The organism is Neoakkermansia glycaniphila, assembly GCF_001683795.1.
Taxonomy (GTDB): domain Bacteria; phylum Verrucomicrobiota; class Verrucomicrobiia; order Verrucomicrobiales; family Akkermansiaceae; genus Akkermansia; species Akkermansia glycaniphila.
On the sequence record NZ_LIGX01000032.1, the window covers coordinates 1 to 115,343 of the forward strand.

The 115,343-nt window shown below is 58.2% G+C and carries 94 protein-coding genes, 1 tRNA gene and 1 rRNA gene (1 of these 96 running past the window's edge); 39 read left to right on the forward strand and 57 right to left on the reverse strand.

Annotation, left to right across the window (positions count from 1 at the left end):
• Positions 1-143: 143 nt before the first annotated feature.
• Positions 144-259, forward strand: a 5S ribosomal RNA gene (gene rrf / locus AC781_RS08800).
• A gap of 247 nt (positions 260-506) precedes the next feature.
• The gene (locus tag AC781_RS08805; protein WP_067776745.1) at positions 507-1,547 is read left to right on the forward strand and encodes a hypothetical protein; all 1,041 of its coding nucleotides are present in this window, start codon (positions 507-509) and stop codon (positions 1,545-1,547) included.
• Positions 1,548-1,612: 65 nt separating this feature from the next.
• Here AC781_RS08805 and AC781_RS08810 read toward each other — a convergent pair whose 3' ends face one another.
• The 4 genes from AC781_RS08810 to pyrC all read right to left on the reverse strand — a co-directional run bounded on the left by AC781_RS08810 (position 1,613) and on the right by pyrC (position 5,716).
• A complete protein-coding gene (locus AC781_RS08810) occupies positions 1,613-2,686 on the reverse strand; it encodes a M42 family metallopeptidase (protein WP_067776749.1) in 1,074 nt (357 codons plus the stop codon).
• 21 nt (positions 2,687-2,707) lie between these two features.
• Positions 2,708-3,961: a phosphoribosylamine--glycine ligase gene (gene purD / locus AC781_RS08815; protein ID WP_067776752.1), complete on the reverse strand. Its 1,254-nt coding sequence runs from the start codon at positions 3,959-3,961 to the stop codon at positions 2,708-2,710.
• A 309-nt stretch (positions 3,962-4,270) separates the two neighbouring features.
• Positions 4,271-4,585: a ferritin family protein gene (locus tag AC781_RS08820; RefSeq protein WP_067776755.1), complete on the reverse strand. Its 315-nt coding sequence runs from the start codon at positions 4,583-4,585 to the stop codon at positions 4,271-4,273.
• 123 nt (positions 4,586-4,708) lie between these two features.
• Positions 4,709-5,716: a dihydroorotase gene (pyrC, locus tag AC781_RS08825; RefSeq protein WP_067776759.1), complete on the reverse strand. Its 1,008-nt coding sequence runs from the start codon at positions 5,714-5,716 to the stop codon at positions 4,709-4,711.
• 148 nt (positions 5,717-5,864) lie between these two features.
• Between pyrC and AC781_RS08830 the strand changes: the two genes are divergently transcribed.
• The 4 genes from AC781_RS08830 to AC781_RS08845 all read left to right on the forward strand — a co-directional run bounded on the left by AC781_RS08830 (position 5,865) and on the right by AC781_RS08845 (position 10,468).
• Complete coding sequence (locus AC781_RS08830; protein ID WP_067776762.1) at positions 5,865-7,580, forward strand: cation:proton antiporter; 1,716 nt, start codon at positions 5,865-5,867, stop codon at positions 7,578-7,580.
• A 4-nt stretch (positions 7,581-7,584) separates the two neighbouring features.
• Positions 7,585-8,709, forward strand: a complete 1,125-nt coding sequence (locus AC781_RS08835; protein WP_067776765.1) for a cytochrome c biogenesis ResB family protein — start codon at positions 7,585-7,587, stop codon at positions 8,707-8,709.
• Positions 8,706-9,479 (forward strand): cytochrome c biogenesis protein, encoded by a 774-nt coding sequence (locus AC781_RS08840; RefSeq protein ID WP_067776768.1) that lies wholly within the window; start codon positions 8,706-8,708, stop codon positions 9,477-9,479. The genes AC781_RS08835 and AC781_RS08840 overlap by 4 nt, the downstream gene beginning before the upstream one ends.
• Positions 9,480-9,616: 137 nt before the next feature.
• Positions 9,617-10,468, forward strand: a complete 852-nt coding sequence (locus AC781_RS08845) for a hypothetical protein (RefSeq protein ID WP_067776771.1) — start codon at positions 9,617-9,619, stop codon at positions 10,466-10,468.
• Between the two features lie 32 nt (positions 10,469-10,500).
• On the opposite strand, the gene AC781_RS08850 is transcribed toward AC781_RS08845, so the two are convergent.
• Both AC781_RS08850 and AC781_RS08855 read right to left on the reverse strand, forming a co-directional pair.
• Positions 10,501-11,538 carry an acyltransferase family protein gene (locus tag AC781_RS08850; protein ID WP_067776774.1) on the reverse strand — a complete coding sequence of 346 codons (1,038 nt, stop codon included), beginning with the start codon at positions 11,536-11,538 and terminating at the stop codon, positions 10,501-10,503.
• Between the two features lie 90 nt (positions 11,539-11,628).
• On the reverse strand, positions 11,629-12,759 hold the full coding sequence (locus AC781_RS08855; RefSeq protein ID WP_067776776.1) for a M42 family metallopeptidase: 1,131 nt from the start codon (positions 12,757-12,759) through the stop codon (positions 11,629-11,631).
• Positions 12,760-12,863: 104 nt separating this feature from the next.
• On the opposite strand from AC781_RS08855, the gene AC781_RS08860 reads away from it, so the two are divergent.
• Entirely contained in the window at positions 12,864-14,048 is a 1,185-nt protein-coding gene (locus AC781_RS08860; protein WP_067777135.1) for a class I SAM-dependent rRNA methyltransferase, read from the forward strand.
• A 489-nt stretch (positions 14,049-14,537) separates the two neighbouring features.
• Here AC781_RS08860 and AC781_RS08865 read toward each other — a convergent pair whose 3' ends face one another.
• On the reverse strand, positions 14,538-15,362 hold the full coding sequence (locus AC781_RS08865; RefSeq protein ID WP_141675849.1) for a hypothetical protein: 825 nt from the start codon (positions 15,360-15,362) through the stop codon (positions 14,538-14,540).
• A gap of 103 nt (positions 15,363-15,465) precedes the next feature.
• Here AC781_RS08865 and AC781_RS08870 point away from each other — a divergent pair, with 103 nt between their 5' ends.
• Positions 15,466-16,257, forward strand: coding sequence for a thiazole synthase (locus tag AC781_RS08870; protein WP_067777138.1), 792 nt, complete (start codon positions 15,466-15,468; stop codon positions 16,255-16,257).
• 85 nt (positions 16,258-16,342) lie between these two features.
• Here the strand turns inward: AC781_RS08870 and AC781_RS08875 are convergent, their stop codons facing one another.
• Both AC781_RS08875 and AC781_RS08880 read right to left on the reverse strand, forming a co-directional pair.
• The gene (locus AC781_RS08875; RefSeq protein WP_067776783.1) at positions 16,343-20,272 is read right to left on the reverse strand and encodes a glycoside hydrolase family 2 TIM barrel-domain containing protein; all 3,930 of its coding nucleotides are present in this window, start codon (positions 20,270-20,272) and stop codon (positions 16,343-16,345) included.
• 149 nt (positions 20,273-20,421) lie between these two features.
• The gene (locus AC781_RS08880; RefSeq protein WP_067776786.1) at positions 20,422-20,721 is read right to left on the reverse strand and encodes an HU family DNA-binding protein; all 300 of its coding nucleotides are present in this window, start codon (positions 20,719-20,721) and stop codon (positions 20,422-20,424) included.
• Positions 20,722-20,908: 187 nt separating this feature from the next.
• On the opposite strand from AC781_RS08880, the gene rnhC reads away from it, so the two are divergent.
• A complete protein-coding gene (gene rnhC / locus AC781_RS08885; RefSeq protein ID WP_067776789.1) occupies positions 20,909-21,838 on the forward strand; it encodes a ribonuclease HIII in 930 nt (309 codons plus the stop codon).
• Between the two features lie 208 nt (positions 21,839-22,046).
• Here rnhC and AC781_RS08890 read toward each other — a convergent pair whose 3' ends face one another.
• The 5 genes from AC781_RS08890 to AC781_RS08910 form a co-directional block, all read right to left on the reverse strand.
• Positions 22,047-23,126, reverse strand: a complete 1,080-nt coding sequence (locus AC781_RS08890; protein ID WP_067776792.1) for a 6-phosphofructokinase — start codon at positions 23,124-23,126, stop codon at positions 22,047-22,049.
• Positions 23,127-23,133: 7 nt separating this feature from the next.
• On the reverse strand, positions 23,134-24,213 hold the full coding sequence (locus tag AC781_RS08895) for a D-alanyl-D-alanine carboxypeptidase family protein (RefSeq protein ID WP_067776795.1): 1,080 nt from the start codon (positions 24,211-24,213) through the stop codon (positions 23,134-23,136).
• Positions 24,214-24,352: 139 nt separating this feature from the next.
• Complete coding sequence (locus AC781_RS08900) at positions 24,353-25,522, reverse strand: AGE family epimerase/isomerase (protein ID WP_067776798.1); 1,170 nt, start codon at positions 25,520-25,522, stop codon at positions 24,353-24,355.
• A gap of 60 nt (positions 25,523-25,582) precedes the next feature.
• Positions 25,583-26,506 carry a dihydrodipicolinate synthase family protein gene (locus AC781_RS08905; protein ID WP_067776801.1) on the reverse strand — a complete coding sequence of 308 codons (924 nt, stop codon included), beginning with the start codon at positions 26,504-26,506 and terminating at the stop codon, positions 25,583-25,585.
• A gap of 179 nt (positions 26,507-26,685) precedes the next feature.
• Entirely contained in the window at positions 26,686-27,198 is a 513-nt protein-coding gene (locus AC781_RS08910) for a single-stranded DNA-binding protein (protein WP_067776805.1), read from the reverse strand.
• 247 nt (positions 27,199-27,445) lie between these two features.
• Between AC781_RS08910 and AC781_RS08915 the strand changes: the two genes are divergently transcribed.
• From AC781_RS08915 to AC781_RS08940, 6 genes are all read left to right on the forward strand, one after another.
• Entirely contained in the window at positions 27,446-28,741 is a 1,296-nt protein-coding gene (locus AC781_RS08915; RefSeq protein WP_141675850.1) for a hypothetical protein, read from the forward strand.
• Positions 28,742-28,788: 47 nt separating this feature from the next.
• Positions 28,789-29,406, forward strand: coding sequence for a MotA/TolQ/ExbB proton channel family protein (locus AC781_RS08920; RefSeq protein ID WP_067776811.1), 618 nt, complete (start codon positions 28,789-28,791; stop codon positions 29,404-29,406).
• A gap of 16 nt (positions 29,407-29,422) precedes the next feature.
• A complete protein-coding gene (locus tag AC781_RS08925; RefSeq protein ID WP_067776814.1) occupies positions 29,423-29,857 on the forward strand; it encodes an ExbD/TolR family protein in 435 nt (144 codons plus the stop codon).
• A gap of 24 nt (positions 29,858-29,881) precedes the next feature.
• Complete coding sequence (def, locus tag AC781_RS08930; protein ID WP_067776817.1) at positions 29,882-30,433, forward strand: peptide deformylase; 552 nt, start codon at positions 29,882-29,884, stop codon at positions 30,431-30,433.
• Between the two features lie 11 nt (positions 30,434-30,444).
• Positions 30,445-31,146 (forward strand): serine/threonine-protein kinase, encoded by a 702-nt coding sequence (locus AC781_RS08935; protein ID WP_067776820.1) that lies wholly within the window; start codon positions 30,445-30,447, stop codon positions 31,144-31,146.
• A gap of 120 nt (positions 31,147-31,266) precedes the next feature.
• Positions 31,267-32,841 carry a glycine--tRNA ligase gene (locus tag AC781_RS08940; protein WP_067776824.1) on the forward strand — a complete coding sequence of 525 codons (1,575 nt, stop codon included), beginning with the start codon at positions 31,267-31,269 and terminating at the stop codon, positions 32,839-32,841.
• Between the two features lie 26 nt (positions 32,842-32,867).
• Here AC781_RS08940 and AC781_RS08945 read toward each other — a convergent pair whose 3' ends face one another.
• Positions 32,868-35,063: a Sip1-related alpha-galactosidase gene (locus tag AC781_RS08945; RefSeq protein ID WP_071133272.1), complete on the reverse strand. Its 2,196-nt coding sequence runs from the start codon at positions 35,061-35,063 to the stop codon at positions 32,868-32,870.
• 136 nt (positions 35,064-35,199) lie between these two features.
• On the opposite strand from AC781_RS08945, the gene AC781_RS13755 reads away from it, so the two are divergent.
• Entirely contained in the window at positions 35,200-35,775 is a 576-nt protein-coding gene (locus AC781_RS13755; protein WP_071133271.1) for a hypothetical protein, read from the forward strand.
• A gap of 3 nt (positions 35,776-35,778) precedes the next feature.
• Here AC781_RS13755 and AC781_RS08960 read toward each other — a convergent pair whose 3' ends face one another.
• Positions 35,779-36,483, reverse strand: coding sequence for a 7-carboxy-7-deazaguanine synthase QueE (locus AC781_RS08960; protein WP_067776836.1), 705 nt, complete (start codon positions 36,481-36,483; stop codon positions 35,779-35,781).
• A gap of 23 nt (positions 36,484-36,506) precedes the next feature.
• Between AC781_RS08960 and AC781_RS08965 the strand changes: the two genes are divergently transcribed.
• From AC781_RS08965 to AC781_RS08985, 5 genes are all read left to right on the forward strand, one after another.
• Positions 36,507-37,058: a cob(I)yrinic acid a,c-diamide adenosyltransferase gene (locus tag AC781_RS08965; RefSeq protein WP_067776839.1), complete on the forward strand. Its 552-nt coding sequence runs from the start codon at positions 36,507-36,509 to the stop codon at positions 37,056-37,058.
• A gap of 87 nt (positions 37,059-37,145) precedes the next feature.
• A complete protein-coding gene (gene leuS, locus AC781_RS08970) occupies positions 37,146-39,728 on the forward strand; it encodes a leucine--tRNA ligase (RefSeq protein WP_067777141.1) in 2,583 nt (860 codons plus the stop codon).
• A gap of 15 nt (positions 39,729-39,743) precedes the next feature.
• Entirely contained in the window at positions 39,744-40,400 is a 657-nt protein-coding gene (gene rpe, locus AC781_RS08975) for a ribulose-phosphate 3-epimerase (RefSeq protein ID WP_067776842.1), read from the forward strand.
• The gene (locus AC781_RS08980) at positions 40,393-41,223 is read left to right on the forward strand and encodes a VC0807 family protein (protein WP_141675851.1); all 831 of its coding nucleotides are present in this window, start codon (positions 40,393-40,395) and stop codon (positions 41,221-41,223) included. The genes rpe and AC781_RS08980 overlap by 8 nt, the downstream gene beginning before the upstream one ends.
• A gap of 48 nt (positions 41,224-41,271) precedes the next feature.
• The gene (locus AC781_RS08985) at positions 41,272-41,739 is read left to right on the forward strand and encodes a hypothetical protein (RefSeq protein ID WP_067776848.1); all 468 of its coding nucleotides are present in this window, start codon (positions 41,272-41,274) and stop codon (positions 41,737-41,739) included.
• A 122-nt stretch (positions 41,740-41,861) separates the two neighbouring features.
• On the opposite strand, the gene AC781_RS08990 is transcribed toward AC781_RS08985, so the two are convergent.
• The 8 genes from AC781_RS08990 to ychF form a co-directional block, all read right to left on the reverse strand.
• On the reverse strand, positions 41,862-42,677 hold the full coding sequence (locus AC781_RS08990; RefSeq protein ID WP_067776852.1) for a LamG domain-containing protein: 816 nt from the start codon (positions 42,675-42,677) through the stop codon (positions 41,862-41,864).
• Between the two features lie 430 nt (positions 42,678-43,107).
• Complete coding sequence (locus tag AC781_RS08995) at positions 43,108-43,524, reverse strand: SufE family protein (protein WP_067776855.1); 417 nt, start codon at positions 43,522-43,524, stop codon at positions 43,108-43,110.
• A 9-nt stretch (positions 43,525-43,533) separates the two neighbouring features.
• The gene (gene argF, locus AC781_RS09000) at positions 43,534-44,445 is read right to left on the reverse strand and encodes an ornithine carbamoyltransferase (protein WP_083076884.1); all 912 of its coding nucleotides are present in this window, start codon (positions 44,443-44,445) and stop codon (positions 43,534-43,536) included.
• 78 nt (positions 44,446-44,523) lie between these two features.
• A complete protein-coding gene (locus AC781_RS09005; RefSeq protein WP_067776857.1) occupies positions 44,524-45,573 on the reverse strand; it encodes a hypothetical protein in 1,050 nt (349 codons plus the stop codon).
• 4 nt (positions 45,574-45,577) lie between these two features.
• On the reverse strand, positions 45,578-46,984 hold the full coding sequence (locus AC781_RS09010) for an MBOAT family O-acyltransferase (RefSeq protein ID WP_067776860.1): 1,407 nt from the start codon (positions 46,982-46,984) through the stop codon (positions 45,578-45,580).
• 141 nt (positions 46,985-47,125) lie between these two features.
• Positions 47,126-49,228 carry a ComEC/Rec2 family competence protein gene (locus tag AC781_RS09015; RefSeq protein WP_067776862.1) on the reverse strand — a complete coding sequence of 701 codons (2,103 nt, stop codon included), beginning with the start codon at positions 49,226-49,228 and terminating at the stop codon, positions 47,126-47,128.
• A complete protein-coding gene (locus AC781_RS09020; protein ID WP_067776864.1) occupies positions 49,225-49,935 on the reverse strand; it encodes an alpha/beta fold hydrolase in 711 nt (236 codons plus the stop codon). The genes AC781_RS09015 and AC781_RS09020 overlap by 4 nt, the downstream gene beginning before the upstream one ends.
• Before the next feature lie 8 nt (positions 49,936-49,943).
• Positions 49,944-51,065 carry a redox-regulated ATPase YchF gene (gene ychF / locus AC781_RS09025; protein WP_067776868.1) on the reverse strand — a complete coding sequence of 374 codons (1,122 nt, stop codon included), beginning with the start codon at positions 51,063-51,065 and terminating at the stop codon, positions 49,944-49,946.
• A 166-nt stretch (positions 51,066-51,231) separates the two neighbouring features.
• On the opposite strand from ychF, the gene AC781_RS09030 reads away from it, so the two are divergent.
• Positions 51,232-51,801, forward strand: a complete 570-nt coding sequence (locus tag AC781_RS09030; protein ID WP_067776872.1) for an elongation factor P — start codon at positions 51,232-51,234, stop codon at positions 51,799-51,801.
• 91 nt (positions 51,802-51,892) lie between these two features.
• On the opposite strand, the gene AC781_RS09035 is transcribed toward AC781_RS09030, so the two are convergent.
• Complete coding sequence (locus AC781_RS09035) at positions 51,893-52,198, reverse strand: hypothetical protein (RefSeq protein ID WP_141675852.1); 306 nt, start codon at positions 52,196-52,198, stop codon at positions 51,893-51,895.
• Between the two features lie 159 nt (positions 52,199-52,357).
• On the opposite strand from AC781_RS09035, the gene AC781_RS09040 reads away from it, so the two are divergent.
• Complete coding sequence (locus AC781_RS09040) at positions 52,358-53,014, forward strand: hypothetical protein (RefSeq protein ID WP_067776877.1); 657 nt, start codon at positions 52,358-52,360, stop codon at positions 53,012-53,014.
• A gap of 78 nt (positions 53,015-53,092) precedes the next feature.
• On the opposite strand, the gene AC781_RS09045 is transcribed toward AC781_RS09040, so the two are convergent.
• From AC781_RS09045 to pyrH, 3 genes are read right to left on the reverse strand one after another with little or no spacing between them, the layout of a single operon-like run.
• Entirely contained in the window at positions 53,093-53,413 is a 321-nt protein-coding gene (locus AC781_RS09045) for a bactofilin family protein (RefSeq protein WP_067776880.1), read from the reverse strand.
• Between the two features lie 23 nt (positions 53,414-53,436).
• Positions 53,437-54,003 (reverse strand): ribosome recycling factor, encoded by a 567-nt coding sequence (gene frr, locus AC781_RS09050; RefSeq protein ID WP_067776884.1) that lies wholly within the window; start codon positions 54,001-54,003, stop codon positions 53,437-53,439.
• 20 nt (positions 54,004-54,023) lie between these two features.
• Positions 54,024-54,761: a UMP kinase gene (gene pyrH / locus AC781_RS09055; RefSeq protein WP_067776888.1), complete on the reverse strand. Its 738-nt coding sequence runs from the start codon at positions 54,759-54,761 to the stop codon at positions 54,024-54,026.
• Positions 54,762-54,906: 145 nt separating this feature from the next.
• Here pyrH and AC781_RS09060 point away from each other — a divergent pair, with 145 nt between their 5' ends.
• Positions 54,907-56,181 (forward strand): ankyrin repeat domain-containing protein, encoded by a 1,275-nt coding sequence (locus AC781_RS09060; RefSeq protein WP_067776891.1) that lies wholly within the window; start codon positions 54,907-54,909, stop codon positions 56,179-56,181.
• Between the two features lie 10 nt (positions 56,182-56,191).
• Here AC781_RS09060 and AC781_RS09065 read toward each other — a convergent pair whose 3' ends face one another.
• Positions 56,192-57,025, reverse strand: a complete 834-nt coding sequence (locus AC781_RS09065; protein WP_067776894.1) for a mechanosensitive ion channel family protein — start codon at positions 57,023-57,025, stop codon at positions 56,192-56,194.
• Positions 57,026-57,262: 237 nt separating this feature from the next.
• Here AC781_RS09065 and AC781_RS09070 point away from each other — a divergent pair, with 237 nt between their 5' ends.
• Together AC781_RS09070 and AC781_RS09075 are read left to right on the forward strand one after the other, a co-directional pair.
• Positions 57,263-58,282, forward strand: coding sequence for a hypothetical protein (locus AC781_RS09070; protein WP_067776897.1), 1,020 nt, complete (start codon positions 57,263-57,265; stop codon positions 58,280-58,282).
• Between the two features lie 46 nt (positions 58,283-58,328).
• Positions 58,329-62,336: a hypothetical protein gene (locus AC781_RS09075; RefSeq protein WP_141675853.1), complete on the forward strand. Its 4,008-nt coding sequence runs from the start codon at positions 58,329-58,331 to the stop codon at positions 62,334-62,336.
• 166 nt (positions 62,337-62,502) lie between these two features.
• Here the strand turns inward: AC781_RS09075 and AC781_RS09080 are convergent, their stop codons facing one another.
• From AC781_RS09080 to AC781_RS09150, 15 genes are all read right to left on the reverse strand, one after another.
• Entirely contained in the window at positions 62,503-63,258 is a 756-nt protein-coding gene (locus AC781_RS09080) for a PEP-CTERM sorting domain-containing protein (RefSeq protein ID WP_067776902.1), read from the reverse strand.
• 309 nt (positions 63,259-63,567) lie between these two features.
• Complete coding sequence (locus tag AC781_RS09085) at positions 63,568-64,449, reverse strand: glycoside hydrolase family 16 protein (RefSeq protein ID WP_067776905.1); 882 nt, start codon at positions 64,447-64,449, stop codon at positions 63,568-63,570.
• Positions 64,450-64,681: 232 nt separating this feature from the next.
• Positions 64,682-66,337 carry a chaperonin GroEL gene (gene groL, locus AC781_RS09090; protein ID WP_067776908.1) on the reverse strand — a complete coding sequence of 552 codons (1,656 nt, stop codon included), beginning with the start codon at positions 66,335-66,337 and terminating at the stop codon, positions 64,682-64,684.
• Positions 66,338-66,426: 89 nt separating this feature from the next.
• Complete coding sequence (gene groES / locus AC781_RS09095; protein WP_067776911.1) at positions 66,427-66,711, reverse strand: co-chaperone GroES; 285 nt, start codon at positions 66,709-66,711, stop codon at positions 66,427-66,429.
• A gap of 71 nt (positions 66,712-66,782) precedes the next feature.
• A complete protein-coding gene (gene dnaK, locus AC781_RS09100) occupies positions 66,783-68,687 on the reverse strand; it encodes a molecular chaperone DnaK (RefSeq protein WP_067776914.1) in 1,905 nt (634 codons plus the stop codon).
• A 268-nt stretch (positions 68,688-68,955) separates the two neighbouring features.
• A complete protein-coding gene (locus AC781_RS09105) occupies positions 68,956-69,405 on the reverse strand; it encodes a hypothetical protein (RefSeq protein ID WP_067776916.1) in 450 nt (149 codons plus the stop codon).
• A 123-nt stretch (positions 69,406-69,528) separates the two neighbouring features.
• Positions 69,529-75,648: an alpha-2-macroglobulin family protein gene (locus AC781_RS09110; protein ID WP_067776919.1), complete on the reverse strand. Its 6,120-nt coding sequence runs from the start codon at positions 75,646-75,648 to the stop codon at positions 69,529-69,531.
• Between the two features lie 75 nt (positions 75,649-75,723).
• Complete coding sequence (gene cimA / locus AC781_RS09115; protein ID WP_067776922.1) at positions 75,724-77,334, reverse strand: citramalate synthase; 1,611 nt, start codon at positions 77,332-77,334, stop codon at positions 75,724-75,726.
• Between the two features lie 88 nt (positions 77,335-77,422).
• Complete coding sequence (locus tag AC781_RS09120; RefSeq protein WP_067776926.1) at positions 77,423-78,319, reverse strand: hypothetical protein; 897 nt, start codon at positions 78,317-78,319, stop codon at positions 77,423-77,425.
• Positions 78,320-78,334: 15 nt separating this feature from the next.
• Positions 78,335-79,225 (reverse strand): hypothetical protein, encoded by an 891-nt coding sequence (locus AC781_RS09125; protein ID WP_067776929.1) that lies wholly within the window; start codon positions 79,223-79,225, stop codon positions 78,335-78,337.
• A 21-nt stretch (positions 79,226-79,246) separates the two neighbouring features.
• Complete coding sequence (locus AC781_RS09130) at positions 79,247-80,614, reverse strand: hypothetical protein (protein WP_067776932.1); 1,368 nt, start codon at positions 80,612-80,614, stop codon at positions 79,247-79,249.
• 228 nt (positions 80,615-80,842) lie between these two features.
• A complete protein-coding gene (locus tag AC781_RS09135; protein WP_067776935.1) occupies positions 80,843-81,973 on the reverse strand; it encodes a diflavin oxidoreductase in 1,131 nt (376 codons plus the stop codon).
• Between the two features lie 50 nt (positions 81,974-82,023).
• Positions 82,024-83,037: a beta-ketoacyl-ACP synthase III gene (locus tag AC781_RS09140; RefSeq protein WP_067776938.1), complete on the reverse strand. Its 1,014-nt coding sequence runs from the start codon at positions 83,035-83,037 to the stop codon at positions 82,024-82,026.
• Between the two features lie 278 nt (positions 83,038-83,315).
• On the reverse strand, positions 83,316-86,087 hold the full coding sequence (locus AC781_RS09145) for a hypothetical protein (protein ID WP_067776940.1): 2,772 nt from the start codon (positions 86,085-86,087) through the stop codon (positions 83,316-83,318).
• A gap of 78 nt (positions 86,088-86,165) precedes the next feature.
• Positions 86,166-87,548 (reverse strand): NADase-type glycan-binding domain-containing protein, encoded by a 1,383-nt coding sequence (locus tag AC781_RS09150; protein ID WP_067776944.1) that lies wholly within the window; start codon positions 87,546-87,548, stop codon positions 86,166-86,168.
• Positions 87,549-87,660: 112 nt separating this feature from the next.
• On the opposite strand from AC781_RS09150, the gene AC781_RS09155 reads away from it, so the two are divergent.
• The 3 genes from AC781_RS09155 to AC781_RS09165 all read left to right on the forward strand — a co-directional run bounded on the left by AC781_RS09155 (position 87,661) and on the right by AC781_RS09165 (position 93,007).
• A complete protein-coding gene (locus AC781_RS09155; RefSeq protein WP_083076886.1) occupies positions 87,661-89,031 on the forward strand; it encodes an MBL fold metallo-hydrolase in 1,371 nt (456 codons plus the stop codon).
• A gap of 65 nt (positions 89,032-89,096) precedes the next feature.
• Entirely contained in the window at positions 89,097-90,623 is a 1,527-nt protein-coding gene (locus AC781_RS09160) for a hypothetical protein (protein WP_067776947.1), read from the forward strand.
• 158 nt (positions 90,624-90,781) lie between these two features.
• Complete coding sequence (locus AC781_RS09165; protein WP_067776950.1) at positions 90,782-93,007, forward strand: inorganic phosphate transporter; 2,226 nt, start codon at positions 90,782-90,784, stop codon at positions 93,005-93,007.
• A gap of 85 nt (positions 93,008-93,092) precedes the next feature.
• Here the strand turns inward: AC781_RS09165 and AC781_RS09170 are convergent, their stop codons facing one another.
• Complete coding sequence (locus tag AC781_RS09170; protein WP_067776953.1) at positions 93,093-93,971, reverse strand: tetratricopeptide repeat protein; 879 nt, start codon at positions 93,969-93,971, stop codon at positions 93,093-93,095.
• 109 nt (positions 93,972-94,080) lie between these two features.
• Between AC781_RS09170 and AC781_RS09175 the strand changes: the two genes are divergently transcribed.
• Positions 94,081-94,512 carry a PEGA domain-containing protein gene (locus AC781_RS09175; RefSeq protein ID WP_067776957.1) on the forward strand — a complete coding sequence of 144 codons (432 nt, stop codon included), beginning with the start codon at positions 94,081-94,083 and terminating at the stop codon, positions 94,510-94,512.
• Between the two features lie 83 nt (positions 94,513-94,595).
• On the opposite strand, the gene infA is transcribed toward AC781_RS09175, so the two are convergent.
• On the reverse strand, positions 94,596-94,796 hold the full coding sequence (infA, locus tag AC781_RS09180) for a translation initiation factor IF-1 (protein WP_067777151.1): 201 nt from the start codon (positions 94,794-94,796) through the stop codon (positions 94,596-94,598).
• Between the two features lie 540 nt (positions 94,797-95,336).
• Here infA and rplM point away from each other — a divergent pair.
• The gene (rplM, locus tag AC781_RS09185; protein WP_067776962.1) at positions 95,337-95,768 is read left to right on the forward strand and encodes a 50S ribosomal protein L13; all 432 of its coding nucleotides are present in this window, start codon (positions 95,337-95,339) and stop codon (positions 95,766-95,768) included.
• A gap of 13 nt (positions 95,769-95,781) precedes the next feature.
• Entirely contained in the window at positions 95,782-96,189 is a 408-nt protein-coding gene (gene rpsI, locus AC781_RS09190) for a 30S ribosomal protein S9 (RefSeq protein ID WP_067776965.1), read from the forward strand.
• A gap of 158 nt (positions 96,190-96,347) precedes the next feature.
• Here rpsI and AC781_RS09195 read toward each other — a convergent pair whose 3' ends face one another.
• Entirely contained in the window at positions 96,348-96,830 is a 483-nt protein-coding gene (locus AC781_RS09195) for a GNAT family N-acetyltransferase (RefSeq protein WP_067776968.1), read from the reverse strand.
• Positions 96,831-96,982: 152 nt separating this feature from the next.
• Positions 96,983-97,915 carry a ribose-phosphate diphosphokinase gene (locus AC781_RS09200; protein ID WP_067776971.1) on the reverse strand — a complete coding sequence of 311 codons (933 nt, stop codon included), beginning with the start codon at positions 97,913-97,915 and terminating at the stop codon, positions 96,983-96,985.
• Between the two features lie 137 nt (positions 97,916-98,052).
• On the opposite strand from AC781_RS09200, the gene AC781_RS09205 reads away from it, so the two are divergent.
• The 4 genes from AC781_RS09205 to AC781_RS09220 all read left to right on the forward strand — a co-directional run bounded on the left by AC781_RS09205 (position 98,053) and on the right by AC781_RS09220 (position 100,285).
• Positions 98,053-98,985, forward strand: a complete 933-nt coding sequence (locus AC781_RS09205) for an exosortase/archaeosortase family protein (protein ID WP_172801762.1) — start codon at positions 98,053-98,055, stop codon at positions 98,983-98,985.
• Positions 98,978-99,685: an exosortase-associated EpsI family protein gene (locus AC781_RS09210; protein WP_067776978.1), complete on the forward strand. Its 708-nt coding sequence runs from the start codon at positions 98,978-98,980 to the stop codon at positions 99,683-99,685. Before AC781_RS09205 ends, AC781_RS09210 begins: the two co-directional genes overlap by 8 nt.
• A gap of 63 nt (positions 99,686-99,748) precedes the next feature.
• Complete coding sequence (locus tag AC781_RS09215) at positions 99,749-100,027, forward strand: KH domain-containing protein (protein WP_067776981.1); 279 nt, start codon at positions 99,749-99,751, stop codon at positions 100,025-100,027.
• A 182-nt stretch (positions 100,028-100,209) separates the two neighbouring features.
• Positions 100,210-100,285: transfer RNA gene (locus AC781_RS09220), tRNA-Ala, on the forward strand.
• Positions 100,286-100,545: 260 nt separating this feature from the next.
• Here AC781_RS09220 and AC781_RS09225 read toward each other — a convergent pair.
• Both AC781_RS09225 and AC781_RS09230 read right to left on the reverse strand, forming a co-directional pair.
• Positions 100,546-103,653 (reverse strand): efflux RND transporter permease subunit, encoded by a 3,108-nt coding sequence (locus tag AC781_RS09225; RefSeq protein ID WP_067776984.1) that lies wholly within the window; start codon positions 103,651-103,653, stop codon positions 100,546-100,548.
• 23 nt (positions 103,654-103,676) lie between these two features.
• Positions 103,677-104,837 carry an efflux RND transporter periplasmic adaptor subunit gene (locus AC781_RS09230; RefSeq protein ID WP_067776986.1) on the reverse strand — a complete coding sequence of 387 codons (1,161 nt, stop codon included), beginning with the start codon at positions 104,835-104,837 and terminating at the stop codon, positions 103,677-103,679.
• Between the two features lie 137 nt (positions 104,838-104,974).
• Between AC781_RS09230 and AC781_RS09235 the strand changes: the two genes are divergently transcribed.
• Positions 104,975-105,607 (forward strand): TetR family transcriptional regulator, encoded by a 633-nt coding sequence (locus AC781_RS09235; RefSeq protein ID WP_067776989.1) that lies wholly within the window; start codon positions 104,975-104,977, stop codon positions 105,605-105,607.
• Positions 105,608-105,625: 18 nt separating this feature from the next.
• Here the strand turns inward: AC781_RS09235 and AC781_RS09240 are convergent, their stop codons facing one another.
• From AC781_RS09240 to AC781_RS09250, 3 genes are read right to left on the reverse strand one after another with little or no spacing between them, the layout of a single operon-like run.
• On the reverse strand, positions 105,626-106,552 hold the full coding sequence (locus tag AC781_RS09240; protein ID WP_067776993.1) for a beta-propeller domain-containing protein: 927 nt from the start codon (positions 106,550-106,552) through the stop codon (positions 105,626-105,628).
• Positions 106,553-106,560: 8 nt separating this feature from the next.
• Positions 106,561-106,959, reverse strand: coding sequence for a DUF488 domain-containing protein (locus tag AC781_RS09245; RefSeq protein ID WP_067776996.1), 399 nt, complete (start codon positions 106,957-106,959; stop codon positions 106,561-106,563).
• A complete protein-coding gene (locus tag AC781_RS09250) occupies positions 106,956-108,104 on the reverse strand; it encodes a sialidase family protein (RefSeq protein ID WP_172801761.1) in 1,149 nt (382 codons plus the stop codon). Before AC781_RS09250 ends, AC781_RS09245 begins: the two co-directional genes overlap by 4 nt.
• Positions 108,105-108,225: 121 nt before the next feature.
• Here AC781_RS09250 and AC781_RS09255 point away from each other — a divergent pair, with 121 nt between their 5' ends.
• Both AC781_RS09255 and cls read left to right on the forward strand, forming a co-directional pair.
• The gene (locus AC781_RS09255; RefSeq protein ID WP_067777154.1) at positions 108,226-108,558 is read left to right on the forward strand and encodes a cupin domain-containing protein; all 333 of its coding nucleotides are present in this window, start codon (positions 108,226-108,228) and stop codon (positions 108,556-108,558) included.
• Positions 108,559-108,727: 169 nt separating this feature from the next.
• The gene (gene cls, locus AC781_RS09260) at positions 108,728-110,125 is read left to right on the forward strand and encodes a cardiolipin synthase (RefSeq protein WP_172801760.1); all 1,398 of its coding nucleotides are present in this window, start codon (positions 108,728-108,730) and stop codon (positions 110,123-110,125) included.
• 246 nt (positions 110,126-110,371) lie between these two features.
• Here cls and AC781_RS09265 read toward each other — a convergent pair whose 3' ends face one another.
• The 4 genes in view from AC781_RS09265 to nuoK are tightly spaced (at most 30 nt apart) and all read right to left on the reverse strand, a layout consistent with a single transcriptional unit that may run on beyond the window.
• The gene (locus AC781_RS09265; protein WP_067777002.1) at positions 110,372-111,820 is read right to left on the reverse strand and encodes an NADH-quinone oxidoreductase subunit N; all 1,449 of its coding nucleotides are present in this window, start codon (positions 111,818-111,820) and stop codon (positions 110,372-110,374) included.
• A 30-nt stretch (positions 111,821-111,850) separates the two neighbouring features.
• Entirely contained in the window at positions 111,851-113,305 is a 1,455-nt protein-coding gene (locus AC781_RS09270) for a complex I subunit 4 family protein (protein ID WP_067777005.1), read from the reverse strand.
• Positions 113,306-113,326: 21 nt separating this feature from the next.
• Positions 113,327-115,168, reverse strand: coding sequence for an NADH-quinone oxidoreductase subunit L (gene nuoL, locus AC781_RS09275; protein WP_067777008.1), 1,842 nt, complete (start codon positions 115,166-115,168; stop codon positions 113,327-113,329).
• Positions 115,169-115,183: 15 nt separating this feature from the next.
• Positions 115,184-115,343, reverse strand: partial view of an NADH-quinone oxidoreductase subunit NuoK gene (gene nuoK, locus AC781_RS09280; protein WP_067777011.1) — the 3' portion only. 152 nt of this gene lie beyond the right edge of the window; only the last 160 of its 312 coding nucleotides appear in the window; its start codon lies off the right edge, out of view — the gene reads right to left on this strand; it ends in the stop codon at positions 115,184-115,186.

The following is a 115,343-nucleotide window of genomic DNA, read 5'->3' on the forward strand; positions in this document are numbered from 1 at the left end:
GTCAAAGAAAGTAACGCCAAGTTCAATATTAAACACTACATGCCACACGGATGTCAGCCTCCTCATACGAGCCTGAAGACAACAACATAACATCCCCGCACATACCAATGACTCCCGGATAGGCAGCCCTCAACAAGCTGAAACCCGGTGGTCACAGCGCAGTGGTCCCACCCGGTCCCGTTCCGAACCCGGAAGTGAAACGCTGCCGCGCCGATGGTAGTCGGACGACAGGTCCCGCGAGAGTAGGTCGCCGCCGGGATGTTATATGAAGCCCCGCTTGCTTAATTGCATGCGGGGCTTCTTCGTTTGTACGATGCGTGAGTTTTGACGCCTTTACCATGACTACGTCATGCTGCCAGGGGGCGTGGAATGGTGAACGCAACAAGCGTCAGGTTGAATGAGACTGGTTGCTGAAATGAGGCCGAGAAGCCCTGGCGTGCCTCCCAGTGAGATCCTGCGCTCTTTTTTCTTGTATCGGAAACTTGTGATCTGTTATTGTCACTCGCGTGAACAATCAGGACTCTCTCTCTTCCCGAAAACTCTCTCTCTTCGCCCTTTCCAAAGACGATTCCTTGACCATTAAAGGTATCGCTATTCTTTTGATGGTTGCTCTGCATTTCCTGTTCCCGGATTCATTTGTGTGTGCGGCTTGTATTGCGTTGTTCGCTTTTGTTTCGGGATATGGGCTTTCGACGAAGCTGGAGCGTGACGAAGGTTCTGTGTGGAAGGCTGCATGGCATAGTTGTTCTCATTTTTATTGGATTTATCTTTTCTGTTTTGTTCTGGCAACTGCCGTTTTTTTCATGTTTCCTACTCCTTGGGTGCCTTTGGATCGGAGTATGTGGGTGTATGCCGGGGCCGTGACTATGGTGCAGCCGATGTATATTGATTGGTGGTATGCGACTGTTTTTTTGTGTATGACGATGGGGCTTTATCCGCTGTTTCTTTATGTGCGGCGAAGGTTCCCTTCCATGGATGTCAGTGTAGCTCTGCTGATGTGCGGTTTGTTTCTGGTGGCTTGCGGTTCTCATTATGTGGCGTTTTTCGTTTTTTCCCGTTTTTTTCCTTCCTGTTTGGGTTTGATGTATTCAAACGGAGAGTATCACCTTGTGTCCAATGTTCTGACGTATAGCGGTGTTTTCTGTTTGGGTGCGTGTTATCAGCGTTTTTGTTCTACTGTTTCCAAGAGCAGGGCTTGGTGGACGGCTTTGGTTTGTGTTTGTCTCCTATTGATCGGTTATGTGATTTTTTCTTCCTTTCGGGAACGTTTTGCCATTTTGCCGTTGCTGATCGGTTCCGTTTATCTTTTCCGGTATCTGATATTTGTTCGGGTGCCTTTGATGGTGTTGGGGCGTTATTCCGTGTGGATGTGGTTGAATCACCGTTTTCTTTTCGGTTATTGGTTTGCTCCGTTTTTTCATGGGCTGCCGCCGTGGCTGGGATATGCCTTGCTGGTCGTGTGTTCGCTTTTGTTGGCCGCGTTGATGGATGTTTTGTTCAAGTCCTGTTGCAGGGGGGTGACGCGGTTGCGTTCGTTCGCTGGATGAGGTCTATAAAAAAAGGAAAGAGGGGTTGGCCCTCTTTCCTTTTTGTTGGTTGTGGAGTGTGAGTTTTACAGGCTGTGGCCGAAGTCGTCGTCTTTTTTGAGTGTTTTGATGAAGGCGACGATGAGGTCGATGGTGGTGTCGACGTCGTCCAGGTCGGCGGTTTCGACGGGGGAGTGCATGTAGCGCAGCGGCATGGAGATGTTGGCGCAGGGTACGCCGTTGTGGGAGCGGAAGATGGAGTCCGCATTGGTGCCCGTGGTGCGACCGCTGGTTTCGTGCTGGAGGGGGATGTTGTCTTTGTGGGCGGCAAGTTCGATGCGCGCGTTGATCTTCGGGTGGCAAGCCGGGCCGTGACAGAGGCATGCGCCTTTGCCGAGTTTGACGTCGCCGTAGCGGCCTTTGTCGAGGCCGGGGGAGTCGGTGGCGTGGGTGACATCGAGGCAGATGGCGGCATCCGGGTTGATGCGGTGGGTGAGCATTTGTGCGCCGATGCAGCCGACTTCTTCTTGGACGGTGTTGCCGAAGACGATGTTCCACGCGGGTTTGATTTTGTCTTCCTTGAGTTTGCGAGCTACTTCGGTGAGGATGAAGCCGCAGAGGCGGTCGTCAAGGGCGCGGCAGACGAGGCGTTTGCCGTTCATGAGCATGGGGCCGTCGCAGTAGACGCCGACATGGCCGATGCGGAGACCGAGTTCTTCGACTTCTTCACGGGTGCTGGCTCCGAGGTCGACGTAGAGTTCCCAGAGTTTGGGGTTTTTGCCGTCGTCGTCGCGGATGTGGATGGCGGTGTTGCCGGTGACGCCGATGACTTCGCCTTCGGCTCCCATGAAGCGGATGCGGCGGCCGCGCGCGATGGCGACGTCGCTGCCGCCGAGGCGTTCGACGCGGAGGTAGCCGTCATCGGTGATGTAGCGGATGCTGAAGCCGATTTCATCGGCATGGGCGTCGAGGAGGAGGGTTTTGACGTCTTTGCCTTTGGCTTTGAGTGTGGCCCAAGTGTTGCCGTAGGCGTCGCACTTGACGGCGTCGGTGAGGTCTTTCATTTGGGCGGCCCAAAGACGCTGGGCGTCCATTTCATGCCCGGTAGGGCTGGGCGTTTCGAGGATTTCCGTGAGGAAGTCGAGTGAGTCGTCGTTCATGTTCGTTTTGCGGTTGATGGTTTATTCGAAGCAGCGGTAGGCGATGTCGGTGCGGCGCTGGGCTCCGTCGAAGGTGATTTTGGATGTTTCCGTGTGAGCGCGTTTGCGAGCTTCGTCGAGGGTGGCTCCCTGGGCGACGATGGCGAGGACGCGGCCGCCATTGGTGAGGTAGTTACCATCTGCATCAAGTTTGGTGCCGCAGTGGTAGATGCGCGCTTCGGTGACGTCGGAGAGGCCAGAGATGAGGTCTCCGGAGTGGGAGGTGGCGGGGTAGCCTTTGGAGGCGAGGATGCAGCAGACGCTCCAACCTTCGTCGAAGCTGATGAGTTCGGGTTTGAATTCGCCTTTGGCTCCGGCGAGGCAGAAGGAGGCAAGGTCGCCGCGGAGGAGGGGCATGACGGCTTCGCATTCGGGGTCGCCGAAGCGGCAGTTGTATTCGATGATTTTCGGACCGTCCTGTGTGAGCATGAGCCCGAAGTAGAGGAAGCCGCGGTAGGGGAGGCCGTCTTTGCGGAGTCCGGCGACGGTGGGGGCGACGATGGTGCGTTCGATGGTTTCGAGCAGGGCAGGGTCGGCGAGCTGGCGGGAGGCTACGGCTCCCATGCCGCCGGTGTTCGGGCCGATGTCTCCGTCTCCCAGCCGTTTGTAGTCGCGGGCAGGGCAGAGGATCATGTAGCGGTCGTCGACGATGGCTCCGAAGATGGAGATTTCGGGACCGACGAGGCATTCTTCGATGAGGAGGCGGCCGGGGCCGAAGCGTTTGTCGATGAAGATTTCTTTGAGGAATTCATCGGCAGATGTTTCATCCGGGCAGACGGCGACGCCTTTGCCGGCAGCAAGTCCGTCGAATTTGAGGACGGTGGGGTAGGTGCCGCCGATTTTGGCTTTGGCTTCATCATAATCGGAGGCGATTTGTGCTTTGGCCGTGGGGATGCCGTGGCGGATGAGGAATTCTTTGGAGAATTCTTTGCTGGCTTCGAGTTGTGCACTTTCTTTGACGGGGCCCCAGCAGGGGATACCCGCTTCAGAGCAGAGGTTGGCGAGGCCTTCGCCCGTGACGAGGTAGCTTTCTTCTCCTGCTACGCAGAGGTCGATGCTGTTGCCTTTCATCCAGGAGATGAGACTTTCGAGGTCATGGGCATCGATGGGCTGGGCTATCCGGAGGATGGCATCGCTGCCGGGGAATGAGTAGATTTCGGGTTTGCAGGGGCTGTTCGCCAACGTTTCCACGAGCGCGTGTTCGCGCCCACCTTTTCCTATGACAGCGATTTTCATGCGGCTTGAGTATGCTTTATTTTTGCGTTCAATGCAAGTACGGATGCGCGAGGGTTTTGTTGTGCCGTGATTTTGCGGCTGGGCGCGTGGCGGGTTTGATGGTTCCGGTGTGGTGGGTAGGTTGCGTGGTTTTGTGTTTTGCTGGAGAAAGCGTCGATTTTCCGGGCTTTGTTTGGGGCTGGCGGCCCTTGTTGTTGTTTTCAGCGGCTGCGATGGCGTGCTATTGATGTCTACATACGTGAAACGACCGGAACGGGCAGCGGTTCCGGTCGTTTCGTGAGGGCAGGAGGTGGGAGGGTGTGTCGGTTGTCAGGCTGTGGGATCGTTGAGTTTTTTGATTTTCTCTTCTGTTTCGCCGCGTCCTTCCGTGTAGTATGATTCGTCTCCGGGCGCGAGGACTTGAAGCAGGCGGGCAAATTCGCCGGCATGTTCTTTTTCTTCGTTGGAGATTTCAATCAAGACCTGTTTGGCAAGTTCGTGGTCGATTGAGTCTGCCAGTTGTTCATAGAGCTGGATGGCTTCATATTCTGCCGCGATCATGAATCGGATGGCGCGGACGAGTTCTTCGTGGGTCAATTTGCGGTCGGCTTTCATCCCGCTGAAAGCATTGGAGAATTCAGGCATAACTTTGTTTCTGGTTTCAACGTGCCTTCATGGCGACGTTTCAGAGGGTGAGACGCCGGAGAAGGGTGTTTTCGTTGAATGTAAAAATAACAGTTATGCGAGAGCCGTTTCACGGGGGCCGGATCAGGCGACACTCCAGCCGATGGTGTGTCCTGCGTCCATCGGGACGATTTCCTGTCCATATCCGCGGTAGGCTGCGGGAATGGTCATGGGGGTGTCTACGAGCGTGACGGTTTTGTCGGGCGGTGTGAGGGCGTAGATGCGGCGTGCATTGCCGGAGACGAATGCCTGCAGGTTGTCGAGCGATTGATGGGTCGCGAATGTTTCGGCCAGTTTTGCGAGGGCAAAGGGGGCAGTGAAGACGCCTGCCGCACAGCCGCAGCATTCTTTTTTATGGATGGGGTGCGGGGCGGAGTCGCTGCCGAACATGAGTTTGGGATGGCCGGAGAGTGCTGCTTGCAGGAGTGCATCGCGGTCGGCGGGGCGTTTGGCGATTGGTTTGCAGAAGAGGTGGGGTTTGAGCATGCCGCCTGCGAGGTCGTCCAAGGTGATGAGGAGGTGCTGGAGGGTGACGGTGGCATGAAGGTTTTCATGGGCGTCGAGCAGTTCCAGTGCAGCCGCGGTGGTGATGTGTTCCATGCTGATTTTCAGCTTGGGGAAGCGGGTGGCGAGGTTTCGGTAGACGGGCAGGAAGTCCTGTTCACGGTCCATGACGAAGCCGTGGCTTTCACCATGGATGAGGAGGGGGATGCCCATTTCTTCCATGAGGTGGAGGGTGGTGCCGGTTTCTCCGAGGTTTTTGACGCCGCCTTCGCTGTTGGTGGTGGCTCCGGCCGGGTAGAGTTTGAGGCCGAAGAAGAGAGGGTTGGCGAGCGCCGTTTCGAGTTCCTGCCGGGTCTGGTTTTTGAAGAAGAGGGTCATGTAGGGCCGGAAGTCGCATCCGTCTGCGGCTTGGAGGATGCGTTCGGCATAGTCCCGCATGGCGGCGGAATCGGTGACGGGCGGGACGAGGTTGGGCATGATGACGGCTCCGGCGAAGGTGCGGGCCGAGCAGGGGGTGACGAGGCGAGCCATTTCTCCATCACGGAGGTGGAGGTGCATGTCGAGCGGTGTGTCGAGGGTGATCTGCATGCCGGGAGTGTACCGGATGCCGGAGAGGCTGGCAAGCGGTATTTGCTGTGCGTGTGGCGGTGCTGTCGGTTGCCGTTTGGGTTTTTACGTCAGTTTTTTGAATGGTTCTTGACGTGGAGGGGATGTTTTTTCATAATCTTCCGTTCACATGGGACATGATTTTCCACTTATTTATGCTCTCGTCGGTGGGTTGTCCGTTGCGTTGCTGCTGGGGTACCTGGCCCAGAAGCTGCATTGTTCTCCGCTGGTGGGCTATTTGGTGGCGGGTATGATTGTGGGGCCGTATTCTCCGGGGATTGAGATCGATAAGGGGATGGTGGATCAGGTGGCCGAGATCGGGGTGATTTTGCTGATGTTCGGCGTGGGGTTGCATTTCCATTTGAAGGATTTGATTGCGGTGCAGCGTGTGGCGCTGCCGGGGGCGATGGTGCAGATTGCCGTGGCGACGGTGCTGGGTGCGGTGGTTTCCCACGCGTTCGGCTGGGGATGGGAGGCAGGCGTGCTGTATGGGATGGCGATTTCCGTGGCGAGTACGGTGGTGCTGACGCGGGTGCTGGCGGATTACCGGGATTTGCATACGCCGAGCGGGCATGTGGCATTGGGCTGGCTGGTGGTGGAGGATTTGTTTACGATTTTGCTGCTGGTGCTGCTTCCGGTGATGTTGGGGCCGTCCCAGTCCGGCGGAGGGGTAGGCGAGATTTTTGTCGCTTTGGGGTGGACGCTGGTGAAGCTGGGCCTGCTGGTGGTGTTTACGCTGGTGGTGGGCAAGAGGTTGATTCCGCTGTTTTTGAAGTGGGTGGCACGGACAGGTACCAGGGATTTGTTTACGCTGTCGGTGCTGGTGCTGGCTTTGGGTATTGCGGTGTGTTCCGCCGAGTTTTTCGGTGCGTCGATGGTGTTGGGGGCTTTCCTGAGCGGTATGGTTGTAGGGCAGTCGCATTTCAGTGCGCGTGCGGCGGCGGAGGCTTTGCCGATGCGCGATGCGTTCGCGGTGCTGTTTTTCTTGTCCGTGGGGATGTTGTTCGATCCGGTGGCTTTGCTGGAGAGCTGGCCGCTGGCATTGGCGACTCTGGGGATCGTGATGCTGGGCAAGCCGCTGGCGGCATTTGTCGTGGTGCGGTTGCTGGGGAAGCCGATGCGTTTGGCGTTGTCCGTTTCGGTGGCGTTGGCGCAGATCGGGGAGTTTTCGTTTATTTTGGGTGCGATGGGTGTGCATTACAAGGTGCTGCCGAGTGTGGCGGGTAATGCATTGATCGCTGCCGCTGTGGTGTCGATTGCGTTGAATTCTTTGTTGTATCGATGTATTCCGGGGATGCTGCGTTTGCTGGAGCGTTGCGGGATAGGTCGGTCGAAGATTGCGACGGAGGATAGGCATGAGCTGGTGGAGGAGGATAAGCAGCGCGTGATCGTTATCGGATATGGGCCTTCCGGCCGTATTATGTGCCGGATTCTGGTGGAGAATAATATCGATGTGGCGATTATCGAGATGAATATCGATACGGTGCTGCATTTGCGTTCGCAGGGTATCAAGGCCGTGTATGGCGATGCTCGGCAGCGCGATGTGCTGACGGCGGCCGGGGTGCTTCATGCATCCGGCCTGATCGTTTCTTCGGCGGGTGCTGCAGCCCATGAGGTGATGGAGGCGGCTCGCGCGCTGAATCCGGAGATTGCCGTGGTGATTCATACGACGTTTATGCGTGAGGCTCATAGTCTGCGCAAGGGGAGCGAGGCGGTGGTGTTTGCCGGAGAGTGCGAGGTGGCGATGTCGATGGCGGAGCATTTGCTGCGCCAGTTCGGTGCGACGGATGAACATATCGAGAAGGAGCGCCGGAGGATTCATGATGAGCTGAGGCAGGCAGGATGATTTTATGATGATGCAAGAGAATAAATCGAGTTTATATGCCATGATGAAGGTGGCGGTGATGGTGCTGGCTGCGGTGCTGCTGCTTCTGGTGACCGGGGCTTCTCCGGTTAACGGGGTGCCGCAGGTGTATCGCAGCGGTGTGATGCTGGTGCTGGGCGGAGTGGTAGGGGTGTTGTGCCTGTATGCGGCTTTCCGGCTTTCCGGCCGGGGGTGGTGGCGATTGCCTTCGGTTGTGCTGCTGCTGTTCGTCTGTTGTGGCGGCGCGGCAGGGGTATGGGCGGGCTGCGACGGATTGGCCGGGCTGCCGTTCGATTCTTTCTGGTCGTGGGTGACGGCGCTCTGGTTTGCCGTGTTCGTGTTGGTGGCGGCTACTTGCGGCGGAGTGGCGGTGTTTGTGCTGTCGCGCATGATGAGCCGGAAGCTTTGCCTCGCCGTAGCGCATTTGGCGCTTGTGGCGATGGGTGTGGGAGCTTATGTGGATTATTTCAATGAGGTGAAGGCTTTGCTCTATTTGCCGGTCGGGCAGTATGTGATGAAGACGGGTGAAACGCCGCGTGTGATGACAACAAACAAGGTTCTCAATGACGAGGGGAAGGAGTTTGCCCTGGGGTTTCATTTGGGTGTGAGCGATTTCGAGGAGAAATATTACGATCCTGTCGACTATTCTTTGTACCGGGTAGGCGAGAAGGGGAACAGTTTGCTGCAGAAGAAGAAGGTGGAGGATGGTATGGTGCGTTTTGACGGTTTGAAGGCCATTCCTGTGTCGGACTTCATTCAGCTGGGTAATATGCCCCAATCGGTTTATGTTGTCGATCACGAGAGGGTCGCAGTGCAGGAGCAATCCCCGGTCAAGATGTTTACGGCGATGTGCGTGGTGCAAGATGGCAAGGAGAGGAAGGAGTTTACGATGAAGGTGAATGAGCCGCTGGGGTATGGGGATTGGATATTTTATTTGCTGAATCGGCGTGATGAGAAGGGTATTCTTTGTGTGCAGTTTCTGGCACGCCGTTCCTATGGCGATGTGTGGATGATGTATGGCATCGGCGGGTTGCTCGTTTCTTTGACGATGTGGTGCTGGTGGCCAAAGAGGAAGAAGTCCCAATCCGAACAGACGGAGGTAGCGGTATGAATGAGACGAACTGGATTCATGTGATGGTGTGCGCCATTCTGGCGTTGAATTTCGTGGCGATGCTGCTGGCGTGCAAGAGGCGGCAAACTTGGGCGTTCCGCTTTTTCGTGATGGGCTGGCTGGTGTCTGCCGTGCTGCTGGCGTATAACTGGGAGTTGGCGCAAGCTCCGCCATTCGGCAATATGCACCATGTGATGTGTATTGTGCCGCTGGTGCTGGGGCCGGCGTATCTCTATTCATGGAAGGTGCAGAAGCATGCGTGGCTGCTTGGGTATTTTGCCGGGGCTGCTGTTCTATTCATGGTCGGCGCGTTGTGTATGCCCGTGCTGGATTCGTGGCGGCAGATGCCTGCTTTGCAGTCGCCGTGGTTTGTGCCGCATGTGGCGGCTTATCTGCTGTCCTACGGGCTGATGACGGTGGCGACGGTGCTGGTGGCTGTGTCGTGCTGGAGGCGATGGGAGTCGGATAAGTTTATGGATGCCGCGCATGATACGGTGCTGCTCGGTTTCCCGCTGATGAGTTTCGGCTTGTGGTCGGGCGCGGTATGGGCCGATGCCGCATGGGGCGGTTATTGGGCATGGGATATCAAGGAGGTATGGTCTCTGGTGACATGGGGGCTGTATCTGGTGTATTTCCATATTCCCCGCAAGCCGGAGAGGCTGCGTTCACGTCGCGTGGTGCTGTTTCTGGCTTTTGCCGCCTTGCTGGTGACTTTCCTCGTGGTGAATCTGCTGCCGAAGATTACGTCGATGCACAGTTACGCGCAGTGAGTGTGTAGAGATGCTTCGCCACGGTTGCCGGTATGACGAGTGGCGTTTGTTCGGCTTTTTTCGTCATGCCGTGTTTTTCCGAAGAATGTACGATTTTATTCTTGGTGGTGGTGTGAGTGGATGTATAGTGATGTTCCATGAAGACACAATGGACAACTACCCTGGGTGTGATGTTGCTGATCGGGAATGTGCAGGGGCAGGAACTGCCCCGTGAGGATGATGCTGCCAGGGCCTGGCATTTGGCGACGATGCCTTTGCCCGTCGGGAAGACCGTGCCTGCCGAAAGCAAGTATGAGTCATATCGTCAGGAGATTCTTGCAGGAAAGCAGAAGATGCTCGATGTGTTGAAGGGGATTGCGGATTCAGCAACGGCTTCTGCGGCGATACCGAAGCTTGAAGCTATTTGTGAGGGGACGGAGGCGAGCTGGCAGGAGCATATCGGCGATATGCTTGTTTCCTGCAAAGACGAAGCCCGTGTGGAAAAACGGTACGAAGTTCAGAGCAGGGTGATTGATACGGCCTTGCATTTTGAAATTTCCCGGTTGAGGGTGCTGGGGCTTTTGTCGGATGATGTCAAGGCCGCCATTGAAGCTTTCGGGTCCTTGTGTGTGTTTCCGGAGGTGGTGTATGCCACGGATCCGGTGATGGCGCACGAGCAGGAGGAAGTGTATCGCCGATATTTTTATGAGCTGATGGCTATTCTGGAGGAGATGACTGTGGCTCTGGCTTCCGTGAAGGATACGGCTTCTGCTGATGCCGTGGCAGTCCGCATGACGGTATTGAGGGAGAGGCAGAAGAAGGCGGAAGAGTATTTGAGCGGGAGGAAGGTTTCCGATATTGCCAGAGACCGGGTGCGTATGCCGGATGAGTACCTTTTCTCAAGGATGCAGAACGTGTGGGGAGACGAGCTGAAGCGCATTGGGCAAAATGACCATTTCGGTTCTTCCGAATTGGAAGAGGCGTTGGATGGGATCAGCCTTTCGTATTGATGTGTGTGATGAACCTGTGTGCGAATCACAGATTATCCTTGATGTTGAGTCGCGCGGAACGGCTTTGTCCGTGCTCCAAGGCAAAGAATACTCATGGGTAGGGGAAAGAGTTTTTGGAAAAGGAGGTACAGGTAATACAGGATGAAGAAGGAGATGAGAGCAGCCGCGGCGTTCAATTCGACAGGATGCCCGGCGATGGCTCGCAAGGCAGCTTTGAGGACGCGGTAGAGCGGAATATGGGCTCCGTAAATCCACATGAGAGCCGGCCCCATATGAGCAAGGTACGATGTTATTTTTCCACCGAGCGGGAAAAGGAATAGGGCAAGCAGGAGCAGAGCAAGGCCGCCACCGGCCAACAGGGGAAACATCAACCATGTCCAAGGAGCTTCGAAGAGGTAGGATTGCCCATGAAAGAAAAAGGCGCTCCATGCCAGAATGACAAGGGGCAGCAGTATCCAAAGGCGTTTGCGCATGGCCTGAGCCAGATCGCCGGGTTTGATGCTTCGCATTCCGGCGCCGGAGAGGAAGCACAGAATGCCGGCATGGTGTATATAGGGTATCGAATAGTTAGTCGTTCCCCAGAGGATCAAGAGCAATAGAACAAGAGAATATATATGGAGGGTGCACCAGCAGTATATTCTGCATGCTGCATAGACGGTCTGATAAACGAACAGGTTGCATAGAAACCACAGGACGACGAGGAAGGGGTGTTCGCCCAGGCCGAAGGCATTGCGGATAATCCATATCGCGCCGAGGTGATCCTTCCATACCGTAGCCTGAGGATCGTTCGGATATAATGTGGCTGTGACATAAGCCAGGCATCCGGCGATCACAGCCCAAGCGGTCCAAGAGATACCGAGCCACATGACCCGATTCCAGCTTTTTCCTGCGTTTCGCGGAGAAAAGTACCCCGCAAGGAAAAAGAAGAGCATGACGCCACCTTGCGTGGGTAAGGTGCACCATGGGGCGGATCCTTGCGTATGGGAGAGGATGACGAAGTACATCGCCAAAACTCTTGCCAGATCAATCCACGGGATTCTGTTTTTGGAAACGGCGGAGAGAGGTTCCATTCAGAAAGAGAGAAGCGCGAATAGGGCAGGTAGGCAGCAGACCTCCGCAGCCGCTGGAAGTTACCGGCTGCGGAGGAGGGAGGGAGCCGTTTATTTTTTGCCTTTTTTGGCAGGTTTTTTGTCGGCCTTTTTCGATGATGCCTTTTTGGAGAGCGGTTTGTTTTCCGCACCCCAGTTCCAATCCCACTGCTGGAGGTTGGAGACGCAGGCTGTGAGGAGGTCGACGGAGGCCTGAAGGTCGATTTTATGCGCCATTTCAATGACCTGATGGACGTTGCGCACGGGGACGGAGATGGCTCCGGCAATGGCTCCTCCCGCCGTGAAGCGTTGCATGGAGCCGGCATCGGTGCCGCCTGCTGCGAGGAGTTCGAGCTGGCTGGGGATGTTTTCGGCTTCCGAGACGGCTTTCATGAAGGCGACCATGCGGCGGTCGGCGATGAGGGAGCTGTCGTAGATTTTGATGGCGGTGCCTTTGCCGAGTTCTGTGCACATTTCATGGCTGCCCGCGCCTGGGGTGTCGTACGCGATGGTGACGTCGAGGGCGAAGGCGAAGTCCGGCTGGATTTGCAGGGCCCCTACCTGTGCGCCTCGGCAGCCGACTTCTTCCTGTACGGAGAAGACGGCATAGAGGTCGTAGGCCGGGAGGGTTTTAGCAGCTTTGAGGGCGCGGAGGGTTTCGATGAGGATGTAGCATCCGGCGCGGTTGTCGAGGGATTTGACGTTGATGCAGTCGCCCATTTCGGTGAGTTCGCGTTCGCGGGTGATGGCATCGCCGACGGAGACGTATTTTTCGACTTCTTCCTTCGGCAGGCCGAGGTCGACGAAGAAGTCGGTGACTTCCGGCATTTTGGCGCGTTCCGCCGGGGTCATGACGTGGATGGGTTTGGCGCCCATGCAGCCGAGGAGGTCTTTGGTGCCGTGGACGATGACGCGCTGGGCGGTGAGGGTTTTCGGGTCGAAGCCTCCGAGGGGCAGGATGCGGAGGAAGCCTTTGTCGTCGATGTGGCGGACGATGAAGCCGATTTCGTCCATGTGCGCGGCGGCCATGATGCTTTTGGAAGAGTCCTTGCCTTTTTTGACGGCGATGACGTTGCCGATGTTGTCGACGCTGATGCTGTCGACGAGGGGGGTGATTTCCTTGATGATGAATTCGCGGATGGCGTTTTCAAAGCCGGGCGCACCGGGCGTCTGGCATACTTTGCGTAACAATTCGGTGTTCATTGTACCCGTGAGCATACTCCATTCAGGCGCTTTTTCCAGTCTATTGTTCCCGCCGGGCAAAATTTCTTGTATGTTGCGGGCAAATGAGGTACTTTGGCTGCGTTATGGCAGGTCTTATCGTTGCGCCTCGGGCGCGCATTTTTCAGGGGCACGATTGGGTGTACGGTTCGGAAGTACGCAAGGTGTTCGGCAATCCTCGGCCCGGCGATGTGGTGGCTTTGAAGGATGGCCGCGACAGGTATCTGGGTTCCGCGATGTATAATCCGCAGTCGCAGATCGTGGCCCGGAGGTTTTCGCGCAGGAAGCAGGATTTGGACCGCGAGTTTTTCGTGCGCCGTTTGGGTCAGTCGATTGCGCTGCGCGAGAGGCTGATGCCGGGCGAGAGCCTGCTTCGGCTGGTCTGGAGCGAGTCGGACGGTTTGCCCGGCCTGATCGTGGATCGTTACCAGGATGTGCTGGTGGTGCAGACGTTGACGGTGGCGATGTGGCAGCGCGTGAAGCTGATTACGAATATTCTGGGCGATTTGATGCAGCCGCGAGCGGTGATTGTGCGTAATGATTCTCCGATGCTGGCGGCCGAGGGGCTGGAGCAGGAGGTGTATGTGGCCATGGGTGAGGAGCCTCAGCCGTTCGATGTGCAGGGCAGGGGTTTGCGTTTCCTTGTGGATTTGCAGACGGGGCAGAAGACGGGGCTGTATCTTGACCAGTTGCAGAATTATATGGAGGTTGCCCGTTGGGCGAAGGGCCGCAGGGTGCTGGATTGTTTCAGCAATCAGGGCGGGTTTGCGCTAGCCTGTGCGCGGGCCGGGGCTTTGTCGGTGACGGCGGTGGATGTGTCCGAAGAGGCGATTTCTTCCGTGCGCCGCAATGCGGAGCTGAACGGGGTGAAGATCGATGCTGTGGCGGACAATGCTTTTGATTTCCTGAAGAAGGAAGCCAATGAGGTGCGCAACGGCGGTGAACCGAAGTGGGATTTGATTGTTCTCGACCCGCCTTCGTTTACGCGCAGCAAGAAGTCGTTGCACGATGCGATGCGCGGCTATAAGGAGATTCATCTGCGTGCGATGAAGATGCTGCCAGTGGGCGGGATTCTTTCGACTTTCTGCTGTTCGCACCATGCGAGCGCCGAGCTGTTCAGGGAGAGTATCGGAGAGGCTGCGGTGGATGCCCCTGCCACTCTGCGCCTTCTTCAGACGCATGGGCAAAGTCCGGATCATCCTGTTCTTCTGAATTTGCCGGAGACGGAGTATCTGAAAGGGTTTTCCTTCGAGCTGGTGCCCGGCAGATAAGGTTGTCCACCGTTTTCCGATGACGAATCCCCTGCACATGCGGGGGATTTTCATTTTTGGTTTTGGGGGCGGCAGGCAGTGTCATGGATGGCGAATTTTTTTAGACAAAAAATGAAAGTTGCGTGAAGGATTGACGGTGAAAATTTCATGGTTTCGATTGTTGTAATTTCTCAAATTATTTTTCAGATTTCTTCAAAAAAGTGTTGACCGGATATTCGATTCTGCTATACTGTGCTCGTCCGGAGGAGCGGACTTAAAAATCTCCTTGGGCCCTCAAGTGGGGTCTAGTTTCATAGGGTAGTTGGGGCGCCCCGGTCTTTCGAGACCGGGGCGACTTCCTTTTACGGGGTAAGCCTTTTCTGTGCCTGCCTGAAAGCACTGGGGCTGGTTGTACGAGGCCGGGGCGAGGTCTTGCGACGGTACGATGAATCGTATGTTCTGCGGGAGCGTGTTTGCTTCCGTTGGTATAGTGCCGGGGGGAATGTCTTCCTAGTTCTGGAAGAGGAAGGCGGAAAGCGCTGGGAGTGCGAGGCTGAGCCAGCCGATGGCGAAGAGCTGGTCGGTGGTCATTCTGTGCCTGTAGCGGTCAAGTACCTGAAGGCAGGCTGCACCGATGGCGATGGTGTAGTAGAAGCACCTTTCGTATGGAGGCATGATGTTTGCCAGGATGAGGCAGGCCAGCAGGAGCGCCAGCAGGAAGACGGGCAGCAGGCCGACGATGCGGTTCTGTTCCTGTCCCTGTTGAAGCCATGCATGGCGGCTCAGGAGGTGGAGCATGACGAGTGCTGCAAAGCAGAGGGTAGGCGGGAAGAGGATGATGTTCGCAATGGGGGCGGTGATCGAGTAGTACCACGCGGGAGCGGAGCATGCACCGGCAAAGCTGAGGGCGATGAGTGCGGTTTGCAGGATTCTGTTTTTCCAAAGGTAGGGTACCATGAGGGCCAGCGCTGTGCAAAGAGCCGGGATGGAGCAGAAGGTCAGCAGGCCGATGCCGACCTGATACAATCCGAGCCACAGGGCGGCTAGGAGTGCTGCGATGATGAGGTAGGCCAGAGGAATGAAGCGTGCCTGATAGAATTCCGGCCGCCAGCAGGCATGAGGATCGCTTTTGTAGATGATGACTTTGAGCATGCGCATGATGAGGACGAAGCCCCATACGCAGACGCAGAGGAGGAAGAGCGGCTCTCCCGGCAAGCCGATGATCCAGAGCATTTTGGAATAGGCCAATCCCCATGCGAGAGCAACGAGCATGATGTCGAGGCCCCACAATTGGGGTCGAATCCACCACGGCGCGTTGTTTTCAAATGGATGCACAACGATGACATGATGGCTTTTTGTACGATGGAATGCAAGGGGGAGGATTGTCATGAGGATGGATACGCATTGCATCCGCCGGAAAAGGGAGTATGATGCGGTCATGCAAGACGGCACTTCTCCTTTGTGTATAGCCGGGCGCATGTTTTCTTCGCGCTTGTTGGTCGGTACAGGTAAATTTTCTTCGCCCGATGTGATGAGGGATGCTCTGGAGGCTTCGGGTTCGGAGGTGGTGACTGTGGCTTTGCGGCGTGCCGATTTGACGGGCAAGCATGATCCTGCCGCCAATATTCTGGAGTTTATCGATCCCGAGAAGTTTTTGATTCTGCCGAATACCAGCGGTGCAGCCACTGCCGAAGAGGCAGTGCGGCTGGCTCGGCTGGCGGTGGCTGCAGGTTTGCCGAACTGGATCAAGCTGGAGATTCATCCGGATCCGCATTATTTGCTTCCCGATCCGATCGAGACGCTGAAGGCTGCGGAGATTCTGGTGAAGGAAGGTTTCGTGGTGCTGCCTTATATCAATGCGGATCCCGTGCTGGCCCGACGCCTGCAGGATGTGGGGACGGCCGCGGTGATGCCGCTGGGCGCTCCGATCGGCACAAATCACGGGATGACGACGCGTGAGCAGATCGAGATTATTATCGAGCAAGCGAGTGTGCCCGTGGTCGTGGATGCCGGCCTGGGCGCACCCAGCCATGCGGCCGAAGCTTTGGAGATCGGCGCCGATGCGGTGCTGATCAATACGGCGATTGCGGCTGCCGGCGATCCCTGCGCGATGGCGCAGGCTTTTGCCTTGTCCTGCCGTGCGGGGCGTATGGCGTATGAAGCCGGGCTGGCTTCTTCATCCCGCCGTGCCGTGGCGACGAGTCCTCTGACTTCGTTCCTGCATCAGTAATCCCATTTTTTTTAACGGAAGCCCCGCTCCTCAATTTTAGAGGAGCGGGGCTTTGTGCGTTTTTCCTGTATGGGAAGCTCTGGTTTTATTGTGCGACGATGTTGATTTCGGCGGCTGTGGCCCACGGATGGTCTGCATGGACGGGGGAGAGGGCATCGAATTTGAAGTAGCGCGCTTCTACGGGTGCATCGAAGTCGATTTTCTGTTCTGCCGGGTCTTTGCGAATGTAGTGGTAGGTGAATTTGCCGTTTTTGACGGGTGTCCACGTTTTGCCGTCGTCGGAGATGGAGAAGGCGTAGGTTTGGATGAGACCGTTGGGAAGGTCGGTGCGAGGTGTGTAGATGAATCCGGTGAATTTCTGTTTCCTCCCCATGTCGACGGCGAGGGAGTGGGGGTAGCCCGGGAGGCCGTTGGTGTAGGAGGTGTGCCAATATGTTTTGGGGTCTCCGTCGATGGCGTAATGGGCAAAGCCCGTATCCGGCTCTTCGGATGAGGCGGAGAGGATTTTCCAGTCCGATCGCGTGGCTGCCGCATGGAAGGCGCGTTCATACGGTACGGATGTGTCTTTGCCGTTGGCCGCCCATGCTTTGACGGTGCCTTGTTCCAGCGTGAACGGAGTCTTGTATTCCTTCGTTTCGCCTCCGTTGATGGAGTACATGAGTTTGCATTCCGGCGTGGAGGAGGTGAGTGTGATGCGGTTTTCCTCGTCCCGGTCGATGACGGGCGTGTGGGGAACGGTGGATTCGGAGACGCCCATGCCGTTTTTTTCGGCCATTTCCTTGTGCCATGCCATGACTTCGACCTGGTTCAGGACGGAGAGTGTGAAGCCCAGTGCGGTGGGTTTGCTGAGGGTCTGGTATTCCACCATGGGGCGGGGGCCGCAGGAGGCCCCGCCAAGGCCCATCTGGAAGGCATCCACATTGACGACGACTTTGTCTTTGTTCGGCAGGTTGTCGAGGGAGCGCGCCTTGTCGAGTTCCTGCGCGGTGTAGTAGTTGACGGAGGTTTCCAGCAGGTCGGAGCCGGACGCTGCGCCGACATAGAAGAGTTCATCCGCAGGCGCCTTGCCGAGGCCGAGCCAGGTGACGTCCGTGCGGTTGCCCATTTCCTGCGGGCGGGAGTAGGGGAAGAACATGTCGTCAACAGTGGTGGAGAAGACATCTTTCCATGTGGATGTTTTGCGGTCGCAGTAGTTGTCCCACGGGCCGCGGCCATAGTAGGAGACGTGCCGGAAGAGGGCGGGCATGCCCCATGTGAAGCCGAGGCGGGGCAGTTCCACTCCTTTTTCGGACGGGTAGATTTGTGCGGATACATCGATGCAGCCGGGGCGCGTGACGGTCCAGACGATGCGGTAGCGGAACTGCAGGGGCGAGCCTTCGGTTTCCATGTCCGAGACGATGCGGACAGCTCCTCCGGGGAGTTGTTCACTGGTCATAGCGAGGCATTTGCTTTTGATGTTATGCAGTTTGAGTGTGTTCATCCACTTGCCGCGGATCCATGCGTCATTATCCACGGGAGCGCGGAAGGCCTGCAGGCGTACGGGCATGCCGGGGCAAATGAATTGTTCAGCGCCCCACTGGAAGGATTCCAGCATGCCGTGGGCGAATTCGACTCTGAAGTTCGGTTTGTCCGCTTCTTCGGGGCGGCTGACGATGATGCGGTTGTCCGTGGTTTCGATATGCAGGTTGACGGTGCCGTCTGTTTTCTTTCCGCTGCCGATGTAGTAGTTGTCCGCGGGGCCGTCGATGTAGGCATAGGCTTCCGCATGGTTGACGGCCGTTTCAAGATCCTGCGCATCGGTGGGATCGATGTTGCCGTTGGGTGATCCGAAGCTGCTGTTCCTGACGAGGACGAGAGCCGGCACCTGTTCCAGAGGGATGTTGGCGGAGGCTCCGGGTTTGAGGGTCGGCAAGGATTTGGTGATGATTTTTTTGTCCACGCCGAGGCCCAGAGGGATGATCTGGAGGGTGTAGCCCGACATGGTTTTGTGGAAGTGTTTGTTGGTGACGGCGAGCGTGCCGTTTTTATGCTGGAAGCCTACGTATTGGTATACGTGTTTGACTTCCTTGATTTTGGCGGTCAGTTCGCGGCTGCCGAGGATGATGCCGTTGTCGCAGAAGTTGTTCTGGTTCGGTTTGTCGCCGAACATGCCGCCGTAGGCAAGTGTGCGCGTGGCAAAGGGGGCGACGCGGTATTGGCCGTCCTTTCCTTTGCTGGCATGGAGGGATTGGTCGACGAAGTCCCAGATGCAGCCGCCGATCATGCGGGGCGAGCTTTCGAAGGCATCCATGTATTCCTTGAAGTTGCCGAGGGCATTGCCCATGGCGTGGGCATATTCGCAGACGAAGTAGGGGCGGGAGGTTTTCTGCGTTCCCCATTGGAGGACGCGTTCGACGGGCGGATACATGCAGGAGTCCATGTCCACGGCGGGGTGGCCAGCGGGGAATTCGCAGTAGTGCAGGAGGCGCGTTTTGTCGTAGTCGCGGATGGCCCGGGAGGCGGCTTCGAAGTTCGGGCCGTTGCCCGATTCGTTGCCGAGCGACCAGAAGACGATGCTGGCGTGGTTTTTGTCCCGGTGTACCATGCTCATGTTGCGTTCGACATGGGCTTTTTCCCATGATGGTTTGCGAGAGATGTCCATGGCGCTGCCGCGTATGCCGTGGGCTTCGCAGTTGGCTTCATCCATGACGTAGATGCCGTATTTGTCGCACAGGTCGTAGAAGTACGGCTGATTGGGGTAGTGGGAGCATCGAATCGTGTTGATGTTGTGCGATTTGATGATGAGGATGTCTTCGAGGATCTGCGCCTTGGGGATGGCGCGCCCATAGTCAGGAGAGGTTTCGTGCCGGTTGACGCCTTTGAATTTGACAGGTTGACCGTTGATGAGTACGGCTCCGTTTTCCGCCGTTTCGACGCTGCGGAAGCCGATGTTGAGTTTGCGGATGTCGTTACTGCCTTCGATGCTGTAGGAGACCTGATAGCGTTCCGGTGTTTCGGCTGTCCATGCCTTGATTTTCGGAAATTCCTTTTGCCAGTTGACGGTGGTTTCTTCGCCCGCGGGAATGGACGGAAGTTCGACGGTGAAGGTTCCCAGTTCCTGTCCTTCATTGGACGGGTTGTACATGCCTTGGCCGAAGGGGCGGTACCATGAGTAGGTTTCTTCGATGCCTTTGATGGTGATATTGACTTTTTTCCCGGCGGGGATGTTTTCCTTGCCGGTGTTGCGGACGGTGATGTCGGCATCAATGGTGCCCGTCGTGTATTCCGGTTTTTTCAGTCCTGCGCGGAAGAAGATGTCGCGCACGTGGAGATTGGGCTGGGCGAAGAGGGTGACATCCCGGAAGATGCCGGAGAGGCGGAAGAAGTCCTGGTCTTCGAGGTAGGAGCCATCGCTCCAGCGGTAGACTTCGACGGCGATGGTGTTTTCTCCGGGCTTAAGGTAGGGAGTGATGTCGAATTCGGAGGCGGTGTAGGAGTCCTGCGCGTAGCCGACTTTTTCGCCGTTGATCCATACATAGAAGGCGGATTCGACGCCGTCGAAGCGGAGGATGACTTGTTCGTTCTTCCAGTTTTCGGGGACGGTGAAAGTGCGCCGATAGGAGCCGACGGAGTTGCGTTCTTCATAGGCGGGCCAATCCTTGGGTGGTTCTCCCATGACGTAGGGGGGATTGGGCTTGAAGGGGTAGGGTACATTGGTGTAGATGGGGGTGCCGTATCCGGCGAGTTGCCAGTTGGAGGGCACTTCGATGGTGTCCCATTCCGAGACGTCATAATCCGTTCGATGGAAGTCGGCCGGACGTTTGTCCGGGGTCATGGAGAAATGGAATTTCCAGTCTCCGTTCAGGATCTGGATGCGATCGCTTCCCGGCATGATGGAGGCTCGGGGCGGTTCCGTGTTGACTCGTGTGATTTGTTCGTTTTCCCAATCGTGGCGCGGCTGTTCCGTTGTTTGGTCGGCCATCGCAATACTGAGGAGGCTCGTGATGCTGCAGAGGCAATTTCGGCAGAGAGGCATTGGCGTATATTATCATGTAGTGCCTGTATGTCAATGATAAAGTGGGAGAATGAGGGGAGTGGGGGTGGCTCCCGGATGTGCTTTCTCTGTAAAAAGCGAAGCGCTCCCTTGAAAAAGGGAGCGCTTCACTGTAAAAGCTCGGAAATGATTCAGGCTTCGATTTTGCCAACGGTTTCCTTCAGGGTCTTGCCTGCCTTGAATTTGACAACAGAACGTGCAGGGATGGGTACATCCTTGGCAGGGTTTTTCGGGTTGCGCCCAACTTTGGCTTTCACGGTCTTGACCTGGAAGGTGCCGAAGTTGCGGATAACGACACGGTCACCCTTGCCGAGGCGCTTTGTGATGATTTCGACGGCTTTCTGAATGACGTCGAAGACATCACTCTGAGTGAGGTCGGAGTGGGCGCTGATCTGATTAACGAGATCTCGTTTAGTTAATGTCTTAGCCATGTTGTATGATGAGGTGTTTGTGCTAACGCTAGGAGAGATATAGCTCATTTTTGAAGCTTTGTCTCGCAAAAAGTGAGGCTGTATCGCTTTTTTTTGCACAAAATCGAATTTCTGCGTAATTCGGGTGTTTCGAGTTCATTATTTCCTTGACCTCCTGGTCCGGAAAGGCCATTACTCTGCTGTTCGCATGAGTTCCATTTATTCAACGGTGATCGGTGACGACGAGGCGGCGAAGCTGCTCCGGGTGTTGCAGGAGGGAGGATATGAGCCGAAGGAGGTGCCATATGCGGCCTTCGCGTTTACCCGGCCGGGCGTTTCGATCGCTTTTTATACCAAGAGTAATAAGCTCGTGGTGCAGGGGAAGGGTACGGAGGAGTTTCTTGAGTTTGTGCTTGAACCCCGCGTGACGGGGATTCGCCACCGTACCGATTCGACGGTGGCGGCCGGGGTGGCGGGAGCGAGAAAGGTTGCCGTGGATGCCACGCCCCATTTCGGGATTGATGAGAGCGGCAAGGGTGATTATTTCGGCCCGCTGGTGATTGCCGGCGTGTATACGGATGGCGCGATTGCGGAGAAGCTGGCCGCTGCCGGAGTGTGCGACAGTAAGCTGGTGAAGAGTGCGGCGGCGATCAATCGACTGGCTGCGAAGATCGTGGCGGTGCCGGGGATTGCTTTCGAAGTGGTGTGCATCGGGCCGAAGAGGTATAATGAGATTTATGCGGAGATGGGGAATTTGAATCGCCTGCTTGCCTGGGGGCATGCACGGGTGATTGCCGCTTTGCATGAGAAGGTGCCGTCCTGTCCGCGGGCGTTGAGCGATCAGTTCGCCAATCCGTGGGTGCTTCGCAAGGCTTTAGGTGCACGCAAGGTGCCGATCGAGCTGGAGCAGAAGACGAAGGCTGAGAGCGATGTGGCCGTGGCGGCTGCTTCGATTCTGGCTCGCGAGCGTTTCGTTCGCTGGTTGAAGGATGCCGCCGCCGGCGGGCAATGCGAGCTGCCGTTGGGCGCGGGGCCTCATGTGGTGAAGGCTGGGAAGGCGTTTGTGCGGCAGTACGGGGCGGATATGCTGGGGCAGGTGGCGAAGTTGCATTTCAAGACGACGGGGCAGGTGCTGTAATGGTTTTGGAGCCACAGGCGGTTCCGGGTGATGGGAGCAGGAAGTCCGGCAATCGGCCGGATTGATATGGATGAGGATGGCGAGGGACGGTTCCAGGGGTTCTTTGTGGCGTATGCCGTTGCAGATTTTTTGATCCGGCTGTGATTCAAAGATGAAAAAGCCGCCTTCCCGGGTGGAAAGGCGGCTTGAAAGCGATGTGGCTGTCCGGTCAGTCGCCGAAGGAGATGCCGAGGTCGCGCGCCGTAGTGACGAGCTGGCAGTGGGGGTCGACGAGGTTGAGGGTTTCGACGGCTTCTTCGATGGGAACGGAGGTCATGGATGTGCCTTGCAGGGCAACCATGCGGCTGAATTTTCCCTGCTCGATGAGTTCGACGGCGGCGGATCCGAAACGGGTGCCGAGGACGCGGTCGAAGGCGATGGGGGAGCCGCCGCGCTGCAGGTGGCCGAGGATGCAGCAACGGGTTTCGATGCCCGTGGCTTTTTCCAGGTTGGCGGCGACGAGGTTGCCGATGCCGCCGAGGCGGACTTCTCCCTTGGTTTCAGCATCGAGGGTGTAGAGGGTGTCGCCGATTTTGGCTCCTTCCGAGACGATGACGAGGATTTCCCTCTGGCCCTGTTCCTTGCGGCGCATGATGTCCGCAACGACTTTGTTGAGGTCGAAGGGGATTTCCGGGAGGAGGATGACGTCCGCACCTCCGGCGATGCCGCCATGCAGGGCGATCCAGCCGGCGTGGCGCCCCATGACTTCGATGACCATCATGCGCTGGTGGGCGTTGGCCGTGGTGCGGATGCGGTCAAGGGATTCGGAGACGACGGCAACCGCGCTTTGGAAGCCGAAGGTGTAGTCGGTGGCTTCGAGGTCGTTGTCGATGGTTTTAGGGACTCCGACGACGGGGAGGCCGATTTCGGAGAGGAGGAGGGCGGTGGATTGCGAGCCGTCTCCCCCGACGACGACGAGAGCGTCGAGGCCGAGCCTGCGGACGGTGGCCTTGGTGGCTTCCAGTACGGAAGGTTCGATTTCGCCTTTTTGGCCTACCCCTACTTTGATGGTGAAGTTGCCTTTGTTGACGGTGCCGAGGATGGTGCCCCCCATGGCGCGGATGTTGCGGCATGAGACGGGGGTGAGGGTGTCGAAGCGAGGATTGTCTTCGGTGGAGAGGAGTCCTTCAAAACCGTCGTGGAAGCCGATGACGGTCCAGCCGCGGCGCGATGCTGCGCCGACGACTCCTTCGATGACTGCGTTCAATCCGGGGCAATCGCCTCCGCTGTTCAAGATGCCGATGTTCATAAAATATTTAGTACGCGAAGTCCGAGCTGACTCCGGAGGGTGCGGGCTGCGTTTGCACAGGCTGCTGCTGGATGTTGGGTTGGGCAGGTCTGCTGCCGGAGGCGTGGACGGGTTTGGAGGGGAAGCGGATGAAGTCCTTTTGGTTGGCGTAGGATTCTCCTGCGCGCTGCCATGCATCCCATTCGCGCCAGCCGTCGGTAACGAGCTGTTTGGCGAAGGTGAAGCGGTTGGATTGTCCGGCGTCGGGCATGCCGAGGATGACGATGATGAGGCGCTGGTTGTAGATGCCGGAGGTGCCGGCCGCATTGGTGCGTTTGACCGGCTGGCGGGTGGCGGGGATGAGGGCGCAGGGGCCTGCTGCAAGGGAGTTGGCGGTTTTGATGCCGTCGATGCCGTCCACTCCGATGAGGGGGTTGGTGTTGTTGACGATGTGTTCCTGTACGCCTGCCGGGGTTTCCACCGCGATCTGACGGGATTTCTGGCGGGCGATGAAGGGGAAGACGTCGTTCTGCATGGCGTACATGCCGAGCAGAGCCATGTCCACGGCGCAGGATTCGGATCTGCGGCCGGAGACGTCGAGTCCGTGCGGGCCGACGAAGGATGTGCGTACCATGCCGATGCTCTGCGCGAGTTTGTTCATTTGCGCGACGAAGAGCTGGATGGGGTCGCCGCCGCCTGCGCGGAGGGTGAGGTCGGCTCCGACGTAATGGGCCAGTGTGTAGGCGGATGCGCTGTCGGCGGCCAGTACGGTGGAGAATACGGCGTCACGCAGTTTGATGCGGTCGCCGGGGCGAAGGTTGAGCGGATTGGTTTTTTTGATGGATTGTACGGCCATCGGGACGGTGATCGCCTGGTCGAGGCTGATGCCTCGGCGCTGGATCCAGTCGAGAGTGACGAGTGCGGTCGCAACCTGCGAGAGGCTGGAGATAGGGCGTACCTGCTCGGCATTGCTGGACCAGAGGACTCGGCCCGTGTTGACTTCCAGCGCAAGGTAGCTTGTTTTTTCGGATGAGTTCTGCGCCTGCGCGAGGCTTGCGAGCCCCACGGCGGAGAAGATCACAATGAGTAGTTTTTTCAACATGGTCATGGATGTGCTGCGATTGTAGGCGAAAATTCGGATTTGAAAAGTCTAAATTCCATGTGATGCATGGAACGGGCTGCTTTTCAGCGTCATGGAAGAGAAGTGGCTGCCGGGTGCGGATCGTCCGCTCCCGGCAGCATGCTGGTCAGAAGGCTCCGCAGTAGTGGGCGCAGGTCCACATGGCGCGGGGGTGGTGGAAGAAGGATTTCCACAGGCTGCCTTTGAGGGTGTTGGCCGGGGAGCCGTCCCGGTTGCAGTAGCCGAACCATTCTCCGTATTCGGCGTCCTGCAGGTGGGAGAAGGACCAGTTTTTGATTTTTTCGTGCCAGTCGGCGTATTTCTGGTCGCCCGTCATGATGTAGGCGAGGCAGGTGCCGATGAGTGCTTCGTCGTGAGGCCACCAGAATTTCATGTTGTGCCAGTATTCTTGGACGGGGCCGCCGTAGACGTCTACGAAGTAGAGGAGGCCGCCGTGCTGTTCGTCCCAGCCGCGGGCGAGCGACCAGTCGATCATGTTGCAGCCGATTTCGATGAGGCCGGGGTCGTTGCCGCGGTGGCGCGCTTCTTCAAGGATGAACCAGCCGCCTTCGATGGCGTGGCCGGGGTTGAGGGTGCGTTCGTCGAAGTGGTCGATGATGCTGCCGTCCGGTGCGACGGTTTCCATGACGGCTTTGATGTCCGGCTTCAGGAAGTAGGTTTTGAGGTCGTCGATGCAGCGGTCGATCCATTCGGTGTAGTAGCGGTCTTCATCTCCGAGGAAGCGGCGCAGTTCCTGTGCGGTGACGATGGCGATCATGCGCGGGCCAAGGCCGATGGCCGGACGGTTGCCGGTGCTTTTGGGCACCATTTTGCCCGGGGTGAAGTTGATGTCCGTGAAGATGTCGAACCAGTGGCGGGCCTTGCGGGCGGATTCTTCGTTGCCGGTAGCTTTGGCATGGGCGGCGAAGGCGATGGAGGCGAAGGATTCGCTGAAGGCGTAGCGGCGTTTGCGGATGGGGGTGCCGTCCTGCGCGACGTGGAAGTACATGCGGCCGTCTTTGGGGTCGATGCAATGGTCTTCGAGGAATTTGAGCGCGCTTTCCGCATATTTCAACCAGTCGGGGTTCTTTTCGACGGTGTTGTACATGGTCAGCAGCATCCATGCCATGCGTCCCTGAGCCCAGACGGATTTGTCGGTATCGACGACGGTGCCGTCGCGGTCGAAGCAATGGAGAAGGCCGCCGTGCTGTTTATCGTAGGCGCGGGGGAACCAGAATGGGACGACGTCTTTCAGGAGCCTTTCCTTGTAAAAATGGCCGAGTTGTTTGATGTCCATGGTGAGAAAGAGGTGGTGCGCCCGCCCGGAGTGGTTCGGGTGGGCGCAGGGGGAGGGAGGTTATTTGGTAGCCCAGTCGAAGAAGCCGATCGCGGTGAGTTCGTTTTTGAGTTCGATCTTGGCTGTTTCGCTGAGGTTGCCCATGGGGAGGCGTGCCGGGCCGAGATCGACGCCGTGCCAGCCCATGACGGTTTTGGCAGCGCTCATGTATCCCTTGGAAGCAAGGATGTTGATCATTTTGACGGATTTGAGCTGGAGGTCGCGAGCTTTGGCGATGTCTCCGGCGTTGAAGGCGTCGATGAGGTCGAGGTAGAGTTTCGGCGCGAAGTTGAAGGAGGAGCCGACTGCACCCTGTGCGCCGGTGGCGAGGGCGCCGAGGAACCATTCGTCCACGCCCCAGGGGAGGTCGTACTGGCCGTTCTTGTAGTTCAGGGCGTCGATGTAGAGGGCGAGGTCGGGGTTGGTGAATTTGATGCCTGCGAAGTTCGGGATTTCCTTTTCCGCCAGTTCCATGAATTTGACGGGGTTGTAGGAGACGCCGGTGAGTACGGGGATGTCGTAATAGTAGTACGGCAGGTTCGGTGCGCCGGCGGCCGCATGTTTGCAGCAGTCGACGAGGAGCTGGAGGCTGCCGGGCTTGAAGTAGCAGGGGGCGTTGTTGCTGGTTGCAACGGCTCCGTGTTCCTGAGAGTAGGCTGCGAGTTCCTGTGCATCCCAGACGCTGTTGCCGCCGGTGTGGGTGATGAAATCGATGTCGTGTTTTTTGCTGGCTTCTCCCCAGGCTGCGATAATCTCTTTGCGTTCGGTGAGCTGCATGTGGGCGGATTCGCCGGTCGATCCGGTGATGAAGGCGAGTTTGATGCCCTGTCCGGCGAGGAAGCGAGCCTGATTGTCGACTTCGTTCGGGTTGACATTGCCATCGGCCAGCATGGGGGTGTGCGTGGCGGCGACGAGTCCGTGGAGTTTGAGGGATGTAGTGATCATACGATGAAATGCTAAGGTGATTTCGCGGTGAAGTATAGTCTTTGCGTCGCGTGAGGACAAGCCTCAAGTGAGGGGATTTGCAATGTTCGTGTCGCGGATGGGCAGGATGCCGTGGACAGAAAGAAAATCCCCGCAGAACCGTGAGGTTTGCGGGGATGGAAAAGATGCCGGCAGGTGCTTCAGAACGGGATGTCGTCGTCGAATTCTTCGGCAGGCGGCGCCGGGTTGTTCTGGCGCGGCTGGGAGTATCCGGACGATTGCTGGTCGTAGTTGTTGTTCTGCTGGCGGTTGTAGCCGCCGTTCTGGTTGCCGTAGTTGCGCTGTTGCTGGGGGGCTCCGTTGCCTCCTCCGTCGCGGGGGGAGCCCATGAGCTGAAGGTTTTCGGCGACGACGCGCAGTTTGGATCGTTTTTGGCCGGTGGCCTTGTCGTCCCATGTGTCGTACTGGAGCCTGCCTTCGAGGAAGACGGGGCGTCCCTTGGTGAGGTACTGGGCTGCGATTTCGGCTGTCCGGCCCCAGCAGGTGACGTCGACGAATGTGGTTTCTTCGCGACGGTCGCCGTTGTTGTCTCCGGAGACGAAGCGATTGATGGCGAGGCGAAGTTCCGTGACCTGCGTGCCCTTCGGGGTGGTGCGCACATCCGGGTCGGCGGTCAGGTTGCCCATGAGAATGACTTTGTTGTAATTGGCCATATGATGAATGAAATGCGGTGCGAGTGGCTGGTGGAATGCGCCCGCCCCGTCGGGTGCTTTTGGCGCATTTGATGGATGTATCATAAGAGTTTTCGATGCAAAGGCAAGCTTAAAAAGTACGGTCCGGCATTTGTGGCGGTTCCGGGGTTTTCGGGATGCGGTTTATGTTATGTCGTGACGCCGTATTGTCCACCGTGCTCTTCTGGTGTTGAATGGCTGTATGCGGGACGGGTATGATCGTGATAGCATGGGGAGTCCCGCGTTGCGGGTCGGCCTGGTGCTGCTGCTTTCCTGCCTGTTGCATGGAGGGGCGTGGTGGTGGCTGCAGAGCTGCGGCGTGCCGGGTATGCCGCCGGAGCGCAAGGCGGCCGTGCGTGAGAAGGGAGCCGAGTTTGATTTGGATTGGCTGAATCGGGTGCTTCCGCTTCGTCCCGAAGTGGAGCCGAAGCCTGTGGCGGCGGTTGAGGAGAGGAAGGAGGATGTGTTGAAGGAGGAAGAGAAGAAGAGCCGGTTGCCCGAGTGGTTGAAGACGACGGTGTGGCAGAGGTCGCCGGTCAAGCCGGATCGCGTCGATTTTATCGGAGATCGCCATACGGTTGCGTCAGGCGGGCCCAAGGCTCCGAACGATGCGGTACTGCCCATGCCTGCTGTGGATGGGCGTGAAGACCGTGATGAGCTGGTTTTGTTCGATCAGGAGCGGCAGGACGGAGATCCGGAGACGGAGGGTGCGGAAGGTGTGCCGGGTGCGGATGTGCCGGTGCCTGTGCGCCCCGTGGTTCAGGCGGGTCCGGCAGTTCCGGCAGTTCCGCAGGCCGAGCGCGATCCGAAGGTGTTGACCGATCCGGATGCTGCGCCCGGTACGGAAGGGATTCCAGGACGCGGCGTGAAGGATGGGGATGCTGCCGGGAGGCCGGACGGCGAGGGAGAGGACGACCGGGAGCAGCCGAAGGATGCCGGGGTGCCGGAGAAGGCGGACGGCCTCGGCGAGGCTATGGCCAAGGCGCTGCGCGAGGGGGATCCCCATTTGCCCGATACGGAGAAGGCAAAGCCTTTGCCGGGGGTGGACGATGCGCCCGTGCAACCGGCTGTGCCTGCGCCTCCGACAAAGCCGAGAGTTCGCCCGGTGGTGTATGATCCGTCGCTTCCGATGTCGTCCCAACCCGGGTTCCGCACGCATGAGCGGCGTACCGTTTCCCGCGGCAATTTTTCTTTCGGCAGTCGTCCGGCCCTGAATGTGGCTTCGACTCCGCTGGGGCGTTACGAGGCGTTGATTTATCGCCGTATTGCCGCCAAGTGGTATCCGCTGACGGATTCCCACCGTGGGGATATGAAGCCCGGTTCGTTGAAGGTGCGGATTCTGATCAATGAGAAGGGGTATGTCGTGAGTCTTGATTTGTTGCAGCGAGTGGGGGCGGGAGCCATTCAGCAGTCCCTGACGTACAGGGCCATCCGGCAGGCGGAGCTTCCGCCGATGCCGCCCGAGGTGAGGGAGGCGATCGTAGGGGATATGCTGGAGCTGTATTTCAATTTCTATTTCGACTGAGTTTTATTCCATTCACCATACAAATCCATTATTAATCGATTATTCCAATGAACATCAATCAATTCTTCGTTGAGGGCGGTATTTTCATGTATCCGTTGCTGGCCTGTTCGGTCGTTCTTGTGGCGGCCGTGCTGTACCATATTCTGGTCAATTTGCGCATGGGCGGCATTTCGTCCGATCTGATGCGGTTGTGGCAGGAGGTTCGGGCAGGGGACAAGGCGACGAGGCGGACGTTTCTCGAGCGGATCGTGCGGAGGCGCACGGTGGCGGAGCGTCTTTTGTCCCTGATCGTGACGCATGCCCGCGTGGACGAGTCCGAGTTGCGTGAGCTGGTTCAGGCTCGGGCCAAGGAGGAGTTCGTGAATCTGGAGGCGGGGCTGTCCACGATCGAGACGATTGTAAATATCGCTCCGATGTTCGGGATTCTCGGTACGGCTTCGGGGCTGGTGGAGGTGTTCGGCGCATACGGTTCTTCGACGGATCAGGATAAGATCGCGCAAGGTATCGCGCAGGCATTGAATACGACGATTACGGGGCTCGCGATTGCTGCTCCGGGGGTGATTGCCGCGTCGTATTTTACGCGGAAGCTGGCAAAGCGCGCCGCCCGGATGGAAGCGTTGATGAGCGAGGTGATCGCTTACCGCTCTTGTCTGGAAGAACGTTGAACCGGGAGATCGAACGATGACGTTTTATCAAGTCAGAAAGAGGTCGCAGGGGATTCCGATCGTGCCGATGGTGGATATCGTGACGATTCTTCTGCTGTTCTTCACGCAGACGACGAAGTTCATGCATCCTTCCGGGGAGGCAAGAAGCGAGCTGCGCATCAAGGCGCCGACGACGAAGTATATGCCGGGAGAGCCGAGCGAGAGCGATCAGATTCTTCTGGAGTTGTCCGCTGAAGGGAAGATTGCCCTGAACGGCGAGATCGTGGAGAAGGATCGCCTGAAGGAGGTGCTGGCGGCTCAAATCCGGGAGCGTCCGGCGGCCAAGGTTCAGTGCGCCGTGGATAAGGCAGCTCCGATGGGCGAATTTATCGGAATATGGGATATGCTGGCAGCCGCAGGTGTTGACATGGAACAAATTCGTGTTAAAATCGACTTCGAGAAGGCGGATTGATATGACGGCCCGCCAGCTAAGGTTATGTTACTTTCCATTACCCAATACGGCGATGCGGTTCTGAGAACGAAGTGCGCTCCCGTTTCGAAGATCGACGAAGGCATTGTGGCTCTGGCCAACAATATGCTGGAGACGATGTATGCCGCCGAGGGTATCGGCCTTGCCGCTCCTCAGGTGGATGTGTCGCTGCAGCTTGTGGTGATCGATATTCCGGAGGACGAGGAGGAGCCCGGCGAGACCGTGACGATGAACGGAGAGGAGAAGCCGATGGCTTCCATCATGCCGTTGCTGCTCGTCAATCCCGTGCTGGAGCCTTACGGTGCAATGAGCATGTGCAATGAGGGTTGCCTGAGCGTGCGGGGTATTCGCGCCAATGTGCAACGCCCCGAGCGTGTGCGCGCCAAGTTTTCTCTGCTCGACGGAACGGTTGTCGAGCTGGATTGCGGCGGCTTGCTCGCCCGCTGCCTGCAGCACGAATGCGACCATTTGAACGGTGTCGTGTTTACCGATCGCGTTTCTTCCGCCGCCAAGCTGACGCTGACGAAGAAGCTCAAGCGCCTGGCCGCCGAGCGCTGAAATCCTGCACCATGTATTCTCTTCCCAAAGTTATCGGGGACCGCTACGTCCTGACTTCCGTCTTGCGCGATTTGCCGACGACGGTCATGTTCATCGGCGTGCAGAACGATATACGCCGCGAGGTGGTGATCGAAGCCCTGAGGCCGGAGCTGGCGACGGAGGAGCATGTGGAGATGTTTTTGGAGACTGCCCGCGCGCAGTCTCGCAATAATTACGATTTCGTCAGCAAGGTGTTCGAGATTATTCATGTGGACAATAGGTGGTATCTCGTTCGCGAGCGGCTCAAGGGCGTGCCTTTGAACGTGCTGGAGGCGATGGGCCACCGGTTGGAGCCCCGGCAGTTGTATGGCCTGCTCCGGCAGTATTTGCGGTGCATTATCTACATGAGTATCATGCAGATTGCCTCGCGCCCCGTGGATCTGGAATCTTTGTACATGTCCGACGACGGTTTTTTCCGCTGCGGCAATCCGGCGATCGGCGGACCCCGCACTCTGGAGATGGCGGAAGGCGATGTGCGCGCGCTCGGAGAATTGGGCCTGCAGATGGTGGACGAAGAGTCCGAAGGAGCCAGCGATTTGATGCAGCTTTGCCTGCGGATGAAGAATCTGCGCGACGGGCATCCGGCTTCCTGCCTGTTTTTCTGCGAGGAGATCGGTTTGATGTGCGATGCTCCTTCGCGAGATGAGGACGGGGAGTATTGCCCTGTGATTTGACCGTTGCAGTGCCGGCGGGCCGGAGGTGGGCGAATGCTTGCCATTAGTGGGGAAAGGATAGTTGTAAGACACTTTTTGGGCTTTCCGTGCTGGTGGTTTCGGGGCATGATGCGGGGCGTTATGGCTGACCGTAATCAAACTGATCCCGTCCGTATGGAAAAAATCGTGAGTCTCTGCAAGCGCAGGGGGTTTATTTTCCAATCCGCTGAAATTTACGGCGGTTTGAATGGTTGCTGGGATTACGGTCCTCTCGGTGCGGAGCTGAAGCGCAATCTGAAGGAGTACTGGTGGCGCTGCAATGTGCAGGAGCGCGACGATGTGGTCGGTATGGACGGTTCCATTCTGACGCATAATTCCGTGCTCGTGGCTTCCGGCCACGTCGGCGGGTTTTCCGATCCGATGTGCGACTGTCTGCTGACGAAGGAGCGCCTTCGCGCCGACCAGGTGCCCGCCCAGTCCGGAACGGCGTTCTGGTACACGGGGGCGAAGTCGAAGGACGGCAGCTGGAGTGTGGAGAAGGAGTTCGCCGTGTTGGTGGCTTCCGAAGAAGCTGCCCGCGATGCCCGCAAGACGGCGGCGAAGTTTTATGTGCAGCTTGCTGCGGCCGGCGTGTCGGCTGCCGATCTTGAGCTGCAGGGCGAACGTGCCGAAGCCGTGACTGATTCCGTGCGGTTCAATCCGGCGAACGGTTCGCTGCTGACGGAGCCGCGCGAGTTCAATCTGATGTTCAAGACGAAGATCGGAGCGACGTCCGACGAGAACGATCCGAGCGCGATCGGCTGGCTTCGTCCGGAGACGGCCCAGTCCATTTTCTGCCAGTACAAGAATATTCTGGACAGTTCCCGCATGAAGATTCCGTTCGGGATCGCGCAGATCGGGAAGTCGTTCCGCAATGAGATCAATCCCCGCAATTTTACGTTCCGTTCCCGCGAGTTCGAGCAGATGGAGATCGAGTATTTCTGCCGCGCCGAAGACGGCCTGAAGCTGACGGACGAGTGGCTGGAGCGCCGCCTGTGCTTCTACGAGAATATCGGCATTCCCCGCGAGAAGATTCATATTCTCGATGTGCCGGACGGCGAGCGCGCTTTCTATTCCAAGAAGACGTATGATCTTGAGTACGAGTTCCCGTTCGGTATTCAGGAGCTGGAAGGGATCGCCTACCGCACGGATTACGATCTCGGAAGCCATCAGACGGGTTCCGGCAAGTCGATGGAGTATTTCGACGAGGAGTCGCGCGAGCGTTTCATTCCGCATGTGGTGGAGCCTTCAGCAGGCTGCGACCGCACGGTGCTGGCGGTGATTTGCGAGGCGTTCGATGAAGAGGAGCTGGGCAAGGACGGCAAGTCCGATGTCCGTACGGTGATGCGTTTCCATCCCCGCATGGCTCCGATCAAGGCGGCCGTGTTCCCGCTTCTGAAGAAGAATGAGGAGCAGGTGCGGATTGCGAAGGAGATCGTGAAGGAGCTGAAGCCCTGGATGCCCGTGTTCTACGATGAAGCCGGAGCCGTGGGCCGCCGCTACCGCCGCCAGGACGAAGTCGGTACGCCGTTCTGCATTACGGTGGACTTCGATACGCTGGGCGAGAACGGGGAAGAGAATAAGGATACGGTGACGATTCGCCACCGCGATTCGATGGAGCAGGAGCGCGTGCCTGTGAAGGATGTGCTTCACTGGCTGATCAAGCGCATCCATTGATGCTCCGTTGCATTTCTGCATGATTTTCAGCGCGTCTCTGTTCGAGGCGCGCTTTTTTCATGGTCGGCGGTGCGTTTGAGGGTGACGGATGTTTTTTTGCTGCCGACGGGGAAGTCGAGTTTGTAGGTTGATTCACTTACGCGGATGACGGGGGTGTTGTTGTGTGGCGGCGCCAGTTCCGGAGTGGTGCGGGCCGAGTAGACGATGACGGGGCCTTCTTCGGCAAGGTCGAAGCTGAGGGTGCCGTCTGTTGCGCGGATGTTCGAGACGGTGCATGGCGGCAGGTATTTGTCGGCGCGGCCGATGACGGCCCATCCATGGTTTTCCGGGACGAGGATGCAGCTTTTGTATGAATCCTGCGCGATGTCTGCCGGGGCGGAGCCGGTGAATGGGGTGCAGGTTCCGGCGTCCGGGTCGTATGCGATGAGTTTAGGCAGGGGAGAGTCGGTGTCTGCCTGCCGGGTGCGGGCCAGCATGTTGCGGCTCAAGCGGTAGTCGTCCATGGTGATGCTGGCTTCGGCGCGGCTGCCGGATTTGGTGTTGAGGTTGAAGGAGGTGGCAATGGCCGCGCCGTTGGGCAGGGGTGCGATGACGGAGTATGCCTTCGGCGTGTCGAAGGGGTTGATGAAGGTGGAGTTGCCTGTCGGGATTGCCGGAGCCAGAGGGCGCAGGATGAGGCCGTCCGAGAGGACGAAGGGCATGACGGTTTCCTCTCGGAAGTCTTCAGGTGCATCGGAGAGGTAGATGGGGCCGCCGGAGAGAGCCTTGGTGATGGCGAGGAGGCGGCTGCATGCCGGGTCGGACGAGTGGAACATGTCATGGTCGGGCCAGACGCTGTGCCCCATCCACAGTGTGTTCTGAAAGGATTGGTAGATGTGCGACCGGGCTTCGTTGAGATTACCGAAATGGTAGTCGATGCTGCACCGGGTGATCGCGCTGTGTTTGGTGTGGAACGGAGCCATGGGGCCGATTGCCATGCAGTTGAGGAGGGAGAGGTTCAGGTTGTGGCATGCGTTTTCCAGCGCGGTGGTGCACCATCTGTTCATCCGGGCGGGGTTGGGCTGGCCCTGCATGTGTTGCAGGTATTCGCACTGGACGTCGATTTTGACGAAGTCGAATCCGTATTGTTTGACGGAGTTCATGTAGGCGTTGTAGAATGTCTGTGCGTCCTGTTCCGTCTTGCCGGGGAAGAGGGCGTTTCCGGAGCTGATGAGGCCGGAGTTTACGGCATTTCCCAGATCGTTTTGAGGGTCGATGCCGTTCCAGAGGCCATGATAGCAATGCCACAGTCCGAACCAGCGAAGTTTTTCGCTGCGCCGGGCCAAGAGGTTTTTCCATTGGGAGGGGAATGTTTTTTGCTGGGGGGCGAAGCTGCGGAGTTTGAGGTTTTGCTGCTGCTGGAAGCCGTCGTCAACGAGCATCCAGCGGATGGGGATGGGGGATTGTTCGATGCGGCGCGCGGCGTCGATCAACAGGGATTCATCGATGTTTTTCTTATATTGTTCCCAGCTGCACCAGCCGAGGTAGCGGAACGGTTCGGGGTATTCCTTGTCGTCGCGCCACCATGAACCGGATGTTTTTTCCGTGCTGCGGAAGATTTTTTCGGCCTGCGCCCATGCATCCCGGCAGGCGTCGAACGGGGTTTCTCCCCAGCCGTAAACCATCGTGGGCAGAGGACGGGAGATGTTGACCGGTTCCGTGCCGAGGGTACCCGTTTCGCAGGCGATGCTGCCATCTTCCGTGATGCGGAGCCATGACATGGTGTTGTCTCCGGGAATGGGAAGAAGGGCGAGGAAGGGTTGAGTGTCCGCGTTTTTTTGTCCGGGTTCAGACCCGGTTTGGATGAGGGCAAGAAAGCCTTGGTTGCCCGGCGTTTTGACGGTTGGGTTCGGCGTGCCGGAGAGCAGGGCCTTGAGGTCGCTGCCTCCCATCCATGGCAACATGCGGTTGCCGTCGGCCGGCCATCGTCCGGCATCGGAGGCGAACCAGCAAATGCGTTCGATGGGTGGGAGTTCAATTTTTTGTGAATGAAGGGATTTAGCCTTGTTTTGCGACTGAAGGGTTTGGGGCGGCAGGGTGAGGATCGCGAGTGGTTGCTGCGGTGTTCCTTTTCCGGAGGTTTCGGCTTGGAGAATGCATGGTTGAAGCAGTATGCCGATGAGGGCTGCAGTGCGCAAATTGTGCCGGAAGGTGAGGGGAACTGTGCTGCCTGGAACGATCATGTCTTTATCGAGGTTGTTGTGTTTGTTTATTGTATATATACGGTTCGGAGAATGGATTCTTTCATTTGAAGGGAGATCACGGTTCTTGCCAAGCCGCCGTTCCTGTGGTAACGTGCATGAAACTACCATGTGCAGTATGTCCAAATTCGAGACGTCCATGCCGCAGATTCCATCTGTGGACAAGCAGAGGGAAGCCCTTGACGGAATGTCCGCCCATTTGCGCGACAGGTTGGAAGAGATGCAAAGGCTTCAAGAGCGTCAGGCTCGGAGTATGAAGGAGAATAAGGTGCGAGCCGAGGCGGCTTTGCGCGGCGAACTGCCTGCAGCGAAAGCTGTGCCGCCTGTCGCAGAGTCCGTGCAGGAGGTTGTTTCCGTGGTGGAGGAATTGCCTCCGCCTGCACCGAATCCCGGCCCGCCGCCGCCGAGTATCGTCAGCGCTTCCATGACGGTATTGCCTCCGGTCAAAAAGATGCCTCCTCCCGCGCAGTTTGCGGCTCTGGCATCGAAGCCGAAAACGGAACTTCCTCCCGTGAAGGCTGCGGCTCCGCCGCCTGCCTACGGAGCGGGCAACGGCGGGTTCGTGCCTCGCCCTCCTTTGGCAAAACCGGATAGTCAGGAAGATGAATTGAAGGTGACGCCGTTTGTGGCAGGGGTGACGTTTGTCATCGCCTTTTTCATCTTTTTCCTCCTGATTTATGCGCTTTCGAAGTAGTCTTCAAACGCCCTGCCTGCTGTCCCAGACGGCGATGTGCAGCCTGTCCGAGTAGCGGACGTTGTGTTGGAGGCAGATGCCGATGACATGGGCTCGCGCCGCGGCCAGTTCTGCGCGGGTCGTGGCCATGGGCATGAGAAGAATGCGGGAGCGTGGGATGCCTGCGGTTTCCGCGGTTTGCCTGATTTCTTCCCAGTCGCTTTCATGGGCGATGACGAATTTGAACCATGCGTTGCCGGTAGCGGCGAAAGCAGCCAGTGTATCCGGGACGAGCGCACGCCCGGTGCGGTTGCCGGAGTGCGAGAGTTTGGGCGAGACGTTCCATTGATCGACGCGTGCAGCCAGCTCGCCGGAGGGTGCCTGTGTGCCATTGGTTTCGATTTCCACGCGCCAGCCGTCGAGCAGGCCGAGGAGTTCGCCCAGTTCCTGCTGCTGGAGCAGGGGTTCGCCTCCGGTGATGACGATGTGGCGGCAGGGGGAATCTTCGGGGCTTTCGGCCTCGACGATGTCCATGATGGCCCGGAGGACTTGGTGAGGTGTCATTTCCTCGGCTTCCTGCCGTTTCCATGAGTAGGCGGTGTCGCACCACGAGCAGGCAAGGTTGCAGCCTGCGAGCCGGAGGAAGACGGTAGGCGAGCCCTGTGATACGCCTTCGCCCTGGACAGAGTAAAAGATTTCGGGAACGGAGTTTAAGCGTGCAAGTTTCATGCCTGTGTGGTATAGGTGGCGGCATGAGTATTATTACCAAAAGAGGCGATGATGGTCAAACCGATCTTATGTTCGGCAAGAGAAGTCCGAAGTCCGCGCCACGGCTGGAGGCATACGGGACGGTGGATGAGTTGAACTCCCTGCTCGGAGTGGTGAGGGCGAGCGGCGTGCGGTCGGAGACGGTGGAGAAGATCGACGGGGTGCAGGAGCGGCTGGTGGGGTTGATGGGCGAGCTGGCGACACTGGAGGAAGATCTTCCGAAGTACGACGAGAAAGGGTATGCGCGTATTCACGAGGAGGAGGTGGCGTGGCTGGAGGAGTTGTCCCACGCGATGGAGAAGGAGTGCGATATCCGTTTTCGCGGGTGGGCGCGTCCCGGCAAGGAGGCGACGCTCGGTTCTGCCCAGCTCGACCTGGCGCGTGCGGTGTGCCGCCGGGCGGAACGGCGCGTGGCGGTGCTGCGCGATATGGATGCCCTGAGCAATGTGCAGAGTGCGCTTTTTCTGAATCGTTTGTCCGATTTGCTGTGGATTCTGGCGCGCTATGAGGCTCTTCAGGCGCAGCAGCCGGACTGATGCGGTTCCGGGGGAGGTTCCGCGCGGGCGGCATCTCCCATAATAAGCTTGATTTCGCGCGGGTTTTGGTCTATGTTTCCGCGCAACATGTCCGAGCGTAGAAATCCATATCCTTTCGATGTTTTCGAGCCCAAATGGCAGCAGATTTGGGATGCTGAAAAGACTTTCAAAGTAGCGAATCCGGGTGAAGCCGGGTTCGATGCTTCCCGGCCGAAGTGCTATATTCTCGATATGTTCCCGTATCCGAGCGGTGCGGGGCTCCATGTCGGTCATCCGGAAGGGTATACGGCGACGGATATCGTGTCGCGCTACAAGAGGATGAACGGTTTCAATGTGCTGCATCCGATGGGTTGGGATTCGTTCGGCCTTCCCGCCGAGCAGTACGCGATCAAGACGGGGCAGCATCCCGCGGTGACGACTCAGGGGAATATCGACAATTTCCGCCGCCAGCTGAAGATGCTGGGCTTTTCCTACGACTGGGATCGCGAGATCGCGACGACCGATCCGGAGTATGTGCGATGGACGCAGTGGGTGTTCCTGAAGCTGTACAATTCCTATTTCTGCAAGGAGTGCAATAAGGCGAAGCCCGTGGCCGAGCTGGAAGCGAAGGGCTGGAGCCGCGACGAGATCGATGCGGTGCGCCTTGCCTATGTGGCCGAGGTGCCGGTGAACTGGTCGCCCGATATGGGTACGGTGCTGGCGAATGAGGAAGTAGAGGAGTGGCGCAGTAAGGGACATACGATCGAGCGCCGTATGCTGCGCCAGTGGATGCTCCGCATTACGGACTATGCGGAACGCCTGATCGATGAGCTGGAGCCTCTCGACTGGCCGGAATCCATCAAGCTGCTGCAGCGCAACTGGATCGGCAAGTCGGAAGGAGCCGAGGTGGCTTTCAAGGCAAACGGGCATGAGATTACGGTGTATACGACGCGCCCCGATACGTTGTTCGGCGCAACATATATGGTGCTTTGCCCCGAACACCCGCTGGTGGACGAGATGGTGACGGACGAAGCGCGGGAGGCCGTGGCCGAGTACCGAAAAGCCTGTGCGGCGAAGAGCGATCTGGAGCGTACGGATCTGGCGAAGGACAAGTCCGGCGTGTTTACGGGCGCGTATGCGGTGAATCCCGTGAACGGCAAGGAGATTCCGATCTGGATTGCCGACTATGTGCTGATGGGCTACGGTACGGGCGCGATTATGGCGGTGCCCGCACACGACGAGCGCGATTTCGAGTTTGCGCAGAAGTTCGAGCTTCCGATTCTGCAGGTGGTGGCTCCGCCGAGCGACGATATTCCGTGGCAGGGTTTCTGCGGCTATGAAGGTACGAGCGTGAATTCGGATTTCCTGACGGGCCTGTCCACACCCGAGGCCAAGAAGCGGATGATCGCCTGGCTGGAAGAGAAGGGCGTCGGCCGAGGCAAGGTGAATTACAAGCTGCGCGACTGGCTGTTCTCCCGCCAGCGTTACTGGGGTGAACCGTTCCCGATTGTGTGGAATGAGGAGGACGGACGCCATTACCCGCTTTCCGAGAGCGAGCTGCCGCTGTTGCAGCCGCAGATGGAGGATTTCAAGCCTTCCGGCGATCCCCGCGGCCCGCTGGTGAAGGCGACGGAGTGGATCCGCTATTCCGAGACCTCCCACCGCGAGACGAATACGATGCCCCAATGGGCGGGTTCCTGCTGGTATTATCTGCGTTATCTCGATCCGAAGAATGCCTGCGCCTTTGTCGATCCTGAAGTGGAGCGCTACTGGATGGGCAGTTCCGAGAAGCCCGGCGGCGTGGATTTGTACGTGGGCGGTACGGAGCATGCGGTGCTGCATTTGCTGTATGCCCGTTTCTGGCACAAGGTGCTGTTCGATCTCGGGTTGCTTTCGACGAACGAGCCGTTCAACAAGCTGGTGAATCAGGGGCTGATTCTCGGTGAGGACGGGCAGAAGATGTCCAAGTCCCGAGGCAATGTGGTGAATCCCGACGATATTGTGCAGCAGTACGGTGCGGATTCCCTGCGCATGTATGAGATGTTCATGGGGCCGCTGAAGGATGTGAAGCCCTGGGCGACGAAGGGTGTGGAAGGGGTTTCCCGCTTCCTGGCCCGCGTCTGGCGCGTCGCGTTTGTGGAGAATCAGGCGGGCGAGTGGACTCTTTCCGGCAAGGTGACGGCCTGCGGATGTCCCGAAGGCAGCATTTCTCCGGTGCGTAAGGAGGTGCACAAGACGATCAGGAAGGTGACTTCCGATATTGAGGAAATGTCGTTCAATACGGCCATTTCCAAGATGATGGAATGCACGAACGCGATGACTTCGGCCGAGAAGGTTTGCCTGCCGGATTACGTGAATCTGCTGATGGTGCTCAATCCGTTCGCTCCGCATATCACGGAGGAGATTTACGCCCGTTTGTGCGAAGCGTTCCCGCAGTTGCCGAAGCAGCAGCTTTGCATGCAGGAATGGCCGAAGCACAAGGAAGAGTATCTCGTGGAGGATTCGCTTGAAATCGTGATCCAGATCAACGGCAAGCTGCGCGATAAGGTGCAGGTGGCCGCCGATGCGGGTCGCGAGGATGTGGAAAGGGCGGCTCTCGCCCAGCCCCGCATTCAGGAACTGCTGGAAGGTCTGACGGTGCGCAAGGTGATTGTGGTGCCGGGCCGTCTGGTGAACATTGTTGCCAACTGATTTGTCTCTCTGTTTATGTTGATTGCTCCTTCTTTGCTGGCGGCCGATTTCACGCAGATCGGGAACGAAGCCCGGCGCGCGTTTATTGCGGGTGCGGATTGGCTCCATCTCGACGTGATGGACGGCCATTTCGTGGATAATGTTTCGTTCGGTCCGGATGTGTGCGCCGCCGTGCGCCGTGCCGTCGGCCCGACGGCGTTCCTCGATGCTCACCTGATGATTACTGCGCCTGATCATTATTATCCGCGTTTCGTGAAAGCGGGCGTGAATCTCATTTGCATCCATGCCGAACTGGACGGGCAGGTGGATTTGTCCGCGACGTTGCGCGGCATCCGCGAGGCTGGGGTGCAGTGCGGCCTTGCCGTGAATCCCGCGACTCCGTGGGAGGCCTGCCTTCCGTATCTGGAAGCGGTGGATATGGTGCTGGTGATGTCCGTAGTGCCCGGGTTCGGCGGACAGTCGTTCATGGGCGAGGTACTGGACAAGGTGCGCGCTCTGGCCGCATGGCGCAAGGAGCACGGCGCTTCTTTCCTGATCCAGATGGACGGAGGAATCGGAGCGGAACAGGCTCCTTTGTGCCGCGAGGCCGGCGCTGATTGTCTGGTGGCAGGATCTTCGACCTTCCGCGCCAAGAGTATGTCCGATGCCATCATGACCATGAGGAATGCTTGATATGGATGCGGATAAGGAAGGTGTGCAGCCGCAGGTGCAGGAAGCGGCAGAGTCCGGCGGCAAGGCTCGGCGCTCTTCGCTGAAGGGTGTGCTGATCAATGTGATTTTGCCCGTGCTGATTCTCGATTATTGCAGCAAGGGCAGTATGGAGCCGTGGGCGGATTTCGAGGTGGGCCGTTTCTGGCATCTGGGCCCCGTGTGGGCGATGGTGCTGGCTCTCCTGCTGCCGATTACGTACGGCCTGCAGGAGCTGATCCGCCATAAGAGGGTGGATTTGATGTCGTCGGTCGGGCTGGCCGGGGTGCTGCTGACGGGCGTGATTACGATTCTCGTGGTGGGTGAGGAAGGTTCCATCGCGGCGTCGACGCCGTGGCTGTTTGCCAGCAAGGAGGCTTTGATTCCTCTGGTGCTGGCAGCGGCGGTGCTGGTTTCCCGCAAGAGCGAGTCTCCGTTGCTCCAGACGTTTCTGTACAATCCCGATGTGTTCGATGTGGCATTGATCGAAAGGCGTGTGAAGGAAGCCGGCAATGAGTCTGCCTACGGGAAGCTGCTGGGACAGGCGACGTGGATTCTGGCCGGTTCTCTGATCGTGTCGTCCGCCGCGAATTTCTGCCTTGCATTGTATTTCCTGATGCCCGTGCTTTTGGAACCCGTTGCACTGCAGCAGGAGCAGTACAATTATGCCGTAGGCCGCATTACATGGTGGGGTTTCATCGTGATCGGCGTGCCGTTGATGATTGCCCTGATGGCGGTGATGCTGCGGCTGATTCGCCGCCTCGGCGAGCTGACGGGGCTGGGGCGTGATCGCCTGCTGCTGCGCTAACTCGCTTTGGGGTTGACTTCTGCGCCCCGAATGTATTGAATAAACGTGATGAAGCGGTCTTTTGCCTTTCTTGTTGCCTGTATCTGCGGTTTGTCGGCGTGCGCGCCGACTCATTCCGAACTGCGCGAGATTGCGGATGTGCCGTTGAAATCGACATCGGTGCCCGACTGGGAAAGCGGCTTGCTGCGAGCCAACGCCACGTACCATCTGTACGGGGCAATGACAGGCAAGGAGCGGGTCGCCCTTCTCGGCGATTATTATTATGCGACGTGGTACGATGCTTCTCCGGAGCAGAAGACGCGGCTGGTGTTCCAATACCAGCAGGCGGCCACGGGTTCGCAGGTGAAGGAATTGGTCATCGACTTTGCTCCGGGGCGCGAGCGGGGCGAGCGGCATGAGTGTTTCCGCTTTACGGGCAAGGAACGCGCAAAGCTGGGAGATATTCTGGCGTGGCGTCTGTTGCTTGAGGTGAACGGCAAGGTGGTCGATTCGGAGCAGTCGTACCTTTGGGAGTGATCCATGGTTTCGGAAGGTTGTTCCGGTAAGTGGATTGCGGCATGGTGTTCGTTCTCCGGAAGATGCAAAAGGCATCCCTGAAGTCAGGGATGCCTTCTGATTGAAGATGTGCCAGTAACAGATCAGGCGTCGCGGCGTCTGCGACGAAGCGACAGCAGCGCAAGGCCGGCGAGGCCAAGTGTAGCTGTAGCCGGTTCCGGTACGGTGAAATCCTTGGCCGAATGTGAAGCAAGGTAGGTGATTTCTTCCTGATTCAGGACGCCGGAGTAAAGCGCGAATTCGTCGAATGCGGCCGTTCCGCCGGGAGTCAGTGCAATGGAGGTGAGCTCTCCGGAAAAGTTGACCCCGGTTGCATTCAGGAACTGAGTGCCGTCCCGGTACACTTGCAGTGTGCCGTTCTGGAATGTCAGGGCGATGTGCGCAAAACCCGTCATCGGGACGGTTGTGCCTTTCCAGTCGCCGAGGCCGGATTGGGTTCCGCTGTAAAATTGCCATGAACCTGAAGCCGTGGCACTTCCGCTATCCTTTTGGGAGAAAATGCGGTTTCCATTGGAGGAATTGAGCTGGAACATGTTGGCATATTGAGCCGAACCATTGTCCTTGACAAAGAAGGACAGAGAAAAACCGTCGGTGGTATTGACTCCCAAGCTGTTGTTTGGGCCGCTGCCCTGCAGGGTCAGCTTGGCGCCACCGCCGGGGCAGTTGAAGGCGAAATTGCTGCCGAGCGCTCCACTGCTCCAGCCGACCCATCCGGAAGAAGCAGTCCACATGCCTGTGCCCGGATTTTCGGCAAGGTTGTAATTGACGGCTGCAGCCGTGCCGGATCCTGTGCCGGAGATTTTTTCGAAGTCGTAGTGGTAACGAAGGGATGTATCAGCCTGAACGATACCGGCTGACAAGGCAAACAGAGCAGAGATCGAGAGTAGGGTCTTTTTCATGAAATGAATAATATCCGGCAAAATTATACTGATTTTAAATCCGCAGTCAAGCCATATAATATGACTGCCTGAGCGTACGCGCCAAAATAGAGCATGGTATTATTGTCATGAAGAGGAAGAAATTGTATGAATATATTTTATATGTTGTATGTTTTTTAATTCAAAACGAATGTATTTTTTATAAAATTATGCGGATTTAAAATCCGTATGCCAATTCATCTCTTGAACATATTCGATAAGCCCGTGAAACGGGAATGGGATCAATTTGGCTCGCTGTATCATCTTTTGTAAAACAATATATAGGAGTTGTTGTGTGGTTTCGATCGATTGGTTGGCTGCAAGTTGGGCGTGTTGGGAGATATGAGTGTGGAGCGGATACGAAAAAGGCGCCGAATAACGGCGCCTTTCAATGGTTGTTGATGCTTCTGTTTTACGAATGAATGGCTTCGGCCGCGGCTTTTTTGATTTGGCCCGTCATGGAGTTCAAGGCATTGGCGCGCGTGGGCGCGAGGTGTTCCTTGAGTCCTGTTTCATCGATGCGTCCAAGGTCGGCACGGACGATTTCTTCCGGCGATAATCCGGACAGAAGGCGGATGAACAGGGCGATGAGCCCTTTGGTGATGACTGAGTCGCTGTCCGCCGAGAGAATCATTTTACCGTCGACGAGTGTCGTTCCGAGCCAGACGCGGGACTGGCATCCCTGAATGAGGTTGTTTTCCTGGCGGAAGCAGTCTTCCATGGGCGGCAGTTTGCGGCCGAGGGAGATGATGTATTCGTATTTTTCCGTCCAGTCTTCGAAGAAGGAGAGTTCTTCGAGGAGTTCGTTCAAGCGTTCTTCGTAGGTCATGGCCGGAGGTTAGCGGTTGTTGGCGAGTGTGGCGAGTACTGCCTTCTGTGCGTGCAGGCGGTTTTCCGCTTCGGTGAAGATGACGGGGGCGAACTGTTCGAGGATTTCTTCGGTGATTTCCATGCCGCGATAGGCCGGGAGGCAATGGAAGACGCTGTGGCCGGACGCTGCATGGGCGAGCAGTTCCCTGTTGACCTGATAGGGAAGGAAGTGCTGTTCCTTGGTGCCTTTTTCCGATTCCTGCCCCATGGAGATCCATGTGTCGGTGTTGATGACGGTGGCGTTGCGGGCGGCTTCGACGGGATCGGTGCTGAAGATGACGCGGTCGGTGTCGAGGTGGCGGCGGAAGGCTTCGTCGGGCATGTATTGTGCAGGTGCGCCGATGGCAAGAGTGAAGCCGAGGTGTTTGGCTGCCCACATCCATGAGCGGGCCATGTTGTTGTCGCCGTCGCCGACGAAGGCGATTTTCATGTCTTTCCACGAGCCGACGCCGTAGAGTTCTTCGATGGTGAGGAGGTCTGCGAGGATTTGGCAGGGGTGTTCCGCATCCGTGAGGGCGTTGATGGTCGGCAGTTCGGAGTAGTTGGCAAAGTCGACGACTTCCTGTTGTTCGTAGGTGCGGATGACGGCGCCGTGTATCATGCGGCCGAGGACGCGGGCCGTGTCGGAGATGGGTTCGCCGCGGCCGAGCTGGATGTCGCGCGTGGAGAGGAACATGGGGCGGCCGCCCAGTTCGCTGATGCCGACTTCAAAGGAGACGCGCGTGCGCGTGGAGGATTTGGAGAAGATGAGTGCCCAGGTTTGCCCCTGCAGGGGGAGTTCTGCATGGCGGCCGCGTTCGGCTTTGAGTTTGTGGCCGAGTGCAAGCAGATCCCTGATTTGTTGTGCAGTCAGTTCTTCGATGGACAGGAGATTTTTCATAATGCGACTCAAGAGGAAGCGCGGAGGATAACAATACCCGACGGGAAATGAAAGTGCTTTTTTCGCCAGCAGGCCATTTTATGGCAAAGTGGCAGGCGTGCCTTCATTTGCCGGAGGCTGCAGAGGTCGCCCGGTTTCGTCGTAGCCATGGCTGTGCAGGTATGCCCGGAGTTCTTCGCTGGTCCAGTAATCCTGTTCTCTGAGTTCCCGGCCAAGTTCCATGGTGGCGTCGGTGGCTCCTTTGCTGTTCAAATGGTTGACGGTGTCGGCGAATTCCCTGGGGTTCGGGTTGACTCCCAATGCCGGATCGCGGAGGACAGGCATGATGGTGGCGATGTCCAACGCGAGAGAAGCATAGTAGGCGCGGGCTTGTTCTTCCCGGAGGGTACGAGGGATGGAGTAAACGACTCGGACGCCGTTCCGGGCACACCAGTCGCGGATGTCGGTGAGGAGTTGTCTGCCGAACCGGTTGAGTTTGGATTTGGGCATCATTTCTGCCGGGTTGAAGGGGAGAGCTTGCCTCATCCAGTTGTGGTTGACGCTCATCCAGCCCGATTCCGTGAGGTTTTTATCGATGGAGTATCGGTACAGTTCGTCGGAGAAGAGGGGCTTCAGGAGGCGTATGAGTACGGTGGATGCATCTCCCCGGAGGATGGTGGTGTAGTGTTCCGCCGACGGTGTGAAGAGGTGTGCCGCATGGTCGAGCGGTTTGCTGTGGTGGACAAGGAATTTGAGGCCGGATGTGGTGTAGTTGTGGAAGGGGTATTCGATTCCTGTCAGGTTGTCCGGTTCGATGGCAACGATCAGGGTGTCTCCTTTTTTGAGGTAGGAGAGGGCGAGTTCGGTGTTGACGGCGGCTCCGAATCCGGCGTGCGTGGCTGCGTTGACGAGGGGGATGCCATCGTGCTGCAGGAGGAGGGCCGGGTTGATGCCGGTTCGGCTGCTGGATCCGCCCGCAAGTACGTATTTGTGGTCGTGGTCTCGCTCGATGGTTTCCTGCCAGCGGTCGGATCGGTTGATGGCTTCTCCGAAGAAGCTTTTTTCGGTGTCGAAGTGTGTGTCGAAGTAGGCCACGAATCCCAGGCCGATCAGGACGGAGCAGAGCAGGATGATGAGGGTTTTCTTCATGGCGTCAGAATGAGAAGTAGATGAAGGAATTCTTGACTCCTGGATTGAAGACGATGGTCAGGATGACCCAGACTCCGCACGCATAGGGGGAGATGAGCCATTGGTAGGGGTTGCCCGTTTTTTTGCCCGAGAGGCCTTCCATGACGATCAAGACGATGCTGATGAGGGCAAAGAAGCAGAAGGTGAGGATGGCGACGGGGAATGTGCCGACGACTGCCATGAGGGATTTCGTGTTGTAGCTGGAGAAGGTGAGGAGGTGGCAGGTGTTGTCCCAAAGCTGGTGGTTGTCCGTTTCATAGAAGAACATCCAGATGTAGAACATGGTGATGAGGGTGAGCAGGGTGGACAGGGGCGCCCACATGCGCAGGCCGAGGTTGCGGTAGCAGCGGTGGAGGATCATGGCGATGCCGCTCAGGCCGCCCCACATGACGAAGTTCCATGAGGCTCCGTGCCACAGGCCGGAGATGAGGAAGACGAGGAGGATGTTGAAGGCCCAGAATTTGGTGCGGCTGCCCCCGATGTTGAAGTAGATGTAGTCGCGGAACCAGCCTGTGAGGGAGATGTGCCAGCGCCGCCAGAAGGCGGTGATGTTTGTGGCGGAGTAGGGGCTCAGGAAGTTCATGGTGAGCTGGACTCCGAGTCCGCGTGCAAGCCCGTAGGCGATGAGTCCGTATCCGGCGAAGTCGAAGTAGATGCGCAGGCCGAAGATGATGTTGTTCATCCAGATGACCCATACATTGCCGCCATCGTAGTGTTGGAAGAAGGCCGATGCGAGGTTGTCCGCCATGCACATTTTGAAGAAGAGGCCGAGGACGATGTAGCGCAGGCCGATGTCGATATTGGCGGCTTTCCATGTGAGCCGGATGTTTTCCATTTGCGGCAGCAGGGAGTCGCGTCGTTCGATGGGTCCGGCAACGATCTGCGGGAAGAAGCTGGCGAAGTTCATGAAGTCGAGGAACTTCGGGAGCGGCTGCTGACGGGAGAGTGTGTCGATGCAGAAGGAGATTTTCTGGAAGGTGTAGAAGGAGATGCCGATAGGGATGATGAGGTCGCGCAGTGTGTCCCATTCCTGATTGAAGACCTGTGTGCCGATGAAGTAGCCGTATTTGTAGTACAGCAGGGGGATGAGCAGGAGCGGTATGAGGATGCCGAGCGCCAGTTTGCGCATGTTGCGGCCGCCTTTCAAGGCGAGTTTGACGCCTCCGTATGCCAGAAAGGCGACGAGGAGGAAGATGCCGAGCGTGAGCATGCTGGCCATACCGAGGAAGGCAAGGCTGATGATGAGCAGGGCATATTTTTCAAATTGCTGTTTGGCCTGTGTCCGGTGATGCAGGATGTAACGGCCTGTCAGGAAGATGCAGACCATCGCCGGAATCAGGCAAAGCCAGAACACGATATTGGTAAAATCCATGGAAGAAGCGAGAGAGTGTGCGTGTGCGGAGCTTGTTTTTTGAGGAAGGCTGCTCCATTGATTCCCGTGTGAGATTGAGCCTCACGGAAGGGTAGCGGATTTTATACTGTGATGTCCGTAGCGTCAAGCGGAATCCCGTGGTCACTCCGGGAGATTTGTTGGCGTGTCCGCGCGTGTGAAATGGATGCTGCGTGCCGGAAGGATTTCCATGACGGCCGGAGACGGTTCTTCCTGCATGGGGGCGCCACCGGTGGAGCCGGATGCCATGATGATGCGCGATGCTCCGGTGGCACGGAGCCATTCGATGTCGTCCGCAGGGTGGCGGGTATGCCTGCCGAGAATGACGGTGTCTGCTCGCAGGATGTGCGAAGGAAGGCGGAGCAGGGAGCGGAGGGAGGCATCGCCTATGTACAGGGTGCGGTGTTTTCCGGTTTCCCAGAGTACGATGGGAGTTTCGTCGTCCGCGTCGGCATGGGGCAGTTGTGGCGAAGCGGGTATGATGGTGTAGGTGCCTGCCGGGGTGGTGGCGGTGATGCCTCCGGGCGGAAGATGGCTGCTGTCGATGGAGATGATGCCCGGATGGGCTTGCCGGATGGTTTCTGCTCCTCCCGTTTGCCGGGCATGGGCGTGGGTGGCGAGGAAGAGGCCGGGAGTGCCGGTGAGGTGGAACAGGACAGGTGCGACCGTCCAACGGGCATTGTCGGCAGTGCCGCAGTCGATCAGGAGTCCGGGATTGCCCAGAAGGCAGGCATGGCTGCCGTGGGTGAATGTCATGATGACGATGCTGTCTTGCGGCATGGATGAGGTGGCCGGGATATAGGCGGCAGGCAGTCCCGACAGGGCGGCGATTCCCTGCAGGGTGAGATCGGCTATATGCCGGTTGAGCCAGTTGATGCCGAGGAGGGCGGCAGGGCACCATGACAGGCAGAGTGCGGCGACTCCGAGACCCATGACGACGGGAAGAAGAGGTGCGAGCAGGATGTTGGCTGCAATGCCCCAGGTGCTGACGGCATGGAAGTGGAAGATGCACAGGGGCAGGGCGGCCAGCCATGCGCAAACCGAGACGATGAAGAGGCCGCAGGCGCTCCGGCCCCAACGTTGCCGCAGGCGTTCCGTTCCGGTCATGAGGCGGAAGGGGATGTAGTCGTCCGGTTCGAACCAGCCCCGGCAGGTGCGGCTCCAGCAGGCTCCGGCGCAGATGGCGGCATAGACGGCGAAAGAGAGCTGGAATCCGGGTTGGAAGAGGTAGCGCGGGTTCCACAGGAGCAGAGCCAGCGCGGCGAAGCTCCAGATGTTCAGGAGCCGGTAGTCGCGCTGAAGGAGGCGGGCCAGAAGGAATGCTGCGATCATGAGGTAGGCGCGGACGGCGGAGACGGGCATGCCGGTGACGAAGATGTAGCCGCCCAGCAGGAGTAGCAGGAGGATGTTTTTGGTGAAGGGCGAGCAGTGGCACAAGCGCAGGAGGCCGCCCAGCAGCAAGGCGATGATGCCGACATGAAGTCCGCTGACGGCGAAGGCGTGGAGGCAGCCGCTGCGCCGGAAGTTTTCGATGATTTCGGTGTCGGCATGCTCTTTGTCTCCCAGAAGAAGGGCTGCGATGAACTGGGCTGCAGGGTCGTCGGGCGGTGCGCCGGACATCAGAAGCGAGGATATGGTGCGGCGGCATTCCCTGGATGCGGTCAGCAGGCGCTGTTGCCATGAAGCGGGAGGTTGCCGGTATGCTTCAATGACTCTGAGGCGGCAGGCGACGCCCAGCGTGCCGAGCCATGCGCTGCGGTCGAAGAGTCCGGGCAGGGGAGGTGGTGGGAAGTCGGCGGGCAGTCCCCGGATGTTCCATCGTTCTCCTTCCTGCATGGAGATGGTTTCGGGGAGGAGGAGTTCGATGGCATCTCCTCCCGTTGTTTCGAGAATGGCGCTGTGTTCGCGGCTGCGGATGACGGTTCCTTCAATATGGCGGATGGATGGGGGCGTTTGGTGCCATGTATCACGGAGCAGTTGTATGCGCGTTTCTTCCTGATGGTATTTCCATCCCGCATAGGCGGATGCCAGTGCGAGGAGGAGGAGTGTTTTCCATTGGCGGGCAAGGGCTGTGGCAAGAAGTGCGGCGATCGCAAGGTACCACCCCCAGCCTCCTGCCAGAATGCCGATGACGGCGAGCAGCGGGGGGAATAGAGGAGATGCGGCGAGTAATCGCCTCAATCCGGCAATGGCGCCGCCGGAGAGAAAGGCCGGGATGCGGTTCATTCCTGCGAGAACAGGGAGAGGGCGGTTTGGAGGATGGTGGAGGGGGATTGCTGGAGCAGGCGGTGGCCTGCGCCGGGTACAAGTATGGGGGAGATGCCGGGGATGGTGCGGGCCAGTGCGGAGAATTTGGCATCCTGTTCACCTGCCAGCCAGATGGTTTTTCCGGAGAAGTCGCGGAGGTGCGGGCGCATGTCCGCCTGCCTGCCGAGCGACCAGATGTCGAAGGCTTGTGCGGCCTGTTCCTGCGGGTAGTCGGGCGCAGGTCCTTGCCCCGAACCTGCCAGTACGCCCTGCCGGTTCCAGTGCTGGAGGAAATCCCGTGGCGGCAGTTGGCGGCAGAGGGCTGATTGTTCGAGGTCGGAAGCGAGTCGGGTTTGCCTTTCTTGTGCCGTTTGCAGGCCCGGATGCGTCGAAAGGAAGGCGATACCGCTCCATGCCTGCGGCGCGGTTTGCATGGCGTGGAGGGCGAGCCTGCCGCCAAGAGAGTAGCCCATCAGTGCGCAGGGTGCGTGCGGGAGGGTCAGTGCGGCGATTCTGCGTCCGGCTTCTTCAAGGCCGGAGCAGCCGGATGCGATCAGTTCCCACAAATTCAACGGATGGCAGGAGATGCCTTTTTCGCGCAGAGGAGTGATGATGAAATCCCAGTCCCTCCAGGAACCAAGGTTGCCGTGCAGCAGGATGAGGTGTCTGGAGGGAGGCGGGTTCACATGGTGGGCTATTTGGAGACGTTGAAGCGGAATTCGATGACGTCGCCGTCCTGTACGGTGTAGTCTTTGCCTTCGATGCGGAGTTTGCCGAGTTCGCGTGCACGGGCTTTGGCTCCGCATTCGACGAGGTCGGCGAATGCGACGACTTCAGCCGCAATGAAGCCGCGCTCGAAGTCGGTGTGGATGACTCCGGCGGCCTGCGGGGCCTTGGCTCCGGCAGGGATGGTCCAGGCGCGTGTTTCCTTGACGCCCGTGGTCAGGTAGGTGCGGAGGCCGAGAAGGTGGTAAACGGAGCGGATGAGGTCCGATACGCCGGAGTCCTGCACGCCGAGGTCCTGCAGGAATTCGCGGACTTCTTCAGCCGGCAGTTCGCAGAGTTCTTCTTCGATGCGGGCGGAGATGACGACGGCTTCGGCATTGTGGTGGTTGGCGACGTACTGGCGTACCTGGGAGACGTAGGGGTGGGCGTCCGGGTTGCTGACGGCGTCGGCCAGTTCGTCTTCATTCACGTTGCAGGCGAAGATGCTTTTCTTGTCGGAAAGAAGGCCGAAGGATTTCAGGAGTTTGCGTTCGTCGTCCGAGAGTTCGAGGGTAAGGGCGGGGTTGCCTGCATCGAGGTGGGGCAGGAGTTTGGTGATGAGGGCGACTTCTTCCTTGGCTTCCTTATCGCCTCCGCGGGCTTTCTTTTCGCGGGAATCCTTGCGTTTTTCCATGGCGGAAAGGTCGGCGAGGATGAGTTCGTCGTTGATGATTTCGATGTCGCGCAGAGGGTTGACGGTGCCGAGTTCGTGGATGATGTCGTCGTTGTCGAAGCAGCGGACGACTTGGACGATGGCGTCCACTTCGCGGATGTTGGCAAGGAATTTGTTGCCGAGTCCGGCGCCTTCGGAGGCTCCCTTCACCAGTCCGGCGATGTCCACGAATTCGATGGCGGTCGGAATGATTTTTTCGGAGTTCGATATTTTGGAGAGGACGTTCAGGCGTTCATCGGGGACGACGACCATGCCGACGTTCGGGTCGATGGTGCAAAAGGGGTAGTTGGCGGCCTGCGCCTTGCGGGAGCGCGTGACTGCATTGAAAAGGGTGGATTTGCCGACGTTCGGGAGTCCTACGATACCTGCCTGTAACATAACGGGAGTCACCGTAAATGACCGGGGCCTGATTGTCAAGAAGAATGCATGCCGTTCCGGCGCCGGGAAGCGATGGGGAAGATTTGTCAAAAAGTATTGTCCGTGCGCCATGAACGGCGGGTTTTTTCTTGACGGGAGGGGCTGCAACTGGTACGCTCCACGCCACATGGCAAAAGTCCCAGTTATCAATCTGCGTAAAGGCCATGCTGTGAATCACAACAACGATGTGTGCGTTGTGGTCAGCATGGAACACAAGTGTCCCCCCCGCATGGCTTCCTATGTTCAGATGAGCATCCGTAGCATTGCGACGAAGAAAATCTACAATCTTCGCCTTACGTCCAACGAATATCTCGAAGGCGTGAACCTTGCCCGCGAAGAATACGAGTTCAGCTATATCGATGGCATGGGCTACCATTTCCTTGAGCCCGATACGTACGACGACGTGACGGTGACTGAAGATATCGTGGAGCCCGTGAAGGACTACCTCATCGAAGGCGGTACCTACATCCTGATGTTTACGGACGAGACGGTGGTTTCCATCGAACTTCCCGCTGCCATCACGATGACCGTGGCCGAAGCAGCCGAAGGCGTGAAGGGCGATTCCGCCAATAACGTGTACAAGCCCGCCACCATGGAAACGGGCCTCGTCGTGCAGGTGCCTTTGTTCATCAAGCCCGGCGAGCGCATTTCCGTGAAGACGGAAGACGGCTCCTATCTGGGACGCGTGAACAACTGATTGTTCCCCGCCAATTCAAAGTAAAGAGCGCATTCTTTCGGAATGCGCTCTTTTTGTCATACTGCACAATGCCTCGTCAAATGAAAGCGGGTTATCTCCACGGTCGGGACGGCCTGTACGCGGGATGGTAGATCGGGCGCTGCGGGCGGTAGTTGCCATGGTAATGCGGGCGGGGCCGGGGCGGAGGATTGTAGTGATGGTGATGATGGTCATCACGGTCATTGTCAATCGCAGCTCCTACGGCGACTCCGGCAGCAAGAGCCCCTACGCCGATAGCTGCAGCGCCGGCCGGAGTGACGGTCGTGTTGCCATAGGCATCGGTGGTGCAGGAGGTGATTGCCAATTGCAATCCGATTGCAGGAAGTATCCATGCCAGCTTGATGATAGATGATTTCATGGCCTTTGTGGCTGAGACAATCCGGCTGCGGCGTATGTTCATTTTATTTTTGCCTGCCTCATGCCAAGGCGGGCGGAGGGAGCAGGATGCAGGCGGGTCGCGCCTCGAATCTTCATTCTTGCCTTTGCCGGGCAATCTGCTATATTGGCGGCGTAGATCATGGCCCTGCATCCCCTTTACCCGCATTTGTTGTTGTTTGCCTCGGTTTTTCTGGCGGCTTGCACCCCGGAAAGGACGATTCTGTATGATGATTCGCCGACCGGGGGCTTGCAGGAGCTGAAGAATAACGGTACGGTGTTTGTGAACGGCAAGAGGCAGGGCGACCGTCGGGCCGAGTTCGAGACGTTGATGAATCCGAACGGTATTCCTCAGACCAAGATGGATAAGGTAAGCGCTTTTCAGGGGAAGCAGTTCGAGTTCGGCGGCGATACGGCCGGGTTCGGTTCCAAGGATGCATCGGATGCCTATCGCAAGAAATCGTTCGATCAGGCGAACAAGCAGTTTGCCACGCGCAGCTGGGACGGGCGGAAGGATAGCCCGATTGTTTCCGTAGAGACGCCGGATTTCGTCAAGCTTCAACGGCCCGTCGAAAAAACGGAGTGGAAGAATAACAAGGATGCCTTCGTGATGAATCCGTCGGAATTCAGCGGCAGGAAGTATGATGCTCGCGGACGGGCCTTCGAGAAGCGAAGCGACGGGCTGATTGAGGAAAAGATCAAGGCGAGCCCAGAACCGACGATTACCGACTGGAAGGAGCAGCAATTGCGTGAGTTGCAGGAGGCGCGCGCCGGGTGGAAGCCGTTGACTCCCCAGTGAGCGGAGCGTGTCGGTATGAAAAAGCCGGTTCCCAAAAGGAAACCGGCTTGTTGAAACAGAATGGATCGGCTGTAGCGTTTAGCCGATTTCGGTGCGGCCTTTGAGCTGGGCGCCTTCTTCCATGGAAAGCGTGCGCGTCGTTACGTCGCCGTGCAGAACGGCCTGGCGTTTGAGTTCGCAGCGTTCGGAGGCGATTTTGCCTTCGACATGGCCGTAGATGCGTACGTCTCCGGCGGTGATGTCGCCCTTGATGGCGGCCATTTCACCGATGGTGACGGTGCCGTGATCCGAGATGATTTCGCCGTCGATCTTGCCGTCGATGTGCATGTCGTTTTGAAAACGAATGGTTCCGGTGATCTCGATGCCGGATGCGAGGAAATTGGTGACTGTGTCGGACATGGTGGTTTGGTGTGGGTTGAGGGTTAGATGGTCATGATGTCCTTTTCTTTGGCGGCAACCTGTTCATCAATGCTCTTGATGAATTTGTCGGTCAGCTTTTGGACTTTGTCTTCAAGGTCGCGCTGGCCGTCTTCCGTGACGACGTTGCCTGCCTTGAGCTTTTTGGCGCCTTCCATGCCGTCGCGGCGGCAGCCGCGGATGCGGACGCGAGTGTCTTCCGCAAGGGATTTGACGTATTTGACGAGATCGCGGCGGCGGTCTTCCGTCAGTTCCGGGATGGGGAGTCGCACGGAGCGGGCATCGATGATCGGGTTCATGTTCAGCTTGCTTTCGTTGATTGCGCGCTGGATGTCATGCAGGGTGCTCGGGTCGAACGGCTGGATGAGGATGGAGCGTGCATCGGGCGTGCTGATGACGGCGATTCCCTTGAGTTTCATGGTCGAGCCGTAGCTGGTGACATATACGTCGAGATTTTCGACAAGGGCGGGCGAGGCTTTGCCTGTGCGCACGCCGCCGAATTCCTGTCCCATGTGGGCAAGGATTTTCTCCATGGCGTCTTCGGTTTCCAACAGGAGTGTTTCTGCGTCCATATTATTTTTTTGTGAGTTGTTTAGTGTTCTTGAGAAATGATGGTGCCGATGCGTTCTCCGAGGAGGGCGCGTGTGATGTTGTTCGGCGTGTGCATGTCGAAGACGATGATGGGCTTCTTGTTGTCCATGCAGAGGGTGAATGCCGTGGAGTCCATGACCTTGAGTTCACGTCGCAGGCATTCCTGATAGGTGATCGTGTCGAAACGCGTGGCATCCGGCACTTTCTTCGGGTCGGCATCGTATACGCCGTCCACGGAAGTGGCCTTCATGACGATTTCGGCGTTGATTTCGCTGGCGCGCAGAGCGGCCGTGGTGTCGGTGGAGAAGAAGGGGTTGCCTGTGCCTGCGGCGAAGATGACGATTTTACCGTCGGCCAGGTCGTTGCGGGCCTTGAGGCGGATGAAGGGCTCGGCCACGTTTTTCATTTCGATGGCAGATTGCACGATACAGGGCACTCCGGCGCGTTCGATGGCGCTTTGCAGGGCGAGGGCGTTCATGACGGTCGCCAGCATGCCGACGTAGTCCGCCGTGGCGCGGTCCATGCCGCGGACGCTGGCCTTGGCTCCGCGCCAAAAGTTGCCTCCGCCGACGACGAGGGCGATTTCAAGGCCTCCCTGACGGTGGGCATCGGCGATTTCTCCGGCGATGCGTGCGACGATTTCGGGGGAGATGTTGTCCATGCTGCCGGGGCTGCGAAGAGCCTCGCCGCTCAATTTCAGAAGTATGCGCTTGTAGGGAGGGTTTGAACCGTTTGTCATGGTAAGATGTTTGCTGAGAAAGCTTCTCATTTTTTCGGCAGGAAGTGAAGTCAAAAAACGATGGGGCGGTTATTTTGCACCCGCCCGTTTTTCTGAGAGGGCGTTTTTACCTTGACGACGGTATGGCTGAGGATATGATGGTCTTATGCTTTTCCCTACCCTGCTGGTCGCTTTGTGTGTTGCCTCCGTGAATCCCGGAGATGCGGTTTCCCCGCCTGTGGCAGGGGTTCCCGATGAGGGCTGGGTGTTTCATGAATCGTGGTCCGCGCAGGATCGCAGGGAGATGATGGAGGTTGCCGGGGAGGTCGAGTCTCTTTTGCGTGAGGCGGATGAGTGGGTTGATACGGGTTCGTTCGAGGCGAGGTTTTGGCATCTCATTGCTCCGGCTGTGCGGCGTGATGTGGTTGCAATGGTGCGCGAGACGGCCCGGACGGGAGATGTGCGGCTTGAAAGCTCCAACCGGATGTCGCTGCTGTGGTGTGCCATGTTTACGGGGCATCGCGAGCTGGCCAGATCGCTCGTTTTGCGCGGCGCCGATGTGAATGCTCGATGCCTGATTGTGTGTCCACCCATCGGGGAGAAGGATATTCTGGCAGAAGGGGAAAGTCCTTTCGGTATGGCGTTTTCCCCGTTTCCGGGCGGTTCTGCCGCGTATGCCGGAGCGGAGGTCGAGCTGGTTCGCCTGATGCTCGACCATGGCGCCATGATCGAGCCTTCGCCCGGCATGCCGTACTCCTATCTGGAGCAGGCTCTTATTTTCTCGGGTGTGAGGGGATGGAAGGGTGTTGATATTGCTGATCTTCTGTTGGAACGAGGTGCACTCATTCATCCGGAAGAGGCGGGCAAGGTGATGATGTGCTCCGTCCGGAGCGGTTCGGTGCGGATTGTGCAGGAGCTGATGGAGCGAGGGGTGGACATCAATTCCAAGTATGACGGCGCACCGGTATGGGCTGCCGTGAATTTTCGGCAACCGCATTCCGTGGCCATGCTGCAATGGTTACTGGATCATGGGGTGGATACGTCGCTGGAGGGCGTGCCTGCGTTTTACGGGGGAAGTGCCTCTCACCCGTTTTTATTCCATCTGGTGGAGAGGAGTGTTGCCTTGCGCGATGGTGAGGTTCGGCTCCATGAGGGGGTGCAGGAGCGAGCCTTGGCGATGGCGGACGCATTTCTGAAGAAGGAGGGGGATGTGGATTGCGTGAGTAATCGCAAGACGCCTCTGTTCGTTTGCTGCGAGCGGCTGGGAGGCCAATCCCGGCCGGGTGATTTCGCCGTCCGGATGGCACGCCTGATGCTGGATCATGGGGCGGACGCTTCGTTTGCTCCGTGTTCCGCCGAGAATCGAGAGTTGATGTCCGGGCGGCTGGATGCGGTGCCGCAGGGTGTACGGGATGTGTTGCCCGAATTGTGGAGGAAGTGACGGTCGGCTGTCAGGAAGGGGTGTCCGTATTGCCGACGATTTCGACAGTGCGGATGGGGAAGGGGATGTTGATGCCGTGTTCTTTGAATTCCTGCAGGATGTTTTTGGCGAATTCCATGCGTGCCTGCAGGTAGTCGCCCGTTTTGCACCATGCACCTACCCGCAGGGAGAGGGCCGAGTCGGCAAAGGCGACGAACTGGACGACGGGGGCGGGTTCCGTCGCGAGTGTGTCCTGCGAGGTGACGACTTTGTGGATCAGGCGTTCGACGGTGGAGAGATCCGAGTCGTAGGCGACGCCGATGTCGAAGTCGCAACGGCGCAAGGTGTCTCCAGTGATGTTGACGACCGGTGTTTTGATGAGTGTTTCGTTGGGTACCCGAACGACGGCGTTGTCCGCCTGCCGAAGTTTGACGGAGAGGAGCCCGATGTTTTCGATGGTGCCAGTGAAGCCGCTGATCTGGATGGTGTCGCCGATGTTGACGCTTTTTTCGCCGACGAGGAAGATGCCGCTGATCAGGTTGGATAGCGAGGTCTGGGAGGCGAAGCCGATGGCGATACCGACGACCCCGGCCGCACCGAGGATGCTGACGACATCGATGCCCATGGCGGAGAGCGCCTGAATCAGCGCGATGGTCCAGATGGCGACGCCGATGACGTTTTGCAGGAGGCGGCCGATTTGCCGGGGCATGGTTTTGCGGATGACGGGAATGAGGATGCGCCGCAAGGTTTTGACGGCGATGTAGCCGGCAATGAGATAGATGATGGCCAAGGCGATGTGCTTCCATTTGTCGCTTTCGATGAAGACGGACTGGAAGGTGTCGGCAATCGACTGAAAGAATTCCATGCCCGCAGTATAAGGGCGGAATATGGAAAACGCCAGTTCAAAACGCGTGATGGCATGCGGCAGGCATGGCCGTGCCGCCGGGAAGCTCGCCTGCCGTTTGTCCCGAAGTGGGTGCGATTGGTGCGAAGGATCGTTTTACAAAAAGTGCAAATGAATTGAAACGTTTTTTCAGGGAACCGTCTGTATGTATGCAGGGGTATTCGTTTGCCCCGATTCACAACAAAAAACAACGATCCCATGTATTCAGGACTTTTCTTCATGTTATTTTTGGCCGCCATTGATTCGGCGGGGGCAGGAGCAACGGACAAATTCGTGCCTGCCGGCGCTGCTTCGGAGGTCGCGGGGTTGCCTGCGCCGTATTTTTCGGCTTCCGTTCCGGACGGCTCGTCGTGGTTGACGGACGACCGGTTGAAGGCTGCTCGCGATGTGATTCTGGAAGGAGGGCAAAAGAAGAAGCCGTTTTTCATGGACAGGGAGGTTCCCTGCCTGCGTGATGCGTATTTGCTGTCTTCTTCCGGAGACGATCGCATCGTCATTTTTCTGCAATGCCGCGAGGTCGTTCGTTCGCAGCCACAGGATGGCAATGAGGAGTTCGGATCGAAGCCGGTGTCGGGTAAGGGTATTTTCGTCTTTGGTATGGGTTCCGGAAACGGCGTGTTGGTGAAGTCGTTCGGCATGCAGCGGGGAGTTGCCTCAAAAGAAGATTTGCTGAGCTGGACGTCTCTGCTCCTCCCGACGAGGGGTCGTGTGGATAGCGTGGTCAAACCGGATGTGAAGGATGGGCTGTGTTATTCGATGGATGGGACGGATCCTTTGCTGAACCGGAGGAATGCGGATGCTGTTGCCCGCTATATTTTGAAGCGAAATCCGCGCCGCGCGATGCATGGTTCCATGTATGGAGAATTGCCTTTTTATGAGATCAAGGGGTCGCCGTATGCCGTTTTTCTTCTTCCGAAGGGTCAGTTGGCTCCCATTGAGAAGCCCGAAGATGTGGGAGGTTTTTCATTCTGTTATCGTGGGCTTCCGAATGGACGGAGCGCGGTTTCCGTCATGTGGAAAACTTTGAAGGAGGGAGCAGGTGGACGCATGGTCTGGGGTGGGTGGTATGCTCCCCAATATATGCTTGATATGTCGTGCGAGGCGTTTCTGTATCTGCTGCGGGAGATGGAGGGCGCTGCTCCTGTTTCTCCGGAGGAGCCGCCGCATCCGAATCCGGCCGGGAATATGCAGGCCGGAAAACAATCAACAATCCAATGAAATCAACAAGATGAATATACTGAAATCAATAGGCTTTCTTTTTGCTGTGACTCTGTGTCTGGGCTCTCCGCTTGCTGCCGACAACGAACATGCTGTGCCGCCTACAAGGGAGGCGGATAGCGGAGATGGGCTTTTCCGTGAGGTGTTGGAGCAAACACGCCTTCGTATTCTGGAGCACAAGGAGAACAGGCGTTTGGCGTCGGAGGGTAGAGAGGTTCCGTTTCTGCCGTCGTTCTGGGATATGTATTTGCTGTCCGCTGCGGATGAGGCGGAGCGTATGGAGCTGTTTCTCAGATCGCCGTACCAGCCCGCAGGCAGGGTGGAGCAGGGTATTCGCCTGAGCTCGCAGGAGGATGGCCGCGTGCTGGTGAATGCCGTAGGATTCGAGGTGGCGGAGGATTTTGCCCTCGCGTTGCACGGTATGGCGAAGTTTTTGTGTGCTCCTGAAGCGGAGAATGTGTCGGAAGATTCCGGAATCATCAGTTATTTAATGACGAAAACGGTGTTTTTCAGTGACATGATGAGGAGTGCGGCGGATCCTCCCGCCATCTATCGTGTGGAGGGTACTCCGTTTGTTGTTTATGTGGATCGGATTTGGCTGGGGCTGTGGAGAATGGATCCCGGGGGTATGCAGCCCTCTGGTTTTTGGATGGATTGTCCATGTATTCCGTCGTCGGATGCGGCTGCACGGAAGGCGTTGCTGCGCGAGATGAAGCAGGCGGCAGAGGGTACGAGGCTGCCTGCTTTGGGAGTGGCGGACGGCTGGTCGTTCATCTCCAAGGATGGGGCATGGTGTTCTCCCGACGGGATGAAGGAGGTGAAAGCGCGGATTCTGGCGCATGGCAGCCGCAAGTTCCTGAAGCCTTTCAGCAAGGAGTTTCCGTATTTGCCCGGGTATCGGGAAGTCTATTTGCTTTCCGATCCGGATGAAGCCGGAGTGGTTGTGCTCTATCTCAAGTGCCCGGCAGAGGGCGGCGGTATCAAGGGGATTCGCCTGTCGTTGTTCGAGGACAGGATCATGTATGCGGAAGCTGTCGGCTTCGGCGAGAGTCGCGGGATGGCGGATCATTGGGCCGAAGTGGTCTTTCCTCTGGAGAGGAATCCGAAGACGGGAGCTTTCCGCCTGTTGCTGGAACAGGGCGAGAACGCTTGGGTCAACAAGCGAAATCTGGACAGGATTTTTGCATATTACAGCAGTATGCGGTCGCCGTTTGGAGAGTTCGTCTGCAGGCCGGAGGGTACTTCCTGTGAAGTGTCTTTCGGCTGGAGCGGAGAATTTCCCTCTTCCATGGCGATTCGGCGTGTGGGAGCGGATGGCAAGGCTGGCGATCCGGTGACGGTTGCATGGTGGGGCGTGCGTTCGTCACGAGGCTGTGATCCGGCGTTGTCGCGGTATCTGATGCTGGAGGCGGAGGGTAACCATGAAGGCGGGGCAGCGGATATGCGGTTTATGGCGGAAGCGGTGTTCCGTGCGTTGCTGGATGAGATGAATGCGGCCGATATGGAGACGGCGGTCCCTGCCGAAGTGATGACGCCGGAGATGCTGGCGGCTTTGCGCGATTCGCTCGTACAGGGGCAACAGGTGCAGCATTTGCCCTCGGTCGATCGAGTGCTTCCGTACAGGAGGCTGGGGGGCTGGGAAGCATTTTTGTTGTCCGATCCGGCGGACAGGGGGCATGTATCCGTTTATCTGAAGTGTCCGTATCAGGATGCCGCATCTCCGAAGGCTCGCGCCTTGCGCCTGTCGTTGGCGGCGGGAGGCAAGGTCGTGCGGGTGGAAGCTCTGGGGCTCGCTGTGGCTGGATTGTCTCCGAACGGGTTGGCGAAGTTTGCTGCGGAGGTGCTGGAAGAGCTTGCTGAGGGCGGTTCGGCCATTGATGCGGCAAAGGGGGTGAAGCTGCGGAACGAGATGCTCCGGTTCGTGCTGGTGCGGAAGCCTGCCGTAAGGGATGGGCGGATGCGGTACCATGTCGGCGGTTCGGCTTATGATGTGGAGCTGGTGCCTTACCGTTCTCTGGGGGCGCTGCCGTTTGCCGAGTATGTGAAGGATATCCGTTTTGTGAGAGGGGAAGAGGCGTCTGCCGATATCGATCGTGCCGGGTGGGCGGAGATGGTCCGAGAGATGGGGGTGTCGGCTCGATGTGGGCCGCAGCCGAGTCCCGACATGATGGCGGATGTGCCGTCTTTGCCACAGGCCAAACTGTCGGCGGAAGGACTGAATGCCGTCCGTACGGCCATTCTGGACGGAAGCCTGCCGCCGGATCGTGCCGTTTCCCTGTTGTCCGCCGATGAAGATGCCCTTGGGGTGGATTTGTATTTGCCGCTCGTTTCTGCGGTCGGCAGTAAAGGGATCCGGGTAACTTTGCATGAGGATGGCGGCATTCATGTGGAGTCGCACGGGCTGGGCGGAGAACTCTTCCGGCCCGGCGATCTCGTGACGCTGGCGGGTCTGTTGCTGCCGGAATGCCGGAAGGATGCACCGGGCCGGAACTCGGTTGTTCTGGAAGACGGCAAGGATGCGCTGGTCAACCGGACAAACCGGGAGAAGATCGCCAAGTTTGTTTGGCTTCGGATCTTGGTGGAGGAGGCATTGGCTTCCCGTTCATCGAGGCTGCAGGTAGATCCCTGTTACCGTCCGAAGGGTTCATCGTATGAATTCCGGCTGCTGAAGACGGGTAAAGGCGAGATCGACGGCTTGCTCATCTGTTGCCGGGGAGAGAGGGGCGAGGATGTTGTTCTTGTGAAATGGTATCCTCAGGCCGACCCGATGATTGCGAAGTGGAACGAAGAGGATGCCTGCCCGGCTGTGGCCAGGTATTTCGTCATTTCCGGTATGGCAGGCAGGGAACGGAATCTGAAGCTGGTGCAGGGTGCATTCGATGCCGTGCTGCGGGATATGCACGCTGCAGAAGGAAAACCCTGGCCGCTCCGCCGGCCGGATGCCGGGGATATGGTGATTGGCGGCCAGTTGGGCGCTGTTCGTGAATGGATTCTGGCAGGGAAGGAGAAGAAGTGGTCGCATCTCGCTCAGGAGGAGAGGCCGTATCGTCCGGGCCGGTGGGATATGTGGCTTTTGTCCGATCCGGAGGAGAAGGATTATATCGTCGTGTATATGAAATGCCCTTATCAGGCAGAAGGTGCGCCGGAGAAGGGGCTGCGCCTGTCGTGGCTGGGGCCGAACAGAATCGGGGTGGAGAGTTTCGATATTCCGAGGAAGGGGCTGTCCGCCCGCAATCTGAGAGCTCTGGCTGCGGAGGCTCTCCGGGAGTTTGATTGGCAGGTGCCGTCCGTATATCGCGAATTCGGCAAGGAAACGGCGAGCAGGATGCTGGAATATGTGCTTGCCATGCGTTCGCTCCGGGAAGATCGTTCCAGCAAGAGTTTTTCGTGGTATTACGAGATGCCGGGCGCGGCGTTTAGTGCGTGGCTTCGCCCATACAGGGGACAATGGGTGGACGTGCCCACGGATGCCGATGGGCGTTCTTCACCCATGACTTCTCAGGGAATTCCGGCTCTCGAGTATATCAACGCTCTTGAATTCGTCGATACTTCGGATCAGGTGAGAATGGTGGACAGGCAGCCCGGAGAAGTTCTGTTGAAGGAGATGGCGCGCTCTGTATTCAAGGTTTCGCTGGAGGATGGGCGCGACGATGTCGTAACGTCGGCGAACAGGGACAGAGTCTTGGACTATCTGAGTGGAAAGATGGAGGCCATGCGGATGTATGGCGCAGTGTATGGCTTGCCGCCGGTTTATCGTGTCGAAGGTACGCCGTTTCATGTGATGCCGCTGTTTGCCTCAGGAAGCGGCAGTGATAAAATCTGTAGCGGGTTGCTCATTTGCCCGGTTTCCGGAGCCGCCGGTTTTCCGGTCGAGATGAAATGGAGGTCGGTTCCCGAGAGGGGCAATGGTGAAGTTTTCGACTTTTCCATGCGTTCGTATCGCGGATTTCAGGATGATGGGCTTCTGAATGCAGAAGGGAGGAGTGATGCGGTTGATGCGGTACGAGAAGTGTTTTCCGTTTTGCTGCAGGAGATGAATGCAACAAAGCCTTGAAAAAGTTCCTCAAGACTTGCCGTATCATTGGTTGGCTGATTGTTTGAAACCTGCATTCGCGGAAGCAAATGCAGGTTTCAAATAGAACGGAAGAATTCGGGATATCCGTTTAACCTTCTCCTGCATTTTTCCGAAGGATGGGGGCAGGGAGGAATGCCGGACGGCCTTACTGTTTTCTCCTGCGTCGGAAGGTCAGAACGGGCAATCCAAGCAAGGCAAGAGCCGCGCTGCCCGGTTCAGGTATGTTGTCGGAAATGGTGGCGAATTGGAGCGCGACGTATTGGGAGGAGTTCGTAATGGTCAACTGGATTTTACCGGCGCTGTCGGCGGTGATGTCGTAGGATGCGATTGCCTGAACTCCGGAAGCTCTTTGGGCAAATGTTGCAAGAGCCGTTGATCCGGATGTGCCGTTGGACTGGAACCAGCTTCCGCCTGTCAAGGTACCCATGGTTGTGGATATCTGCATGTCGCTGCCGGAGTCGGTCGCTCTGCCCATACCCAGAGAGATTGTATAGGTGTGGCCTGCGGCAAGTCCTGAAAACGTGATATTTCCGGCTCCACTAAATGAATTGAGTCCGTCCCTCCATACATCGGAGAAATCCGACGTGCCGGCCGGTAATTGCAACGAATCGGTAAATGTATTGAACGCCTGTTTGTTATTCCATGTTGTTGCGGCGAATACAGGGGATCCGCTGGGGCTTGGTGTACGTGACATCCAATTGGCGAACTGCCATCCCAGAGTCCCTCCTGTCGTTGTTTTGATGGAGACGGCATTGCTTTGGAGAATATTATCTCCTACGGCGTTGGCGTAGGCCGGTGTGGTGGTGTTGCTGTACCCGAAATCGATGATGGCAGTTGCGGCTGAGGCAATCCCTGTACCGAAAACGTATGTAGCACACAAGATGGAGATGCTTTTTTTCATACAAGTATAATGATCAATTCTGACCACTTCTAGAAGTTAGCGGATTATGAATCCTGTGCATAAAAGGCATCGTTTTATGTAATACATCTACCAGAACATCAAAATAGTACGAATTCATTACCTCTGATTTTCCGATGCAGATAAAAGGTATGATATACCTTTTCCTGGAATAAGTGACTCACTGGCATTATATTTTGAAATTTCATATTGACACAGGATTCATAATCCGTTGTATGAACTGTCTGCGGCATGTTTTGCCATCGTTCCGGTCACATTCGGGATTAAGGTTTCTGTATGGAGAGAATGGAATCAATGGTTCCGTTCGTAGATGCGGACATAGTCGATCAGGTATTGCCTCGGGAAGTCGTTGCCTTCGACTTTGCCCCCCCAGCTTCCGCCCAGTGCGAGGTTGAGCAGGAGGTAATGCGGCGCGCGGAAGGGGTTGCTGCCGTCAGGCTGGTTGGCGATGTCCACGGGCAGCGTGCCGTATGGCTTGCCGTCGAGGGTAAAGGTGATGTTTTTGTCGTCCCATTCCATGCCGTATACATGGAAGGTATCGGTGAGGCTGGGCTCTTTTGTTTTGATTCCTTTGCTGGCGTTTTTGCGGTTCGTTCCGCCGTCCGTCCTTTTCCAGTGCAGGGTGGCATGGCAGGTGCCGGGTGCGGAGGAGACGTATTCCATGATGTCGATTTCACCGCATGCGGGCCAGCCGACTTTGGGGCGGCTGGTGCCCAGCATCCAGATGGCAGGCCATGAGCCGATGCCTTTCGGAAGTTTGGCCCGGACTTCGATTTTACCGTATTTCATTTGCGCCAATCCTTCCGTCGTGAGGGCTGCGGAGGTGTATTGCGCCTGTTTGCGGGATTTCTGCCACTGTTCGGGGGTGGCTTTAGGATCGTATTTCGGGTTGTTGAAGGGTTCCTTCCGGGCTTCGATGATGAGGCATCCTTTTTCGACGCGGGCGTTCTGCCTGCGGTTTTTGGTGTAGTACTGTTCTTCCTTGTTGCGGACGAAGCCTTCTTCATACGTCCATTTTTTCGGGTCGGGCGCTCCGTTTTTTTCGAATTCGTCGTTCCAGACAAGTTTCCATCCCTGCTTGTTTTGGGGAGCGGGAGGATGGCCGGAGGTTTGCGCAAGACCCGTTCCGAAGAGAGCGAGAGGGAGCAGCAGGAGGGAGCGGACGGTTTTCATGGCTGTCGTGAATGGTTTTGGTTGTTGATGTGCGGAGGATGGAAATGCCGGGCGATGAGGATGCTGTATTCGGCTTTCTCTCGTGCCCATACGGTGAATACGGGCAATGCGGTTCCATTCTTTCAAGGCTATCCGGATCGGATGGATGCAGGGTCGTGTTCACGAATAAAAAAGGCGCGCTCCGAAGAGCGCGCCCATGTGGGTATTCTATGGCTTTGGTGGCCGATGCCGGTTACATCATGCCGCCCATTCCACCCATGCCGCCCATTCCTCCCATATCGGGAGCGCCGCCACCGCAGCAGCCTTTCTTCTCCGGAAGTTCGGAGATGAGGCATTCGGTGGTGAGCATGAGGCCGGAGATGGAGGCCGCATTCTGCAGAGCAGAGCGCGTGACTTTCGTCGGGTCCACGACGCCGGCGGCGAGGAGGTCTTCGTACTTGTCGGTGGCGACGTTGTAGCCGTCCGCCACGTTGGGCATGTTCTTGACCTTTTCGACGATGAGCGCACCTTCGCGGCCTGCGTTTTCGACGAGCTGGCGAAGCGGGGATTCGATGGCGCGGTAGACGATGCCTGCGCCCGTCTTTTCATCACCTTCGAGATCAAGGCCGCAGATGGCTTTCTGGGCGCGGATGAAGGCGATGCCGCCGCCGGGAACGATGCCTTCTTCCACCGCTGCGCGGGTGGCGTGCAGGGCGTCGTCGACGCGGTCCTTCTTTTCCTTCATTTCGGTTTCCGTGGCTGCACCGACTTTGATGACGGCGACGCCGCCGGCAAGCTTCGCAAGGCGTTCCTGGAGCTTTTCGCGGTCGTAGTCGGAGGTGGTGTCTTCGATCTGCTTGCGGATCTGGGCCACGCGGGCCTGAATCTTGTCGGATGCTCCGGCGCCTTCGACGATGACGGTGCTGTCCTTGGAGACGACGACGCGCTTGGCCTGGCCGAGCTGGTCGATTTCGACGTTTTCGAGGCGGAGACCGAGGTCTTCGGAGATGCACTGACCGCCCGTGAGGATGGCGATGTCTTCAAGCATGGCCTTGCGGCGGTCGCCGAAACCGGGTGCCTTGACGGCGCAGATGTTGAGCGTGCCGCGCAGGCGGTTCACCACGAGAGTGGCGAGGGCTTCGCCTTCGATGTCTTCGGAGATGACGAGGAAGGGACGGCCGGTTTTCGCCACCTTTTCGAGGAGGGGAAGGAAGTCCTTGAGGTTCGTGATCTTCTTTTCGAAGATGAGGATGTACGGGTTGTCAAGGACGGCTTCCATGGCTTCGGCGTTCGTGACGAAGTAGGGGGAGAGGTAGCCCTTGTCGAACTGCATGCCTTCGACGACGTCGAGGGAGGTTTCGATACCCTTGGCTTCTTCGACGGTGATGGTACCGTCTTTGCCGACTTTGTCCATGGCTTCGGCGATGATGTTGCCGATTTCAGCGTCCCAGTTGGCGGAGACGGTGGCGACCTGTGCGATTTCCTTGGTGGAATCGACTGTCTTGGAGATTTTCTTGAGTTCGGCAACTACTGCTTCGGAGGCCTTCAGGATGCCGCGCTGCAGGGAGATCGGGTTGGCTCCTGCGGTGACGTTGCGGAGGCCTTCGCGGTAGATGCTTTCGGCGAGGACGGTGGCGGTGGTGGTGCCGTCGCCTGCGATGTCGTTGGTCTTGGAGGAGACTTCGCGGACGAGCTGGGCGCCCATGTTTTCGTATGCGTCTTCAAGTTCCACTTCCTTGGCGACGGTGACGCCGTCCTTGGTGATGGTGGGGGAGCCGAATTTCTTGTCGATGACGACGTTGCGTCCTGCCGGGCCGAGAGTGCTCTTGACGGCACGGGCGATTTTTTCCACACCGCGCAGGAGGGACTGGCGGGCCGTTTCGTCGAATTGGAGTTGTTTAGCCATAATAATCAGTTTTTTAATTTTAAATAATTTTCAATAAATCTCAATAAGTCGCGGTGTTTTTGTTGATCCGCGACGCTGTGACGGGGTCGGAATCAGTCGATGATGCCGAGGATGTCCTGTTCGCTGACAATGACGTAGTCCTGGCCGTCGATTTTGACTTCCGTGCCGCCGTATTTGGAGATGAGAACGCGATCGTTTTCCTTCACGGTGAAGTCGATCAGTTTGCCGTTTTCATCACGTCCGCCGGTGCCTACCGCCACGACGATGGCTTCCTGCGGCTTTTCCTTGGCATTGTCCGGAAGGAAGAGGCCTCCGGCCGTTTTCTGTTCTGCTTCTGCGCGCTTGATGAGTACGCGCTGTCCGAGTGGTTTGATCATGGTATTGTGTATGTGTTGTTGTTCAGGTGATATCGGGCCGGAGTCGCCTCCGGCCCGGAGAATGGTTGCCCTTAGTTTTCGTCGACGACTTCGGCATCGACGACGCGGCCTTTGGCCTGGCGGGGGCCGTCGCCTTCGGGTTCGGTGGGCTGGCCCGTCGGTTCAGCCTGAGCGGCCTGTGCTGCCTTGTTCAGGTTTTCAAGCATGCCTTCGAGTTCGGTGCGGGCTTTCTTGATGCCTTCGATGTCCTTGGCTGCGACGGCATCCTTGAGGGCCTTGACCTTGTCTTCGATGGGCTGCTTGATTTCGGCCGGAGCCTTGTCCCCGAGTTCGGAGAGCTGGCGTTCGACGCTGTGGGCGAGGGATTCACCCTGGTTGACGGTTTCGATTTCCTCCGCTTTGCGGCGGTCTTCTTCGGCATGGGCTTCCGCATCCTTCTTGGCGCGTTCGATTTCGTCCTTGGAGAGGCCGGAAGATCCCTGAATGGAGATGTTCTGTTCCTTGCCGGTGCCTTTGTCCTTGGCCGTGACCTTGAGGATGCCGTTCGAGTCGATGTCGAAGGTGACTTCGATCTGCGGCACTCCGCGCGGAGCGGCGTTGATGCCGTCGAGCTTGAAGTTGCCGAGAAGCTTGTTGTCTTCGAACATTTTGCGTTCGCCCTGGCAGACTCGGATGTCTACTGCAGGCTGGTTGTCGGCGGCCGTCGAGAAGACCTGGCTCTTGCGTACCGGGATGGTGGTGTTGCGTTCGATCATCGGGGTGGCGATGCCGCCCATGGTTTCGATGGAGAGCGTCAGCGGAGTGACGTCGAGCAGGAGTACGTCGCTGACGTCGCCCTGAAGAACGCCGCCCTGAATGGCCGCGCCGATGGCGACGACTTCGTCGGGGTTCACGCCCTTGTGGGGTTCCTTGCCGGCGAGGCTCTTGGCCATGTCCTGCACGGCGGGCATGCGGGTCATGCCGCCCACGAGGACGAGCTCATTGATGTCGCTGGTGGAGATGCCTGCTTCGCGGATGCATTCCGTGACGGGGCGCTTGGTGCGTTCGAGCAGGTTTTCGGTGAGCTGTTCGAGCTTGCTGCGGGAGAGCGTGAGCTGGATGTGCTTCGGGCCGGAGGCGTCTGCGGTGATGAAGGGGAGGCTGATGTCGTAGCTCTGCGTGGAGGAGAGGGCGATTTTGGCTTTTTCCGCTTCTTCCTTGATGCGCTGGAGGGCGTCGGTCTGCTTGGAGATGTCCATGCCGGATTCCTTTTTGAATTCATCGAGAATCCAGTTGATGATGGCATTGTCCCAGTCGTCGCCGCCGAGGTGGGTGTCGCCGTCGGATGCAAGTACTTCGAAGACGCCGTCGCCGATTTCGAGGACGGAGATGTCGAACGTGCCGCCGCCGAGGTCGTACACGGCGATTTTTTCGTTGCTCTTCTTGTCGAGGCCGTAGGCGAGGGCTGCCGCCGTCGGTTCGTTGATGATGCGGCGCACCTTCAGGCCTGCGATTTCACCGGCGGCCTTGGTGGCGTTGCGCTGGGCATCGTTGAAGTAGGCCGGTACGGTGATGACGGCTTCCGTGATGGTTTCGCCAAGTTTGGCTTCGGCGTCCGTTTTCAGTTTGCCGAGGATCATGGCGGAGATTTCCTGCGGGGAGTATACCTTGGTTTCTCCACCGACTTCCACCTGAATGTGGGCGTCGCCGTTGGCTGCTTCGACGATGGTGTAGGGAACTTTCTTGTCGTCTTCGGTGAGTTCGCTGTATTTGCGGCCGATCAGACGCTTGGCCGAGAAAATGGTGTTTTTCGGGTTGGTGACGGCCTGGCGTTTGGCGGCCTGGCCGACGATGCGTTCGCCGCTCTTGGTGAAGGCGACGATGGAAGGTGTGGTACGCGCGCCTTCGCTGTTTTCAAGGACGGTACCTTGCCCGCCATCCATGACGGACATACAGGAGTTTGTGGTACCGAGGTCAATTCCGAGGATTTTGCTCATGGTATGAATTTCTTTCTATTCGTGATTGTTGGTGGATGTTATGTTGATGCTGTGTGTCGCATCATTGTTCACTATTTGGTAGAGCAATTTTTGTGCCAAAAACGAATTGTTTTGATTATAAATTGTTTTTATTTGTTGGGCGCTCGTGTGTGCTGCTTTTTATGAGACATTTTGTCTCGCGTTGTGTGTCGATATGTCGCATGGTGTGACAATATGTCTCTATGTGTGGCACGAATTGTCGCAGAGGAGGATAGGGTGCGGCCAAGGTTCAGTCGGGGAAGACGTTTCCGGGGGTATTGCCGATGGAGATGCAGACTTTCTGTCCGACCTTGAAGCTGTCTTCGGGTGAGGCGAGTTGGGTGATTTGCTTCAATGTGCCGGCTTCATCGTCCATGCGGACGCGGATTTGGACACCGGGCGCTTCTTCCAGTTTGTTGTCGAGCAGGGAACCGGCGGCTGCGGCGAGGTGCTGCGTGCCTTCGGCGATAATGGATGGAGCAATGGTGCCTGCCGCTTTGCCCGTCATGCTGGCAAAGGCTCCCGATTGGGTGTCGACGACGAGTTTGACGTGTTTGACGCGGACGATGGTTCCGGTCATGATGGTGGTGACGACACCCGTAGGCGTTTCCGATCCCTTCCGCGTCTGCTGGCAGGAAACAAGTCCCGAAAGCAGGAGCGATGTGGTGAGGAGAGAAAGGAAGCGCGAGCGAAACGTCATGATGCAGATAAACCATACTCATTACGTATGACACAAGCCGAATCTTTCAAATTTTTGAGAAAAATCCTGAGAAATGGCCGTATTAAGGCGCTATTCCACGTTTTTGCACGCAAGCGATGTTACTTAGCGCGGGCTGACCGTGATGCGTTTGTTCGGGCTGAGGCCGTATACCTGTGGTTCATACATGAGTTCGGCCTTGGCCGGAGGTGCGGTTGCCGTGCCGGCGCGGACGACGCGGGCAAGGTAGCTCATGTGGAGGGTGTTGCCTGCATTCCACCGGGTCGCGAAGACGCGGACGCGGTTTTTGAGGTATTCGCGGTGGTCGATGGCGGTTGACGTTGCCGTGGAACGGGCCGGTTCGTCCGGGGAAGCTATCGCCTGGGAGGAGAGGGCGGGGTTGACGGCTTCCATGCAGGAGGGGAGGCAGTCTTCCATTGCGAGATATCGGAGGGCGCGTTGCTGTTTGGAGCAGGTGAGGGTGACGCGTACGGTGTCGCCCACGCGGAAGGAGTCGGTCGGTTTCCATCGGCCTTCGCTATCGAGGGTTTCATAGACGCGGGTGACGGTGAGGCCCTTTTCCGTGACGCCGGGATATTCGGTGTTTTCCGGTTTGGCTTCGATTTCCAGGATGGCATAGACGGGGCTTCCGGAGAGGTGCTTGGCGGAGATGCCGAGGTTCCGGACGGCGGTGCGCTCCGGTTCCGTTTTCCATGAGCGGGCGATGGTGCCGGTACCGAGGTCAAGGCGAGAGGCGCCATCGAGGCTGCGGAGTTCGATGCGGCCGTTTTTCGGCTCGTTGCGGTGCATGCGGTCGTAGGCATGCAGGGCGATGAGGTTCCAGCCGGAGTTCCATGTGTTGCGGTGTAGGTTCTGCGTGGCGGTTTTGCGCCAGTCGAGGAAGGCGGCGTGCGCCTGTTCGGGGCGGAGTTTCATGGCGATCATGAAGAGGAGTGCCTCATCAGCTTCCGGGTAGTATTCTGCGTGTGTGGCGTTGTGTTGCATGCCGAGCAGGGTTTCTGCTTGGTTCCGGGTGCCGTCGTCCGGCGTTTGCAGCAGAGCCAGGGCAAGATACAGGCGGGCCGTTCGCGAGGTGTCCTTCAGGTGTTCCATCGCGTTGCGGAGGGGGATGTTGTCGCTTTTCCCGGCGAGCGCCAGTACGTAGGCGGCCATGGCCTGATGTTCGGAGCCGTGATCGTATGGGCTTTTCCTGAGGTAGTCATAGCCTCGCTCCAAGGTTTGTCCGGGGATGTCCGCTCCGGTTTCCTTCGCAAGGCGGAGGATGAGGAGGGCGTAGGGCGACCATTGGCTGGAAGCATCGCCTTTTTGCCAGTAGGCGAATCCTCCGTCCTTGTTCTGGCGGCTCAGGATGCGGCCGATGCCGGTTTGCATGGTTTTGCGGGCCTGCTCCCGGGAGATGTTCCGGGCGGTGCCGTTCAATGGTTGCAATAGGTCGAAGAGGATCCATGGCAGGGTGGCGGATGCCGTTTGTTCGACGCAGCCGTAGGGGTATTGCAGCAGGTAGTCCACATCCCCCAGAAGATGAAGGTAGGGCGATGCGCTGAGTTTGAGCGAGATTTTTCCTCGTTCTGAGGCTCCGAGTTCGTCGGAGACGAGCCGTCCGGGGTCGATCGTGGAATGGCTGCCATCCAGAACGAGGTAGTGTGTTTCCCGGAGGGAGGGCGCGGGGTGGATGATGTCGAAGCTGCCTTCGACGGCATCGCTGCGGGAGGCGGCCGAGGTACCCTGTTCATCAGCAGGTAGAGCCGTCCATTGGAGGGTTTTGGCGCCTTCGGCAGTTGCTTCGATGTCGAAGTTGACGGTGGTTTGGGAGTTGGCCTTGAGGGAGATTTGCTGTGTGGCTCCTCCTTGCAGGGAGATGTTCCATGTGCCGTTTTTGTCGGAGTTGTTGACGACAGTGACGGGAAGGGTGAGTTTGTCTCCCGTGCTCATGAAGAAGGGTGTGCCTGCCGTCAGCATCAGTTCCTGATTGGCGGTGTAGTTGGCTGTGGCCGAGCCGAAACGGTCTCCTTTTCCGACGGCTACGGCGATGACCCGGTAGCGTGTCAGTGTGTCCGGCGTGGTGAAGGTGGCGGAAAAGCGGCCCTGTTCATCGGTTCGGATGTCGGCTTTCCAGAAGGCGCAGGGGCGGAAGTCGGTGCGTGTGCGCAGGTATGCTCCGCCAGCCTGCTCTGATCCGAACCCCATGCCGCCGGAGCCGAAGCTGGTTCCCAAATCAATGCCTTCGCCGAAGTACATGTTGAAAAGAGGGAGGTCCCTGCTGCCAAGGTGGAGGCTGGGAAGAGGGTGCAATGCAAGCGGGTTGTTGTTGTTTGCTCCACGCGTGTAGCTGTTCCATGTCGCGAGACCGGGCATGATGTAACTGCTATGGGAAGGGTAGCCGAAGCTGGGGCGGAAGGCGGTATGGTGCGGCGTGAAGTGTGCCAGCGGGTCCGGATTGCGGTAGGGGCGGATGCTGAGCGCGCCTTCGTCTTCGACATAGAGGGTGATTTCCGCTTGGGACGGGGAGCCGTCCGGTTCGAGGGCTTGACCGCTGACGGTGGTTTCGCTGCCGGGGCGAACAGCGGTTTCGGGGGCGTTCAGTGAGATTTGAAGTTTTCTGGCCGTCTGTTCGATGTTAATGTTGCAGGAGCCTTTGCTGATGACCGGCAGGCCTGTGGCATCCGGCGGGGCGATTTTCAGAACCGTCACTTCCACATTGGGTTCGTTGGTGGCATCCATGGGGATTTCTATTTTCCGTGTGCCGGGAGGGACGGTGACGATTCGGGATGCGGTTTGCTTGAGGCTGTGAATGAAGACGATGAGTTCCCCTTCAACGGGATCGTCGAAGATCAGGGGGATCGGCTGCCCTTGAGCGACGGCGGCCGATGCGCAACGGAAGCTCAAATTGTTCTTGGGGCGGTAGATGGAGTTTTCCGTGAACAATCGGGTGGTTGTTTGACTGGATGCGGTGTTGCCGAAGCGGTCCGTCCATGTGGCGGTGATGGTGTATTCGCCCGGGTGAGGCGGTATGAAGCCGTAGTCGGTGCCTCCCTGTTGGCCGGGAGTATTGCGGGCGGCCCGGACGGTGACGGTGTCGTTCAGGACGTGTACTACTCTGGGTTCGCGCTTTTGTATGCCGGCGGCATCCGTCGTTTTGACGTATTCTGTCCGGGTGACGGTGAGGCGGATTTGTTCGTCGTGCGTCCATCCTTTGCCCTTCGTATCGGTACAGACGAGTTTCAGGGAGGCCTTGTTTCCGGGTCGGTAGAACCGGGGTTCCGCGTGGAGCCCCGCCATGAATTCCGTGGGATAAACGATTGTGCGTGCGGTGGCAGTGACTGTTTCTTCCCGGTTGTTGGTTATTTCGGCCCGCAGAGACAGGCTGGTGACTCCATTCGGGCGGATGGGCATGTCTATGCTGCCGGTGCCGTCTTTTCCAAGGACGACGGTCTCGGTTTCGTCGGTTGCTTTCCGTTCTTTGTCCGGGTGGCTGAAGGAGTAACGCCTGTATTCGCCGGCATCAAAGTATGACGAATACGTTTTCATGATGAGGCGTGTGTTCGCTCCGGCGACGGGTACGCCGGAGAAGTCGATCGCTTCGACACGGATGTGCGCCTTTTTCGGGTTGATGGGTTCGGCGGTGAGCTCCGCTTTCGGTTCGAAAGCATTGCGCCTGTATTCTTCGACGGAGATATTGTCTTCATAATCCGCCTCGTCGGAGAAGAGAGTGGAGTTTTGCCCGGCGGCGATGCCGGGTGTTTTGGGGAAGGTGAATGTGTAGCGGAAGGTGCCCGTTTCTTCTTCGGGGAGGTTGAAGCTGAGGTCGCAGGTGCCGAATTCGCTCCATGTAACGGTTTTCTCCCGGAGGATTTGCCGTTCGTTGCCGTAGAGGGTGAAGGTGGCCGGAGTCGGCGGCAGCGGCAGGCAGCGGTCCTGCTTCCATCCGCGCATGATGGCTTTGAGGTGTACCGTTTCTCCTGGGCGGTAGACGGGCCTGTCGGTGAATGTCATGAGGCTGCGTTTCAGCTCGGGTGCTTGAGGCTGTGCCGGTTTGGCCGTTGCCTCCGGTTCGGTGCTTTCGCTGGGGCGGTCGAAGGGTGGTTCCAAACAGGGAATGAGGGCGTAATCGTTGCCGTGTTCGACGAGGAGCCAGGCCGTTTGGTCCGGCTGGGACATGGCGAGTTTTGTGCTGCCTTGCCGGGTGATGCCGGTGCCCAGAACGGTGCCGTTCCGGTCGTACGCGGTGATGCGGGCTTCGTTCCGGACGGTACCGGATGCGACGGAGAAGGCGACGACGTGGAGGGTGTTTTCATCCGGCAGCCAGAATGCGCCGAGGTCCGTGATCTGGACGAGGGTGCGGTCGCGGTGGCGGCCGGAGTCGAGCAGGTAGCTCGCGAGGGTGGCATCCGTTGTGATGGGCAGGATGCTCTGCCACAGGAAGGAGGAGGGGGCTCCCTGTGCATCGATCAGGTACATGCCCGGTGCCGGGCGGCCGTTTTGCATCCGGTCGAGGGAGATGTTCCGGATTTCCGTTTTGAGGTCGAGCGGGGCCGTGATGGGAGAAGGCTGCCATCGGCGGGTGTGCTCTTGCGTGGCGGGCAGCGCCGCATTGAGGAAGGCTGTTTTTCTGTTCCATGTCTCCCGAAGGTCTTCCGTGCTTTTGTCGATGGTTTGTTCGACGGTGGTGTCGAGTATGTGCCTGAGCGGGGCGAAGGGGGTGGTGCGGTTGATGCTTTTCTGGATCAGCAGGCGCGCCAGACGGCAGGTTTTATACCACTGTCCGTTGTGTTCCGAGATGTCTTGATCTTGCAGGTAGAGGAGCATGGCCCGGATGGCGTCGCCCGGTTCGATTCGCCCGGCGCGGAGGGTGATTTCCTGCATGCCGTGTGAGGCGACGGAGATTTCATGAGGGAATCCGGATGCGAAGATGTGGGCCTGTTTCGGGCGGAGGATGACGTGGGGGGAGGCCGGAACGCATCGGAGGGTCATGGCTTGGCCGGTAGGCAGGGTTCTTCCGTACAGGGCTTTCAAGCCGGCCTGCAGGCGGATTTCGACCGGAAGCTCGTCCTCGCTGTGGATGCGGATGGCTATGGTGTCTGTGGTGCGGGAGATGCGGTCGGTTTGCGTGATGTCATGGTAGTTGTTGCCGTCGAGGTAGACGATTTCGGGCGTGATGAGGTCCGCGCCGGAGGGGAGAAGTTCTAAGTCGATGCGTTTCCCGTTGTGAACGAGGGTTTTGGTGTTCACCTTGTCTGCCTGTTGCGCTTCCTGTCCATCGACGAAGATGCGAAGGCTGTTGTTGAAGATGCCGGGGATGTCTTCTTTCCGGAAGTCGGCATTCATGCGAAGTTCCATCACGGGGTAGGCGGGGATGAGGCTGCTGCCTGTGTCCTCTTGGTTGTATGTGAGGGAAAGGGAATCGGCGGAAAGGTGGCATGGATATATGCTCATGCTGCTGCTTGGGTGGAAGTCGGCATAGATTCTCCGATGGCCCGGGAGGTGGCGGCAGGTGAATTCCCATTCCTGATCGAGGTCGAGAGGCTGTTCCGGCTGGACGCATACGACTCCCGGCAGGACGGCGCCCGGCGGCAGTTCGTTGTATCCGGGCATGTGGGACAGGCGTTCCCGATGCCGCTCGGGCCATTCTCCGCCTTTGCAGACGGGCCGGGCGATGCCTTTGATTTTTTTGCCGTCTTGGCTGCGGTAGGTGTATTGCAGCGGTGCATCCGGCGAGAGGGACAATGCTTCGCGAGGCCATTCTTTTTCGGGAGTGTCCGTGAGGTGTCCTCCGAAGACGAGGATGCGGCAGGAGGCGTCGTCGTTGGTGAACCTTTCCGCATCCAGCCGGACGGGCGGCGTATGAACCGTCCATTCGAGGGGCTGAACGGGTTTGCCGCTCAGGTAGGTTGTGCCTTCGGGCAATGAGACGGTCCATGGTTCGGCTGCCGGGAAGGAACCGTCGAATTGGACGGTGAGGGTGTCCTGATCGGTCCATTGAAGTTCCGGCTGGGGGGCGGTCGTTCTTTTGCCCCGGATGGTAGCCCTTGGTGCGGGCGTGGCATATATCTCACTGCGTTCGATCAGGGCTTCCGGGAAGGTGATGATGGCCTCCCGCCCGTTCCGGTTCCATTGGCCGGTGTCCGCGCAGACGGTGGGGACAGGTTCTTTTTCGCCGTAAGACGGGGGTGTGGTTGCTCCGGAGAGGAGATGCAACGGTAGCAGGAGGAGGGAGAACGCGTTCACTACTCCATCATACAACCGGAGCCGGGTTTCTCAAGCGGAAAAGCGGCCGGAAGAATCACAAGTGTGTAACAATGTTTACAGTCCCCGGTGGCGGCGGTAGAGGTGGTAGATGAAGGATTCCGAGAGGGCCTGCCAGCTGGCGTCGATGATGTCATAGGAGACGCCGACGGTGGTCCAGTTGGAATGGGAGTCCGAGGATTCGATGAGGACGCGGACGTTCGAGGCGGTGCCTCCGTCTGCATCGGCTTCTCCCTTGACGGTGAGGACGCGCACCTTGTAGTCGGTGAGTTTCATGTCTTCGATTTCGGGGTAGAAGGGGAGGAGGGCTTTGCGGAGGGCCTTGTCGAGGGCATGGACGGGGCCTTGGCCTCCGGCGGCGGTGTGGGCCTGCTGTCCGCGTACATCGAGTTTGACGGTGGCTTCGACGATCATGTCCGGGTCGGCCACGGTTTTGCTGTTGACGACGAAGAGGCGGAGCAGTCTGAAGAATTCCGGCAGCGGGTTCTGCGGGAGGTGGCGCAGCATGAGGAGTTCGACGCTGGCTTCGGCGGCGGCGTAGTCGTAGCCCCGGGAAGCTTTACCTTTGATGGCTTCCGAGAGGCTGGCAAGGATGGGGTCGTCTTTGGAGAGGGTGTAGCCGAGGTTTTGGGCGAGGGAGAGGATGTTGCTTTTTCCACCCTGTTCGGTCATGAGGATGCGCTGGCTGTTGCCGACGGTTTCGGGTTCGATGTGTTCGTAGAGCGACGATTCCTTGTTGATGGCGCTGACGTGGACTCCGCCTTTGTGCGCGAAGGCGGAGTCTCCGACGAAGGGTTGGCGGTGGAAGGGTACCATGTTGGCGACGTCGGTGACGAAGGCGGCGGTCTGTTTCAGGCGGCCGAGGTGGCCTTCCGGCAGGCAGGTGCATTGCCCTCCGGTTTTGAGTAGGATGTTGGGGATGACGGAGCAGAGGTTGGCGTTGCCGCAGCGTTCGCCGACGCCGTTGATGGTGCCCTGTACCTGCCGCGCTCCGGCATGGATGGCGGCGAGGGTGTTGCTGACGGCGAGTTCGCAGTCGTTGTGCGCATGGATGCCGAGGATGGCGTGAGGGAGTCGGGCGCGGACGTCACGGATGATGGCCGTGATTTCTTCGGGCATGCTGCCGCCGTTCGTGTCGCAGAGGACGAGGGTGTCCGCGCCGCCTTCATGGGCGGCAGCGAGGGCTGCGAGGGCGTATTCGGCATCGCGTTTGTAGCCGTCGAAGAAGTGTTCGGCATCGAAGAATGCCTGATGGAGGTTCTGCTTGAGGTAGGCGATGGAGTCGCGAATGATTTCCAGATTGCGTTCGCGGGTGATGCCGAGGGCGATTTTGACGTGCTGGGGGCAGGTTTTGCCGAAGATGGTGCCGACGGTGGCGCCGCAGGTGGCGATGGCCTGGAGGGTTTTGTCGTTTTCCGGGGTGGAGGAGGCATGGTGCGTGCTGCCGAAGGCGGCAAGGCGCGCATATTCGAAGGGGTGTTTCCGGATTTGTTCGAAGAAGGCGGTGTCGATGGGGTTGGCTCCGGGCCAGCCGCCCTCGATGTAGTCGATGCCGAGGTTGTCCAGGCGGACGGCGATGCGCAGTTTGTCCGCCGTGCTGAGGTTGATGTCTTCACTTTGCGCACCGTCGCGCAGCGTCGTGTCGTACAGATGGATCTTTTCAGGCATGGCATGTGTACTATACTGCACGGTGCGAGGCGCGAAAAGCCGGGAGTGTGTCTGTGGGCGTTCGGCGTTTGCCATGCCTCGCCGAGGATTAATTGGTGCCGGGCGATTTTTCTGCTTTTTCTGGAGTCCCGGCTACCGGGGTGCCGATGCGGAAGTGGATGTCGAGGAGGGTGGGCCGGTCAGGGCGTGTTCCGGTGTGCCGTTCGATTGCGGCGTCGAGGGGGATGGTGACGATGTCTCCATCCGGGGCGGTTTTGTTGCGCCGAACGAATGGGCGTGTTGTCTGATAGACGGTTTCAAGGTAGGCATCCTGTAGTTTCTGACGGTTTTTTCCATGGTTTCCGTGCAGGATGACGGCGTCTTCCTCCGTCCACCCCATGCCGCCCCGGTAGGGGGAATCGGGCTGGGCGAGAAGGCGGATGTGGCGTTGTTCCGCTTCCGCCTTGATGAGCATTCTGGCAAAGGCGTAGGTGTCTTGATCCACTTTGTTCTGGTGCTGGCGTCGGATTCGGTCGCGTGCAGATGTCGGCAGGTAATGGGTGTCTTCAAAGGCAGGGCTTACAGGCGGGAGTTCCTTGGCCAATGTTTCGAAGAGGGCGTCGGAGTGATAAAAGTCCTTGGAGGAGATGCGGATCGGCGTTTTCCTGTTGGATTCGATTTCGTGTAATGCAAGATAGGTTCGGTTGATGAATTGCCGTTCGATTCTCGGGAGTTGCTCGTAGGGGTATTCCTTATGAAAGCGGTTCAGCCGCATGCCCAGGGCTTTCAGTGCCGGTACGGCTGTGTCCGCGCTGGCCGTGTCGTGAATGGTGGCGAGGAGGGCGAAGTATTCTTCGATCAGGTGGCGGTAGGCTTTGATTTCTTCGCGTACGTTTTGCGGAGCGGTTGCGGTTGGCGGTGCGGAGTGGAGCGTGTTTCCGGCGTCCGGTGCGGCGGACAGGACGCCGGATATGGCGAGGAATGGCAGGAGTGCTTTTGTGTTCACAGGTGGCGGAGACGGTCAGTTTTCTTCCGGCTTTTCGTTTTTGGCTGCCGGTGTGTCTATGCGGAAGTAGACGGGGATGAGCGCGGGTTGTTCCGGACGTTTGCCCGTGCGTTTTTCAATGTCGTCACTGATGTTGACAATGATGATGTTGTAGAATCCGTTGTCCGGTGTCGCCTGTACGAGTCCGTAGAAGGGTTTGGCTGCCGGGTAGACGGTTTCCAGATAGGCGTATTGGAGTTCCTGCTGTTTTTCTTCGTTCTGTTCGTGCAGGATGACGGCGTCTTCCTCAGTCAATCCCATGCCGCCCTGATAGGGGGAGTCCGGTTGGGCAAGCAGGTTGGCATGGCGTTGTTCGGCATCTTTTGCCATGTCGTCTTTGGCGAATATATAGGGGTTGTTGGGCTGGTCGGCCGTTTCCTGTGCCTTGTAGGCAAGTTGCATGGCGTAGTGTTCCGTTTTTTGGTTGCGGAACAGGGCGTTGAACGGGCATTCTTCGTCCGTGAGGGAGACGAGGAGGGAGTCGGATTGATAGAAGGCGTTGTCGATGATGCGGTTTGCCTGTTTTTTCTCGCTGTTGATGCGCCGGATTTCCTGACCGGTGTTTTGAATGAATTGCCGTTCGTTTTCGGAGAGTCGGTTATAGGGGTGGGCGGCTTGGAATGCGTTCAGCCGGTTGTTCAGAGTTTGCAGGGCCGGTACGGCTTTGTTGGCGCTTGCCGTGTCTTGTATGGTGTCGAGCAGGGAGAAGAAGTCCATCCATATTTGCCTGTAGGTTTTGATGTCGGCGCTTATGGATTGCGGGGCGGTTTGGGGTGTCGGCGCTGGTTCCGTTTTCTGCGTGTTTGCCATGGCGGGTGCAAGGATGCCGAGGCAGGCGAGGGTGGGGATGAGGGTGTGTGTTTTCATGGAATGTTGATGGTTGGAGACTTAGTGTGTGTGAGCGGTTGCTTTGCGGGTGTTTGAGTGGACGCGTTCGAGGGATTGTTTCGCTTCGCGGGCGACGGGTCTGTCGCGATCCATGCGCATTTTTTCCAGATGGCGCAGGATATACGGTTTTGCGGTGTGGTTGGCCAACGATTTGCAGAAGATGATTTTCCGGTCATGGATGGGTTTGATGTTTTCCATGCGTGCCTGTAGTCCGGCGTAGCGCGGATCGCTTTCAGAAAGCCGGGAGGGAGAGTCGGGGGAGAGCCATTTGTCGAGTTCCTCGTATGCGCTGGTGTCCGTGTCCAGATCTCCGTGGACGAGGTCGACGAGGCGGTCGAATTCTTCGTCGGTGCGGGTGGAGTCATGGTTGAGCAACGCAGCCAATGCAGTGTCGGCTTCCTTGGAGATCATCGGATGGGATGAGGTGCGCAGTTCCACGAGATACGGTACGACGGAGTCGTTGCTCCACATGGCGAGAGCCTGTTTGACGTTGGTCCAGACGCCGTATTGGTTGCGGGGATCCGTGGCGGCGGCCATGCGTTTTTTGATCATTTCGAGTCCTTTGGGCGATCCGGCCTGAGCAAGGGCAAGCAGGAGCTGGCCTGCCATTTTTTTCTCGTTGACGTCGGAGACGAGCTTGTCGCCAAGAGCTGCGGCGGCTTCGGGGTTTTCCCTGTAGGTGCTTTCGATAATGGTGTAGAGGTTGTTGGCCAGCGCTCCTGTGAGTTTGCCGGATGTTTTTTCATCGTTGATGCGTTTGACCATGGCGTCGAAATCTCCCGCATCGACGAGTCCGGCGATGTTTTTGTAGATTGGGAAGATGTACATGTCCTGATTGCCGGAAGCCTTGGTGTTGATTTTGTCGGCTAGATTGAGCAACAGTTGCTTGGCATTGGGCATGTGCGTGGCCGCGATGTTCTGGGTGAGCCAGTCGAAGCGTTCTTTGTCGTAGGCTTCAGGTTTTTTGACGATTTCGTCGATGACGAGCTGGCGGATGGTTTCGTCCTTCGCCATCATGACGGCGAGGTAGATGATGGCCTGCCGGGAGTCGCCCATGTCGCGCTCCGGGTCTTTGATGAGGCGGAGGAGCCGTTGAGCCGCCGGTCGGTCGATGGTTCCCAGATCGACGTTTTTCCGGTGCAGGGTTTCGAGCCGGAGGTCGCCTTTGGGTGGTTCGTAGAGGGATTGGGTGATTGTTGCGGCGATGTCAAGCAATTCTCTGTCTTGTTTGTTTTCCCGGGGGGGCGGGTTGAATATGGCGTGCAGGATGCCGACCGGACGAGTTTTTGCCGGTTGTTCGTCGGAAGATACAAGGGTATGCCGGCTCAAAATGGCACAAAGGGGGATGACAAGGATAGGGAGCATCATGGCAGTCTAGGGGATCGGTGTTCGTTTTGTCAAGCCTGGTTTGCGGTGTGGTGGATATTGTGCGGAAGGCGGAGCAGGTTACATGTTGTTCCGGGGTTCTTCGCGGGAAAAGGGACGGTCATGCAGGGAGCGCGTGACTCTTCCTTGCTTGATAGCGATGTGGGATTGCATGCAAAACGCACGTTCCCGATCCGGAAACGTGCGTTGCAAAGGGGATGCGAGGCCGTTTTAGTATACGTCGCGCTGGTAGCGTTTGTCGGTTTTCATGGCTGCCAGATAGGCGGCGGCTTCGTCGGCGGTTTTGTGGCCGTAGCGGGAGATGATGTCGAGCAGGGCCTGTTCGACATCCTTGGCCATGCGGGAGGCATCGCCGCAGACGTAGAAGCATGCGCCTTTTTCGAGCCATGCCCAGAGTTCTGCGCCTTCGCGTTCCATGAGGTGCTGGACGTAGACTTTTTCAGCCTGGTCGCGGGACCATGCGACGGAGAGTTTGAGTTTGCCTTCGGAGACGAGTGTGTCGAGTTCGTCGGTGTAGCAGCCGTCCGTGGCTTGATGCGGGTTGCCGAAGAAGAGCCAGTTCGGGCCTGTGGCTCCGGTGGCGATGCGTTCTTCCCAGAAGGCGCGGAAGGGGGCGATGCCTGTGCCCGGGCCGACCATGATGATGGGGAGGGCGGAGTTTTCCGGGAGGCGGAAGTTTTTGTTGCTGTGGATGAAGACTCTGGCCGTGCTGCCCTGGGGCATGCGGTCCGCCATGAAGGTGGAGCAGACGCCGCCGCGCTGGCGGTCAAAGGCGGTGTAGCGGACGGCTCCGACGCACAGGTGTACCTGCCCGGGGTGGGCCGTGGGGCTGGAGGCGATGGAGTAGAGGCGGGGCATGAGTTTTTTGAGGATGCCGACGAAGGCTTCTTCACTGCCGAAGTTCGGCTTGTGGTTCATGCCGGCGAGGTCGAGGAGGTCGCGGCCCCAGCAGAAGTTGTTGAGTTTTTCCTTGTCTTCGATGATTTCGGCAAGGTAGGGGCAGTTGGCAAAGGTGTTCCATTTGGTGAGGATGCCTTTGTTGACGGTGGTGATGTCGTAGTTCGAGATGAGGGCTTCGCGCAGCGGTTTGGAGTCTCCTTCCGGGGTGGGTACGGCGGCATCGGGATTCAGGCCGAGGGCGGCGATGAGTGCATCGGCAAGTGCCGGGTCGTTGCAGGGGATGACGCCGAGGGCATCGCCCGTGACGTATTCGAGCCCGGAGCCTTCGAGGCTGAATTCGGCATGGATGGTTTCTTTGGCGCTGCCGGGTGCGGTGAGGGGCCTGACTCCCAGTACGGGGGCCGGGAAGGGGTTTTTCTTACCGTATGGTTCTGCTGTCATGTCGAACGTGGATGATGTGATGATGGGTCTGGGCGCGGGGAGGAATGGGTTTACCAGCGGATGGCGGCGGAGCTCCATGTGAGGCCGGCGCCGAAGGCGACGAGGAGGACGATGTCTCCCTTGCCGAAGCGGCCTTCGCGGCGCGCTTCGTCGAAGGCGATGGCGACGGCTGCGGCGGATGTGTTGCCGTATTTCTGCAGGTTGACGAAGACGCGGTCTGCCGGGATGGTGAGGCGTTGCGCGACGGCGTTGATGATGCGGAGGTTGGCCTGGTGCGGTACGACGAGTTTGATTTCTTCCGGCTGGATGCCGGCCCGTTCGATGAGCGAGGTGGCCGATTCCTTCATGTGGGAGACGGCGTGGCGGAATGTTTCGTTGCCTCGCATGGCGAGGGTGGCCAGGCGTTCGTGGACGTTTTCCGTGGTGGTGGGGCAGGCGGAGCCGCCGCCGGGGATGCGGAGGAGGTCGTGCAGGGAGCCGTCGCTGCCGATGTCGGAGGCGAGGACTGCGCCGTCTCCGGGCTGGTCGCCCGTGCGGAGGACGGCTGCGCCGGAGCCGTCGCCGAAGAGGACGCATGTAGAGCGGTCTTCCCAGTTGACGACGGTGGAGAGTTTTTCAGCCGCGATGATGAGGGCTGTTCTGGCTTGTCCGCAGCCGATGTACTGGACGGCTGTTTTGAGGGCGAAGAGGAAGCCGGAGCATGCAGCGGAGATGTCGAAGGCGACGGCGTTTTTGGCTCCGATGTTGTTCTGGACGTAGCAGGCGGTGGAGGGGGTGAAGGTGTCCGGCGTGATGGTGGCGACGATGATGAGATCCACTTCTTCGGGGGATACTCCGGCAGATTCAAGCGCACGCTCGGCGGCTCTTGTTGCCATGTGCGAGGTATGTTCGTTCTCGGCGGCGATGCGGCGTTCGAGGATGCCGGTGCGTTCCACGATCCATTCGTTGGAGGTTTCCACCATTTTTTCCAGGTCGGCGTTGGTGAGGCGGCGTTCAGGCACGTAGGAACCGGTGCCGATGACTGCAACGGGGAGTCTCTTGAAAGGCTGTGTGAGGTCGGACATAGTCAGCAATCAGATGTGGTCTTGACGCGGCCGTGGCCCGTTCGGGCCGTCGTGGCTGTCAAGGTGAGGGGATTCTACTCTATCGGGTGGGTTTTGGCGAGCATAAAATAAGTCTCGGCACGGAGGGCTTGGGCAGGTGTGAGGATGTTTGAAGGAGAGCGTGCTGCGGGTTCTTTTTTTGATAGCCGTTCGGGAGGTTCTTGGCGTAACCGCCGATATGCAAAGACACCGTTCCGGATGTCCGGAACGGTGTCTCAAGCGTGGCGGATAGCCGATAATCAATCTTTTTTGGCAGCTGCAGCAGCTTTTGCCGCTTCAGCCTTTTTGGTGTTTTCCTGTACGCGGGTCATGGCGGATTTGGCCTCGACGGCGACGAGGCGGTCGGAGTCTTTGCTCATTTTTTCCAGATAGCGCATGATGTGCGGTTTCGCTGTGTGTTTGGCCAACGATGTACAGAAGATGATTTTCTGGTTATGGATGGGTTTGATTTTTTCCATGCGTGCCTGCAGTCCGGCGTAGCTCGGGTCGCTGGATTTGACTTCCATGGCGGAACCGGGCGAGAGTTTGTTGTTGAGTTCGTCGTATTCGCTGGTGTCCGTGTTCAGGTCTCCGTAGACGAGGGCGACGAGGCGGTCGAATTCTTCGTCGGTGCGGGAGGAGTCATGGTTGATCAGAGCGGCCAGGGCGGTGTCGGCTTCCTTGGCGATCATCGGGTTTTCCGCTGTGCGAAGTTCCACGAGGTACGGTACGACGGAGTCGTTGCTCCACATGGAGAGCGCCTGTTTGACGTTGGTCCAGACGCCGTATGCCATGCGCGGGTCAGGAGCGTTGGCCATGCGGTTTTTGATCATTTCGAAGCCTTTGGGAGATCCGGCCTGAGCAAGGGCAAGCAGGAGCTGGCCTGCCATTTTTTTCTCGTTGATGTCGGAGACGAGCTTGTCACCAAGAGCTGCGGCGGCTTCGGGGTTTTCCCTGTAGGTGCTTTCGATGATGGTGTAGAGGTTGTTTGCCAGTGCTCCTGCGAGTTTGCCGGATGTTTTTTCATCGTTGACGAGTTTGACCATGGCGTCGAAATCTCCTGCATCGACGAGTCCAGCGATGTTTTTGTAGATTTCTCCTATGTACATGTCTTTATTGTCGGGTGCCTTGGTGTTGATTTTTTCGGCGAGGTCAAGCAGCAGTTGCTTGGCATTGGGCATGCGCGTGGCGGCGATGTTCTGGGTGAGCCAGTCGAAGCGGTCCTTGTCGTAGGCTTCTGGCTTTTTGACGATGTCGTCGATGACGAGCTGGCAGAGGGATGCATCCTGCGCCATCATGACGGCGAGGTAGATGATGGCCTGACGTGCAACGCCGATGTCGCGGTCCTTGTTTTTGATGACGCGGAGGAGGCGCTGGCACGAGTCTTTGTTGATGCTGCCAAGGCCCACGTTTTTCTGCTGCAAGGCTTCGAGCGAGAGGTCGCCTTTCGGTTCCTTGATGAGGGATTTGTTGATGCCTTCGGCAACTTTGAGCAGTGCCTGAATTTTCTTGTCTTCCTCTTGCTGGGCTTTGTCATCCTGCATTTTGAAGTAGAGGGCGATGCCGACGCCGATGAAGAGTGCAGCAAAGCCGCCCAGCATGAAGAGGACGCTTTTCTTTTTGTGCCATGGCGTTTGGGCTGCGGCGGATTGAAGCGCCTGGTAGTAGGCGTCCTGCCGGGCCTGTTCGGCGGCTTCTGTGGCAGCGGCGTCCGGATTTTCCGGGTCTTCAGCCGTTTGCGTACCGGGAGCGGCGGCCGCAGAGGCAGAGGATTGCAGGGCGAGGCCCGGGCGTGCCAGTTTCGGCGTAGCCAGCGAGGGCGCAGCGGCGGGGCTTGCATTCAAGGAGAGTTTGGGTGCGGCCTGAGCTGCGGGTTCGGACGGAGCCGTTTCCGGTGCGGCGGCGGCGTGGGGCGCAAGCATGGGTGCCGGAGCCGAGGCGAACGGCGATGCAGCCGGAGTGTGGGGCTGCGCCGCCAGAGAGGGGCGTGCCAGAGCTGGAGCCGGAGCTCCGGCAAAGGGTGAAGCGGGCGTGGCGGGTGCCGCCGGCTGGGCAGCAGGGTCGTGATGGGGTGCAGCTGTGCCTTTCAAGGCCGAGAGGGAGAGTTTCGGTGCACCCAGTTTGACCGGGGCTGCGGCTGGCGCCGGAGCTGGCGGAGCTGCGGGCAGGGGGGTGCCTCCCGCCAGAGGGGCGGGAGCAAAGGCCGGAGCCGCATAAGGGTGTGCTGCAGGGGCAGCGAGGCCGGCCTGCTGGGCGACCATGGCCATGGCCTGCGCTTGTGCGGCAAGTGCTTCCTGCATGGCGCGGATCTGGTCGAGCGTGGCCTGGAGATTGGCTGCAAGCGGTGCGCCGGCGGCATCGGCTACGGGCATGGGAGCCGGAGTGGGGGCGGCTGCCTGAGGTTGAGCTGCCGCTGCGGCCTGTTGTGCAGCCGTATGGGCTGCTGCCTGTTCTGCCGCGAGGCGTGCTGCCTCCGCCTGTTGGGCCGCAGCCTGTTCTGCTGCGAGGCGTGCCTCTTCCGCCTGCTGGCGTTCGTAGGCGGCAAGCTGTTCTTCGTATTCGCGCATTTGGCGTTCGTATTCTTCCTGAGCAAGGCGGGCTTCTTCTTCGGCCCTTGCCTGTTCTTCAGCCAGCCTGCGAGCTTCTTCCGCGGCTTCCGCTTCAGCCCGGGCGGCGGCTTCTGCCGCGAGCCTGGCTTCTTCTTCGGCCCTGCGGGCTTCCTCTTCGGCGGCGCGCGCCGCTTCTTCTTCGGCACGGGCGGCGGCTTCGGCGGCCTCTTTTTCCAGTTGTTCCTTCAGGATGGGGGTGACGAAGCGGGGTTTCTGGATTTCGACTTCGTCGGCCTGCGAGAAGAGTTTCGGGCGTTCTCCGATTTCGCCTCCTCCGGCGACGAGTACTCTGCGGGCGATCGGCCTGGCTTCGGCTTTTTTGGCTGCTGCACGTGCCGCCAGTTCGTTGGGATCTACTTTCTTGATCGGTGCGCCGGCGGGTATGGTCGTCTTTTTGTCTTCAGGAGAGGTGTCGTCTGTCATAGATCAGGAAGAAATTGTTTAATCGGGAATCTACTTTATTTGCTGCAGGAATGCAATCATGGAATGCGGGCCTGCCAATTATTTTGATGCGGGGTCGATCAGCTGGATGGATTGGATGTAGCAGCTGCTGTCCGTGGTGCCGGGGTAGGCTTCCTGCAGTGTGAGCTTGATGGAGTTGACGGGTTTGCCTTTGTCCAGAAGGGTGATGGTTTGCGGGTTCCAGTCGTCGCTGAGGGTGACGGTGTAGGTGTCTTCGCCGTTGTTGATGTCTACAAGGATGCTGCGCGGGCGCGTGTACATGGAGTAGGTGGTGGCCGGGTGGGTGCGGGCCGTGGGGTCGACGGTGCTCTGGACGGATGGCGTGACGCCCGTTTGGATGAGGATGCCCTGTGTGCGCCTGGGGTTTTTCGGTTTGATGAGGAGGTATTCCCCTTCGCCGTCTCCGGGTGTGTTTTCCGCCCAGAGGCCGCTGCCGGGCGTTTTGAGGTTTTCCGCGGAGCATTCGTTGCCCATGATGTCTTTGGGGAGTGTGGAGCTGGCCGTGATGTCGTAGTCGGTGCTGAGGCGGTATTTCGCTCCGTTTTTCCACGTGCAGGTGTCTCCGGTGACGATGCAGGGCTGGCCGACGGAGATGTCGAAGGTGTTTTGCCGGTCGGCGGGCAGGGGGTGTTTGACGAAGTCCCATGTGGCGGTGCCGTTTTCGGCGCGTTCGAGGTTGTCGAGTTTGATGTCGACGTCCTGCGGGTAGATTTCGGAATGGATGAAGGTGGCGGATCCGCTGCGGAGGGGTTCGCCAGCCCAAGCCGAGAGGTAGGGGAGGCGGAAGCTGAGGCCGGGGGCGGGGATTTCGACTGCGCCGGTTGCTGGTTCCTTGATGCGGCTGCCGCTGCTGTAGGGCAGGGTGAAGGTGAAGTTGACGACTTGCAGGCCGGGTTCCGTTTTCATGCTGGCCTGGATCCAGTGCCGTGTGTCGTCAAAGTCGCGGAAGGCAGGTGTGCCGTGCTGGGGGTGTTTGCCTTCGGCGAGGACGAATTTCTGTTTGAGGTCGTTTTTGGAGACGGAGATGCCGGTGACGGCCTGCGCAAAGGGAAGTTTGCGTTCGTTGGCGGCGGGGTTGTACCAGATGGGTACGGCGATGTCGATGGGGTGGGCTTTGCCTTTGGTGCGGATGTCTTCGAGCGTGCAGGCGATGGAGTACCTTGCTTCGTGCTGCAGGAAGGCGATCTGGACGCGGACGTCGCGGAGTTTGACGGTTTCGGCCTGCCGGATGTCGAAGAGGATGGGCAAGCCTGCCGAAGGGGCCTGTATGGCGGTCTGTTCCTGAGGGGGCGCGGGAGCCGGAGCGGGAGCGGCCGGGGTCGCCGGCGGTTGCGCTGCCGGGGCAGGGGGCTGGTCGGCATGAAGCGCCGGAAGCCATGCTCCTGCTGCCAGGGCGACGAGAACAGAGTGGGTGTTTTTCATTTCTTGCGCGATTTTGCCATATGAAACGGGGGGTGTGCAAGCCGGAATTCGGTATGCAGTCATAGTCGCGGGTTGACAGAACGGTGCAACTCGTCCAGTCTCTTCCGAGCAAATGATAAAGTTTACGAATTTGACAGGTGCCGAGGAGATAGGTTCCAATAGCTACCTGCTGGAGATTGACGGTACGAGGGTGGTTCTGGATGCCGGTATGCATCCGAAACGCGAAGGCCATGCAGCCAAGCCACAGTATTCCCTGATCGGAGAAAAGGCTCCAGATGCGATTTTTGTGACGCATTCCCATCTGGACCATATCGGTACCTTACCCGTGCTGCAGGAGCTTTACCCCTCCTCTCCCGTGTATATGACGAACGGTACGGCCGTGCTGGCGGAAGCGATGCTGCATAATTCCGTGAATGTGATGACGTCGAAGCGTACCAGCGAGGGGATCGTGGAGTATCCTTTCTTTACGCACGGCGATCTGGATCGCATTGTGGACGGGTGGACGGAGCGCTCCTATAATGAAGCTTTCCGGATCGGCAAGCATGGCGAGGTGATGTCCGTGCTGTACGATGCGGGGCATATTCTCGGTTCGTGCGGGGTGTATCTGGAGTCCCCTTCCGGCCATAGCGTTCTTTATACGGGCGATATTCAGCTTGAAGACCAGAGTATGATTCCGGGTGCGGATCTTCCCGCGGACGGGGTGGATACGCTGATTATCGAGTGTACGCGCGGGAGCGCCGAGCGAGCCGTGCATTATACGCGCGAGAAGGAGCTGGAGCGTCTGGCCAGTGCCATTTCGGAGACTCTGGCGGCCAACGGCGCTGTGCTGATTCCCGTGTTTGCTCTGGGCAAGAGTCAGGAGTTGTTGTACAATATCCAGAAGTTCAAGGAGGAGGGAAAGATTCCCGATGTTCCCGTGTATTTCGGAGGGCTGGGTTCCAAGGTGACGGGTATTTACGATAAGCTGTCGGATGTGACTCCGCGCATGAATCCGGGCTACCGGCTGAAGGAGGTGGTGGAGACGCTGCCTCTTCCCCGGCAGGGTAAAGCTCCTCTGCGTGTCTCGCCGGGGAATATCTATCTGGTTTCCAGCGGGATGATGAATGAGAAGACGCCGTCCAATTCTCTGGCTGAGCAGGTGTTGCCGAAGTCGAACAATGCCATTCTGTTCGTTGGGTATTGCGATCCTGATTCTCCGGCCGGCGCTTTGAAGGCGACGCCTCCCGGGGAGCTGGTGAAGCTGCGCGAGAAGGGCGGACAGGCGGTGCCTCGCAATTGCCGCGTGGAGAGCTTCGATTTTTCGGGGCATGCTCCGCGCGAAGCCCTTGTGGAATATATTCACCTGCTGCATCCGAAGAGGGTGGTGCTGGTGCACGGAGATCCTGAAGCGATCGAGTGGATGCGGGATGAAGTGCAGCGCATTCTTCCCGGAATGGAGATCGTGATCCCTGAACCGGGAGCGACATATGATCTGATGGACTGAAAAATGCAGGCATGCGCTGATTCCGGGTTGATTTCTGACAAGTTTTATGTCACCTTTTTATCGTCATGAAAAAGGTATGTTCCCAATGCCGGAAGGAGTTTGAAGCCGAGGATGATTCCTCGGTCGATACTTGCCCGGATTGTTTGAGAAAAGTTTTCCGGAAGGCCGAGTCCGCCCATTCCTCCGGTTTCGAGGAGTTGAAGCGGGAGCAGGAGATTCGCCGCCGGAAGCAGCTTTCCCGCGCGGGGCAGTTTTCTCGCGTGTCGCTTGATGGGAGCGAGGTGCAGCCTGCACAGTATATGCTTTTGATTCTTGGCGTAGTGCTTGTGGCCGGTATGGCCGGGTTGTTCATGATTTCGGAGTCGTCCCAGTTCGGTATCCTGACGAATATGTCGGAGACGAACCAGAGGATTCTGGTCTGTTTTCTCGGTGCGATTGCGGCGGGGCTGATCTGGTTGAGCAGCCGCCATCACAGATGGATCATGTTTTTTGCCGGACTTGCGGCTTTGGCTTTTTCATGGTTTATTCCCGATATCTGGCCTCCGGTGCAACATGCCAATGTGGCCGGGGCCGCCGAGGTGTATGCCGATGCGCAGGCTTCACCCGCTTCGGAAAAGGGTACATCGAGATTTTTGGACGACCGGATGCTGGAGGGGTTTTATGAGCGGAAGAAGAAGATGCCGAATGTGAAGCATACGGCCGTGTACGTGCATAAGGTCAGCCACATGGTGCGCGAACAGCTGCGCCCATTCTTGCAGCGCATGACGGGCAGCGATTCCGTATCGGCAGAAAGTTGCGCGGGGGGCGTGCTGTATACGATCGACGGTTCGCGGCTCAATGACGGAGCGCTGAAGGCTCTTCTGTCGCGCCTCGGTTCCCTGCGGTTTGCGGAGAACGATGTATATGAGGTCGCGTTCGATCCCGAATTGTCGCATTACCAGAACGAGTATGCCAGCAATATCGTGCAGGACAAGTTCAATTCTTCGTTCGCCCATGCCAATATCAATGAGCTTCGCTGTTTCGATCCGAGCCGGATTGCGGATGCCGCGAATCGGCTGATGCTGGCGAATACGGCTTCGTACCGTTCGGATATCCGGGCGGCTCTGGTGGCTCTGCTGAATGAGCCGTGGGAGATCGATAGTCCCGTGCTGGCTTCCGCAGGCAAGGCGCTGGCGGTTTATGGCGGTGATTCGATGATGCCGGCTCTGGAGCGCAAGACGGCGAAGGATACGGTGCAAAGCCTGTTCCTGCGGTATTTGGCTGCCGGAAAGCAGGTGCCTGATGAGATGGTGACGTTTCTGGTCGAGACGGCTCCCGATGAGATGGTGGATGTGGTCGTGAAGCAGTGGCTTGCGAATCCTCGAGATTGGGACGCCGCCGTGCAGAAGCTCGGCAGCCATGCGGAAGACCGTTTGCTGGAAGTGTTGCGCAAGGATGGAGATAACATCCAGCTTGTGAACGATACGGTGCGCATGCTGGGCAATGTTGGGACGATGAAGTCCACTGATGCCTTGGAGGAAGTGGCCCGCAGGCACGACGGGACGATCCGCAATATGGCGGAAAATGCGATCGGCAAGATCCGGGCCAGATAGGCGGACTTGCGGTTTCGAGCGCTCCGCCGTTCCGTGCGAACGGCGGAAAATCGGTTTTCCGGCAAAAAAAAGGTATCGCCAAAACGGCGCGGCTGTGGTAGAAGGATGCCGGCGCGGCGGGCCTTGCCTTGAGGTCGCGGCGTGATGTTCTACTGTTTATGGATACTATTTATTGGATTATTCTGCTCGCTATTCTGTGCCTCTCGATTTTTGACCTGATCAATGGCGTATCAAATGACGCGGTCAATTTCCTGACTTCGGCCATCGGTTCCAAGGCCGCTCCCGTACGGGTGATCCTGACGGTTGCTTCGATCGGGGTTCTGGTGGGCGCCATTTTTTCGGGAGGCATGATGGAGGTGGCCCGCAACGGGATTTTCCATCCCCAGTATTTTACGTTCCATGAGGTGATGCTCCTGTTTCTGGGGGTGATGCTGTGCGAGGTGATTCTGCTGGATACTTTCAATACGTTCGGCCTGCCGACTTCGACGACGGTGTCTCTCGTCTTCGGTATTCTGGGTTCGGCGACGGCGACGGCTTTTTACAAGAATCCGCAGGAGATTTCGACTTTCCTGAATACGGATCAGGCGCTGGGTATCGTTTCGGGGATTCTTCTTTCGGTGGTGATCGCGTTTTCGGTCGGTACGATCGTGATGTGGTTCTCCCGCCTGATGTTTTCGTTCCGCTACCAGAGGCCGTTCAAGATGTACGGTGCGGTCTGGTGCGGTCTGGCGATGACGGCGATTTGCTACTTCGCCATGTTCAAAGGGCTTCAGTCGATCAAGAATTTCGACGGGGAGTATGTGATCGACCCTATGCTGATGAAGTGGATCGATACGAATCTCGGCGTGTCGCTGCTTGTTGCATTTGCTTTCTGGACGGTGCTGATGGGGCTGATTCAGCATTTGTTCATGGCGAATGTGCTCAAGATTACCGTGCTGGCCGGTACGTTTTCGCTGGCTCTGGCTTTCGCCGGAAACGATCTCGTGAACTTTATCGGCGTGTTCATGGGTGCTCACGATGCCTTCTGGTTCGTGCATGACGGGTGGGACCCTGCTTCCATGGCTTGCCTCGGCAAGGGGCATCCGTGCGATCCGAACCGCATGTATCTGATGATTGCCGGTTTCGTGATGGTCGGCGCCCTGTGGTTCTCACGCAAGGCCAAGACGGTGATCGCGACGGGGGTTGAGCTCTCCCGGCAGGGAGACGGCGGTATTGAACGTTTCGGGTCGATTCCCCCCGCACGTGCCGTGGTGCGCGGCGCTCTGGCCATGGGCGATGTGTGCAAGAAGTTTTTCCCCGCCCGTATGCTGGTTCGGATGAATCGCCGCTGGGATCCGGTGCCCGTTGCTTCCAATCCGAAGGACAGGCCTTCGTTCGACCTGATTCGCGCAAGCGTGAATCTGACTGTGGCTTCTCTGCTGATTTCCTGTGCGACGTCGATGCAGTTGCCTTTGTCCACCACATATGTGACCTTTATGGTGGCGATGGGCAGTTCCCTGGCTGACAAGGCATGGGGGCGCGAGAGCGCGGTGTACCGCGTGACGGGGGTGTTGACGGTGATTTCCGGCTGGTTCATGACCGGGTTTGCTGCGTTCCTTCTGGCTGCTGTGATGGCGACAGTGCTTCATTACGGGCAGGAGTGGGCGATTTTCCCGCTGCTGGCACTCGTGGCCTTCATTCTGGTGCGTTCTTCGATTTACCATAGCCGCCGCGAGGCCAAGATTTCTCGCAAAACAGCGGTGGAACAGGTGACTGAGGAGAATATCGTGTCCGTTTGTTCCAAGCAGGTGTCGGACAGTGTCGCCGAGTTTGCCGAGATTTTCGATAAGGCGTTTCCGTCCTTTGCCGGAGGCGACCGCCGCGAGTTGAAGGATTTGTCCCTCCGTGCCGATAGTCTTTCCGCCCGCAATACGGAACAGCACAAGTACGATGTCTTGCCGATTCTGTACAAGATGCAGAGCCAGTCCCTTGATTCCGGCTATCATTATGTGCAGGCTCTGGATCATTTGAATGAAGCGACGACGAGTCTTAGTCAGTATACGCTTTCAATGTTCAATTATGTGGACAATAACCACACTCCTTTCTCCGTGGAGCAGAACGACGATATGAAGGAGGTGTACGGCAAGATGAAGCGTTATATCGACGAGATCAGCTGCATGCTTTCTTCCGGCAATTATGCCAATTACGATTATACGATCGTCGAGCAGGAAGAGCTGTTGCAGGTGCTGGCCAGGGCGACGAAGCGCCAGATCAAGCGGGCGCAGCGCAATCAGTCCCGTACGCGCTCGTCGATTCTGTATCTCGGCCTGCTGAACGAGATGCGTTTCATGGTGGTTCAGCTGCGCGCTCTCGTGAGTGACGAGAAGAATTTCCTGACGCTCTGAAAAAGCCGGAAGGAAACAGTTTTGCAAGCAAAAGCGCCGACTTTGAGGAGTCGGCGCTTTGATGTTGACTGTTGGTGCAAGGCTCTTATTCCGGCTGCTTGGCCTCCAGTTCCTGAGCCCGTTGTTCCCATGCGCGCGCCTTGTCTTCATCCACAGGGGTGCCGATGCCTTCCTTGTAGCACCGGATGAGCTGATGCACGGCCGGAAGGTAATCCTGCCCGGCGGCGAGCTGGATGTAGCTGAAGCCCTGTTTTTCGTCTTTGGCGGTTCCTGCGCCTTCCATGCACATGAGGCCGTAGATGAATTGACCTTGTTTGTTGCCGTATTCCGCCGCCTGCCTGTACCATTTGGTGGCTTCCTGTTTTTGCGGCTGGATGGGGCCGAGGCCGTTGGCATAGATTTTGCCGAGAGCAAGGGAAGCGTCCGCTACCGTGCCGTTGGCTGCCTGTTTGAGCCAGTAGATGCCCTGTTCGAATGTTTCCTTGCCTTGGATGTAGAAGAGGCCGAGCTGGTACTGTGCTTCGGCGATGCCTCCCTGAGCGGCGATGGACCATTGGCGGAGGGCTTCGTCCATGTCGCGTTTGACTCCGTCGCCCTCGGCGTACATGCGGCCGAGGTAGTATCGCGCCTCGATCCATCCCTGAGCGGCGGCTTTTTCAAACCATTCTTTTGCCTTTTCAGCCTGTCTGGGGAGTTCGTTCCTGCCGAAATAGTAGAGGCCTGAGAGTGCGATTTGTGCGTCCTTATGGCCTTTTTCTGCAGCCTTGCGCGTCCATTCGATCATGGGAGCCATGGCTTCTTCGGCTCCTTGTTTTACTTTTTCGGCCTCGATTTTGGCTTTGTTGAATTCTTCCTGTCCTTTGGCGAGGAGCGTTTGTTCTTCTTTGCCGGATGTTTTGTCTGCGTCGCCGCACGAGGCGAAGATGAGCGGCAGCAGGCAGATAGCGGGTATGGATTTCATCATGGGTACGACTATAGGCGGTTAGGGGAAGCATGCTCAAGTGCATATTCGGACATGCGTGTACGAATTGGGCCTTGCACGGTGCCGGAGTGATCGTGTAGAATCGGAAGTCATGAATTTGAAACACGGCCTCCTTCTTCCCCTCTTGATGATTTGCGTTTCCTGCTCGTCCAAGAAATCTTTGACAATTCTTTCCGATCCTTCCGGCGCCAATGTGCAGGTCAATGGACGGCTGGTCGGGAAAACTCCGGTGACGACGACGATCGACCAGAGCAAGGCCGTCGATATTTTCGTGGAAAAATCCGGCTACCAGTGCGCTTCACGAGCCCTGACTCCGGAGGTCAGTACGATGGGTGCGATTCTGTGGACGGAAGGTGACCCGAAGGCGAAGTTCATTCGCGAAGATTCCGTGAATTTCAGCCTGAAGAAGCTGGATGCTCCGGCCATGCCGTCACGCCCGGCTCAGCCCAAAGCGCCTGTGAAGCCGTCCAAACCGGCAGATCGTCCCGTTCCCGTACTGCGGGATATGCCCAGTTTTTCCTGAATGTTCCGCTGTGGCCTCAAGAAAAAAGGATTGCTCCCTGCAGGGAGCAATCCGGAAAGAGGGGAAGGAATGGCAAATGCCGTTCAACCGATGCGGAAGGTGATGCGGGCCTTCGTCGTGTCGTAGGGGGACATTTCAAGCTTGACCTTGTCGCCGACGACGAGCCGGATGAAGCGCTTGCGCATTTTACCCGAGATGTGGGCGAGAAGTTCGTGCCCGTTCGGCAGTTTGACTTTGAACATGGTTCCTGCCAGCACTGCGGAAACCACGCCTTCGAGTTCGATCTGGTCTTCTGCGCTTGCTTCCTCGGTGTTCTTTTTGGCGTTGCGGTTGTTGACGAATCCTCTGGAGCGATTCTTGCCGCCATTATTCTTCCGGCCGGGTCCTCCGCCTCGGTTACCGCCGGGAGCAGGTCCTCTGTTGCCGCCGGGAGCTGCGCTGCGGTTACCGGCAGGGGCTGCGGCGGAGGGTGTGGCAGCACTACGGTTGCCTGCAGGGGCCGCACTGCGGTTGGCTCCGGCAGATGCAGGACGATTGGCGGAATTGGAACCTCGATTGTTGGAAGGTGAGGGTTGTGGACTCATTATGTTGTGTATCGTTATCAGGCACGCATTCAACCGCACTCGCGACAAAGCGCCCGTGCAAGTTTACTTCCCGTGCATGATGAAGGCAAGCGCTTTTTCCTGAATTCGGCCCGTTTTCTGAAAAAAAGACGCATATTTCTTAAAATGCGATTGACAAAGACCACCTTTGAGGGTAGAACAGTCCCCCCGAAATAGAGGTTCGATAGCTTGTAGCCTTAACCGGAAACGCAATTATTAATTATGAAAACCTTCTCTGCTAAAGCTCAAGAAATTGAGCGCAAGTGGTATGTGATCGACGCCGCCGACAAGGTGCTCGGTCAGGTCGCAGTGGAAGCAGCAAACCTGCTTCGCGGAAAGAATAAGCCGATCTTTACACCCCATGTGGATTGCGGCGATTACGTCGTCGTGATCAATGCCGACAAAGTCGTGCTTTCCGGCAACAAGGAAACGAGCAAGATCTATACCCGTTACTCGGGATATGTCGGCGGTCAGAAAGTTGAAACGCCTGCCAAGATCCGCGCCCGCCGCCCGCAACTTCTTCTCGAACATGCCATCCTCGGCATGGTGCCCCATACGCGTCTCGGCCGTTCCCAGGCTACGCACCTCAAGGTGTATGCCGGTTCCGAGCATCCGCATGCCGCACAGCAACCCATCGTTCACAACATCGCCTAATCTCTGAGTCATCATGAGTCAATCCACTCCATACAATGCTACGGGTCGCCGCAAGACCGCCATTGCTCACGCATGGCTGACCCCCGCTGAAGAAGGCAAGACGGGCCGCATCACGATCAATCGCCGCGGTTTCGAAGAATACCTTCCGACGATCCAGCTTCAAAACACCGTGCTGCAACCGTTCCTGGTGACCAACACGATGAACAAGTACAACGTGACCATCGTTTCCCAAGGCGGCGGCATCCATGGTCAGGTCGGAGCTATCCGCATGGCTATTGCCCGCGCTTTGGTGATGGTTGATGAAGCCTACCGTTCCCAGCTTCGCGAACAGAGTCTGCTTACTCGCGATTCCCGCATGAAGGAACGCAAGAAGGCCGGTCGTCCGGGTGCCCGCAAGCGCTTCCAGTTCTCGAAGCGCTAAGGCTTGCAGGAACCACTATCCCTCCTCTTCACAGATACGCGCATGGTTTTTCCATGCGCGTATTTTTATATGCAGCTGCGAAGCGGAATCAAGATGGGGCGGAATGTGTTCGGCAAGCGGAATCGGATGGATGGTGCCAGCCCGATGTCCGTGTATGATTACAGGGCAGGAGGCGCCTGCAGGGAAAGGGTGAAGGAGCGCTCTTCGTATCGGATGCCTGCATCGCGGAATCCGAGTTTTTTCAGCAGGGCGATGGAAGCTGTATTGCCGGTATCGGTGTCCGCATGGAGGCAGGCGGCACCCTGCGCCCTCAAGGCGGCAATGACGGCGGAAACAGCCTCGTAGGCATAACCCTGCCGCGCGTGGGTGCGGTGGATCGTGTAGCCGATCCAATAGGAAGTTTCTTCCTGCCGAAGATAGATGTCTCCGATCAAGTCATTCGTGTGGCGGCACGCAATGGCGAACTGGGCTCCGTGGCGCAGGGCGCTCTCTCCGAGGACGGCATCGGCGTATTCCTGCCGTGTTCGTCCTTTGAAACCTTGATACTGCATCCAGTCCATGTCGTTCCGGCAGGCGGTGAAGGCATCAAGATCTTTTTCGTGGAAAGGACGAATGATGCAGCGTGTGGTTTGTATGTGCATGGAAGGGGGCGGCTGAATGGAGCAGGCTGGCTGTTTGATGGCAGGGTGCGTTTTTACTGCCGGGGCGGCTGCTGTTGGTCGATATGAACCGTGACAACAAAAAGGCTGTCCGCCGGGGGGACAGCCTTAAATTGCGAGCTGTTCGAGCGCGGTTATTTGATTTCGAACAGGGAGGAGACGGATTCCCCAGCATGAATGCATTTGATGGCCTGACCCATCAAGGCGGCGATGCTGACGGTGTCCACCTTCGGACCGTGGGCCAAAGGTACGGAATCGCTGGTCAGTACGCGTTCGATGACGGAGTTGCTGAGGCGTTCACGTGCCAGATCGCTCAGGACACCGTGGGAGACTCCGGCAAAGATGCGGTTGGCTCCGTGTTCTTTCAGGATCTTGGCGGCAGCGCAGAGGGTGCCGGCCGTTTCGGTCATGTCGTCCACGAGGAGTACGTCCTTGCCTTCGACTTCGCCGATGACGGCGGATGCTTCCACTTCCGTCGCACTGACGCGGTGCTTGGCCACGATGGCCATTTTGGTGCCGAGGGCATCGGAGTAGGCGCGAGCCATCTTGACGCCGCCGATGTCGGGAGAGACGACGACGAGGTTGTTCAGATCGTTGACGTAGTTGTCGCGCAGGTGCTTGATGAGGACGGGCGTGGCGTAGAGATGGTCAACGGGGATGTCGAAGAAGCCTTGGATCTGGGCGGCATGGAGATCCATTGTGAGGACTCGGTCGACGCCGGATGCCGTCAGGAGGTTGGCGACGAGTTTGGCGGTAATGGGTACGCGGGGCTGGTCCTTGCGGTCTTGGCGGGCGTAGCCGAAGAAGGGCATGACGGCGGTGATGCGGCGGGCGCTGGCACGGCGAGCGGCGTCAACCATGACGCAGAGTTCCATGAGGTTGTGGTTGGTCGGCGGGCAGGTGGGCTGAATCAGGAAGACGTCGCGGTCGCGGATGTTTTCGTTGATTTTGACGAAGCTTTCGCCGTCCGGGAAGGTGTTGACCGTGACATTGGTGAGGGGGATGCCGACATTGGCGGCGATTTTTTCTGCAAGTGCTTTGTGAGCTGTACCACTGATAATTTTCATAGTAAGACGCTACGAGTGCGCGACTATTCTTGACAAATCGGGCGAGAATATCAACACTAAAGCGCAGAAGCTGGGTATATTTTTTTGAAGATATGGAAAATACGAATACGGATTCTCCCATAAGGGACAGAAATTATGTGAGCTACGCAAGTGCGGCGATAGCCTTGGCGCTGCTGGCGTGGTTTTACTGCTTTCAGCCGGGCTTTGGCCGGGAGCACTGGAGCGCATTTGCCTGGCTGATTTCGAGTTGGAATGGCGAGACGGATTATGAACATGCATGGATGGTGCCTATTCTTTCCGCAGTGATGCTTGTCCATGCGTGGAAGAGTATTCGCGATGTGCCCGGAAAGCAGGATATGCGCGGGCTGGCCATGCTGGCGTTCGGTGCGTTGCTGTACGTGGTTTCCTTCCGTACGCTGCAAGGGCGCATTGCGATAGGCGCGCTGCCGTTTATTCTGACGGGCGGCGTCTGGTTCCTTTATGGGGGGAAGATTGCCCGCTTGTGCGCCTTTCCGTTTTTCTTCCTGTGGATGATGATTCCCCTGCCGGGGTTCCAGCAGGCGACGGTCGGGCTGCAGTTGCTTGCCACGCAGGCGGCTCACTGGGGAGCCGGATTGTTCGGTGTGCAGACCATCGTCGAGGGTACCAATATCTCGTCCGCTTCGGGCAACTGGGATACGTACAGTATTGCGGGCGGTTGCAGCGGCATTCGTTCGCTGATGGCGTTGATCATGATTTCGACGGCATGGGCCTATCTGGCACCGCTGGCGATGTGGAAGAAGATCGTGCTGGCCTGCAGCGCGGTGCCTTTGGCGATCGTGGGCAATGCCTTCCGCGTGACGAGCATTTTCGTGCTGGCCGAATATGTGAACCCGGCGTTTGCCTCGAAAACGTGGCATGACTGGTCGGGGCTGCTGTTTTTCTTCCCGATGACTCTTGTGCTGCTGACTCTGCTTCACGGAGTGCTTGCCGGAGAGTTCCCCCTTCTGAAACGCCGCCGCAGCCGCGTGATGCGTATCCGGCAGGCCTCTCCCGATCAATCTGCCGACCATTCTCCGAATCATGAATAAATACTCTTTTTTGAAGCCCGTTCTGCTGCCCGTCGTGCTGGGGCTTGTATTGTCGGCCATCTATCTGTTGCCTTCGCATGGGGAATTGGCGAAGGCGGCCATTGCCGAGCAGTTGCCGCTGGGGACGGAGCTTGACGGATGGATCGGCTCCAAGCGGCAGGAATCCGACAAGGAGCGCGAAGCTCTCGCCGTGGATACCGTGTTCAATAAGGCCGATTATATTAAGGATTCCGGTGCGGTGTTGACCAGGACGCTGCGCGAATTGCCGTGCAGCGTGTCCATCGTCTTTTCCGGCAGCGATATGAACAATTCCATCCACCGTCCCGAACGCTGTCTTCCAGCGCAGGGACATGAGAATCTTCATTCATCCAAAAAGACGGTCAAGCTGAATAATGGGCGCGAGATCGTTCTGACTCGCCTTGCTTCGATGACGAGGCATCAGGAGGGTAAGCTGTACTATATCCATTATTATGTTTTCATCGGTAACCACACGGTGACGGAAGACCATCTGGAGCGGACATGGATCGATATGCGGGACCGTGTGCTGGAAGGGCGCGTGCAGAGCTGGGCCTACATCCAGCTGGGTTCCTATTACGGCGATCTGGTCGGCACATCGGAGGAGGAAACGGACAGGCAGCTGGTGGCCTTGATTCAGGATCTGCTGCCGCAGATTATCAAGTGGGATCAGTTGAAGGACTGAGCTTGCCGCTTGACATGGGGCGGGTGAATCTCTATAGTCTGTGTTGAACGTATAAATATCCATATGAAAACAGTAGTCGAGAACGTCCGCCGCTATCTCCAGCTTATTTCCTCCCAGTTCGTGCGCAACCCCGAGTTGGCCGAACTCCGTATTGCCGAGGTGCCGGAAAGCTCCATGGTGCGCTTCCGCCTCATTCTGGACAAAGCCGATATCGCACGCGTGATCGGCCGTAACGGTATGACGGCTTCGGCCATTCGCTCGCTGGCGAAGGCTGTCGGTGAAAAGTATGGAGTCAAGGTGATTGTGCACATCCTTTCCCACGAGGAAGCGGAAATGGTTTGATCAGTCTCTTTTGCCTTTCCGGCGGCGCATGGATTCCATGTGCCGCTTTTTGTTTGACGATGTGGCTGCGATTACCTCGCCAGCATGTTGAAAGGGCGATTAGAAAAGAAAAAATCACATTTTATCTTTTTTTTTCTTGTCAAGACGAGGCAATGCATGTAGAATCCGCCCGTACCCGTTACGGGGCATTAGCTCAGTTGGTAGAGCGCTTCAATGGCATTGAAGAGGTCAGCGGTTCGAACCCGCTATGCTCCACCAAATTTTATTCAATAACCCCTTGATATCTCAAGGGGTTATTTGTTTTCCGGAAAGCAACTCCAAAATCAATCGGAAGAGAGATTCAGGAGAGCTTTCATTCTTACTTCTAGTTCTCTGTGATGCGGAAGAGACTGTTCATGCCAATTTTCTTCTCATGTGCGTGCGGCATGCACATGAGAAGAAGAGGATCAGCCGCTGTTCCTGTGTTGGAATGAAAGAAGGCGGCAGGTTGTGCCGCCTTCGAGGGTGGGAGCTAGATGTCAGGATGCCGTTCCCGGCTTTTTCCCGCTGATTTTCATGATGATGTAGAAGAACAGCGGGACGAGGAAGACGGCGAGGACGGTGGCGGTGATGATGCCGCCCAGTACGCCCGTGCCGACGGCCATTTGCGCTCCGGCTCCGGCTCCGCGTGCGAAGGCGAGCGGCAGGACGCCTACACCGAAGGCGAGGGAGGTCATGAGGATGGGGCGAAGGCGTAGGCGGGAGGCCTGCAAGGTGGCTTCGAGGAGGGGCATGCCGTCCCGATAGAGGTCTTTGGCGACTTCGACGATGAGAATGGCGTTTTTGGCGGAGAGGCCGATGGTGGTGATGAGGCCGACTTTGAAGTAGATGTCGTTCGGCATGTCCCTGAGGAAGATGGCGAGGAGGGCGCCCAGCAGGCCGAGGGGTACGACGAGGATGACGGAGAAGGGGATGGACCAGCTTTCGTACAAGGCGGAGAGGACGAGGAAGACGACGAGGATGGAGAGCCCGAAGAGGATCATGGCCTGCGAACCGGATTGTTTTTCTTCGTAGGATTGTCCTGTCCATTCGAAGCCGACGCCTTGGGGAAGTTGTGCTGCGAGCTGTTCCATGGCAGCCATGGCTTCACCGCTGCTTTTGCCGGGAGGCGCGGCGCCGTTGATGGAGTAGGAGGGGTAACCGTTGTAGCGGGCGAGCTGGGGCGGCCCAGATGTCCATTCTGCGGTGACGAAGGAGGAGAGGGGGAGGAGGTTTCCTGTGGAGCTGCGGACGTAGAGGCGGCCGATGTCGGTGTTTTCGATGCGGTTTTGCCCGTCGGACTGGATGATGATGCGGCGTACCTGGTTGCCGAGCATGAAGTCGCCTACGTAGCTGGATCCGAACATGACAGCGAGTGAGTTGCCTATTTCTTCCATGGGAACCTGCATGGCGAAGGCTTTTTCACGGTCGATGGAGACGCGGATTTGCGGTACGTCGGCTTGCCCGGCGAAGTAGACTCCCGCGAGGTCCGGGTGTTGGTTGGCCTTGCCGAGGAGGGTGTTGCGAGCCTGAAGGAAGGTATCGTCGTCTAGGTCGCCCCGGTTGAGGAGGCGGAAGTCGAAGCCTGCCGAGTTGTCCAGTTCGGGGAGGGCTGGCATGTTGAAGGCCCTGACTTCCATTTTTTTGTCGGCTGCATAGATGGCGTTGATGCGTGCGACGATGGAAGCAGCAGCCTGCGAGGATTCGGGGCGGTCTTTCCAGTCTTTGAGCCCGATGAAGAAGATGGCGGTGTTGGGGCCGGAGCCAAAGTAGCTGAAGCCACCGACAGTGTAGACGTAGTCGATGGGTTCGTTGTCGCGGATGTATTGTTCGAGTTCGCGCGTTTTGGCGCGGGTTTCGTCCTGCAGGGTGCCCGGAGGCATGGAGATGCAGACGATGACGTTGCCCTGGTCTTCTTCCGGGAGGAAGGAGGAGGGCTGGTTGGTGTAGAGGTAGGCAGCTCCGCCGATGCAGAGGGCATAGAGGAGGAAGGAGCGGACGGGGCGGCGCAGGATGCCGGAGACAATGCGGCCGTAACGGGTGGTGGAGCGGGCGACCGAGCGGTTGAACCATCCGAAGAAGCCTTTTTTCTCGTGGTGATGCCCGGCTTCGACCGGTTTCAGAAGTGTGGCGCAGAGTGCCGGGGTGAGGGAGAGGGCGAGGAAGGCGGAGAAGGCGATGGAGATGACGAGGGTGAGGGAGAATTGCCGGTAGATGTTGCCCACGGCTCCGCCGAAGAAGGCCATCGGGATGAAGACGGAGACGAGGACGGCGGTGATGCCGATGATGGCTCCGCTGATCTGGTTCATGGCTTTGCGCGCGGCTTCTTTGGGCGGCAATCCTTCTTCGGACATGATGCGTTCGGCATTTTCGACGACGACGATGGCGTCGTCCACGAGGATGCCGATGCTGAGGACCATGCCGAACATGGTGAGCATGTTGATGGAGTAGCCCATGCCCCACATGACGGCGAAGGTGCCGAGCAGGGCGACGGGGACGACGAGGGTGGGGATGAGGGTGGCCCGGAAGTTCTGCAGGAAGAGGTACATCACGATGAAGACGAGGACGATGGCTTCGAGCAGGGTGGTGACGACTTTTTCGATGGAGATTTCGACGAATTTCGATGTTTCGTAGGGGATGCGGTAGAACATGCCCGGCGGGAAGTCTTTGGAGAGTTCGTCCATTTTTTCCCGGATGAGGGCGGTGGTTTCCACGGCGTTGGAGCCGGGCGCCATTTTGATGCCGAGGCCGGTGGAGGGTTTCCCGTTCATGCGGGAGAACATGCTGTAGTTGCTGGCTCCGAGTTCGACGCTGGCGATGTCTTTGATGCGGACGGTGGCGCCGTCCTGCAGGGTGCGGAGGGAGATGTTTTCGAATTCTTCGACGGTGCAGAGGGGATCTTCAGCAATAATGCTGGCGTTGATGGAGGCGTCCGGGGTGACGGCGGCACCGCCGATGTCGCCGATGATGATGCGGGAGCTTTGGCTGGCGACGGCCTGGACGATGTCCGAGGCGGTGATGCGCAGGGCTTCCATTTTGGCGGGGTTCGGCCAGATGCGCATGGCGCGTTCGGAACCGAAGGCCTGGACTTTGCCGACGCCCTTGACGCGTTTGAGTTCGGGCATGATGCGGGCGGTGGCCCATTCGCCGAGCGTGGTTTCATCGAATGTGCCGTCCGAGGAGAGGGCGACCATCAGCTGGATGTTGTTGGCGGCTTTTTCGATGAGGACGCCTTCTTTGCGTACCGTTTCCGGGAGGCGGGGGTCGACGATTTTGAGGCGGTTCTGCACTTCGACGGCGGCAAGGTCGGGGTTGGTGCCCTGCTTGAAGGTGAGGGCCATTTCCGTGGTGCCGTTCGAGTTGCTGGTGGCGGACATGTAGAGGAGGCCGGGAGCGCCGTTCATTTCGCGTTCGATGACGGCGGTGACGGCTTCCTCGATGTCTTTGGCCGATGCGCCCGGGTAGGTGGTCGTCAAGTTGATGACGGGCGGTGCGATGTCCGGGTACTGGGCAATGGGCAGCATGCGCAGCGAGAGGATGCCCGCCAGCATGATGAGGAAGGAGACGACCCATGCGAAGATGGGCCTGTTGATGAAGAATTGGGCCATGAGATGAGGGGTGGCAGGTGGTTTCAGTGTCCGGCTGTGTTTTGGCCGGCTTCGGGAGCGGCCGGGGCGGCGATGCTGACGGGTATGCCGGGCATCAGGTAGCTGGTTTTGCTGACGACGATTTTATCGCCGGGCTTCAGACCTTTGGTGACGATCCAGTTTTTGCCATCGAGCCGCTCGGTTTCGACGGGTCTTGCTTCGAGTTTGTTGCCGGGGCCGACAATGTAGACCATGGCGGACTGGGCGGTGCGCATGACGGCATCGCGGGGGATGCGGTAGATGTTGCGCTGGACGGCGGTGTCAAAAGCGATGCGGACGTAGGCGCCGGGCAGGAGTTCTAGGTCCTTGTTGGGGAATTCGGCTCGCATTTCGACGGTGTCGGTGAGGGGGTCGACAGCCATGTCGGAGAAGAAGAGTTTGCCTTCATGGGGGTATTCCCGACCGTCAGGCAGGATGAGTTTGACGCAGATTTTGTCGAAGGGGATCCCTTCGGCTTCGCCGGAGGTGATGGAGCGGCGCGATTTGCTCAGTTCCGCCGAGGGGGCGGAGAAGCGCACGTAGATGGGGTCGATCTGTTCGACGGTGGTGAGGTGGGTGAGTTCGTTTTTGTTGCACAGGGCGCCTTTGGTGACGAGGGCGCGGCGCACGCGGCCGCCGATGGGGGAGGTGACGGTGGCGTAGCCGAGTTCCTGCATGGCCTGTTCGAGCTTGGCTTCGGCTGCGGCGTATTCGGCTTCCGCCTGTTCTTTGCCCGCCAGTGCGAGGTTGTATTCGCGCTTGCTGACGCCTCCTCCTTCGACGAGGACGCTGTATTTCGCCAGTTTGTCGCGGGCATCCTTGAGGACGGCTTCGCTGCGGGAGACATCGGCCTTGCAGGCATCGACGGCGGCTTGCAGGGGGGCGCTGTCTATTTTGAAGAGGATGTCGCCTTCTTTGACGAGTTGTCCTTCCTGATAGCAGCGGTCGAGGACGATGCCCGTGACGCGGGCGCGGACTTCGGCCTGCAAGTAGGGTTCCATGCGTCCCGGGATGCGGACGCTTGTGACGGCTTTTCCTGGGCTGGCTTCCAGCACTTCGACTTCGGGTGTGGCGAATGCGCCTGCGTCCTGAGCGGCAGGTTTGTCGTTGCACGATGTGGCCAGCAGGGCGGACAGAAGTGCGATGGAGGGAAGAAAGCTTTTCATGACGAGGGAAGAACGGTAGGTATGTGCAAGAGTGCCGATCGTTGTGCAGTGCGGCGAATGAGGGAAGAATATCAAATTGAAATAATTAATCAATCGTGATTGATTAATTCATTGTGTCATGATAGTATCATGCCGTCATGGCAAGGAAGACTCCGGAAGAATCGCAGAAAACACGGGATGCCATTTTGGATGCCGCAGAAGTCGTTTTTTTGAAGAAAGGCGTTACCCACGCGTCGATGGCGGATATTGCCGAGCAGGCAGGGGTGTCGCGCGGCGCCGTTTACGGGCATTACAAAAACAAGATGGAGCTTGGCCTCGCCATGTGCCAGAGGGCTTTTGAGGCCGATGATTACTGGAAGGAGGGGAAGGCCGTGAATGTATCGCCTCTGGAGAGGCTGCGCAGGCAGCATTTGTTCCACATGAAGCAGTATTGCGAGTCGGATACGCAGCGGAGGGTGCTTGAGATTTTGTATACGAGGTGCGAGAGGACGCCCGAGAACGATGAGATGCTGCGGTTGAAGGAGCAGTTCGAGAAGGAGTGCGAGGATGATCACATGCTGTTGCTGAACGAAGCCGTCAGCAGTGGGGAGTTGCCTCGGGATCTGGATGTGGGGCTTGCCTTCGCGTTTCTGAATACGATGGTGTGCGGGCAGTGTTCGTTGCTGATGTGCAAGGAGATGACTCCCGAAGAGTTCATGCTTGCTCTGGAACCTTTTCTGGATGCTTCCCTTGATGCCATGCGGCATTCTCCGGCATTGAGGAAGAGGTGAGGCTGAGGTGCGAGCCTGTCAGCGCAGAGGTTGTTGTTTCATCACCTCGGGATCGAGTATCTGGATGCTGGAGACGCGGTTCTGAATGCGTGGCGTGAGGCTCCAGACGAGTTTTTTATCGGGAGTGATTTCCAGTACGGCAGGGCCGGATGTGTGGCCGTGGCCGCCCCAGTTGCACAGGATGGTGTTGCCGTTGGGCAGCCGCTGGATGCCGGCGACGAATCCGAGCGTGACGCCCGGGATGTCGGTTTGCCCTACTTCCCAGACGATGTTGCCGTCCGGCGAGAGTTCGAGGAGGCGGTGCATGTCGCCGCAGGCGGTGAGGGTGTTGCCGTTCGGGAGGCGCACGGCGGTGTATCGGCCATCGGGGAATGCGCGGACGAGTTTTCCGTTTTCATCGAATTCCATGGCCTTGCCGCCATTTTTCTGCTGGGTGATGAGGTAGGTGCCCTGCGGCGTTTTGCGGATCTGGCGAAAGGTGCCGTGAGCGTTGCCGAGGTCGCGCAATTCGACGGTTTTGAGGATGTCGCCCGTTGCCCGGTCGATTTCACGGATCACGGATAGGTTATCGAAGGATTCCCCCGTAAGAATGCGGTTGCCGGGCAGGGGCTGGCAACTGTGCGTTTCGCCGCGTTTGCCGTCTTTCAGGGGCGGCGACCATTGCCAGACCGTTTCGGCTCCCTTGCCGGCGGCGTAGTCCGGTTTGATTTCGCGGATGCCTTCTTTTTTGACGGAGTGAAGGATGTTGCCGTTCGGCAGGAGGACGGCATCGGATACTTCATCCTGAAAGGGGATGCTCCATTCCGTTTCCTGATTGGGGCCGATAATGGCGATTTGCCCGAGCCCGCAGCCTGAGACGAGGATGCGATGCGTTGTTTCTTCCCCGGCTATCACAGATGCCGAGAAGATAAGGGCGAGGAGGCCGATGCGGAGGAAGGAGAACATGTTGCCCTCTACGGTGCCTGTTTTTCCTGTTGATTGCAAGGAGAATCCGCGTGGGCAAGCAGATAGTCCTTCAGGACGGCCGCTTCATTGTGTTCCGTATCGCGGGCGGCATAGAGCAGTGTCAGCGGGCCTTGTGCAGCCAGTGACTGCAGGTGCCGGACGGCTTCGGGAGATTGGGCGAGTTCTTCAATGTACCGTTTTCGGAATTCTTCCCATTTGGCCGGGTCGTGGTTGAACCACTGGCGCAGTTCTGTTGAAGGGGCCGTTTGTTTGTCCCATTCGTCCCATGGGGCGTTGGCTTTGGCTATGCCGCGAGGCCAGAGGCGGTCGACGAGTACGCGGCAACCATCCTCAGGGGCAGGCGGATCGTAGATGCGTTTGATGTGAATATGGGCGGAAGGTTTCATTTCTTCCGTTGGGATGCTCCTGAGGCGGGTTTCGTTGAATCCGCACGTGGCGGTTTCGTGACGAGAAGGTCGAGGCGCATCCAGCCGGCGGGGCGTTTGGGGCTTCTCATGAAGCTGGCGCCATCTGCCGTTTCAAACAGGACGGCGATTCTCCCGTCCGGCAGGGGAGCCATGCAGCTGTATCCTGCGGCGCCGGATGCCAGAACGACGGGGGATGACCATGTTTTCCCCGAATCGCCTGAGGCGTAGAGCATGAGTTTGCCGCGGTTATCGGTGTTTCCTGTCGGTTCCGTTCCGGCTGGGCCGCAGAACAGGAGCGTGCCGTTGCGGCCGAGAACGGAGGCGTGGCAGCCTTTGTCCGGAGCGGCAAGCTGGGGTTCGTCGCGAAGGGGACTCCAGGTGGTGCCGCCGTCGCTGCTGACGGTCGAACGCCGTTTGCCGGACGCGCGGAGGTTCAAGTAGATTTCTCCGGACGGGCCTTCGGCGATCTGTCCTTCACCTCCGGCCGGAGCGGGTTTTCCTATTTTCCAGTTTTTTCCTCCGTCATCGCTGTAAATCATGAAATCTTTCGTTTTGCCGTCGGGCAATTGCTGGCGGGATGGGACGAGGAGGCGTCCTTTGTGTGCTCCTTGCGCGATCCGGATACCAGAGCCGGGGCCGAATCCTCCCAGTCGGCGGTCTTCCGGCAGGAGGGCGGCTGTCATGTCCTTTTCCTGCCATGTGCGGCCGTGGTCGCGGGAAGAAAGCAGAATGAGCCTGTTTTTTTCGGCGGTGGGGGCGTATTGCGGCCACCGGACGGTGAAGAGGTAGATGTTGCCGTTTTTGGCATCGACGACGGGGCAGGGATCCATATAGGCATCGGTGCCGTGTTGGGCGATGATTTGAGCCGGCAGCCATGTTTTTCCGCCGTCATTGCTTCTGCGGAGGATGATGTGGGTGCGGGATTTGTCTTTCCACGTGTCGATACGTCCTTCTGCGAAGGCGAGCATGTCGCCATTGCGGGCGATGGCGAGAGCGGGTATGCGATAGCTGTGATAACCATTGTCCCCTGCCGAAAACGGAGTGGACAAGATTTTGGCATTGTCGGTCGCCGGGAGAACAGCGGAAAAGCAGAGAGCGGCGGCGGGCAGGATGAACGCGTTCATGGTCTGTTCCTGTATACGATGCATGCAGGGGAGTTTATCACCGGAGAAGGGTGTATTCGCGTCATGGTTGCCACAGGGAGCCGCTCCGGAACGTCTTATCATCAGCAGGAATGTTTTTATCATGAGTGTACTCCAACATATTGAAAAGGGTGTCGTCGTCAGATACGGTGATCTGGTCGGCTATCAGGCGAACCAGGTCGTGAGCATGACGCTGGCGCGGACTCCACATGTCAACGTTTCGTTATTCGCTTTCGATGCGGGCGAAGAGTTGTCCGAGCATACGTCGACGGGCGATGCGATGGTAGATGTTCTGGAAGGGAAGGCGACAGTGTTTATTCAGGGCAAACCCCATGTTGTGCATGCGGGGGAAAGCATCGTGCTGCCTGCCCATGTCCCTCATGCCGTGCAGGCGGTCGAACGGTTCAAGATGCGGTTGACAGTACTGTTCGGCTGATGGAAGTATGCTCTGGGTGCGGATCGTATCCGGCCGGATGAGGGGAGCTACGTGTTTTTATGCTTTGATGAAACCGATTGTGCCGTTATAATCGCTGCATACGGATTTTTCGATGAATATGGGAGGCAGCGACAGTACGGTTATCGCCATTTGCATGGCCTCGATGCATATGGCCGGTCTATTGCTGGCTTTGCATGCGATGCGGGCGTCCCGTACGCCGCAGGGTTCGCTTGCCTGGATGTTCGCGCTGGTGGCTGTTCCCTATGTGAGTATTCCTTTGTATTTGGCTCTCGGTTCCCGCCGTTTCAAGGGGTACGTGGATGCCCGCAAGAGGTATGCGGAGCGCAATACGCGGTTGTCCAACATCACGAGGGATGTGCAGCAGAAACTGTCCACCATGGCCGTGAAGATGGAAGGCGAGAGGCTGGGGCGGCTGAATGTGCTGCCCGATGTGGCGAATCTTCCGATCTGCCGGGGGAATTCCGCTTCCCTGCTCGTGGACGGCGACGAGACGTACAGCGCCATGGCCGAAGCTCTGAAGCGGGCGAAATCGTATATTCTGCTTGAGTTTTACATTATCAAGAACGATAAGGCAGGCGCGATTCTGCAGAAAGCCGTGATCGAGCGCGTGAAGGCCGGAGTGCAGGTGTACATGCTGTACGATGAGATCGGATCGCACAAGCTGCCCGTGGGTTATATCCGCAAACTGCGGAAGGCGGGGGTGCGCATCGAGTCTTTCAACGGCAAGAGGTTTTTCCTGACGAATATCGTGCGAGCCAATTTCAGGAATCACAGAAAGCTGGTCATTGTGGATGGGCGCGAGGCATTCGTAGGCGGGTTGAATGTAGGGGTGGAGTATGTGGGCCTTGGGAGGATGGGCTACTGGCGCGATACGTTCCTGAAGCTGGAAGGTCCCGCCGTGCTGGAAGCGCAGCTTTGTTTCCTCGAGGACTGGCATTGGGCGACCTATGGCGATGTGCCCTCGTTCGACTGGACGCTTCCCGCGCCGAAAAAAGATGACGTTCGGATGATGATTCTGCCTTCGGGGCCCGTCGATACCGTCAATGCCTGGAATATGGCGGTCATTTCCCTGGCGCAGACGGCGCAGCGGAGGCTTTGGCTGACGACACCGTATTTCGTGCCGAACGAGACGGTGCTGTACGAGTTGCAATTGGCGGCTCTGCGCGGCGTGCAGGTGCGTATTCTCGTGCCGCATGACTGTGACCACAAGATGGTGCAGATGTCTTCCTCGACGTTCATTCCCGATCTTCTTCCGAGCGGCGTGGAGATCTACGCCTATACGAAGGGTTTCCTTCATGAGAAGGTGGCTCTGGTGGATGACGATGTTTGCTGTGTGGGGACTGCGAATCTCGACAACCGTTCGTTGAGCCTGAATTTCGAGTTGACGGCGCTGATGTGCGACCGGACGCAGGCGGCTGCCATTGCCGCCATGCTGGAAAAGGATTTCGGGAATGCCCGCCTGATGCAGGCTTCCGACTGGGAGCGGCACAGCCTGCTGTACAAGCTGGCATCGAGTTTCGCTCGCTTGATGGCTCCGGTGCAATAGAGGGGATTGCCCGCAGAGGGACGGCCATTTCGGGATTCCCGGGTGCATGGTTCCGTGGTTGTCCCATGCGGTTCTCTGAAAGGTTGAGACCGGACAATTTCTATTCGATATGGATGGGTGATTTGTGATCGGTTGCGGGCGTATCAGTCGAGTACGCGAGAGGGGGAGTGAACGGTGTGTGCGGAAAATGAAACATCCCGCATGCCGGAACATGCGGGATGAAGAGTTGATGGCAGAGGATGTTCTTTAGAACATGGGGCCTGTGAAGAGGGGCAGAACGCCGCACACGATCAGGAAGGCCACGCTCGCTGCAAGAACGATGCCTGTGACGGGGGGGATGCTGAGGGGCTTGTCTTCTTCAAGCGGGGTTTCCCAGTACATCATGCGGATGACCTTGAAGTAGTAGTAGAAACCGGCCGCTGCGCATACGATCATGATCGGGAAGAGCCAGCACATCAGGCAGGCATGGCTGAAGCCGGAGGCTTCCGCGACGGTGATGAACGAGGAGAGCTTGGCAAAGAAGCCGCCCGTGAGCGGAACGCCCGCCAGAGAGGCGAAGAGTACCGTGATGGCGAAGGCCAGGCGCGGGTTGGTTTTGCCGAGTGCGCGGAAGGCGGAGATTTCTTCGCTGCCGCGCTGGATGCGTACCTGAGCGAGGGCGAAGAATGCGCCCATGGTCGCGATCATGTACACGGCAAGGTAGAACGGCACGTACGGTGCATCGAAGTCGGCATGGCCGCATTGGAGGTAGAGCGGGAGGATGAAGCCTGCCTGTGCGATGGAGGAGTATCCGAGGAGGCGCTTCATGTTCGTCTGGGCGATGGCGCCCAGATTGCCGATTACAAGGGTGAGGGCTGCAATGACCGCAAGGACGGTGTAGATGCGGTGGGCATAGCCGAAGGTGGCGCCGATGTAGCTGAGGAAAGGCGTGAGCAGGATGGTGAGCAGGGCAAAACCGGCTATCTTGGAGGCGACGGAGAGGAATGCCGTGGTCGGGGTGGGTGCGCCCTGATAGACGTCGGGCACCCATACGTGCATCGGCACTGCACCGATCTTGAAGGCCGCTCCGAGCAGCAGGAAGGTGATCGCCATCATGAGTCCTGCCGCGATGCCGTCGTTGACGAGGAAGGTGGCAGCTACAACGGTGGGGCTGAGTGTGAAGGTACCCGTCATGCCGAAGTACCATGCCGCGCCGAAGACGAGGATGCCGGTGCTGACGGCTCCGAGGACGAGGTATTTGACGCCCGCTTCGACGGATCCGTAGTTGCGGCGGTAGTAGCCGACGAGGATGTAGGAGGAGAGCGTGAGGACTTCCAGTCCGACGAAGAGCATGACGAGGTCCGTCGCCTTGGTCATGGCGCTGATGCCGGCGCAGGCCAGAATGGGCAGGATGTAGAATTCGCCCGTGCCGTCCTGCGTGCCGCTTTCGTTGGAAGAGGCATTCGTGATTTTGGCGTAGTCGAATGAGAGGAGCAGCGTCAGCCCGGTCGCGACGACGGCGAGCAGGGCGTAGATTTCATCCTGCAGGGCGAAGGCCGTCAACAGGGTGCAAACGGCTCCGGCGAGGCCGAGGAAGCGTTTGGGAAGCTTCTTGAGGAAGGTGTCGGCCATCAGCAGCACGAGCGCAAGGCCGACGAGGAAGAGTTCGGGAGTAAAGAGCTCCAGACTGTAGCCATCGAATAGTGAGTCAATCATAGCAGATTTGGATGTGGGATGGATGATGGATTACGCGAAAAAGCCGAGGATGGATGCAGGATACATGCCGAAGAGGACAAGCATGGCCGCAAGGAAGATGGCTGCGGCGCGATCGGAGGCTGTGAGCCCTGCCGCACGGTCGGAGGCGCGGGAGAGGTCGCCCTGGAAGATGTTGCGGTAGGCGCGGAGCATGTAGATGGCGCTGATGACGAGGCCCCACAGGGCAACGATCGTCGCGATTTGCACGGGGCCGAGTCCGAGGCAGCACTTCGTGATGTCCGAGGCGGACCAGTCGGCGAAGCCGGAGAAGAAGATGCAGAGTTCGCCGGGGAAGTTGGCGAGGCCGGGGAGGCCGATGGAGGCCATGCCCGCAAGGCCGAAGAGGAAGGCCATGACGGGGAGTTTGCCGCCGAGGCCGCCGAGCGCGCCGATTTCCAGCGTGCGGGTCTGGCTTTCGATCTGTCCGCAGAAGAGGAAGAGCAGGGCGATGGAGATGCCGTGCGCCAGCATCAGGAGGGCGGCTCCCTTGACGGCCCATTCGTTGTGGCCGTTGGCGGCGACGAGTGCGGCGAAGGCAAGGAAGATGTAGCCCATGTGCATCACGGAGGAGTTGCCGAGGAGGTAGTCCAGCCGTTTCTGGTTGACGGTGACGTAGCCGACCCAGATGATGTTGCCGAGGAGGCAGATGAGGAGCAGGTTGTTCCATCCGGCGAAGATGTCGATCTTGTTGCCGAGGACGGAGGCGAACATGAAGAGGCCGTAGAGGCCGAATTTCTTCAGTACGCCAGCATGCATCATGGCGACGGGTGTCGGAGCCGAGGCGTAGGCCGGGGCTGCCCATGAGTGGAACGGGAAGAGGGAGACGAGCGTGCCGAAGCCGACGAGGAGCAGTCCTGCGATGGCATGGCCGTATTCGAGCGGGGCTCCTGCGGCTACCGAGGCGGCGATGCCGGAGAAGGTGTAGCCGAGCTGGGAGCCGAGCAGGATGAGGCCGACGAGCAGGACCATGGAGGCGGCTCCGAGGTACAGGGTGGCTTTCCATGCGATGGTGCGGCGGTCTCCGCGGCCGAAGAAGCCGATCATGACGAAGGTCGGGATCAGCGCCAGTTCATGGAAGGAGAAGAAGGCGATGATGTTGTCCGAGAGGAATGCGCCTGTGGCTCCAGCCGAGATGAGCAGGGCGGAGTTGTACCACGAGGCCTTGGAGCCTTCGGGAGCCTTCGTGCCGAGTACGGTGGCGAAGGTGACGAGTAAGGTGAGGATCAACATGATTTTGGCAAGTGCGGGCGCCAGCGTCAGTTGAAGGGATACTCCGCCGATTTGCGTCCAGAAGGAAGTATCGGCAGCATCGAATCCGGAAACGGCCCAGATGCCGAGGCCCAGGGTCAGGACGGCGCTGAGGATCGCCGTCGGACGTGCGGGAGCTTTTGCCAGCCCGATCAGGGCTGCGGCCAACATGGGGATGAGTATAAGCCAGATAAGCATGGTGTGAGTTCGTTTGTGAGGTTAGATGCGGGAGAAGACCATGAGATAGACGATGAAGAGAATGCCGAGTCCGAAGATGAAGGCATAGCCTCGCAGGTAGCCCGCCTGCATGCGGCGGACGAGGTTGCCGATGCCCGCGACGATGCGGGCTGCTCCCTGGACGATGAGGCCACCGATGATGAATTGGTCGAAGAAGTCGATGATGGTGGCGAGGGTTCCCTGAATGCCGCGGATGAGGACTTTGTCGTAGAATTTGTCGATGTACAGGCGGTTGGCCAGCGCGCGGGAGATGGCGTTGTTCGCGAGCGGGTCGGTGTCGCGGCTGCGTCCGTAAACGGCGACGGCAAGGATGATGCCGAGGGCGAGTGCGCCGAGGGAGACGTAGAAGGCGAAGCCGGGTTCGAAGGCGTGCGCGTGGAAGCCGTTGAAGGGTACGAGCCGGTCGGCGACGACGCTGTAACCCGAGATGACGGCCATGACGGCAAGCAGGATGAGCGGAAGTGTCATGCACGGTGCGACTTCGTGGGCATGCCCTGCCTGTTCGCTGCGGGCGCGGCCCTTGAAGACGACGAGGACGAGGCGGAGCATGTAGAAGGTGGTGAGGCATGCGACGCCTGCACCTACCCAGAAGTAGAAGGGATTGTGCTCAAGGGCGGCATCGAGGGTGGCTTCCTTCGAGAAGAATCCGGAGGTGCCGGGGATGGCGATGAGGGCGGCGGTGCCGAGGATGAAGCAGAGGGCGGTGATTTTCATTTTGCCGCCGAGGCCGCCCATTTTCCAGATGTCCTGTTCGTGGTGGCAGGCGAGGATGATGGCGCCGGCTCCGAGGAAGAGCAGGGCCTTGAACCAGGCATGCGTGAAGAGGTGGAACATGGCGGCTTCGCCGGAGCATACGCCGACGGCCATGACCATGTAGCCGAGCTGGGAGAGGGTGGAGTAGGCGAGGATGCGCTTGATGTCGTTCTGCTGGGTGGCCATGAGCGCCGCGATGACGGCAGTGATGGCGCCGACGGCGGTGATGACTTCCGAGGGAAGTCCGGCAAAGGCTTCGACTCCGATGGAGGTCTGTACGCGGACGAGCATGTAGACACCGGCGGCGACCATGGTAGCAGCATGGATGAGGGCCGAGACGGGGGTCGGGCCTTCCATGGCATCCGGAAGCCAGACGTGCAGCGGGAACTGGGCGGATTTGCCGACCGCGCCGCAGAAGAGGCAGAGGATCATGGCGGCGAGGGCGAAGGCGGGTACGCCTGCGGGGACGGCCATGTTGTCGAAGGAGAGTGTGCCCATCATGCCCCATGCGATGAGGATGCCGATGAGGAATCCGTAGTCGCCGACGCGGTTGGTGATGAAGGCTTTTTTGGCTGCATCGGCGGCGGCGTTTTTCTTGTACCAGTGGCCGATGAGCAGGTAGGAGGAGAAGCCGACGAGTTCCCAGTAGATGAAGGTCATCGCCAGGTTCGTGGAGAGGACGATGCCGGTCATCGAGAACATGAAGATGCTGAGGGCGGCGAAGTAGCGGCCCTTGGCGGAATCATCCTTCATGTAGCCCCACGAGAAGATGTGGACGAGGAGGCCGATGCCGGTGACGAGGACCATCATGCGGATGGCGAGGTCGTCCAGCATGCAGCCGATGTCGATGGAGGCCGTTTTGGAGATCGGTATCCAGGTGAAAGAGAGCGTTTCCGCAGCACGGGCAGCCGCATCTTCCTGCAGCAGGAGGATGGAGAGCGCGAAGGTGATGAGGGCCGAGAGTGTGGCCGTGAGGGCTGCGATGTTCCCCTTTTTGGCGAGCAGGAGCCAGTTGATGGCGGCAACGGCAAGCGGCAGGAGGAGCAGGATCCAGGTGATGTTCAGGTCCATGTTGTGTGGCGGGGGTTAGTCTTTCAGGACGGTCATGGCTGTGCTGTCCACCGTGCGGCGGGCGCGGTACATGGCGACGATGAGCGCGAGGCCGATGGCGACTTCTGCGGCGGCGATGGCGAAGACGAAGAGGGCCATGATCTGGCCGTCATAGACGGGGAGTCCGTCCGTGCCC

Bases quoted from the DNA above. Each gene is read 5' to 3' on its own strand.
- AC781_RS08925 (WP_067776814.1), top strand. From the start codon at position 29,423: ATGACGTTTTATCAAGTCAGAAAGAGGTCGCAGGGGATTCCGATCGTG.
- dnaK (WP_067776914.1), bottom strand. From the start codon at position 68,687: ATGAGCAAAATCCTCGGAATTGACCTCGGTACCACAAACTCCTGTATG.
- AC781_RS08935 (WP_067776820.1), top strand. From the start codon at position 30,445: ATGTATTCTCTTCCCAAAGTTATCGGGGACCGCTACGTCCTGACTTCC.
- AC781_RS08860 (WP_067777135.1), top strand. From the start codon at position 12,864: ATGGCAGGTCTTATCGTTGCGCCTCGGGCGCGCATTTTTCAGGGGCAC.
- cls (WP_172801760.1), top strand. From the start codon at position 108,728: ATGGCCGGTCTATTGCTGGCTTTGCATGCGATGCGGGCGTCCCGTACG.
- AC781_RS09245 (WP_067776996.1), bottom strand. From the start codon at position 106,959: ATGAAACCTTCCGCCCATATTCACATCAAACGCATCTACGATCCGCCT.
- AC781_RS09170 (WP_067776953.1), bottom strand. From the start codon at position 93,971: ATGATGAAATCCATACCCGCTATCTGCCTGCTGCCGCTCATCTTCGCC.
- AC781_RS08905 (WP_067776801.1), bottom strand. From the start codon at position 26,506: ATGATCACTACATCCCTCAAACTCCACGGACTCGTCGCCGCCACGCAC.
- purD (WP_067776752.1), bottom strand. From the start codon at position 3,961: ATGAAAATCGCTGTCATAGGAAAAGGTGGGCGCGAACACGCGCTCGTG.
- cimA (WP_067776922.1), bottom strand. From the start codon at position 77,334: ATGCCTGAAAAGATCCATCTGTACGACACGACGCTGCGCGACGGTGCG.
- pyrC (WP_067776759.1), bottom strand. From the start codon at position 5,716: ATGCAGATCACCCTCGACACACCGCTCGACATGCACCTCCACCTCCGT.
- AC781_RS09230 (WP_067776986.1), bottom strand. From the start codon at position 104,837: ATGAAAAGCTTTCTTCCCTCCATCGCACTTCTGTCCGCCCTGCTGGCC.
- pyrH (WP_067776888.1), bottom strand. From the start codon at position 54,761: ATGACAAACGGTTCAAACCCTCCCTACAAGCGCATACTTCTGAAATTG.
- AC781_RS09225 (WP_067776984.1), bottom strand. From the start codon at position 103,653: ATGGCCCAATTCTTCATCAACAGGCCCATCTTCGCATGGGTCGTCTCC.
- AC781_RS08900 (WP_067776798.1), bottom strand. From the start codon at position 25,522: ATGGACATCAAACAACTCGGCCATTTTTACAAGGAAAGGCTCCTGAAA.
- AC781_RS08840 (WP_067776768.1), top strand. From the start codon at position 8,706: ATGAATGAGACGAACTGGATTCATGTGATGGTGTGCGCCATTCTGGCG.
- AC781_RS09235 (WP_067776989.1), top strand. From the start codon at position 104,975: ATGGCAAGGAAGACTCCGGAAGAATCGCAGAAAACACGGGATGCCATT.
- AC781_RS09040 (WP_067776877.1), top strand. From the start codon at position 52,358: ATGGCCCTGCATCCCCTTTACCCGCATTTGTTGTTGTTTGCCTCGGTT.
- AC781_RS08835 (WP_067776765.1), top strand. From the start codon at position 7,585: ATGATGATGCAAGAGAATAAATCGAGTTTATATGCCATGATGAAGGTG.
- AC781_RS09065 (WP_067776894.1), bottom strand. From the start codon at position 57,025: ATGGAATTCTTTCAGTCGATTGCCGACACCTTCCAGTCCGTCTTCATC.
- AC781_RS09130 (WP_067776932.1), bottom strand. From the start codon at position 80,614: ATGATGCTCCCTATCCTTGTCATCCCCCTTTGTGCCATTTTGAGCCGG.
- AC781_RS09200 (WP_067776971.1), bottom strand. From the start codon at position 97,915: ATGAAAATTATCAGTGGTACAGCTCACAAAGCACTTGCAGAAAAAATC.
- AC781_RS08915 (WP_141675850.1), top strand. From the start codon at position 27,446: ATGGGGAGTCCCGCGTTGCGGGTCGGCCTGGTGCTGCTGCTTTCCTGC.
- AC781_RS09030 (WP_067776872.1), top strand. From the start codon at position 51,232: ATGGCAAAAGTCCCAGTTATCAATCTGCGTAAAGGCCATGCTGTGAAT.
- rpsI (WP_067776965.1), top strand. From the start codon at position 95,782: ATGAGTCAATCCACTCCATACAATGCTACGGGTCGCCGCAAGACCGCC.
- AC781_RS09250 (WP_172801761.1), bottom strand. From the start codon at position 108,104: ATGAACGCGTTCATCCTGCCCGCCGCCGCTCTCTGCTTTTCCGCTGTT.
- AC781_RS09105 (WP_067776916.1), bottom strand. From the start codon at position 69,405: ATGACGTTTCGCTCGCGCTTCCTTTCTCTCCTCACCACATCGCTCCTG.
- AC781_RS08820 (WP_067776755.1), bottom strand. From the start codon at position 4,585: ATGCCTGAATTCTCCAATGCTTTCAGCGGGATGAAAGCCGACCGCAAA.
- ychF (WP_067776868.1), bottom strand. From the start codon at position 51,065: ATGTTACAGGCAGGTATCGTAGGACTCCCGAACGTCGGCAAATCCACC.
- AC781_RS08960 (WP_067776836.1), bottom strand. From the start codon at position 36,483: ATGAAACTTGCACGCTTAAACTCCGTTCCCGAAATCTTTTACTCTGTC.
- AC781_RS09195 (WP_067776968.1), bottom strand. From the start codon at position 96,830: ATGCACATACAAACCACACGCTGCATCATTCGTCCTTTCCACGAAAAA.
- AC781_RS09215 (WP_067776981.1), top strand. From the start codon at position 99,749: ATGAAAACAGTAGTCGAGAACGTCCGCCGCTATCTCCAGCTTATTTCC.
- AC781_RS09155 (WP_083076886.1), top strand. From the start codon at position 87,661: ATGATAAAGTTTACGAATTTGACAGGTGCCGAGGAGATAGGTTCCAAT.
- AC781_RS08810 (WP_067776749.1), bottom strand. From the start codon at position 2,686: ATGAACGACGACTCACTCGACTTCCTCACGGAAATCCTCGAAACGCCC.
- rnhC (WP_067776789.1), top strand. From the start codon at position 20,909: ATGAGTTCCATTTATTCAACGGTGATCGGTGACGACGAGGCGGCGAAG.
- leuS (WP_067777141.1), top strand. From the start codon at position 37,146: ATGTCCGAGCGTAGAAATCCATATCCTTTCGATGTTTTCGAGCCCAAA.
- groES (WP_067776911.1), bottom strand. From the start codon at position 66,711: ATGATCAAACCACTCGGACAGCGCGTACTCATCAAGCGCGCAGAAGCA.
- AC781_RS08985 (WP_067776848.1), top strand. From the start codon at position 41,272: ATGAAGCGGTCTTTTGCCTTTCTTGTTGCCTGTATCTGCGGTTTGTCG.
- AC781_RS08850 (WP_067776774.1), bottom strand. From the start codon at position 11,538: ATGGAACCTCTCTCCGCCGTTTCCAAAAACAGAATCCCGTGGATTGAT.
- AC781_RS08845 (WP_067776771.1), top strand. From the start codon at position 9,617: ATGAAGACACAATGGACAACTACCCTGGGTGTGATGTTGCTGATCGGG.
- AC781_RS09210 (WP_067776978.1), top strand. From the start codon at position 98,978: ATGAATAAATACTCTTTTTTGAAGCCCGTTCTGCTGCCCGTCGTGCTG.
- AC781_RS08945 (WP_071133272.1), bottom strand. From the start codon at position 35,063: ATGATCGTTCCAGGCAGCACAGTTCCCCTCACCTTCCGGCACAATTTG.
- AC781_RS08990 (WP_067776852.1), bottom strand. From the start codon at position 42,677: ATGAAAAAGACCCTACTCTCGATCTCTGCTCTGTTTGCCTTGTCAGCC.
- AC781_RS08895 (WP_067776795.1), bottom strand. From the start codon at position 24,213: ATGACCATGTTGAAAAAACTACTCATTGTGATCTTCTCCGCCGTGGGG.
- AC781_RS09080 (WP_067776902.1), bottom strand. From the start codon at position 63,258: ATGAAAAAAAGCATCTCCATCTTGTGTGCTACATACGTTTTCGGTACA.
- AC781_RS09165 (WP_067776950.1), top strand. From the start codon at position 90,782: ATGGATACTATTTATTGGATTATTCTGCTCGCTATTCTGTGCCTCTCG.
- AC781_RS09150 (WP_067776944.1), bottom strand. From the start codon at position 87,548: ATGAAAAACACCCACTCTGTTCTCGTCGCCCTGGCAGCAGGAGCATGG.
- AC781_RS08980 (WP_141675851.1), top strand. From the start codon at position 40,393: ATGCTTGATATGGATGCGGATAAGGAAGGTGTGCAGCCGCAGGTGCAG.
- AC781_RS08965 (WP_067776839.1), top strand. From the start codon at position 36,507: ATGAGTATTATTACCAAAAGAGGCGATGATGGTCAAACCGATCTTATG.
- rpe (WP_067776842.1), top strand. From the start codon at position 39,744: ATGTTGATTGCTCCTTCTTTGCTGGCGGCCGATTTCACGCAGATCGGG.
- AC781_RS09255 (WP_067777154.1), top strand. From the start codon at position 108,226: ATGAGTGTACTCCAACATATTGAAAAGGGTGTCGTCGTCAGATACGGT.
- AC781_RS09145 (WP_067776940.1), bottom strand. From the start codon at position 86,087: ATGACAGACGACACCTCTCCTGAAGACAAAAAGACGACCATACCCGCC.
- AC781_RS08920 (WP_067776811.1), top strand. From the start codon at position 28,789: ATGAACATCAATCAATTCTTCGTTGAGGGCGGTATTTTCATGTATCCG.
- AC781_RS08940 (WP_067776824.1), top strand. From the start codon at position 31,267: ATGGCTGACCGTAATCAAACTGATCCCGTCCGTATGGAAAAAATCGTG.
- AC781_RS09005 (WP_067776857.1), bottom strand. From the start codon at position 45,573: ATGAAGAAAACCCTCATCATCCTGCTCTGCTCCGTCCTGATCGGCCTG.
- AC781_RS09125 (WP_067776929.1), bottom strand. From the start codon at position 79,225: ATGAAAACACACACCCTCATCCCCACCCTCGCCTGCCTCGGCATCCTT.
- AC781_RS08880 (WP_067776786.1), bottom strand. From the start codon at position 20,721: ATGGCTAAGACATTAACTAAACGAGATCTCGTTAATCAGATCAGCGCC.
- AC781_RS09085 (WP_067776905.1), bottom strand. From the start codon at position 64,449: ATGAAAACCGTCCGCTCCCTCCTGCTGCTCCCTCTCGCTCTCTTCGGA.
- AC781_RS08830 (WP_067776762.1), top strand. From the start codon at position 5,865: ATGGGACATGATTTTCCACTTATTTATGCTCTCGTCGGTGGGTTGTCC.
- def (WP_067776817.1), top strand. From the start codon at position 29,882: ATGTTACTTTCCATTACCCAATACGGCGATGCGGTTCTGAGAACGAAG.
- AC781_RS09010 (WP_067776860.1), bottom strand. From the start codon at position 46,984: ATGGATTTTACCAATATCGTGTTCTGGCTTTGCCTGATTCCGGCGATG.
- AC781_RS09160 (WP_067776947.1), top strand. From the start codon at position 89,097: ATGAAAAAGGTATGTTCCCAATGCCGGAAGGAGTTTGAAGCCGAGGAT.
- AC781_RS08875 (WP_067776783.1), bottom strand. From the start codon at position 20,272: ATGCCTCTCTGCCGAAATTGCCTCTGCAGCATCACGAGCCTCCTCAGT.
- frr (WP_067776884.1), bottom strand. From the start codon at position 54,003: ATGGACGCAGAAACACTCCTGTTGGAAACCGAAGACGCCATGGAGAAA.
- AC781_RS09045 (WP_067776880.1), bottom strand. From the start codon at position 53,413: ATGTCCGACACAGTCACCAATTTCCTCGCATCCGGCATCGAGATCACC.
- AC781_RS09270 (WP_067777005.1), bottom strand. From the start codon at position 113,305: ATGCTTATCTGGCTTATACTCATCCCCATGTTGGCCGCAGCCCTGATC.
- AC781_RS09135 (WP_067776935.1), bottom strand. From the start codon at position 81,973: ATGACAGCAGAACCATACGGTAAGAAAAACCCCTTCCCGGCCCCCGTA.
- rplM (WP_067776962.1), top strand. From the start codon at position 95,337: ATGAAAACCTTCTCTGCTAAAGCTCAAGAAATTGAGCGCAAGTGGTAT.
- AC781_RS09035 (WP_141675852.1), bottom strand. From the start codon at position 52,198: ATGAAATCATCTATCATCAAGCTGGCATGGATACTTCCTGCAATCGGA.
- AC781_RS09140 (WP_067776938.1), bottom strand. From the start codon at position 83,037: ATGTCCGACCTCACACAGCCTTTCAAGAGACTCCCCGTTGCAGTCATC.
- argF (WP_083076884.1), bottom strand. From the start codon at position 44,445: ATGAAAAATCTCCTGTCCATCGAAGAACTGACTGCACAACAAATCAGG.
- AC781_RS08995 (WP_067776855.1), bottom strand. From the start codon at position 43,524: ATGACCTACGAAGAACGCTTGAACGAACTCCTCGAAGAACTCTCCTTC.
- AC781_RS13755 (WP_071133271.1), top strand. From the start codon at position 35,200: ATGTCCAAATTCGAGACGTCCATGCCGCAGATTCCATCTGTGGACAAG.
- AC781_RS08870 (WP_067777138.1), top strand. From the start codon at position 15,466: ATGCAAGACGGCACTTCTCCTTTGTGTATAGCCGGGCGCATGTTTTCT.
- AC781_RS09265 (WP_067777002.1), bottom strand. From the start codon at position 111,820: ATGATTGACTCACTATTCGATGGCTACAGTCTGGAGCTCTTTACTCCC.
- AC781_RS09175 (WP_067776957.1), top strand. From the start codon at position 94,081: ATGAATTTGAAACACGGCCTCCTTCTTCCCCTCTTGATGATTTGCGTT.
- AC781_RS09060 (WP_067776891.1), top strand. From the start codon at position 54,907: ATGCTTTTCCCTACCCTGCTGGTCGCTTTGTGTGTTGCCTCCGTGAAT.
- AC781_RS09070 (WP_067776897.1), top strand. From the start codon at position 57,263: ATGTATTCAGGACTTTTCTTCATGTTATTTTTGGCCGCCATTGATTCG.
- AC781_RS08890 (WP_067776792.1), bottom strand. From the start codon at position 23,126: ATGAACATCGGCATCTTGAACAGCGGAGGCGATTGCCCCGGATTGAAC.
- AC781_RS09240 (WP_067776993.1), bottom strand. From the start codon at position 106,552: ATGTTCTCCTTCCTCCGCATCGGCCTCCTCGCCCTTATCTTCTCGGCA.
- AC781_RS08855 (WP_067776776.1), bottom strand. From the start codon at position 12,759: ATGAACACCGAATTGTTACGCAAAGTATGCCAGACGCCCGGTGCGCCC.
- AC781_RS08910 (WP_067776805.1), bottom strand. From the start codon at position 27,198: ATGGCCAATTACAACAAAGTCATTCTCATGGGCAACCTGACCGCCGAC.
- nuoL (WP_067777008.1), bottom strand. From the start codon at position 115,168: ATGGACCTGAACATCACCTGGATCCTGCTCCTCCTGCCGCTTGCCGTT.
- AC781_RS09015 (WP_067776862.1), bottom strand. From the start codon at position 49,228: ATGAACCGCATCCCGGCCTTTCTCTCCGGCGGCGCCATTGCCGGATTG.